This window comes from Marinomonas spartinae (assembly GCF_016461715.1).
Taxonomy (GTDB): domain Bacteria; phylum Pseudomonadota; class Gammaproteobacteria; order Pseudomonadales; family Marinomonadaceae; genus Marinomonas; species Marinomonas spartinae_A.
Genome location: NZ_JAEMUI010000001.1, coordinates 1 through 115343, shown reverse-complemented (window position 1 = coordinate 115343; position 115343 = coordinate 1). Strand labels below are relative to the sequence as shown.

The following is a 115343-nucleotide window of genomic DNA, read 5'->3' as shown; positions in this document are numbered from 1 at the left end:
GCAAACGTCGCCATGCCAGTCGACATAATAATCGGCTTATTGGTTCTCGCCACGGCTTGAATCAATGGGATATCAGTCATTTCAAACGAGGCTATCTTGTATATCGGCACATTGAGAGACTCAAGAAAATTCACCGCACTTATATCAAAAGGCGAGCTAAACGCCACCAAGCCAAGGGATTCTGCTAACTCAAACAAGGGTTTATGCCATTCCCAAGGGGTTGATGCTTTGGCATATAGGTCGTAAAGATTATCCCCTTTCCACAGGCTATCACTTTCTGAGACCATAAATTCATCACGTCGCACATTGAGGGTCATGGTATCAGGTGTGTACGTCTGCAATTTAATGGCATCAACACCCGCCTTGGCAGCAGCATGAACCATCGCCTTCGCTAGCTCAAAGTCTTGATTATGGTTACCAGAAAGCTCAGCAATAATAAATGGGTCTTGTTCGAACATAATTAACCGTTGTAAAAGGTTATAAGGTGATCATTACCTTTGTCTATAAAGTCAGACGCCTGCTGTAACATACTTGGCATTTCGTCTAAAAACTCACACCAAACATCAAATATCTTACGTGCACGGCGCACGGCTTCAGCCTCATCCTCGTGTGCGAAAATAAACTTTACGATCAGGAAGGCGGAATAGGTAAAGGAGCCAATAAGCAAATCATGAATATGGCAATGTACACTGGCACGAAGAAAAAACAGTCTACGGTGATGGGACCACAATAAATCACATACGGCTTCACGGGTTGTGACGGTATCATCCCAACCTTGCTGTAAAAGCTTAGCTATTTTGCAAAAATCCTCGATAGAAATGAGCGTTTCTGGCGCCTCTTTTAGCACACTGGCTGGAGGTTCGGTAAAAAAGCATTGATCCAGTAGCTGAATCACTGCTTTATGGTCAATCTTAGGATCCAGAATCATCAGATTCTCTGGCTTAAGCGGCTCAACTCCTTCGATTTTCGCACCATCAGATAAATTGTAGCTATTAAACCCACGACGCTTCTTCAATAGGCGCGTTAAGGACTCTAGCTGGACCCGTGACGTATCCATAATATTTGTCGCATAGATCACATCACCAAAGTTACCTTCACGTTGAATTAAAGAGGCATCTTGAAAACTTTGAAAGCCTGATTCTTTGCCATCTTTATAATAGCCACTGTGGATAGAATGGTGACTGCCTTTGTCCTTGAAACCATTATCGACCCCAAGGTAATACACCGTATTAAAGCCAAACAAATGCACATAAGATAACGCTAAGTTCGCCACGACCGGATTGCAAAAGTTTAGTTGGACGTATTCTTCCAGATCGCCCTGAGCGCGTGCTTGTTGCAGAATCAAGCTGGTAATCGCCTCTCCAGGCTTTAACCCCATACCAGAATGCTTAAAATATTGGAAATACTCGGGGTGCATAACATCCACAGACAGCCCCCAGATCTGGTCTAGATAGTCTTGATCCAAAAAGATAAATTTGTCGACGGTTTGTTTCATGCGTTCAATATCCACATGAATATCTGGCGTGACTCCCAATTTTTTAAGCGTGTTGATGGTGGAACCACAACTGATCACTAATACTTGATCTCGTACTTCTTTCACCAACTCAATCCCTTGGTCAAGGGATGGCCCATTCCCTAAGATAAAAACAGGGATATCCAATACCCATTTCGGGAGCTCATCACGTCCTTTAAAACGAGCTAAACGCGTATTGGGTAAAGATCGCAGCCCCTGAGCAATGCCAATCAATGCATCGTCAAAAAAACCCCAACCCATCACCTGACGAACATAATGTTGTTTAAAATAGTGGATAGCTTGATTATTTTCAGGACTACTGTAGGCAACGTGCAAGAAGGTTTCCGGCGCCATAAAATAACCATTTTCGGCCAACTGAAGTATGTATTTATCAGTAAAATCTTCTGCATTCACACCTAGAGAAAAATAAATCGTGCGGCCATCTCGGTTACATTTTTCCAGTATCGGCAGCCAATCAATCGCAAATAATGAGTAATAAAAACAATCTAAATTTCGCTCATATAGATAAAGATGCTTCACCTCCCGACATTCAAGCAAAGCCTCTAACTGGTAACCAAGCTCAATGCCAAAAAAAACGGCGGATCCCACGAACTGGGTTATGCTCTTTTGTTTAGCAAGACCTTGTGCTTGCGCAGAAGCCACATCCATCATTTTGTTGCTATAAAACACATGACGGCTTGGGTGATTGTCCGTTTTATCTAAATTCAAAAAGGTTTTGTTAGGGGAGCGAAGCGAAGCCAAGACTTTTTTTTGTGATTGCTTTCTAGGCTCATCAGAAAAAAAGGGCACACCGACATCTTTGCGAAAAAGATTCAGTTCGCCATTCGCTTCCATATAAAGAAAAGGGTTGTCTGGTGTATAGGATTGAAACGCTTCATAGATATGCGGCATCACCTCGGCAAATACGGCCATGTTATTGGCATATCGATTATTGAGCTCTGCCTCGTGTTCTTTTATACGGTGAAGACCTTGTTGCAAAAGAGAAAGATACTCCTCCGTTGGTGCGGTGTCAGTCCATTGTTCCTCATTTCGCATGCTTTACGCCCTTGTACTGGATCACACCTTGACGGGTTTTAGTTGTCTTAAAAAGCTCATTTTGCATGGCTGTATGAAGATTCTCAATCAACTCAAGCGCACGCTGATGGGCTTGAGCAAATCCCTTAATAGTCTGATTAACGCCTGCATCATTCGAAGGCTGGATTGATCGTATAAACTCATCATGCTTCTCGCAAAACTGTAAAATACTATCAACATCCTGGCGTTGAACACTTGCTTCTAGCTCATCCGTCAATTCGACAAGATAGGCTTTATCCAGCATTAAGCAATACCCACACGAGCTTCTGCTTTATCAGCATAGGCTTTTTGTTTATCTGCCTCTGAGATTTGATCCCAGGCACCTTTGATTTGTAGCAACAAATCCATTACATGATCAATAATAGCGATATCTCGCGTTGCGCTAGCTTCGTTGATTTTTACCGTCATATAGTCATACAAAGACTCTAAATTATCGACAAGCTCTGGGTTCCTATCACGATCCAAGGCATCGCGAAGCCCATTAATAATTTCAACAGCATTGGTCAAGGCAGAGGCTTTACCCTGTAAATCACCTCGCTCTATAAATCCTTTACCGAGTGCCAAACGCTCTAAAGCACCTTGCATCAAGAGCTGAATGACTCGATGAGGATCAGCTGATGCCAAATCAGACTTCAAAGAGTCTTGTCTATAAGCATGAATCCCTTTTTTCTCGTACATAAACAACCCCATTTATTACAGTTTAAACGTTACTTCATTTTTTCAAGTGCATTATTTAGATAGTTCCCTTGTGCTTTCATCTCAGAAAGCCGAGAATCTAAATGTGTAAACTTATCTCGTAATGATGACTCGTAACTCTTCATTCGGCGTTCAAAGTTCTTCATTGTTTCTTCAGTATCATCTTTCGACTTTTCGATAGAGTTCTTTAACGTGGTATTCATTCCATCTATACCGGTATAGTTATCCAGCACTTTTTCAAGATGTTTTGCTAAGCCACCATTACCCGTAAACAAACCAGGAAGCTCGTCATAACTTGTGGACATGACTTTATCGAGCTTATTTTGATCGAGACTTAATGTGCCGTCGTTGTCAATTTTCACACCTAAGTCAAAAATATTATTCAACTTACCAGGACCAGCATGGGTCATCATTAAACTGTTAGTTAAAGAAGACTGTAAATTTCGAATCATGCTATTGCTATTTAGCACAGCCCCCTTGGCAGTACTCTTTTTTAAGACACCAATTAATTCATTGTATGACGAGACAAAACCCTGAATAGTGTCTTTAACGGATTTCTCATCCTGCGTAACATCCACTTTGGTCGGTTTATCTGTTAACGCCAATGCATCGATGGTTAAACCGGACACAGCCTTATCAAATTTATTACTATCATTGCGGATTTGAATGCCATCTACCGTGATCATCGCATCTCGGGCTTGATCCCCTTGCAGCATGACCATGCCAGCGGATAAACCTGAGGTAGACACACTGTCCAATGACAAACCATCCGAATTAACAGGAGGTTTTTCTAAGGTGTCTTTACCATCTTTTGTTAGCGTATCTGAAATCGGTAGTTTGCCAAGCGGTGCCTTAGTATTGGTAATACTGATAGAGTTATTATCGCCTTCTTTATCTGACGTAACGGTAAAAAATAAATGACCTTTTCCGTCATCAATGATGTTGGCAGAGACACCAAAATTATCTTTAGCGTTATCAATTTTCTTTCTTAACTGAGCTAGAGTAGTCCCTGGATCCACATCCACTGAGAATGAGTCTTTACCAGCACTAAAGGTTAACTTTCCACCACGGGCTGTAACCACATCGCTCTCTGAATGAAATATATTGGGTTTAGAAATGACTCGGCTGCCTTTCGCCGTTTGATTCACACTGATTTCATAAGAAGAGTTTGAGGCTGTCGGGCCAGCGGTGACATCCAATACTTTTTTGTCTTCAGGCTGATCTATCTGTGTATTACGCCCTTCAAAACTCTCTCTATTATTCAGTTTTTCCACTGATGATTTGAATTTATCTATCGATGCACCGACCGTTCCAAGAGCAGATAATTTAGCATCATATCTGTGGATTTGATCCTGATACAGTTTCACCTTTGGGTCTTTTTGAGCACTCACCATTTTTTTGACGAGAGAGTCTAAATCTAGACCCGATCCCATACCCAATGAGCCAACTGGCATATCCACTCTCCTGATGCATTACAAATCACTAATTTAGCAAATCATACTTTGCTATTTACAATGGTACCTTTGATATCACGTAACTGACTAATGATATCATCAATACGCTTCGACATTTTTATAAACTCTTCAGAAGGAATTTGACGCACAACATCCCCTGTGGTTTGGTCGATTACCTTGACGATTTTCTCATTGCTGTCTTTGCTCATTTCAAACGACAAATGAAAGTTTAATTGAGCCATCTTGGTGTTCATTTCTTTCACTTGATTTGGCTCTATCTTGTCTGAAAAGGCTTGTTCTTTCGAATTTTCTTTATTTGTTTTATTGGTATCGGACAAAGTCTGGACAACTTTAGCCTCTGATTGATGCCGTACATTAAAATTATCAGAATTACGCTTTTCGGGCCTTATAGGTAATGTACTTAACGTATGTTTAGAAATATCACTTGAACTAATCGACATAGTCTGAACCTCTCATAACACATAGAAAGCTGAGGTCTCCCCTCAGCCTTCTATAATGTGAAATTATCTCAATAGAGACAACGCTGTTTGCGGGCGCTGATTTGCTTGAGATAAGATAGACGAACTAGCCTGTTGCAAAATCTGTGCACTTGTTAACGCTGCGGTTTCCTTAGCAAAATCCGTATCTTCTATACGGGCACGCGCAGCAGTCACATTCTCTGTGATGTTGCTTAGGTTATTAACCGTTGACGAGAAACGGTTCTGTATTGCACCCAATTCCGCACGCTTAGAATCCACCGCCGAAATCATCGAATCAACCACTGAGACCATGCTTTGCGCATTCGTCATGGACGTTACCGATGCCGTAGAGATACTAACCTGAGAAGATGCCTGACTTGACAGACCAGACATAGTAAAGCCACCATTTCCAGCAAAGTCAATAGACCCAGCGGCACCTGCATTCTTCATATTAAAACTGATCGTTTGATTGGAATCAGCACCTACCTGAAAGACACCATCGTAAGTGCCATCTAATAAGTTTCTTCCACCGAATGTAGTGTCTGATGCGACCCGGTTAATCTCCTTTGATAGCTGTCCCACCTCTTGTTGAATGGCTTTCCTATCTTCATCGGTATTTGAACCGTTAGAGGCTTGCAATGACAAAGTACGTATACGCTGGAGCATATTAGTCGTTTCATCCAATGCCCCTTCTGCCGTTTGCGCGACAGAAATACCATCATTCGCGTTTCGCACAGACTGGTTCAAACCATTAACTTGAGCGCTTAAACGGTTAGAAACTTGTAAACCTGCGGCATCATCTGCTGCCGAATTAATACGCTTCCCCGAAGACAAACGCTGGAAAGCAACATCTAGCGTGCTGCCTGATTTCATCAACTGACGTTGAGCATTCAGAGATGAAATATTCGTGTTTACATAAAGAGCCATAAATAGCCTCCTAAAGTTTTCGACAATTCCTGCAAAAAAGCAGTACTCGTCCTTAATATCGACGAGAACATCAATAACTTTACTGTTTCATGGCATTTATTTACCTCATATAGGCAAAATCCTTCACCCTAATAGGCAAAAATATTCCCAACTGATTGATATAGATAAACTTTGTATTTACTCCCTTATTAATAAAACCGTCTAAATAATGTAAATTTGAAGCAATGACAAGATCGTTAGCATTACAAAAAAGCTCAACGGAAAGTCCGTCTTCAACTCCCCCTTCTTAAACGAAAAGGAGCAATAATCGCATGTTGCCGATACGTCCAACATCGATAGGCAGACACATCTCTATAAATCGAAATAACAGGCACGACAAAGTAAAGACGAGCGTAAAACTCATCTGGCTGACAGCAAACAGATGTTATAAAGACTGGACACCGTCAAGCCGACAGAAAAATATCCGCCGAACACGCCAGACACAAAAACGCTGAAAGCATCTTAATTAGCCCCACTCAATCACTCGTTATCAAATACAAACCTCCTGAAAACACAAATTTTAGGCACAAAAAAGCCAGATGAAGCACTTTCATCTGGCTAAAAGCCGCTTTCCCCAAGAAAATAGGAGCCGCTTGAAATAAATAAATTTAATAGGAGAAAAAGCAGCACATAAGTACTACTCTTTACTCTCTATTTAATGCTAATTAACGACCACCCAATAGGGACAAAGCCGCTTGAGGACGTTGATTAGCCTGAGAAAGAATACTGCTACTAGCTTGCTGAAGAATTTGAGCACTGGTCAAAGCAGCCGTTTCTTTTGCGAAGTCAGTATCTTTAATACGTGCACGTGCAGCTGATACGTTTTCAGTAATGTTGCTCAAGTTATTCACAGTAGAAGAGAATCGGTTTTGTACCGCACCTAACTCAGCACGTTTAGAGTCTACTGCCGCAATCATAGTATCAATAACCTTGATCATACTTTGAGCATTACCCATAGTGGTAATTGATGCGGTATCTTTAGAGACTTGAGGTGTTGCTGCACCACTAGATAACCCAGACATGGTAAAACCACCATTTCCTGAATAATCAATGGAATTCGCATTACCACCAGATTCCAATGTAAAACTAATGGTTTGATTAGAGTCTGCACCAACCTGAAAGACACCAGCGTAAGTACCATTAAGCAGGTTACGTCCACCAAAGGTCGTCGTACTAGCAACACGGTTAATCTCTTTAGAAAGCTGCCCCATTTCTTGCTGCATTGCGATACGGTCTTCATCAGTGTTTGAACCGTTAGCAGATTGAATGGATAGAGTACGCATACGCTGTAGCATGTTGGTTGTTTCGTTCAACGCACCTTCAGCCGTTTGAGCAACAGAAATACCATCATTCGCATTTCGTACTGACTGGTTCAGGCCATTCACCTGAGACGTCAAACGGTCACTGATCTGCAAGCCCGCAGCATCATCGGCAGCACTGTTAATACGGTAACCAGAAGATAGACGCTGGTAAGCAGTATCCAATGCTTTACCCGATTTCATTAGCTGGTTCTGAGCATTTAAAGAAGAAGTATTTGTGTTTACATATAAAGCCATTTTGCTTTCTCCTAAATAATAAAAAAAGAGAGATAACGCTGTAAAATCAACTTGGCATCCACATATACAGCGATCTACCAAATGCTCGTTTGAATTGTGTTATCAAACTCCATATACCCTTTATCGACACTCTATTTTCAATCTTTAACCTTTTTTTCTATTTTTTCTATTTTTTCTCCAAGCCCTTTACACTAAAGGCAGTAAAGACAAGGAAGTCAGTAGAATGCGCACAACCGTGTACAAAAAGTAAGCACTCTAGTCTTATTTGTAATCTACTACAAATAATCCGTCATTAGCAAAAATACTCATGACAAAAACAGACTGTCGTGATACGACACATTAAGGGCTCTTGCTAGAGGAGGATGTGTTAAGAAAGGTAATTAATAAACTGGATTCCCAAAGACTGAGGGGCAATGTCTTTGACAATTTTAGTACTCTCCTGAGAGTAGCCTGGCTTACTCAGATCAATATCCGATACTGTAATAAAGCTCTTATGAGTCAGGCTATATACTTGACGAACTAAAGCGGGCTCCAAAGAAGCACTTAAGGTCAACACAAACCCGACACGACCATTCGACAGCACGATGCAAGACCCCACCGGAATTCTTCCAATGCTTTTCAGAAAAACCCCTAAGAGAGATTTATCAAATGCCAATCCAGCCTCTTTTACTAATTGCCGACGCGCTCTTAGTGGCCCCATGGACTGTTTGTGAACTTGCTCTGAGGTTAAGGCATCATATGCATCGATAATACCAGCTATTTTCCCATACACAGAGATTTCTTGATCCTGCTTACCATGGGGATACCCTGCACCATCTACTCTTTCGTGGTGATCGATCAACATTTGATATGCCACTTTGGGGATACCGTCACTCTGCTTAAACATTTGCTCGCCAAATGTAATGTGCTTTCGAAACAAATCAAATTCGGCTTCCGTCATTTTCCCTGCTTTATGACTAATGGCCATAGGCAAACGAAAACGCCCAAAATCAAAAAGCAGGCCACCCAAAGCAATGGCTTCGATGTAGGGCTCAGACAATGCCAAGGCTTTGGCAAAATGAATACCCAATACTGCCGCCCCCATTGCATGCTGCTCCAGATACGTAGAAGCATCTTTTATATGACGAATAGCAAGCAGAGCAAAGGAATTACGTGTATGAGATTGCATCAAGCGCTGACAAAACGCCCTTAGTTTATCCATGTCTAATGGGGAGCCCGTTTTAACGATATCGGTCTGCTCCCTGAGTAAAAGGTAACCATCTTCGAACAGTTTTAGTGCCTTAATAACCTCATCATTAAATGAAGTCGGTGCCAGTTTTTTCTCCACGAAACCAGTCTTAGCCTGACGTCGTAAAGGCAAAGAAATCGATGCATTACCCTGAGACTCGTCCGCCTCTTTTTCAACTTGTTTTTCCTTGTCTCTTTTTTGCGCCTTATACGCGAGAATATACTCTCGAGTATTATCATCAAGCTCTTGACGAAAGTATTTAAACAGACTTTGACCTTTATTCGCTTTATCACGCCAATCTTTGGTGGTTAATGAGGCATTTAGCTTTTTTAAACTTTTAACCGTTTTTCCTTGAGTCATGGAGTAGCACAGCAACAGAAATCGCTCTTGTGCGTCATATAGGCGCTCTCGTTTTGTGTTCAGTAGCTTTTCAAAGGTAAAAGAAGGGTCATAGGGGAGAAAGTTGGTCTCTAACGCAGGCTTCACTAGATCAAAAGTCACTTGACGCATGGCCACACTAACAATACGACTTTTTTTCCCTCGCGTTCGAACTAGGCTACGGATATGCTTATGATTAAGGACATCATTCTTAATGCCAAATTGGCTGATAATTTCATCAAGATTAAAGAACCCCGAATTCAAATCAATACCAAAGCATGACTCGACTTGAAACGCTGACATCTCTCGCTACCTTCCAAGCTATAAATCAAATCTTATTGAATAAAGATAGATTATCTATCCTAGTGAATAATTTCTGTGAGGCATTCAAGGCCGTTTCGGACATGGACAATTCGGTTGCCGCTTTGCCCATATCCAGTCCTGCCACCCGCTCCTGGGCCATGGTATTGGCCATCTGGTTCGCTGTGGAAAAATCACCTCGTTCTGTCATACTATTGAGCCTAGCCCCCACCATTGAACGCACGCGACCTACCGATGTCTGCGTATTAACAATACTGACTTGGCCATTTTTCAAAGCGATATCGCGCTCTTCACTCGAGGCATTAGGATCTTTCATCACCTTTATTGTATTGCGCAACACATTGACCACATTGTCACGTTCTGGCTTATTAAGATCAACGTCAACAATCGCACCAGGATCCCCTTTTAAAGAAAAAGACATCCCTTGAATAATGAGGTTTTTGTTCGGATCATAGGTTCCTGAGGCAATAATGTTGCCAGATGAATCAGCAAAAAAATAACGTCCTGGTGGACCTATATAGCTTTTTTCATCGTCTTTATTATCATTCTTTGCACCAGCTGCCTTGTTAGCGGCAGCATCTTGCGCTCTTTGACTCACTAACGACTGTATTGCAGCCGCATCTGGTTTGGTCATAGACAAAGGCGTGGTTGTCAGCACGAAATGGTTACTTGCTTGATTGGTGACACTAAAATGCCTTTTTAAAAAAGCATCAAAGTCATCCTGATTAGAGACCTTTGACACCACATCAGAGTTACCCACACTCAATTTTGTGGAAAACGTATTACGCTTCCATACATCTTCAAAAATATGCTTACCCGAATCGCTCACCGCCACCTTACGGCTCTCTGAAATTTGCGCAAAATTTTGCCCCTCATTACCAGACCATTTAAAGGTACCATCTGGCAAATGGGTAAAAGCAGGCGCTTGGGTGTTTGTCCCCGAAAAAATATAGCTACCATCGGCACTGCGAGAATTCATTAAATCCTCCATGGAATCGACCATGGAGGAAACTTGATCGGCAATCGCACCAATATCCTGATGCGTATTTGCGGTATTATCCGCTTGAATCAACATGGTTCTGGCTTCATCCAATAGGCCATTATAACTTTGCAAGGCCACTTCTTCGTATTCCAAATGCCCTTTCGCCATTTTCATGTTGTTATCGTACTGCTTTAAAGACTGATTACTCGACTCATACTGCATCACCTCCCGCGCACCCACTGGGTTATCGCTGGGAGAAACAATACTGGTATTCTCCGTAATCTTCTTCTGAATATCCATCACACGATCATTTGCATGACTCATAGCGCGACTGGACTGACCGTATATTTGATTATTAGTGACTCTCATAAACTTACCTCATTGCCGCTAATAACGTATCAAATGTACTTCGGGCCGCCGTGATCACTTGCGCGGAAGCAGAATACGCCTGCTGGTACTTGAGTAGGTTAACGGCTTCCTCATCCAAGCTAACACCAGATATGGAATCACGTCTCGCGATACTTTGATTCATGACGACATCGCTCGACTCTTTGTTGGTTTCCAGCGATGCGGTTTTACTCCCGACAGAGGCAACAAGATCAGCAAAAGATTCAGATAAAGACGTTTTTCCTCCGATGAGAGGCTTGTCCTGCAAAGACACTAATTTTAAACCGTTATAATCGTCTGCAGCTCCCGTAAATTGAGGGCCTAAATCAAATTCATCCCCTGCCTTAGGGCTTCCCTGCAAAGACAAATCAAAACCAGCCTCTTTTGCTAATCCAGCCTGAGTGAGAAGGTCTTTAAAATTCGTCATGTTATTTACTTTCGCTAAAGCATTTCCACGACCATCACGGACTTCAAATGAATGATCTCCCGTAAACACGATACTGTGTGGGGCATTTTGATAAAGCTCATTACTACTCTTGAAGGCAGAACGATCAGGATGGGTGTTTGTGACAGACGTTAACGTGAGTTTCGCATCTGACATATTATTTGGATTCGTTTGCACACCAATGGGAGCTCGAAGCGCCAAATCCTCTCCACTATTAGCCTGTAAAGACAAGCCTGTCGCAGCACCTTCTGTTGGTGAAAAGTTGTATACATCATTAATCGAATATTTACTGATATCCCCCAAACGAATATCGAAACCGAGACCAGGCACCTGATAATAGCCTTTATCGTCCGGTTTCATCGTACTGGTATTGATTTCCGTGACATGTTTTCTAAGATGACCATGCTCATCATAGGCCTTAATCAAAAAACGATTGTTATCGGTTTTCGATAACTCATAGGTGTCGGTGGTTATTTCAGCGGATTTTCCAGGGGTCACTCGCACCGCAAGATCCGATGCATTACCGATATTATGTTGTCCAGCATGAAAACTAATGCGGCCAATACGAAATAGATCCTGCCCAAAATTACCATCACCATCCAAACCGAGCTTATTCTGCTGGTTCATTCGGTCGGCAATAGAAATCGCACTTTGACCCAATAAGCGATCCGATTTCACAGCGAAGTCGGCACTATAATCGACCAAAGCACCGATAGAACCACCTAAATTTTCGTTATTGACGCCCACTTCGTATTTACCAAAATCAATGTAGAGTTTCTTGTTTTGTGGGTTCTTAGGGTCTTCTTCAACTTTAAGCTTAGTGGGTGTTTTATCCATCACCAAAGGCTGTCCATTGGCAAGAGCCACTGTCATGACGCCCGTTTTAGAGTAATCCACTTTGATATGCAGGTAGCCAGATAGTTTTTTAGCCAGTTCTTCTTGTCTGTCACGCAGCTCATTGGCTGGCGAAGTAGATCGGGTTTCTTCCTTGAGAATATCGCCATTCAACTGTGCAATTTGCCCAGTAATGTTATTCAACTCCGCAACTGAAGTTGATAAGCGCTTATCAGCAATGCTCTTTTGTTCACCCACCAAATTAGACAGGGTATGATAATGCTGAACCAAATCTTTAATGTTGGAAAAGGCAATGTCACGTAAAGAAGAAGAGGTTGGGTCATTATTCACGTCTTGTATGGCTTTAAATGTCTTACTTAAATACGCATTCAAAGAAACACTTTTTTCCCCCAACAATTGGTCTGACGTCGACATAATAGAATGATAAGTATCATAGTAAGAATGCGCAGAGACATCATTGCGCACCTGTTCATTGACAAATTTATCAACAATTCGCGCGGTGTCTTTAATCCTAACGGTACCATTGGCTTCCGCAATCGTAGAGGTTTTCTGACGACTATAACCCGCTGTATCCACATTCGATGTGTTTTGACCGGTCGTATCAATACGGGCCCGACTGCTCTGCAGGCCAGATAAACCAATCGCATATAAATTTGAGCCCATGCCCACACCTCTAAGGATAATTTCTAAAATGACACCAACGCTATAACGACTTATCGACTGCTAACGCAAGAACTTTACCGGATGAAAAAGAAAACAAAATGCCGATCTATAAAGCCTCAAACCACTTACTCGATAGAATCCGATCAATTTTTTGTGCGTACTCAGGATCCGTTGCATAGCCGCCTTTTTGCAATGAGACAGCAAACAAAGACGGGTCATTGCCCGACTTCAAAGCGTCTTTATAACGATCATCAGCAGTTAAAAAATTGGCATAATCATTAAAACTTTGCGAAAAAGAGTCGTAAGCTCGAAATGCTGCTTTTTCGCGCTTGGCAATACCATGACGAAACTCCAGCGTATTAACCACCGCTCGATCTCCATCCCAACGATGATCCGCCTTAATGCCGAATAAATTATAACTAGCGGTTCCATCGTCTTTTGCAATGGGATGTTTCCCCCAACCAGTTTCCAACACGGCCTGTGCTAATATAGCCTTCGCACTTACACCCAGCTTTTCCGCTACCGCTTTCGCATGGGGCCACATGGCTTTTACAAAAGCCTCTGGGGAATCAAACGCAACAGACTGCGCTGTCGGTTTAGCCGCTTCCTCTTTGCTCTGGACTAAGTCAGGGTGACTGGCTACAGGCTCTTTGGGCGAAGTACTCGAACTGGATGCCTCAACCGTTGCGCCAGACATTTCTTTTTGTGCTGCTTTTAAAAAGTCTGTAGAAGCTTGGTGAGCCAACGCTTTCACTCGAACCAAATCCTGACTAGAAACCCGCTTGATAAAATCATTGTCATCAGAAGCACCTGCTTTATGAGCCTTCGGGTGTTGCGCCTGATACTGACGAATCAGCGCCTCAGATACCCCAAAACCACCCGTTTTGGCCAATACTTGCGCCATTTGGTCGTCCATCATGCCTTGATACTGCTTCGTTTGTTGACTAGAAAACAAACCGTCTCCCAAGGCTTCATTACCAGCCCGCATATTTTTTAATAGCATGCCAATAAAAATAGCTTCAAATTTTTGTGAAACTTCCTTAAGAGCCGCTTCTGGGTCCTTTTTCGCTTTAGTTTTTAACGATTCCAAAGCTGAAAAATCGGCAAAGAAGTCATCAGGATTAGTGGGCGGTAAAGCGTTCATAAGCATCTCAAATTCTTTTACTTAGATAATGACAAAGTCAGCGTTAATGGCTCCAGCTTGTTTTAAACCTTCTAAAATAGCAATTAAATCCCCTGGAGCCGCACCAACTTGATTCACTGCCCGAACAATGTCATCCAATGACGCTCCTGGCGCAAATGAGAACATATGCCCACTGTTTCTATCCACTTGAGGATCACCATTTCTAGGTGAAATAATGGTTCCCCCTCCGGTCACCTTGCCATTTTGCCCCACCACTTGTGGCGTATTGCGAATGGTCACTGTCAAACTACCATGGGTAATCGCCGCTGGAGACACTTGCACATGTTGACCAATAATAATGGTGCCAGTGCGAGAATTAATCACAACTCGAGCTCGCTCTTCACCTTGCTTCACATCGAGATTTTCTAGAATCGAAATAAAGGTCACCCGCTGACCAGGATCACGTGGGGCTCTGACGCGAATCGAAGTCGCATCCAATGCTTCCGCAACCCCTTTTCCTAAAAGACCATTGATTTTATCTGCCACATCTTTTGCCGTGGTAAAATCAGGACGATTTAAATTAAAGGTAAGCGAGTCCCCTGAATCAAAACTCGTCGGAACCACTCGTTCAACACTGGCACCATCTGGAATTCGACCAACCGTCGGCACACTTAACGAGTTTCGTGAACCATCAGAACCATTATTCCCAAAACCGCCAATAATCACGTTACCTTGCGCAATGGAATAAACCTGTCCATCCGCACCTTTTAATGTTGACAGTAAAAGCGTACCACCGCGTAGGCTTTTTGCATTACCAATTGAAGAAACCGTCACATCAATTTTTTGCCCTGGTTTAGAAAAGGCTGGCAAGGTGGCTGTCAATGACACTGCTGCAACGTTTTTAGAGGTTGCACTCACGCCTGCAGGCAAAGTCACTCCAAATCGTGACAGCATGTTAGCAAAGCTCTGATTGGTAAAAGGCGTACTATCGCCCGTTCCATCCAAACCAATCACCAGTCCATAACCGAACAATTGGTTATCTCTAACCCCTTGAACACTGGCAATGTCTTTTAAGCGTACAGCTTGCACCCCGAAAGACGCAATCAACAAAAAGACGAGCACTAACTGTTTCATCTTCGTAACCACCTATGCAAAACGATTGATCGAATAATTGCTATCTGGACACCCATTACCTTGGTGCATCAGGACTATTTAAAAGACGGGTCACCCAACCTTGTTGACTGCCCGCTGCCACATCACCATTACCTGAATAGGTGATGCGAGCATCTGCCACCCGAGAAGAATCCACCGTATTTTGTGGCGATACATCGGCTTTACGCACTAAACCAGTAAAACGAATATATTCATCACCTTGATTTAGCCTAAGCCACTTTTCACCACGAATGGCCAGCAATCCATTCGGGTACGTTTGATAAACCGTTACCGTAATCGTCCCGGTTAAGCTGTTATCCTGATTCGCTGAGGCGCTACCGGAAAAATTTGTTTTTTGTTGGGGCAAAGTGGAATCAGCCCGAATTTTTTGCCCCAGAACCGTTGGGTCCCCCCCCGTTGCAGACGAGGTTTTTGATATGGTCGCGGCATTATCCTTTGTCGAAGAAGTACTTTCGTTCAAGTTGACGGTCAGGATATCACCCACTTTGCTAGCTCTTTGATCTCCATACATGACATCGCCCATGCCCGTTCTGTAAATACTGCCATTGGGGGCCTGTGCAGGCTTCAATCCATCCGGCTCCACTGGCGCATAATATGGATCATCTTCCTGAATATTCGCTTGAGCCCTTGGTGGTCCTTTCATAGGATCATTTGGATCTGGGACATAACCTTTTCTTTTTGGCTCTTTCGGCGTTTCATCTTTCGCAGGTGTTTTATTAGGTGCGGCGGCATTCGCTGCCGCATTGGCTACCGCATTACCCACTGCCGCACCTGCAGCAGCTCCTGCGGCGTTCGCCACCGCCTGCTTATCAACATTCCACGTTAAACAACCACTCAAACAAGTCGAAAGCAAAACTAAAAGCGCCAGTTTAATTTTCATATTATCCACTTATCCTAGAGCTGCTGAATTGCAAAGCTCATCATACCATCGGCAGAAGAAATGACTTTAGAGTTCATTTCATAAGCGCGTTGTGTCGTAATCATATTCACTAATTCTTCAATCGAATTGACATTAGATGCTTCTAACATACCCTGCCCAAGAGAACCCAATGCGTCAGTACCTGGTGCCCCCACAATTGGCGGTCCACTAGCATTGGTTTCAGTGTAGAGATTCCCCCCAATGGCATCCAAACCAGTTGGATTCACAAAACCCGCTAAATTAATCACACCAACTTGCTGCATATCCGTCACGCCTTTTTTCTGCACCGAGACCACTCCGTCCTTAGCTATATTGATGCTGGTCACATCCGGGTCGATCTGAATAGGCGGCTGCACCACCAGCCCATTTGCTGTGACAAGCTGTCCAGTGCTACTCAGTTGAAAACTGCCATCTCGCGTGTAAGCCATCGTGCCATCAGGCTGTAAAACCTGAAAAAAGCCGTTGCCTTGAATTGCGACATCCAGTTTTCGACCTGTCACGTTAAAATCCCCATTAGAAAAGTCTTTTTGAGTGGCATCCACTTTCACCCCTGTCCCTAACTGCAATCCAGATGGCAGTTCGGCATTTTGAGCACTTAATCCACCTGGTGCTCGCTCCGTTTTGTACATCAGATCTTCAAACACGGCACGGTCTTTTTTAAACGCCGTAGTTGAGACGTTCGCTAGGTTGTTTGATATTACATTCAGTTGTTTGTCCATGGCCGTTAAGCCAGTTTTACTTACCCAAAGTGCTGAATTCATATAAGCCTCTTTGCAAATTAAATAGCGCGACTGTAATCGATCAACGGAGATAGTTAGCGCGAAAAGCGATTATGCCCTTTGTAAAATTCTCGAAGACGCAGCACTGTCTTCTCGAATGGTATTCATCATTTTAATATTCATTTCAAAGCGACGAGACAGATCCATAATATGCGTCATTTCTTCCACCGCATTCACATTACTCCCCTCCACAAAACCGGAGGCAACCTGCGTATTTAAGTCTTGATTAAAAACCTTCCCATCTTTACTGTGAATCAAGCCATCTTCGCCTTTACGTAAATCATCAGGGTCAGGATTCACCAGCTTAAGCTGACCAATAACGGCAACCTGATTTGCCGCTCCCCCTTGTGGAATAATTGAAATAGAGCCATCAGAGGTAATCGTCAGACTCTGCAAAGGCGGCAAAAAAATGGGGCCATTAACTCCAGCCACAGGTAATCCTGTGCCCGTTACCAATTGCCCTGCGGCATTAATTTGCAGGTTGCCATCTCGAGTATAGGCTTCTTGTCCTTTTGAGTCGTAAACAGTTAAAAAGCCTTTGCCTTTGATCGCTACATCTAGGTTACGCCCTGTTTGAATCATGCTTCCTGGGGTAAAGCGCGTACCTGGATTCTCCGTCATGGCATAGACACGGCTTGGATAGTATTCTCCGTAAACCTGCATCGCTCGTGCCTGCTCAAAGTCAGCGCGAAACCCTGTCGTGTTGACGTTTGCTAAGTTATTCGCATGAATAGTTTGGGCGTTCATTGTTTCGACACCACCACTCATTGCTAGATACAACGCTCTATCCATTACACCCTCTCGTTACGCATTTTTACCATCTAATCACTTACTATCAAGAATCATACCAAGTTTGAAATCGTTCCAATCCATTGATATATATAGTTTTAATAAAAAAACTACCAAAGATAGGCGAAAATAAGGCAAAAAAAAGCCGAAGTGGGCAACCACTCCGGCTAGAAACATCTCTTTTATATCATTAACGCAAATTAATGATAGTTTGCGTGACCGTATTTTCTGTCTCTAACGTTTTACTATTTGCTTGGTAGTTACGTTGCGCTTCAATTAGAGCAACCAACTCAGAGGTAAGATCCACATTGGACTGCTCTAATGCTCCGCCTTGGATTCCCCCCAAGGTACCACTATTAGGCCGACCTACATTTGCTTGGCCAGAATTAGAGCTTGCCACCCAGGCGGTATCACCCGCTGGCGTCAAACCATCTACGTTATCGAACGACGCCAAGGCAACCTGACCAAGAACAGACGTTTGTTGGTTTGTATAGGTGGCTTTCAAGTTACCATCTCGATCAAACGAAACCCCTTGTAACTCCCCGGCAGTATAACCATTTTGCTCAAAGTTATCGGTACTCGCCAAAGCAAACTGAGTCGATCCAGCAAGGTCAATAGGCATAATAGCGTCACGATTCGTTGGATCAAAACCTGTAATTTCTAGATTAACAGGTTGTGGGGTTCCAAAAGGAGGAATCCCTTGGAATGTACCTTGGTATTTACCCGTAGCATCAAACTTCACCATACTGTTTTTCGGCAAAAACGGTTTTTCTTCGCCCGTAATCGGATCGGTATAGCTTTCCTTTCCATCAACCGTCGCTCTCACTTCATATGTATTATCTTCACCCTGTTGAATAAAGTAATAGCCCAAGGTATGAGTCTGTCCTAACGAATCATAAATGTTCTTGGTATTGCCATAACTGTATGATTTCGGATTATTCGGATCAAACGCAGGTCGTGCCACTTGTTTAGGCTCACGCAAGTCCGCTGGCGCCAAACCACCAGTAATCGCCACCCCACCCAATGTACCACTGACAGCAATCGGCGTTTGCGACATGGTGGAGATCGTCGCCGTTGTTGGCTCAGTATTCCCCAGATATAAAAGTTGAAAAGGTTTTTCTTTAATCCCATCGCCGTTGTAATCGGTATTACCTTCGGCATTATTAAAGGTCGCGTAGGTAGGTGGCATAAATGCAGCACCAGTATCGTCTTTGGTTTTACCGTCTACCGTCGCATAAACACGATAGGTATCAGGATCCTTACCTTTTGCATAATAGTAACTGATAATATGGTTGTTACCATTTGCATCGGTTACCGTTTGGGTTTGAGTATAGTTATAAGTATCTGGGTTTTTAGGATCAAAATCCGCACGAATATAAGGCGGAACATCTTCACCTTCCGAGTTTAAATTTAATTTAAGCTTTACATCTGACGTCGCTTTAGGAGGGATTCGCTCCGTAGGCACCACCAAATCCTCTAAATTACCGCCTAAAATACCATTTTTTGCGTTGTAACCTTGCACTTTTTGACCAGTATTCGTCACCAAATTACCATCAGCATCCAATTTAAAATCACCCGCCCGAGTATAAGCTTGGGTGCCGTCTGGCTGCTTGATAACAAAGAACCCCGTGCCATCCACTGCCAAGTCTAAATTGTTATCTGTGTATTTCAAATTACCAGAAGAAAATTCTTGCGCAACTTTAGATACTCCCACCCCCGAACCAATGGAGTTGTTACTGCCTGCTCCTAACACATTAGTACTATATAGATCATCGAACTCGACACGAGACTTTTTAAAACCTGTTGTATCCGCGTTAGCGATGTTGTTACCTGTTACATTCAAGTAATCAGCGGATGCCTTGATGCCTGATAACGCTGTATTAAATCCCATAATCTGCTCCGGTTAACCTAATATTTCCAATTTGTTAGTCAGTTTAATCTTTCCATGATTCTCGACATTTAACATAGTACCGTCTTTGCCATTAATTGTTACGCCCTGAATACGAGCGGGTAATTGAATGGGCATAGCAGCTACCTGACCTTTTTCGTTGACAGATGAAGCGGCAAAATGATATTCACCAGGTGGCAATTCTTTACCTTGATCATCTTTTCTATCCCACTTAACATCATTTTCTGTCAATTTTTGCGTACGAACCAATTTATTATTGGCATCGAAAATCTTTAGCTCTGCGGAAGTAGAGTCTTTAGGAATATCTGTTTTAAGGTCAATAGAATGCTGCGCATCACTTACTGAGAGCTTATTCCCAGGCATCAATAGCGATTTACCCACCAAACTAGACGCACCCAGCGCTTGGTTGGATGTAAGAGCCGTTGTCATATTCTTGAGTTGGTCTGAAATGCCAGATAACTTTTCCAAAGAACTAAATTGTGACATCTGGGCCACCATATCATTGGTGTCTTGCGGTGCCGTTGGATCTTGATTTTTAAGCTGTTGAATATACAGCTTTAAAAATACGTTTTTATCAGCCAGGCCTTTTGTCGGATCTTTTTTTGGGTCTTTTACATCATGCGCACCCGCAGCAGCTGGATCCTTGACCCCATCCTTATTTGCACTTTTCTTCAAGCTCGCTTTCGCACCATCTGTGCCGTACTGAGCAATCAGATTTTTTAAACCATTATTATCAGATATATTTGCCATACATCACCCCTATGATGACTGTCCAAGCGTGAGCATTTTTTGCATCATGCTTTTGGCTGAATTCATAATATCGACATTCGTTTGAAAAGAACGCGATGCAGACATCATATCGGCCATTTCTTCGATCGGATTAACATTTGGGTAATAGACATACCCTTTATCGTTTGCCATTGGGTTATCCGGTTCATACCTCGGTTTAAGCGGCGCAGAAGACTCCACAATACCATCTACTTTGACGCCAACTCCCGCACCACTATCATCGTCAGTGGTATCTCCCCAGCCATTATCCTTCATGGAATTAACCATCATCTCAGAGAAAACAGGCTTACGAGCTCGGTATGTTTGATCTGCAGAGCTTGCCGCACTGTCAACGTTTGCCATATTACTCGCCACTGTATTTAAGCGAATGGTCTGGGCACTCATCGCAGACCCTGCGATATTAAAAATATTACCTAAAGACATACTGATTAGTTCCCGCTAAGTGCTTTTTTCATACCACTGATTTTTCTATCCAAAAACATAAAACTGGTATCAAACTGCAGAGAATTCTTAGCGTATTCTGCTTTTTCTCTTTGCATATCAACCGTATTACCATCTAAAGAGGGCTGACTTGGGTTACGATACAAAAGGCCATTATCGCCATCACCAAATTCACTCACACCATTTATATGTCGCTTATTATCTACCGCTAAATACAGTTTGTTTTTCTCATTGCTAAACATGGAGTCGAAGGTAATGTCTCTGGCTTTGTAGTTTGGCGTATCCGCATTGGCGATGTTGTTTGCCAATACAGCGGCGCGAGCACTGCGAAACTCCAGCATTTTGTCATGCCCTGCAAATGCTTGTTCAAATGATATAGCCATACTTCTCTCTTCATACAATGATCAAACGTACAAATCAAAAAGCAATAATAGTGCCAAAATAAAAAACAATTTAAAATCAAATACTTATGAGTTTTTTATTTGTTATCGGCAAAAAGCGGCAACATGACATCCCCCATAACGGCGAGTCAAAGCAAAGAGGAAAAAGGGCACGAATATAAAAGGCCCTTCTTGGCATAATAGCAAAAAGGGCCTTCGAAAAGATCGTTTTCAATAAGGGGGATATACGCGGCACACTGCCTATTATCGGCAAAATAGCAACAAAGAAGCCTTGTTAATTGTTTGTTATTTTGCCCTATAGACAATCCCTGGATGACATTGAACAATCTCAAACAAGTCGGATAAACCACTTAAGGCTTCAGACCCTCCAAGAAACAAGTAACCACCAGGATTCAAAGCGGCATGCATTCGCTTCAAGATATCCAACTTCAAATCTGCGGTAAAATAGATCAGTACATTACGACAAAAGATGACATCAAACTTACCAAGTCCTGAAAATGAATCAATCAGATTCAAGTAGCGAAAGTCGATACGCACGCTCAAAGAAGGCTTCACCTTCCATGTGGTATTATTAATTTTATCGAAATACTTACGCTGCATGTCATCGCCTAACCCACGAGCAATGGCTAGGCTATCATACTCACCTTGTTTAGCATGCTGCAAAATATTGGTACAAATGTCGGTCGCAATAATTTTTTCGCCAGGCCTTAACACACCAGGGCGTGAAGCTTTGAACTCTTCTATCACCATACTAATAGAGTAAGGCTCTTGCCCTGTAGAAGAAGCAGCCGACCAAATTTTCAGAGGCGACTTGGTCATTTCAGGTAAAATTTTCTCTTTCAGGATTTTAAAAGGATGGGAGTCACGAAACCATAAGGTTTCATTGGTCGTCATCGCATTAATCACTTCTTCTTTTAATTTTGCATTGCCGGCACGTTCAAGAACATCAACTAACTGTTCTATTTTATTAAAATTTTCTCTTTCTAAGATCTTCCCTAACCGACTTGCCACTAAGTACTGTTTATTATCACTTAATGAAATGCCACATACTTTTTGAAGAAAATCTCGAAACCTTAAATAGCCGTTTGGTGTTATTGCATTCGTACTACTGAGCATTAGAACTCCTAAAACAGCAGCTAAAAGGATCAGACACAGCGCTAAATATCATCAAAACCACATCACGCTTACACTCAATCATCGGATTGTATCTTTACTGTTTCGATTGCTAAGCGTGCTAGCTCATCTGGTTGGAACTTAGCCAAAAAGCCATCTGCTCCAACTTTTTTTACCATAGCTTCATTAAACACACCACTTAACGATGTATGAAGTAGAATAAACAAATCTTGTAACCGACTGTCATTACGAATGGCCGTGGTTAAGGTATAACCATCCATCTCTGGCATCTCAATATCAGAGATAACCATTGCAAACTCTTTGGTAACATCCGCCCCATCCGCTACTAAACCTTGCAGATAATTAAGGGCTTCACGACCATCATTCAAAACCGTTGTCGCAAAACCCACTTGCTCCATACAGCGCTTAATCTGCTTACGGGCAACAGAGGAGTCATCCACAATCAAAATATGATGCTGCTTAGCACTATTTTGGATGCCCACATTGATGATACCATCCGAAATATCCTGACGAGTTGGCGCCACTTCAGACAAAATCTGCTCTACATCAATAATTTCAACCATTTCTTTGTCGACTTGGCAAACTGCCGTTAGGTAGTTGTCGTTGGACAAGCCTTTTGGCGGTGGCTGAATATCGCTCCAGTTCATATTGACAATACGTTCAACGCCACGCACCAAGAACCCTTGAATACGACGGTTATATTCAGTAATGATGACAAAACATTGGGCAATGTTTTCAATCGGACTGGCCCCTGTCGCAAGCCCCAAATCTAAAATGGGAATGGTTCCGCCACGAATATGAGCCACACCTCGCACAACAGGACTACTGTGAGGCATGGAAGTTAGCTTAGGACACTGCAATACTTCTTTCACTTTAAACACGTTAATGCCATATATTTGCTTGCCATTTAAGCGAAAGAGCAGCAATTCCAGGCGGTTCTCCCCAACAAGTTGGGTACGCTGATTAACGCTATCGAGAACACTGGCCATAAAGCCTCCTATTGTGTATTCGTAAATTCAGTATTCACTGAAACTAATTAATATTAAAATATATTGTCAATGATAGAGTGATTTTTGCTATTTTACTAATACCTTATAGTAACTCAATGTACTAAATGCGCTAGCTGGGAATGTCCCCACTAGTAACTAAGAGAGTAAACCATGCGACTAACAAGGCTACTGCTAGCCTTCTTTTGCCTTCAGGCCAGCACCACGTTTGCTTCGTCAATAGAAGACCAAGTCCAAAACTACATCAATAATGTTGAGATTCCTCGCTTATCAGGTATTTACCCTGATGCGTCGGTGTCCATTACCCTTAACAATAAAATCTCGCTTAGTTACCTGCCAACTTGCAAAGACAAACACATCCAAATAAAAAATCAGCGCCCCAGCGCTTCAAAACGCACCACCTACTCTATTAGTTGTAACAATCCGATGTGGAAGTCTTACCTCCCTGTCACCCAGAGCATTTTAATACCGGCTTTTAAAACGCTCGAACCCATTAATAGAGGGCAAGCTTTTACCAAGCAAAACATTGGCATTGGCAATGTCGATTTAACGAATTTAAGAGGCCAAGTATATACACCCCAAGATCCGCCTTATGGCCTTGTTGCCTCCCGAAACTTACGCATTAACACCTTTATTTCCGATGATGTTACCCAAAAGCCCACCCTCATAAAAAAAGGCAATCAAATCCTCATCACAGCCCAGAGCGGCAACATTGTGGTTAAAATGAACGGCATCGCTCTACAAGATGGTGTTGAAGGCCAACAAATACGAGTTAAAAATACCAGTTCAGGTAGAATAATATATGCAAAAGTTGTAACGGACAGTGAGGTTCTTGTAAACTACTGAGCATTCTTTAGTCTGATTTGGTTTTTTTATATCGACATTTACGCGAAGTTTAACTAAAGTTTTACGGGCAACGGTCGTTAACAGAGACAGATAAATTATTTAAGGCGGTAAACCCCCATGGCAATACACTTTACAGGGTTATCCAATCAAAGCAACGTCACGAAAAGCGAGCGTGCGACAAAGGACGATGCGAGCAAACACTCTGTTGATACCTCATCGAACCCTGGCTCTAGTAGCTTAATGGCTGCGGATACAGTTAAGCTCAGTGGCACAGCAAAAACACTGAAACATCAGGAGTCTCGCATCAATAGTATGCCAGAAATTGATCAGGAGAAGGTAGACCGTATCAAAAACGATCTAGCCTCTGGCAATTATAAAATAGATACCCAGAAGCTTGCTCATAACATGGCTTCTATGGATTCATTGTTCTAGACTATAAGGCTCTCTTATAGTCTAACTCGGTCAGTTTTATGATCCCTATCGAACCGGTTTTTACCAGAAGCAAAGAAATCCTTACGGAGCTTGTAACGCTTTTGGATAATGAGCGCTCAGCATTTGGTCAATTAGACAACCAAAAAATCGTTCAAATAGCAGAACAGAAAAGAACACTGCTCGATGAAATGAGCATGTTGAACGAACGTCGACTCAATATTCTGATTAAATTTGACATTTTGGACAGAGATAATCCTCTCGAAGACGACTTTAAGACTTGGCTTAAAAACCAAGACAGCTCTATGGATGATACACGTTTATTGATCTCTGAATGCGAGACTCTGCTAACGACTTGTAAAACCAAAAACCAAACTAACGCCCGTATCCTTCACACTCTCCAAAAACGTAACAAACACCTTTTCGAGCTATTGCAAGGACACAACAGTAAAAATAAAGTGTACACAGCACGAGGCTCAACCCAACCTGTCAGCAGTAAGCACACTTTAGGCCGCGCCTAAACATTGCAGTCTACCTACAAAATCACCTATTTAACAATGTGATAAAGTGCACCTAAAAATGGGTAAAAAAGAAACGAAAGTGCCCTTTTATAAAGCATATATTGGAAAACCTGCACAAAAAACAAACAACATTGACCCAGATCAAATCAAACATAAATTTCTCAAAATATGAGAACATATTAGATTTTAAATACTAAATCGCTTTTCAAAAACCACCAAAATCTTACTTTTTTAACTTCAAAACCCCAGTAAAACCAATGATTAAACAACTATCTAGAATATAGTGGTTTATCCACCTCCCTTTCGTCTTCATCGTTTAGCCTTGTCTGTCAGACCAAAAAACATACTTCCTTACATGCTCATCATCTTCCCTTATAGAAGCCATTGGCCTGTATTTTGCTTCGTTTACACAACAACACAATATAGTGATGAAAAAGAGGTAATGTCTATGGTGGCGGAACATCTTACTAACGGCTTTCGTAGTGAATCAGGTATTCATGAAATAACAGCACACAGCCAGATCCTAAGAGAGTGCCATCTCAATTATGAACAACTTTCGACAGGCCGGTTTGAGGGCTCTCTTAAAGAGCTTTGGCTGGAAGGCATACAAATTTACGAAGAAAGCCTATCGAGATCCGTTTTTCAATATGGTGAATCCAGAAAAAACTCACTAAGCTTTTCAGTATTTAATCAACTCGACAGTGAGGCCCGTTGGCTGGGAAAGCCCATACAAAAAGATGATGTATCTTGGTGTGGTTTTCAAGAAGAGCTGATGCTACAAACGCCAGAGAACTGTAGCTTACTGGTCGTTAGTGTGCCCGAGGAACTTCTCTCTGACTTAACAGACAACCCCTACCCTAAAGTTGGAGCACTCACCAACAAAACTCTTGTTCAAGGTTTCAAGCATGAGTTTAATTCGATACTCTCTAATATGAACCAACATTCGTTATTGTTTAATCAACCTGCCGCCATTAAGCAATTTAAAAGCGACATACGAGAGCTGGTAATGCTGCTTTTTCAGGCACAAGAAAAAAGTCCTGAAAAAAGAAATATCTCGCGACAAAAAGCACAGCAAATAGTGTGTCAGGCTAGAAAAATTGTTTTGGAACACCCGGAGACGCCCCTAAACGTCGATGAACTTTGCAAGATAACATACACTTCTCGTCGGGCACTACAAAACTGCTTTTTAAGAGTGACAGGTCAAAGTCCTGCTACTTTTTTAAAAAACATACGACTCAATGCCGTTAGACGAAGCATGCTAAATGACCCCCATGACAATATTTGTAACATTGCATCGCAATGGGGTTTTTGGCATCTTTCTCAATTTACTTGCGACTACAAGCGACTATTTGGAGAGCTGCCATCACAAACATTGAGTGCGCTTCGCCTCACTCACAAAACACGCCAATCATCACATACCAAAAGAAGCCGTCTAACAAGCAGCGTCGGTAATACTCTCATTTAATTTGTAACTCGCCCTGAGCAATTTCTTACTCATCAAAATGGACTTTGATACCACATAAGAGTCTTATTTTACACCACTAAAAAAGCGAAAAAACACCACAAACAACCAATTAAATTCTCATTTTATGATAATTTAATTAAAACCTAAAAAAAAGTGCCGATTTTTGATAACACACTTTCTCGCCACTAAATAGACTAAATATATCCATCATAATTAAAATAGGAACACGCAATGGAACATCCTAAATTGAAAAAAGAGAGCCTAGGGCTCTGGTCAGTCGTTTTTTTCGTTATTGCTGCAGCTTCACCTTTGACGGGGGCTGTTGGTGCGCTACCTATCGCTTTTATGGCGGGAAATGGTCCCGGTATTCCAGGCATTTACGTCGTTGCGGGGATCTTATTGACCCTATTTAGCTTTGGTTTTATCGCCATGAGCCGTCACGTCGTTAACTCAGGAGCGTTCTACTCATATATAAGTAAAGGTTTAGGCCCCTCAGTTGGCTTAGGGGGATTTTCTATCGCGATGCTAGCCTACTTATCCATGGTTTTTGCCGTAAGCTCTCTATTTGGCTTTTTTGCTAGCATTTTCTTATCTAGCAATTTCGGCATTGACGTTCCTTGGTGGGTATTAGCCGTCGCGAATCAGGTTATCGTGGTCGTACTTGGTATTGCCAAAGTGGAAATTGGAGGAAGAATCCTAGGTATTTTGATGCTTCTTGAAGTGGCCATCATACTATTAGTTGACTTCACCATCGTCAAACAACCCATTACCATGGAATTCTCGTCTTTTTCACCATCTGTTATATTTTCAGGCAATGCAGGTGTCGGACTCATCTTTGCCATCTGTTCTTTTATCGGGTTTGAAGCCTCCGCCATTTATTCAGAGGAATGCAAAACACCGGAAAAAACCATTCCTCGCGCCACTCTCGTTGCTGTAACTGTTATTACTATATTTTATGCCTTCACAGCATGGGCAATTGTTCAGTATTTAGGTGCGGCTAACGTGGGTGCCGTCGCAGCGAAAGACCCTGGTATGTTTATTTATAATATGGCCGATAAATTGCTCGGCAACTGGTCAAGCCAAGTAATGTCTGTTTTGCTGATCACAAGTTTATTTGCCGCGACTCAGGCCTTTCATAATACGCTTGCTCGTTACTTATTTTCGTTAAGCCGTGACGGCTTATGTTGGTCTAAGTTTTCAATTTTACACAAAAAATACCATACACCTTATATTGCCAGCCTCGTCCAAGGCGTCGTAATAATAGGAGGTCTACTTTTGTTCGTCGCTATCGGCCTTGACCCAATGGCAAATATTTTTGCATGGTCATCTGCTCTTGGTGCCATGGCAATCTTAGTCCTACAATGTGCCGTTTCACTTGCCGTGATTGCATTTTTCATGAGAAACCGTTCTTTAGAAGCTTCTCTTTGGAGTCGCTTAATTGCACCGGTGATGGCAGCAATAGGAATGGTCATTTCACTCTATATGGTTGTCAACAACCTTGATGTATTAAGTGGGTCTAACTCACCCGTGGTCTCTGTATTACCGTACTTAGTAGTCGCCTTTGCTGTTGGGGGCTTTTTCACCGCCAAATGGCTACATAAAGCAAACCCAGAACGATTTGCTAACATGGCTAAAGTGGTAGAAACTCTGTAACGTTTTCACTCACCGCTGTTCCCTCCCTTATGGACGCGTCATTACTAATAAATGCCGCGTCCATTTTTTTACCTATATAGAAAGATTTATAAAAGGTAAAAACATTTATAAATCAATGTTTTTTCTTTCATAAATTTGAGTTCAAGACAAAAATCAGGTATAAACTCCCATACAAAATGTCCCCTTAGTTCAGTAGGATAGAACGAGGACCTCCTAAGTCTTAAACGTGAGTTCGAATCTCGCAGGGGACACCAAACTATCTCATTTTCTACCCCGTTAGGGTAAAAATTGAAAACAAAAAGAGCGACTAATGGCCGCTCTTTTTGTTTTCAACACTGTCAATCGATAATCGCACTCTATAAATACATATTATTGTGCTTCAATTACTTCAAAACTGTGCACAATCTTCACGCCGCCTTTTTCCAACATCAAAGACGCAGAGCAATACTCTTCTGCCGACAGTTTTACCGCTCGCTCAACAACACTTTCTTTTATGCCATGGCCTGTGACCACAAAGTGCACACGGATCTCAGTAAAGACAGCTGGTACGGCATCCGCACGATCGGCATCGATATGCGCCACACAAGAAACAACGTCCTGACGAGACTTTTTAAGAATATTCACCACATCATAGGAGGTACATCCACCCAAGCCCGCGAGCAATAACTCCATTGGGCGAGCGCCAGCCGTTTGATTGCCGTCAATCTCTAGCGTATGACCAGAGCCCGTATTGGCGGTAAAATGCACATCTTCTTTCCAAACTACACTTGTTTTCATGCTTTTCTCTCAATTCATCTTATACAGGTCAGAGTAATTATTTAAATAACTCTGCCAATTTATCACCAGGTTCATCAGCTCGCATAAAGGCTTCACCAACCAAGAAGGCATGAACATCATGTTCGCGCATTAACGCTACATCCTCACGGGTATGGATCCCACTTTCCGTCACGATCAAACGATCACTCGGCACACCTTTTATTAAGTCCAAGGTATGATTTAAGCTCAATTCGAAGGTATGCAAATCGCGGTTATTAATCCCTAATAACTCTGTTTCAGTGTAGTTAAGCGCCAAATCCAGCTCTGCTTGATTATGTACTTCCACCAGCACATCCATGCCAAGCTCTCTTGCCAAGGCATCCATAGACCGTAACTTTTCCCCTTCTAGGCACGCAGCGATTAACAAGACACAATCAGCCCCAATAGAGCGTGCTTCAAGGATTTGATATTCATCCATCAAAAAATCCTTACGAATCACAGGTAAGCGGCAGGCGCCACGCGCCTCAACCAAATACTCTTCGTGTCCCATAAAGAAGTCATGATCAGTCAAGACAGACAAACAGGCAGCACCACCTTGCTCATAAGAACGTGCTATTTGCGCAGGTTGAAAGTTCTCACGTATGACCCCTTTGCTAGGTGACGCTTTTTTCACTTCAGCAATCACACCTGCGTTACCTGTTGCAATTTTCTGACGCAACGCCTTAACAAACCCCCGGGCAGGATTATGTACATTGGCGACAGACGCCGCCACTTCCAAGTCCGCATAAGACGTATGGCTCTTTCGTTCTTCTATTTCCTCGTATTTACGAGACACAATCTTTCTTAAAATAGTCGGTGTTTCAGCTTTCATAATAAACTAATCCTCTCGCTATCACGCTTGCCTCATTACTTCATAAAGTAGCGAGTAAAGCTCGCCAATTCAGACATCTTAATTTTTGCTAACCCACCACCAATCATATCTTCCGCCATCGACACACCTTCCTTTAGGCTATCAGCAACGCCACAAACGTAAATCGCAGCCCCTGCATTAAGCGCCACAATATCACGGGCTGGATTTATTTTACCCTTGCCGTCTAATGCCATTTTTAAAAGCGCTAAGCTTTCTTCCGCGTCTTTTGCTTGAACTGAATCTAATGATTGCAAAGGAATGCCAAAGGTTTCAGGCGTAATAGTGTATTCGCTGATCTCACCCGCCTTCAGTTCAGCTACATGAGTGGGCGCAGCGATACTGATTTCATCCAAACCATCTTCTGAATGAACAACCATAACGTGCTCACTTCCCAAGGCTTTAAGCACTTCCGCAATCGGTCGAACCAGCTCTTTAGAGAAGACCCCTATTACCTGACGCTTGGCATTTGCTGGGTTTGTTAGAGGCCCTAATAAATTAAAAATCGTTCGTGTGGCCATTTCCTTGCGCGGGCCCACAGCATGTTTCATTGCTGTATGATGATGAGGGGCAAACATAAAACCCAGGCCGATCTCACGAATACAACGGGCAACTTGCTCCGCATCCAAGTCTAAATAAATACCCGCCTGCTCCAACACATCAGCACTACCCGATTTGGAGGAAACAGAGCGGCCACCATGTTTAGCTACATTGCCGCCTGCGGCAGCCACAACGAATGCCGACGCCGTAGAAACATTAAATACATTCCCACCATCGCCGCCTGTGCCACAAGTATCAACCACATTATCTAGAGAAATATCCACTTTAATAGACAGCTCACGCATCACTTGTGCCGCCGCAGTAATTTCAGCGACGGTCTCACCTTTCATTCGAAGGCCAATCAAAAAACCGCCAATTTGCGCAGGCGTCGTCATCCCTGTCATGATGTCGTGCATAACAATACGCATTTCATCACCCGTTAGATCTTGGCGATTTACAACAGCTGCAATTGCTTTTTGGATATCCACCCAACTCTCCTATCGTGTCAAAAAATTTGCTAACAAGGCATGCCCAGCCTCGGTTAGTATGGATTCAGGATGAAATTGCACCCCTTCAATGGGCAAGCTCTTATGGCGTATTCCCATAATTTCTTCACATTCACCTGCCTCATTTTGCGTCCACGCCGTCACTTCAAGACAATCGGGCAATGACAATTCATCAATCACTAGAGAATGATAACGTGTCGCAATCTGTGGATTTGGAACACCAGAAAACACAGAGGTATGATTGTGATAAATCAAAGATGTCTTACCATGCATGACATTTTTAGCACGAATCACATCCCCACCAAAGACCTGACCAATACTTTGATGGCCTAAGCAAATACCTAAAATAGGAATTTTGCCTGAAAATGCCCGAATAGCCGCCATCGAAATGCCCGCTTCATTAGGAGTACAAGGTCCTGGGGAAATCACCAAATGGCTTGGCACTAATGCAGCGATTTCTTCCACCGTGATTTCATCATTACGATACACCTGCACATCCGCCCCTAGTTCACGAAAATATTGCACAAGGTTGTATGTGAAGGAGTCATAATTATCAATCATCAACAACATATAGACATTCAATACTTAATTTGATGACATTGAATCAATATCATTGTTTAAACAACCTCTGTTCGTTTTCAGTATCGCTCGCAAACGAATAGAGAAACAAGCGTTAAGATAAGCGGATTCTACCAAACCCTGCTTATCTTGGCTCACTTTTACGTTAAGATTTCCATTAGCTGAATGTTACCATCGTGCTATTGCCATCTCTTTGCAAAAAGTACACAAGAAAACTCGCCCCGTTTGAATCCATCCTAGTTATACTGCACACTCAATTACTTAGTTGCTATGTTGATTCGTTAAGGACTCTTTGTGCACAGCCAAGTTTCAGATTTAATTGAACTTTTCATTCAGGAAGGACACTCTTCCGAATCCGTTGGCAAGGCCATGCTTGAACTCACGCCAGATGATGTTGCTTTGGCCCTTGAGTCGATTCCACTCGCCCAACGAACCCAAGCTTGGCAGAGCATTAAACAAGCAAACCGCTTAGACATTTTGGTTGAAATGCGCGGCGAGTCTCGACAACTGTTGCTAAGAGAGTTAGATGACGCCGATATAGAGCACTTATTTGCGGATGCCGAAGCAGAAGATTTACTCGAAATCGCCGACTCTCTGCCTGATCACTTAGTCGATCTCGCACTCAGTCAAATGGATTCCAAACAACGTGAGTACTACCAACAAGGTATCGTTTACGATGATGAGTTGGTCGGACGCTGGATGGATCACGAGTTACTGATTATTTCTCAAAGTGCGCGAGTCTCTGAAGCCATGCGCCTATTAAAAAAAGCCACACCAAATTATACGGAAATGATCTATTTAGTGAACCGTACTGGCCGCTGGGTCGGCTGCGTTCCCTTTGACAAACTGCTCAAGGCGCAACCTCATGAACCTATCTCCAGCCTAATGGATGAAGATTGCCCTTTTATTTTAGATACAACGAACCTAATAAAAGCGGCTGAGCAGCTAGAACGCTCAGGCTTATCCGCATTGCCTGTTGTCAACGAACATCAAGTACTACTGGGTCGCCTTCACGCAGGGTTAGCGCTGGAGTCCCTGCGCCTTGAAAACGAAGCTCAACAAATGTCGACGGCAGGTTTAAATGAAGAGTCAGACCTATTTGCTCCGGTCAAACGCAGCGCTAGCACTCGAGGTATTTGGCTAGGCATTAATTTATTAACGGCTTTTCTTGCTTCGTCTTTCATCGGGTTATTTGAGGCCACCTTGCAACAAGTCGTAGCATTAGCCGTGTTAATGCCTATTGTCGCCTCGATGGGCGGCATTGCTGGCAGTCAAACACTCACGCTCATTGTGAGGGGTTTGGCTTTAGGACAGATAACCCGAAGCAACTTCAAATCCCTGCTATTAAAAGAACTTAAAGTCGGCGGATTAAATGGCGTCCTTTGGGCTATCGTCATTGGACTTGTCACACTTTGGTGGTTTGACAATCCAATGCTTGGCATAGTGATTGGATTAGCCATTATCATTAATATCATCATGGCGGCATTTTCTGGCGTTGTCATTCCTGTGCTATTAGATACGTTTAAAATCGATCCAGCCCTCTCGGGATCCGTCATTTTAACCACTGTGACCGACATTGCGGGATTCGTTGCTTTCTTAGGACTTGGCACCATGTTACTGCTTTAACCGTTACAACTTTAAGTGTATGGCTTATGCCCTTGCCATTATGCGAACACGATTTTTAAAAGGAAAAACACCATGACTTGGCATACTTTACAGACCTATCTTGGCTTAGGTGATTCAAACATGCATTGGGTAGTGCGCGTTTTTATCGCCGTGCTGATCACTTTGTTTTTAAACTTTATAGTGACCAAGATTCTTATACATATCGAACACAAAATGGAAAAAACCAAAACGCCTTGGGACAACGTGCTAATCAATGCCGCACAAAAACCCATTGGTATGTTTATTTGGTTAGCCGGCTTATCGATTGCTGCCGAAATTTCGGGGACTGAAATCGATCAGAAGCTTTCCTCTTTGATATCTTCCATACGCGCCGTAGGTGTAATCGCTATTATCACCTGGTTTGTTTTACGCCTTATCAAAGAAGCCGAAAACACGCTTACTACGTCTTCAAAGGTAAAAAGCAAAGTCGATTACACCACCGCCAGCGCCATCAGTAAACTACTGCGAGCCTCAGTCCTCATTACCGCCTTATTAGTGATTTTACAGTCTCTTGGCTATAGCATTTCTGGGGTGCTCGCCTTCGGTGGCCTCGGGGGGATTGCCGTTGGCTTTGCCGCCAAAGATTTATTAACTAATTTCTTTGGTGGTTTAGTGGTCTACCTCGTCCGACCTTTTGCCGTCGGTGATTGGATCCGTTCACCTGATAAAAACATAGAAGGAACAGTCGAGAACATCGGCTGGCTTCAAACCCGCATTCGTACCTTTGACAAACGCCCACTTTACGTCCCCAATTCCACTTTTTCGACCATCTCGGTGGAGAACCCATCGAGAATGTCTCACCGCCGTATTAATGAGACAATTGGGGTTCGCTATGATGATTTCAGCCAACTCCCTCAGATCATTGCCAGCATTAAAGAAATGGTAAGCCAACATCAGGATTTAGATACCAATGAAACCTTCATGGTCAACTTTAACGAGTTTGGAGGATCTTCATTGAATTTTTTTATCTATGCGTTTACCAAAACCGTCGACTGGAAAACCTATCACGATGTGAAACAGGACGTACTATTCAAAGCGATGGAGATTATCGGAGAGTATGGTGCTGAAGTCTCCTTCCCAACCACGACCTTGCATATAGCACCTGATAGCCAGATGACGTTAGTTAAGCCATCCAAAGAAGACAAGAGTGCCTCTCAAAACGAACACAAATCAGAAGGAAGCGAAAAAGATTCACAACGTCAATGATGATGTGGACTCCATCCACCACTTTTGCCATAAAACAATGCCGAGCAAGTCGCTTGGCATTGTTTTTTGATATGTCTATTTTTGATTCGCCTACTGTCGACGAGGTAATGACCTTATTGACATAAAAATATCAGCAGATCAAATGAGCAATTCTGTTAAGTCATCTATTACGGCATCTGCTCCGAGCGAAACAAGATCAACACCTTGATGATAACCATATGTGACCAGGGCACAACGAAAGCCTGCGCTACTTGCAGCTCGATAATCCGTAATAGAATCGCCAATCATTAAGCAGTTTTCAGGTTTAGCCTCAATGGCATCACTACAATGCAACAAAGGCATAGCGGATGGTTTATGTTCTTCTAAGGTATCGCCCCCCAGAAACCAAGCAAAATGTTCCGTTATCTCAAAACGATCTAAAATTGGCTTAATAAAACCACTCGGTTTATTGGTAATCAGAGCGATAGGTACATTTTGATGTTTAAAGGCTTTGAGTAAGGCTTTTACATTAGGATAAAGTTGCGTGTTATCAGCCACGTGAGCATGATAATGTTGCAAAAACGCTTTATAAGCTTCTTCGTAATGATCACGATCAAGTTGTGCCCAATCTAACGCTTGCTCAATCAATTTTTTGGAGCCAAAACCCACCCAACCACGAACTCGTTCTTCGCCTGCTCTATTTGCCCCTAATGCGTTTAAAGCAACATCAACAGCCTCAGCAATATCGGGCACGCTGTCAACCAAAGTACCATCAAGGTCAAGGCAGACTAACTCCGGCCAACCATCAAACCAGGCTTTAAAATGCTTCGGTGTTTTCATTAGCGTACTCTCGCCAATTCAGCGCGCATGTTACTAATCACAGCTTGATAGTCATCTTTGCCAAAAATAGCCGACCCTGCCACGAATGTATCCGCTCCAGCCCGCGCCACTTCCGCAATGTTTTTCTCACTAATCCCACCATCCACTTCTAAACGGATGTTATAACCACTGGCGTCGATCAAGGCTCGCGCCTCACGGATTTTATCCAATGTTGAAGGGATGAAAGATTGACCACCAAATCCAGGGTTGACCGACATTAAAAGAATCATGTCGATCTTATCCATCACATGCTTCAAATCATTCAATGGTGTGGCAGGATTAAACACTAATCCTGCTTTGCAGCCGCCATCTTTAATCATCTGCAAAGAACGATCAATGTGCTCACTTGCTTGAGGATGGAAAGTAATACTAGAAGCCCCAGCTTTAATAAACTCTTCAATCATACGATCAACGGGTTTGACCATCAGATGAACATCAATATCAGCCGTCACACCGTGATGACGTAGCGCTTTACAGACCATCGGCCCTATCGTTAAATTAGGAACGTAATGATTATCCATCACGTCAAAGTGAATCATGTCAGCCCCAGCCTCTAATACTTTATCCACTTCTTCGCCTAAACAAGCAAAGTCAGCAGAAAGAATAGATGGGGCAATGATAAAATCATTCATATCTGGCTCCAGCAATGACAGAATAGAAACAGTAGGACTTAAGCACGATGCAACAAACTCGTCATCCATCGAGCGTAAGGACACACAGTAAAAGATCGTTTATTCTAACAAGGCAAATGACATAAGTATTGAAACAATGAAGAAAAATATTCCCCCATCGCGAATTCTTTTACCAACCATAATCATCTTATTGTCATCGAATCTATTCGCTGCGACAGACTCCCAAACCAATCCAGCAAATCCAGCCACGACACCAGCCACATCCAAACAAGCGACATCTCCCACAAAAAATAACACCAATAGCACGACGGCCAACGATAAAAGGGTCATGCCAACACCACAGAGAAGCCGCATCCAAGCCTTGGAAACCCGTTTAGAGCAAAATCAACAGGCTCATCAGATCAATATTCTTAATGCCGATAACACACCGTTTTTAACCCTCTATCAAGAATCACAAACTCGCGACACAGAAGGTTGTGTGATTTTACTGCCTTCCGATAACGAACACCCAGATTGGCCAACCGTGATCGCCCCCCTTAGAAATGCGCTCCCGCAGTACAGCTGGTGCACCATTTCAATGGAAATCCCAGATATTACGCCACGTGCCAATGCCATTACGGACTTTCCACAGCCATCGTTTCCGACCACAGGCTCTAACACATCGAACACTGACACGACAGCGACCAAAAGCAATACCAATAGTAATGCGAAAGACAAGAGCGAGTTACCCAATCAGAAAGTGGTGTTTGACCGCTTACAAGCGGTCATAACGGAGGCTAAACAAAAAGGGGCCAAACAAATTGTACTCGTCGGTTATGGAACGGGGGCCGCTTATGCCATGACTTATCTCGCGACAAACCCCAAAGCCGCAAACGCCCTAGCGATTATTAACGTAGACACAGCAAAGCCAATCACAGATTACCAATTAGCCCAACAAATACGGCAAATCAATGTACCTATATTAGACTACTACTATGGCCAATCCATGGCACTCAAACGTTTCGCGCTCTGGCGAACACAGGCAGCCAATAAAAGATCAGACAGTAATCTCAACTATGTACAAATGGATGCATTCGCCGAAACCAAAAGAACCATGGATGGAAGACTGATACTCATTCAATATGTTCGTGGCTTTTTAAAACAAAACACTCAGCAAAAGGAGCAACTACAGTCCCTACCAGATTATGATAAAGGGCTTTTTTATAAAAGCCCTGCCGATGATGGAACAGAATAACCACTCCTACTTACGTGATTTTCTAATCAGCTCGTAAGCGGCTTGTATTTCTTGTGTTCGCTCTTTAGCGTGTTCAATCATTTCATCCGGCAAACCTTTAGCACTGAGTTTGTCCGGATGGTTTTGGCTCATTAACTTGCGATAGGCTTTTTTGATTTCCGCGTCACTCATGTCCGCTTTCACACCTAACACGTCATAAGCGGCTTTTAGTAAATCTTTAGAATCCTGCGCATTGGCAGAGGATTGGTAGCCTTGACGAAAGTGCGTTTGCTGCTTCACTTGGATATGTAAGGCTTCGAATTCGGCAACCGATACCCCTAAATAAGCACACACTTGAGAAACAAGGGATTTTTCTTCAACACTGAAATGCCCATCAGAGTAGGCTGAGATTAAGAGAATCTCAATCAAAGTACGGGTCAAATCCCCAGGCCCAACCACTTCTCGAAAGTGAGTAAGCACCGCAGTCAAATCAAAACTTGCAGACTTTCCTTCATTAAAAAATTGACGAGCTTGCTCTTGGGCAGCAGGGGAAAGACGTAACCTTTGCATCACCGCTTGCGCCAATTGGATCTCTTCTTCTGTCACTCGACCGTCAGATTTTGCCAATCTTCCCATTAATAAGAAGAGTGTACGAAAAAAAACTTCTTGCTGTTGGCGAATATTAGAACGAGTGCCGGCTCCCATAAAAGCACCGCCTCGTTGCCCTCTATCTAGCATGGCGCCTACAATTAAGCCAATTAGGCCGCCTAAAAAACCCATTAAGAGAGTGCCGAGAATTGCACCGACCAATTTCCACATAAAGATATTTCTCCAGAATCGGTAGCCCCTAGAGGCCTGCTTAGATTATCATTTGCCAACAACATGGACCCGTATAAGGGAAGAGTCCAATTTGGGACAATCACTATTTACCAACAAGTATACCCTGCATGGTTAAGTATTTACGTATTTACGCTTTATTTTTTCAAACTCTTTTCGTCATTCCACTGGCGCACGCTAGCCAAGTGACAAAAGAAAATCAATGGGATTGGGTGCCGAGAGAATCACTCCCCAAAGCCCAACAAGAGCAAATAAGCCGATATTGTCAAGGCACTTATGTAGATCATTGGAAACCCACAAACAGCCTTGATACCAACCTCAATGCTAAGACGATTTATCGTGATAAGTCGGGGGTTGTCCATTTAATCGGTGATGCTGAGGTCATCAAACCGACATCCACATTGCAGGCAAATCAGATCGAAGGGGTGCCAGGTAAGTACTATAAAACCAATGGCAACATCATCTTACGCCAAAAAGGCCAAGTTATTCGTGGAACCAGTGGCTACATATCCAACGACAATGACTCGCCAACGGAGTTTGTGGACGCAAAATTCGTCAGTATTGCAACGGGGCAACGAGGCGCAGCAAAATCTTTATTGCGTAGTAAAAATGGCATTATCTTTATTTACCAAGGCTACTACACCACCTGTGAACCAACGGAAGATAGCTGGAAGCTTTATGGCAATTCAATAGAACTTAACCCAAAAGCCGGATTTGGTACCGCAGAAGACGTACAATTACGAGTTCATGATATACCGGTATTCTATTTCCCTTGGCTACGCTTCCCCTTAACAAGCGCTCGCCAGACAGGTTTTTTATTCCCGACTTTCGGCTTCTCTGGAAGCAAAGGCCTATCCCTGTCGACACCATTTTATTGGAATTTGGCCCCCAACTATGACGCAACCATCACCCCCAATATTGTCACCAATGAAGGGAATGGACTTGATCTTGAAATTCGCCATTTAAGCAAATACGGTTTAACCACCTATGAGCAATCCACCTTTGACGAACATAAATCTTTCGACTCTTCAAGACCTGCGGATGGCGCGCAAACGCTACTGAAGTTCAAAACCGACCAACAGTTTACCAACAATATCTCTTCTGGATTGTTGTACGAAGACAACCCGACAGAAAACAAGTACCCAGATGTCAACTCAACGTCCATCAAGCAAAAGGACAATTACGAGCGAAGTGCTTACCTAGGTTTTAACAGTGGTAATTTTAGCAGTAAGGCCATCATCCGTACTTACCAAACACCGGATCCGACCCTAGACAAACCATTTGATTGGAAACCACGCATAGACTCCTCATACCGCTACGCTACCACTTATTTAAACTACAGTGTGGATGGTCAGTATACGGATTTTTACGACCCAGATGAAAACAACTTCGATGGCAAACGAAGCGTATTAAACCAAGATATCTCGTTAAATTTAAGCAATGCTTGGGGAACCTTCTCACCAGGGGTGTTATTAAATTACCGTGATTATCAAATTCATAATTACAAATCCCCTGATTACGATACCAGCTTAAACCATGCATCGGTTTATTTTGATTCTAGCGTGGTGTTTGAACGCCCGTTATTAATCGACGGCTCCATATGGCGACAAACCTTAGAGCCTCGTTTAAGCTATCTAAACTCGCCTTATAAAGATCAAAGCTTGATTCCAAACTTTGATGCCAGTGTGCCAACCCTTAATTATTCTCAAGCCTTTAGCCATCAACGGTTCAATGGTAATGACCGAGTGGGGGACACAGAGCAAGTAACATTGGGTATTGAAAGCCGACTTTATGACGGTCAAAATCGCCAGCGGTGGGCATTTAAACTAGGACAAGTTCAATACCTGAAGGATCGTTACGTCAACATAACAGGAGCAACCAGCCAAAACACACCTGTTGATACTGAAAATCAGAGCCCCTTACTCGGTTCCGTCACTTACACTGGCAGTAACCGTTTTAGTCTGACAGGAAATGTAAATTATGATGTCAACACGCACAAATCCAACCTCGCTCAAGTTATCATTAAGACGAGACCAGCCGATTATGTGCGATTAGACATGAGCTATCTCTATACTGTTGGCAATGAAGACCCAACCAATGATGCAAAACAGGCGAATGTGAGCACCATTTTCCCTGTTAGTCAGGATTGGTCGATGTATCTACAACGTACCTATGACTTTTTTAAACACCAGAAAACCAAAGATGTTGCCGGGGTTGGTTATGAAAACTGCTGCGTGAAAGTATCATTGAGTTACCAAGAATGGTTGAATGACAACAGTGATATGGAACGCGGCGTGTTCCTACTCTTTAATTTACGCAGTTTGAGTACCGTTGGGCAGAACAGTGGAGAGCCTAGTGTCGCCCAAGACTATTGGAATAATGGACAAGTTGGATATTAAATGATGAAGTTGTTTTCCCTAATATTAAGCGCATTTCTCTTTATCGCGCCTTTTCAATCGCTCTACGCGGCGACTAACAACGATGGCCTAACCAAAATAGATGGTATTGCCGCCATTGTTGATTCAAGTGCCATTCTAGACAGTGATATTCAAGAACGTTTTGATGTGGTTAAAAACCGTGTGCTTGGCGGTATAATGACGCCCAACATTCGCCGCCAAATTCTTAATCAATTGATCGACGAAACACTAATGGCGAATTATGCCACGGATGTGGGCATGCAAGTTTCCAGTTCTGAAGTCGATCAAGCCATTCAAGGCGTTGCAAAGCGTATGAACTTGGATCTTGCTGGCCTCAAGAATGCGTTAAAGCAACAAGGGATTGACTACAGCCGCTATCGAGCCCAAATCAAAAAAGAAATTTTGATCAACGACATTAAGCGAGAAATCATTCGCAAACGTATCTCGATCACAGATCAAGAAATTAATGATTACTTGGCGGCTAATGCTGATCAGACCAAAGACAAAGATGAAGTTCACCTCTACCAAATTTTGATTCGTGCCGCTAACCCGGATGAGGCTAAAGCGAAAATTGAAGCCATTGCGAAAAAAATTCACTCCAAAAAGGATTTTATGAATCAGGCCGTTGCTAATTCTGATGGTCAATTTGCCATTGAAGGCGGGGATCTAGGATGGCGCCCTCTTAATCAATTACCCCCTCTATTCGTTAAAGCCATTGCTGGCAAAAAAGATGGTACGCTCGTTGGCCCACTTCAAAGCCCCGCGGGCTTCCATTTGCTATGGGTTGACGGCAAACGTTCAGCATCACAAACGATTCAACAACAAACAGAAGTCAGCCATATATTGCTCCGTTCCAACGCTATTCGTGATGAAGCCCAAACAAAAGCCTTAGCGGAACGTCTCTACAAACAGCTTAAAGATGGTGCCGACTTTGCCACACTGGCGAAAAAATACAGTGAAGATGAAGGCTCTACCTTACAAGGCGGTAGTCTAGGGTGGGTCTCTCCGGGCACCATGATTCCCAAGTTCCAGCAGGAAATGGATGAAACGCCAGTCGGTCAAATCAGTCACCCCTTTAAAACCCAGTTTGGCTGGCATATTTTGAAAGTCGAAGCCCGTCGTAAAGAAGATATTAGTCAAAAGGTTCTGCAAGCTAAAGCCCGCGAAGCGCTCATCGCCCAAAAACAAGATGCCGTTCTGAGCAACTGGCTTGGTGAACTCAAAGCAGATGCCTTTATTGATATCAAAGAGGGAAACTAGCTCCATGGTTCAAGGCATGACCCATCAGCCCCCTCTTATAGTCATTACCTCTGGTGAGCCGTCTGGTATTGGGCCTGATATCATACTCAGTGCGTTAAGCGAACAGACGTTTAACGCACGCCTTGTCGTTCTAGGGGATTTTGAACTGCTACAAACAAGGGCCAACCAATTGGGGCTAGCCCCCAAATTACATACGGTGACCCAGATCGATAAAGTGCCATTACACCAGGCTGGCCATATTTATCTGTTTCCAGTACCTCTTGCTGTCCCGACAAAAGCTGGAGAGCTCAATGTTGCCAATGCCCCATATGTCTTAGAAACCTTACAAAAAGCAGGGGAAGGCTGTTTAAATCGAACCTTTGATGCCGTTGTCACGCCTCCTGTTCATAAGGGTATTTTATGCGATACAGGGGTGCATTTTTCAGGGCACACCGAGTTTTTCCAAGCCCTTTGTCAATCGCCCCAAGTCGTCATGATGCTAGCAACAGAGGCCATGAAAGTTGCTTTGGCCACCACTCATCTACCACTACAAGAAGTGTCTTCCGCTATTACCAAAGACACTCTATCTCGTGTGATTCATGCGCTAAATGCAGACTTAAGGCGCAAATTCGCGATCAGTAGACCAAAAATTTTAGTATGCGGCCTGAACCCCCATGCAGGCGAAGATGGGCATCTTGGTATGGAAGAGATAGACACCATCATACCGACATTGAATGAGCTTCGAGCACAAGGCTTGGATTTAGTGGGTCCCTTACCTGCAGATACATTATTTACACCAAAATATCTGGAGCAGGCTGACTGTGTGCTAGCCATGTATCACGATCAGGGATTACCTGTGCTAAAATATTCGGGATTTGGTAACGCAGTGAATATCACATTAGGCCTACCCATCATAAGAACGTCTGTCGACCATGGCACTGCCATCGATTTAGCTGGTACAGGCAAAGCCAATAATGGCAGCCTTAAAGTAGCCATTCAACACGCCATCAATATGGCCAATAATGCGAAACAATTTCCTAATGAGCAAAACACAACCCCATAAAGCCCGCAAACGCTTCGGCCAAAATTTTCTTCACGACCATGGTGTCATTCGGCGTATCGTCGCTTGCATTGCTCCTAAAAAAGGCCAACGTCTTGTTGAAATTGGCCCAGGTAAAGGCGCCTTAACAGAAGGCATCATCAGCGTCACCGAGCGTATGGACGTCGTGGAATTAGACCGCGACCTTATTCCTATTCTCAAAGTAAATCTGTTTCGTTACCCTGAATTGACGGTTCACGAAGCGGACGCCATGACATTTGACTTTTCATCTCTGGCGCAAGAGCAAGCCATTCGTGTCGTTGGTAACTTGCCATACAACATTTCGACACCATTGATTTTTCATTTATTAAGTCAAGCTAACTGCATTGAAGACATGCACTTTATGCTGCAAAAAGAAGTCGTCGACCGGCTTGCAGCGCGTCCAGGTGATAGTTTATATGGTCGTTTAAGTGTAATGGCACAATATTATTGCCAAGTGGAATCCCTGTTTATCGTGGGGCCGGAATCATTTGATCCAGCTCCGAAAGTGGACTCTGCAATAGTCCGCATGACGCCATACAAAACACTGCCTTACCCCGTTAACGATATTAAGACCTTAGAAGACATGGTTCGTATCGGCTTTCACCAACGTCGTAAAACGTTGCGAAATAATTACAAAGGGGTGCTGAGTAATGATGACTTCAATGCGCTAAACATAGACCCAGGTCTTCGCCCAGAGCGACTAGACGTTGAGGATTATGTGCGCATTGCTAACTTCATTCAAAACAAGGAGGCATAATTGAAATGCTAAAATACGATATCGCAGTCAATGTTCAAACCGAATACCTCCCCCACCAATCTACACCGAGCGAATCACGCTATGTATTCGCCTACCACATTACGATTACCAACTGCGGTACACAAGCGGCAAAACTCCTATCAAGACACTGGATCATTACTAACGGCGATGAAAAGATACAAGAAGTAAAAGGTGGCGGAGTTGTAGGGGAATACCCTCACCTTGAATCAGGTGAATCCTTCCAATACTCTAGTGGAACGGTAATGGATACTGTGGTTGGCAGCATGCATGGCAGCTATCAATTTATTGCCGATGATGGCACCGAGTTCGAAGCCCCTATTCGAGCTTTTCGTCTTTCTGTTCCAAATCAAGTTCACTGAGGTAACATATGGCGACCTATGCAATTGGTGACCTACAGGGCTGTTTTACACCACTTATGGCGCTACTCGAAACCTTTCATTATGATCCCCAAAAAGATCATCTATGGTTTGCGGGTGATCTTATCAATCGTGGCCCAGAATCCTTGGAAACCCTTCGTTTTATCAAGTCTCTAGGGAACAATGCCACCGCTGTATTGGGCAATCACGATCTGCACTTGCTGGCTGTCTCACGCGGTCATAGCGCACTAAAGCGCAATGACACTCTGCTCGATATATTAACGGCAAGCGATCGAGACGAACTCATGGAATGGCTTCGCCAGCAGCCACTTTGCCACTACGATGAAAGCCTCAATACCATTATGACTCATGCGGGCATACCACCCTGCTGGACATTGGAACAAACCCTGACCCTCGCCCAAGAAGTGGAAAACCAACTGAGAAGCGATACAGTTGATGATTTTCTCGCGGTTATGTATGGTAATACACCACAAAGGTGGGATAACAATCTAATAGGAATGGATAGGCTCCGTGCCATCACCAACTACCTAACCCGTATGCGTTTTTGTGCGGTAGATAGTACTTTAGACCTAAAAACGAAAGAAGGCCTAGATACGGCACCAGAGGGCTATGCCCCTTGGTTCTCTTATCCAACCCAATTGCCTGAAGATTGCCACGTTGTTTTTGGTCATTGGGCAGCACTTGAGGGCATTACCCACTCCAATACTATCCATGCACTGGATACAGGTTGTGTTTGGGGAGGTAGCCTAACGGCCTTACGACTTGATGATCAACAGCTTTTTAGCACGCCATGTACCATTAAACGGAAAGAACTATGACTTATACTTGTATCGATGTGTCTGATGCCCTTCCTATTATCGAAAACGATGCGACGATTGTGGATATTCGTGACCAAGCAAGTTACCAACAAAGCCATATCAATAATGCTATCTTGCTAAATAACGATAATGTCCAAGAATTTATCGAACAAGCAGACAAAAACAAGCCAGTTGTTGTCTGTTGCTACCACGGAAACAGTAGTAAAGGTGCCGCTGAGTATCTAGCGGCCCAAGGCTTTCAAGAAGTCTACTCGCTAAATGGTGGCTTCAGTCAATGGAGCGCCATGTTCCCAGAACAATGCGAGCTTGGATCTTAGAGACACTCTATCAACAATAAATGGCCTGCTAGTAGAGCGATAAAAGCATGACAACATATCAGGTGTATTTAGTCGGTGGAGCCGTTAGAGACCAATTACTAGGGCTCACTGTAAAAGATCACGACTGGGTGGTGACTGGTGCCACTCCGGATCAGTTAGCCGCACAGGGTTATCAACAAGTAGGCAAGCAATTTCCGGTTTTTTTGCATCCGGACACCAAGGAAGAATACGCGCTCGCTCGAAAAGAAAAAAAGCAAGGCCAGGGTTACACCGGATTTATTTGTGATTTTTCTCCCGATATTCGCTTAGAAGAAGATTTAGCTCGCCGAGATCTCACCATCAACGCCATAGCACAGACACCTGATGGTCAGCTAATCGATCCGTTTCATGGTAAGGAAGATCTTGAGCACCGTCTCTTACGACATGTCTCCGATGCGTTTGTTGAAGACCCACTTAGAGTGCTCCGTGTCGCTCGCTTTGCTTCTCGGTTTCATCATTTTGGCTTTCATATCGCCCCTGATACCCTCAACTTAATGCGTCAAATCAGTCATTCAGGGGAACTTAGCACCCTAAGCCCTGAACGCGTTTGGAAAGAGCTAGAAAAAGCCTTAACAACGCCTTACAGCTTTGTCTTTTTTGATGTACTGCAACAAGTAGACGCCTTAGACCTCTTGTTTCCGAAACTGGTTTGGGAGAGTCAGGAATCGACCAAAGTCCAATTACAGTCTTCAGCACTGGTACCACATCAACGTTGGGCGATAATTTGCCAATATACTCCGCTTGACGCACTGGTGACTCTACACCAAAACATTAAATGTCCAAATAAGTACAAGCAAATAGCGGAACAGTCGTGCTATTTTCTGCAATCTCATCACATTCCTATGTCGGCCGTACACTGGGAAACATGGCTACTCTCCGTCGTCGCCATCAAAAAACACCAACCTTATAAACTTCTAGTAGAAGTATTGAGTTTATTAACGAATACCAAACAAGAAGACTGGCTTAGCCTGCGTGATAGTATCGCAAACATCAACGCTGCCAGCTTAATGAAACAAGGTTTTTCAGGAGCCGAGCTTGGCAAGGCGATGAAAGAGGCTCGAATCACGGCCTTGGAAAAATTGCTTCACCCATTCATTACCTAGACATCTACTCTTGTATTGCCTAAGCCTCCTTAGAACAAGATGACCAACCTTGCTCAAAGCCATGACAATTGTACATCAGGAGGGACCTTATCATGTCCCTCAAATGTTTAAGCCGTTCGATATAACTTAACCCCAACAGACCTTGCGGCAGGAACAGCCCCAGGCTTGCGTACCGTCAACGTTAAGGCACTTACGGAAAATATCTTAATAATCTCGTCACTTAAGCGCTCTGCTAACGTCTCGATTAATTCAAATTGCCGTTCCAGACAAAACGCCGTAATAAAATTTGAAATCGCTTCATAATCGAGAGTTTTAGATAAATCGTCTGTTTGTGCTGGAACACGATTGTCATGTTCCATTTCAAGATCCAACAACAGTTCCTGTTTAATGGTTTTTTCCCAGTCATAAACCCCAATGACAGCCTGTACTTTTAACTCTTCAATAAACACAATGTCTTTCATGCGACACCTTTAACAGACGGTAATTCGGATAGTGGCCAACGCGCACGAATAGATAAATTCAAGCCTGAGGATTGCCCACAAATCAAGCGCTGAGCCCCCGCATAGGCAATCATCGCACCGTTATCAGTACACAGCTCCGGCCGCGCATAAAACACACTGGCCTGTATTTTTTTCAACTGAGACTCAAGCTGTTCACGTAAACGGGTATTAGCACTAACGCCACCGGCGATTATCAGCCGCTTTAACCCTTCACTTTCTAGAGCCCGACGACATTTGATCACCAAGGTATCCACCACCGCCATTTCAAAGGCCAAAGCGACATCGGCTTTGAACTGTTCATCACAACGTTCCTCATCTAATGCACTGTGGATAGCGGTTAAAAACGCGGTTTTCAAACCACTGAAACTAAAATCCAATCCTGGGCGATCCGTCATAGGGCGCGGGAACTTCAGATCAGGACGTACCTGTCCCGTTTTGGCCAAAGCAGCGATTTGAGGCCCACCAGGATAAGGTAAACCAATCATTTTGGCCGCTTTATCGAAAGCTTCACCGGCAGCATCATCTAAAGACTGACCTAGCAAACGATATTCACCTATCGCATCCACCCGAACAAGCTGAGTATGACCACCAGAAACCAACAAAGCGATAAAAGGCATGTCAGGTTTTGTTGCTTCCAGCATCGGAGCTAACAAGTGCCCTTCCATATGATGCACGCCTAACGCGGGGATATTTAATGAATAAGCCAGCGAGCGGCCAATCGTGGCCCCCGCCATCAGCGCCCCAACTAAACCTGGGCCGCTGGTATAGGCAACAGCGTCCAACTCATGCTTAGTCAGTCTCGCTTCTCGCAATACCTCATCGATCAGGGGCAAGGTTTTACGCACATGATCACGTGACGCCAACTCAGGCACCACACCACCATATTCGGCATGCTTAGCAATCTGCGAATATATTTTATGGGCTAAAAGGCCGTTTTCGGTATCGTAAATGGCGATTCCCGTCTCATCACATGACGTCTCTAATCCCAATACTTTCATTACTATGGTCTCATCACAAAATTTGCTCGCATTGTACCCCATCTACATACGTTAAGGCAGAGCCTACACAAATCTGATTGGACAAAGCACGCCAAACGTTTTAGAATACGCGCGTTTTAAACGTTTAGATAAAAAGGCAGGTGATTTTTTCTCGTTTGATCCATTCTCGTAGCGGTATTGTTTGATGTGATAATGCTCATCACTTATCAAGCCACCATCAGAGTGAGATACAAACACCCTTATGAAAGAAAATGAATAAAGACAGACGCAATACAGTCTGTTTCAGGGTTAGAGAAATCGATCTCTATAGGGCAAATATGCCATGAAATAGATGATCTCACTCTGTTCAGCAAAAGTGTGCTTTGAAAGCCCTGTCAATACAGGTATGATTCACGCCGTTTTTGCACAATTTAAACTTAAAACACATTTAAAAGGTAAAAATATGCCAGCTGTAAAAGTAAAAGATAACGAACCATTTGACATCGCTCTACGTCGCTTCAAACGCTCTTGTGAAAAAGCAGGTGTGTTGGCTGAAGTTCGTCGTCGTGAATGCTACGAAAAACCAACAACACTTCGCAAACGTGCTGCCGCAGCGGCAGTTAAACGTCACGCGAAAAAAGTGTCTCGTGAGCAGAAAAAATTCCAACGTTTGTACTAAGCCAATCTGCCGTTTGGCAATTTGCTAAAAAACAAATGTTTGCCTAGACGCACCGTGCTTTTAGGCTTATAAAAAAACGGCTAGTTAACAAACTAGCCGTTTTTTTTGCTTACAAAGGAATCCTTGCCGATCATTGCAAAGATTTCTATCAATTAAAAGAGGACCCCATGTCAGACTTAAAAAAGCACATCTCCGACTCCCTAAAAACGGCCATGAGAGCAAAAGAAAAGCAGCGCGTTGCCGTTATTCGCACGATTTTATCTGAATTCAAAAAAATCGAAGTAGACGAACGTATCGAATTAGACGACGCTCGAGTATTGGCGGTGCTGGACAAAATGAACAAACAGCGCAAAGACTCCAGCCAACAATTTCTCGACGGAGGCCGTGAAGACTTAGCACAAGTAGAACAGGAAGAAATGGCTATTATCAGTGAGTTTCTTCCTACAGCGCTCACCGATGATGAAGTTGCCGAGATCGTCAAAGCCGCTATTGCCGAAACGGGTGCTAACTCCATGCAACAAATGGGCGCCGTAATGGCAATTGTGAAACCTCAAGTGCAAGGTCGTGCCGACATGGCACAAGTCAGCAAGCAAGTTAAGGCGCAACTGGGTTAATGATATGGCAGGACGTATTCCAGATCAGTTTATTGACGAGCTCTTAGCTCGAACCGACATAACCGATGTGGTTGCGTCCCGCATTAGCTTGAAAAAAACCGGGCAAAACTACAGTGCCTTATGCCCATTTCATAATGAAAAAACCCCCTCTTTCAGCTTAAACCCAAACAAACAATTTTATTATTGCTTTGGTTGCGGCGCAGGCGGGAATGCCATTTCCTTCGTAATGGAACATGACCACCTAGACTTTATTGATGCCATCGAAGTGCTCGCTAAAGATGCGGGTCTAGAAATACCCAGAGAAAAAGGTGCACCAGATCGCTATGAACAGAACGCAGAACTGCTAAAACGATTGTCTGAAAGTGCCCATTTCTTCCAAGAACAACTAATCAAACACCCCGACAAAAAACGAGCCACCGACTATCTCTCTATCGAACGAGGCTTATCTGGACAAATAGCCAAGGTATTTGGCTTGGGGTTTGCTCCTCAGGGCTGGGACAATCTACTCAGAAAAATAGGCACACGTGCCGAGCAACAAGAGCAACTCTTACTCGGCGGTATGCTGATTGAGAAAAAAGATCAACCGGGCCATTACTATGACCGTTTTCGCGATCGTATCATGTTTCCAATTCGCGATACCCGTGGTCGAGTCATCGCCTTTGGCGGTCGTGCTTTTGGCGATGAAAAACCCAAATACCTGAACTCACCCGAAACCCCTGTTTTTCAAAAAAGCCAAGAGCTATATGGCTTATTTGAAGCCAAACAAAACACCCCTATCCTTGAGCAGATTATTGTCGTCGAAGGCTATATGGACGTGATCGTCTTAGCCCAACATGGCATAACGAACGCTGTCGCCACCTTAGGCACCTCTGTCAATAGCCAACATATCCGCAAGTTATTTAAACTTGTCAGCAAAGTAACACTCTGTTTTGACGGTGATAAAGCGGGCCGAGCTGCTGCCATTCGTGGTTTAGAAGCTGCGCTTCCTGTCATGCAGGATGAAAAACAAGTACGCTTTTTATTCTTACCAGAGGGAGAGGATCCAGATTCGTTGGTGAGAAAAGAAGGCAAAGAGTCATTTACCCATCGCTTAGAAGACGCCCACTCGCTATCTCATGTCCTTTTTGACCATGCCAGAAAGCAAGTTACCCTTGGAGACGAGGAAGGTGAAGCACAATTTGCCCGCAACGCTATGGAGATGATTCAACAAATTCCCAAAGAGCTCACCTTTCGCTCTGTATTGATTCGTCAGTTAAGCGACCAATCTGGCATTGATAGCAACACATTAAATAATACAGTCTTCAAAACTCGCCGTCACTTCTCCCCTGAGTCTGAGACTCCAGACACCTCTGCCACAACAGCAGCGCCCTACAACAACCATGATGATGCGCCTGATTTAAATTATTATGAGAGCACTCTGAGTCATGGAGACTACGATGATTACTCACCCAGCGCCCATCTTTATGACTCAGAGATCACTTATACCCCAACAAGAACGTCAACAAGCAAAAAGTCGTATGGAAAAGCCCCATTTAAAAAAGGCAAATTCAATCAGGATGATACCGCGACACTCCCGCCGCCAGCTCCGACACTAAGCCGAGTCAAACAAGCGACCCTTTGCCTTTTGTTGCAACCTAAGATTGCCAGCACCATTGAAATTCCCGACCCCTTACAGAATAAAGCCGATGAAGAGCTACAACTGTTTTGTAAAATATGGAGATATTTCACAAAATACCCTAAAAACAATGTTGGCCACTTGCTGGGGTCAACGATAGAAAACACCACAATTCAAGGCATTTATGCACTTTTAAACCACCAAGACGCCACAACTAAGCTAAAAATTTCCAATGCTCAGCAAGAAGTGATAGATATGGTATCCAACATGGAAAAAAATCTTGGTTTAAATAGCAGTATTACCCGCTTGAAAAACCAAGGAAACGAATCCATAAAGGATGATGACAGCAAGCAAGAATTACGTAACTTAATGGAACAAATGCGACGGAAAAAGTCGTAACAACTGCCTGATTTTCACTCAAAAAAGAGAGAATATCTGGATAAAATTGAACTCTTTTGTTATAATCCGCTGCTTGCAAAACTCCAAACGAATTTCTAACGATAGGTTGTCGAATGCCAGACACTCAACAGTCACGTCTCAAAGAGCTGATCGCTAAAGGTAGAGAACAAGGTTACCTCACTTTTGCCGAAGTCAACGACCATCTCCCTGATGACCTTTCTGATCCAGATCAGGTAGAAGAAATCATTGCCATGATCAATGACATGGGCATCATGGTTTCTGAATTTGCCCCTGATAAAGACAGTCTTCTTATGGAAGAAGGCGATTCAACCGATGAAGCCGCTGCCGAAGAGGCCGCTGCTGCTCTTGCCGCAGTAGAAGGCGACATCACTCGAACCACTGATCCGGTTCGTATGTACATGCGGGAAATGGGTACCGTTGAACTTTTGACTCGAGCAGGCGAAATCGCCATAGCTAAGCGTATCGAAGAAGGTACGCGAGAAGTCATGGCGGCTATTTCCTACTTCCCAGGCGCGGTCGATGTTCTTCTTGATGCCTACACCAAGGTGAAAGAAGAAGAAGGTCGTCTAAGCGATATATTTAGTGGGTTCATCGATGGCGATGGTGAAGAACCTGTCTTTGATGACGTTCCGGATGAGATTCCTGCCGAGGACGATACCATCGATACAGAATCCGATGAAGATGACGACGATACCGATGCCTCTTCAGAAGAAGAAACGGATAGCGGCCCTGATCCAGAAGAAACAGCACTTCGTTTCAATGACATTACCCGCATCTATAATGAGCTTAAAGAGTTACTGAAAACACGCGATCGCCAAGATCCTGATGTTCAAAGCAAACAAGAAGAGCTCAGCATTAGTTTTGCCCCTATCAAACTGGTACCTAAGATCTTTGATGATCTTATTGACCGTGTTCGTTCACGTATGGACAAAGTACGTGAGCAAGAACGTTTGATTATGCAAGTGTGTGTCCGCAAAGCTGGCATGCCACGCACAGAGTTTTTGAAACGCTTCCCTAGCAATGAAACCAATCCTGATTGGTTAAAAGAGCAGATTTCTTCAGGCGCCAACTATGCACCTGGTCTTGAAGAAAACGAAGCTGAGTTTATGCGCAGCCAGCGTAAACTAAGAGCCGTAGCGAAAGAAACAGGGCTTAGCATCGCCGAGTTAAAAGAAATCAACCGTCGTATTTCCATTGGTGAAACGCGTGCTCGTCGCGCGAAAAAAGAAATGGTTGAAGCCAACTTGCGATTGGTTATTTCCATTGCGAAGAAATACACAAACCGTGGCCTACAATTTTTGGATCTTATCCAAGAAGGTAACATTGGTTTGATGAAAGCCGTCGATAAATTCGAATATCGCCGAGGTTATAAATTCTCGACTTACGCAACATGGTGGATCCGTCAGGCTATCACTCGCTCCATTGCGGATCAGGCTCGTACGATTCGTATCCCTGTGCACATGATCGAAACCATTAACAAACTGAATCGCATCTCTCGTCAGATGCTTCAGGAGATGGGACGCGAAGCAACACCAGAAGAATTGGCTGCTCGCATGGATATGCCTGAGGACAAGATTCGCAAAGTCTTGAAAATCGCTAAAGAGCCGATTTCAATGGAAACACCGATCGGTGACGATGAAGATTCACATCTAGGTGACTTTATTGAAGACGATGGTGCTGAGTCTCCCATTGACACAGCAACTATTGAAGGTCTGCGTGAATCCACCACCATGGTGCTGGCTGGTTTAACTGCCCGTGAAGCCAAAGTTCTTCGCATGCGTTTCGGCATTGATATGAATACTGATCACACTCTTGAAGAAGTGGGCAAGCAGTTTGATGTTACCCGTGAACGTATTCGTCAAATCGAAGCTAAAGCATTACGTAAACTGCGTCACCCAAGCCGCTCAGAACACCTGAGAAGCTTCTTAGACGACTGATACAGTCTTTTAGTGATGTGTTTTTAAAAGCCGTTGTTATGCAACGGCTTTTTTTATATCTCTTCTCTTGTTCTCATAGTGCATTAATCTTATTAAGCCCTCAGATTTCTAAAAAAAACGCAGCATAATCAACAAAACTGTCATACACTCAAACTACAATCGAACAAAAGACAGTGAGATTCAGTTTGCCAAAAAAACTTCGTGAGCAAAAACACGACCATTATCTGAACGCTTTTCGCAATGAAATACGTTCATCGCTTTTACCGGATGTTTACTTTTCTAACATCTCCTACTTGTTTTACCCAAAAACCCCTTTTAAACAACTCGGTCAGCAATCTTTTTTTCAAATCAATCCACACCTCAAACAAGACGCTTTTTGCGTCCCAAAGGAGTAATGCTGTATGGAAAAAATTTATGTTCTAGACACCAATGTCTTACTACACGACCCGTTAGCCATCTACGCTTTTGCTGAACACAAAGTAGTCATCCCCATGACCGTATTAGAAGAGCTGGATGTAATAAAAGATCGCCGCGACAAAGACGTTAGTCGCGAGGCACGTTTAGCCATTAACACCATTGATAAAATTGTCGGTGACGCTACGCCCAAAAAGTTACAAAGCGGCGTGCAAATTCGCACCAGTATTCATAGCGACCATGAACCAGACAACAACACAGACAATACACCAAAATCCTATGTAGAAGGTTCGCTGGCCATCTACCCGGACCAACAAATTACCAGTCTAGACAATGTTCCATTTTTAAACGGCAACCACGATCATGCAAACGACAATCGAATTATTAATGTTGCTCTAAGCCTTCAAGCCACCAACCCACGGGCCGACGTGTGTTTAGTGACCAAAGACATCAATATGCGAATCAAAGCCAAAGGCTCAGGCTTAGAACGTGTAGAGGATTATCGTAAGGACAAGGTATTAGACGATGTTGACCTGATGAGCAAAGGTTACATTGAAGTGGAAAACAGTATTTGGTCGAAAGTCGGCAGTGTCAAAACCGAAGCCCATGGCCGCCACACTGTACACGTCATCAAAAAATCCGATTTGCCGACCCTGTATTTCAATATGTTTATCATTGATCAAGAGGACTTTGTCGGTTTCGTCGTCAATATAGACAAAGAATATATCTACCTTCTCGATATCAATAAACAAAACCTAATGAATCAAAGCTTCTGGGGCATTAGCCCAAGAAACTTGGAGCAAGCCATGGCGTTTTATCTATTACGTCATGATAACTCTGATTTAATGGTCATGACAGGACCCGCGGGATCAGGAAAAACCCTACTCGCACTGGCCTATGGCTTACAAGTTACCATGGAAGAAAAACGTTTTAATAAGATCATTGTGGCACGCTCCACCCCTCCAATGGCAGAAGATATTGGCTTTCTACCAGGGACAGAAGAAGAGAAAATGGCACCTTGGCTTGCCGCTTTCGACGATAATCTAGAGATCCTTCATGGAGCGGATGAGCACGCCTTTAGCAGCATTGACTATGTCAAACAAAAGGCCAACATCCAATTTAAATCATTAAACTTTATGCGGGGTCGCTCGTTTAATAACGCTCTAATCATTATTGATGAAGCACAGGGGCTGACTCAGTTTCAACTTAAATCCATTGTCACACGGGTAGGTAGCAACTCTAAAATCATTGTGCTAGGCAACTTGGCCCAAATCGACAACAAATACATCACACCTCTCACCTCAGGTCTAACCTACTTAGTCGAGAAAACCAAGTCATTCAAATACGCCAGTATTATGCACGTCAATGGTATAGAACGAAGCCGCTTAGCGGAATTCGCGGAAGAAAACCTGTAATAAAAAAGGGAGGACGCATCAGTCCTCCCTTTTCATTCTCTGTTGTCCTGTCCTCAAACACGTTGACGTAAATAAAAACAAAACTGATAACATCAACAATACTTACTGGCTGACGACAGATTGTGCTAATGCTGTAATCTCATCCCATTTACCTGCTTTGACTAAGTCAGTAGGTACGATCCAAGAACCACCAACACAAAGCACATTCGGCAGATCTAAATATTCTCGGAAATTACCAGCGCTGATTCCGCCCGTTGGGCAAAACTTGATATGCGGCAGAGGACCACCAAATGCTTTCAATGCTTTTACCCCACCGTTCACTTCGGCTGGGAAAAATTTAAAGCGGTCGTAGCCATATTCAATGCCTAGCAGAATATCTGAAATAGTCGCGACAGCAGGCAAATAAGGAATATCATATTCTTTACCGACCTTTAATAGGTCAGGCGTCAAACCAGGGCTGATAATAAATTGAGAGCCAGCCTCTACCGCCTGAACATATTGCTCACGAGAACAGACCGTACCCGCGCCAACGATCGCTTCAGGCACTTCTTTGCGAAGGGCTGTTATAGCTGCCAATGCAGCAGATGTTCGCATGGTCACTTCCAATACAGGTACGCCACCGGCGACCAACGCTTTACCTAAAGCAACCGCTTGTGCCACATCGTCCACGACAATAACAGGCACCACCGGGGTCGCTGTCATCACTTGCTCTGCAGTATAAGAAACCGTCATGTTATTTTCCTTTTATTAAGACCTTAAGGGCTAGTAGTCGTGCCAGTTACGGCCATCTTTGATTGGCAACGCCATAGACGCCGCAGGGCCCCATGAGCCAGAAGCATATTCTTTAGGACGTTCACTGGTTTGGTTCCATGCCGCCATAATGCCGTCAACCCATTTCCATGCCGCTTCTACTTCGTCATAGCGCATAAACAAGGTCGCATCATTACGCATTACATCCAGCAACAAACGCTCATAGGCTTCAGGACTACGCTTATTGTGGAAAGCCTCCGTCAGACTCAGGTTAAGATCAACAGGCTGAAGATTCATCCCCTCGCTTGCACCAGGCACTTTGTTCATTACCGTTAGCGAAATTTTTTCTTCCGGCTGCAAGCGAATAACAAGCTGATTACGCTGTAGCTGACGATTACTTTCGTCACTGAAAATACTGTGAGGCACAGACTTATACTGAATAACAATTTCAGAATAACGCTGCCCTAGACGTTTGCCCGTTCTTAGATAAAACGGTACACCCGCCCAACGCCAGTTATCAATGTCTGCACGCAATGCTACAAAGGTTTCCGTACGCGACTCAGGATTACTTCCCTCTTCATCGAAATAACCAGGTACCTCTTTCCCCTTGATCATGCCTTTAGCATATTGACCACGCACCGTTTTAGTGTAGGCATTGGCACCAACAATCGGACGCAGGGCTTTCAATACTTTGATTTTTTCATCTCGTACCGAATCCGCATCCATACGTCCTGGAGGCTCCATTGCGACCAAACACAGCAATTGGACGATATGGTTTTGTACCATATCACGCATGGCTCCCGCTTTATCGTAGTATCCCCAGCGTCCTTCTACACCAACGGTTTCCGAGACAGTAATTTGCACATTATCAATGTGAGCACTGTCCCATAAAGGTTCAAACAAGGTGTTACCAAAGCGAATCGCCAATAAGTTCTGAACGGTTTCTTTACCAAGGTAATGGTCAATTCGGAAAACTTGCGACTCAGCAAAATTTTGCATCACTTCATCGTTGATCGCACGGGATGACGCCAAATCACGACCTAGCGGTTTTTCCAACACGACACGCATACGTTCTTTATTTAAACCATGAGTGGCTAGGGAAGAGCAGATAGAACCAAACAGATCTGGTGAGGTGGCAAGATAGAAAACCACATCTCGGTTATCACCACCAATTTCGTGATCGGTAAAGCGGGAGAAGTCAGATTCTTGCTGAGCGTCAACGGACACATAACTCAGACGATCTTTAAAACGTGGCCATGTTTTCTCATCACCAACGCTTGAAGGGACAAACTCATCCAGCGCACCACGTACTTTTTCTTGATAATCTTGAGCACTCATATCACGTCGAGAAGCGCCGATAATTCGAGTGGTCGAAGCGAGTAAACCATCCATTTCTAAATGGTAAAGGGCTGGCAACAGCTTACGCATAGCAAGATCACCACCACCACCAAAAATAACGACATCACAGGCTTTTAAACTGGCCTTCATAGATTCTTTCTCCAACTGTTTTAGGCTTTCGATAAAAGATGAGAGGCATAACAAGCACACCCCATCAGCCCTGGGTATTCAGACATCACAACGAAAGTGGCAATGGGGGCAACAAAATCTTTCATACGACCTTTCTCCTGCATCGCTTTTCGAAAGCCACTTTTTTGAATTTCATTTAGATAACGAGGAACAATGCCGCCAGCAATATATACCCCACCCCGAGATTCAACCGATAAAACTAAATCGCCGATCACTCGTCCCAGAAAAACAAAGAACTGTTCAAGAGCAGCTTCCGCAATGGGGTCCGTTCCCGACTTCAAAGCGTCACCAATCTCAGGCGCAGTCAAACGACGCTCAATTCCCTCTCGAAAAGCCATCGCTTCATAGATATTTTCAAGCCCCATACCTGAAAGAACCCGCTCTGCGGATACTCGATTATGCCTTTTTCGTAAAAAGCGTAAAATATCGTCTTCCAATTCGTTGCAGGTTGCTAAATCGACATGCCCTCCCTCACCGGGCAGCACAATATTGGGTCCATGATCCTGAGGCACAACACAAGCTACCCCAAGCCCAGTCCCGGCACCAACAACCCATGCAGCCCCTTTGGGATCAACCTTAGCATTATCGCCAATGACCACCATGTCTTTAGGGGTTAAAATTTCTAAACATTGACCGACAGCATCAAAGTCATTTAACAAAGCAACCGCTTTGTTTTCGCCAAAATACGATTCAACTTCTTGACGAGTAAACTGCCAAGGATTGTTGGAAAAACGAATAACAGGTTGGTTAACCGGTCCAGCAATAGCCAATACCACCGCACTTATATTTTCTATGCCGACGCTACAACTATCAACATAAGCGGCAACCGCATCAAAAAAGTTCTCATAGTCCTTACAAGACAGCACACTGACTTCTTGAGGGTCGAATTCATGTATACGAACTAATGCAAACCGAGCATTCGTTCCGCCTAAATCAGCAATCAAAGCATGAGACATAATGGGACTCTATTTAATTTTTTCTGAAAGTTTACAACAAAACACCCTCAAAAAATACTCATCTTAAAAATTTTCGAGGATGTAATGTAAGAAAATTACATTTCATCGCATTCGGTTCAAGAACTTGAATACTTTTGTCGGTACAGATCGTTTGCGGTTATTTTTATAGTTGTAAAGACGCTCATCGGCAATTTTAAGCAGATGTTTATAGTTTGTTGGCTTATCTTCCATGACACTCGCTCCGCCGTAACTGATCGTGATAGGAACATGATTAGACTTATACCTCAATGGATTAGATTGAAGATAATCATGAATAGATTCAGCGATGAGCAACGCATCATCATAACTCTTACCGGGCGTCACAAAGACAAATTCATCGCCAGCAAAACGAAAGGCCAATCCCTGTTTGTGAACATATTTTAGCAGACGCTTAGCGATATACTCCAATACCTCGTCTCCACAATTATGTCCCAAAGTATCATTAATCGACTTAAAGCCATCACAATCAATAAAGACCACGGTCAAATCACGCCGCATCTGTTGAGAACGGGCAAATTCCCTGTCCAGCATAAGCTCAAGTTGCCGACGATTCAACAAGCCTGTTAACGGGTCCCGAGTAGCTAAATATTCTAACTTCTCCCGTGCCGTTACATTACTTAAACAAATGGAAATTTTGATCGCTAGCTGATCCAGCAAGAACGTATCTTTCGTGGCAGCATCATAGCGAGAGCTATCTGAATCTGCCTGACAAAACAAACCCACCAATTCACCATCAATGGTCAACGGCGAAATAGCGACAGAAGAAATGATATCCCGATAAACAGAAGGAATAATTTCATCGCATTGAGATAAGTCATCATTCACTAACACCGTTCGGCTACTTGCTTTAATGATGTCTATCATGGCACGTCGGCGCGTAAACAATACGCGGTCACGTAAATCCGGCGATTTTTCTAACGCTTCCATTAAATGCGATAAAGGCGCTTCATTGATTAAATTCACCCAGACATATGGGACATTAAACTGTTTCTGCACTTCTCTTGTTAAAGTAGAAACAAACTGATCACAACGCCCAATAGACAAAATACAACGTTCAATCTCAAAAAATTTGAGGGCTATTTGTTCGTTACGCCTAACGTTTTCTATCAGCTCATTGATATCGTGCATGCATCATCGGCCTTAACCACCTCTAACGAGCGGCGTTAATGAAAAACTTTCCATATATTGACTAAAAAATCAACGGATTTACAATTTATTATAGTACCCTCACTCATCTTTTCCCGCCATATATAACAACAAAATATACGGAGCGTTATTCGCCATAGGAAAGACTAATAAAGCTATTCAGGCAACAATTAAAGATTTTCAATTTTTTCCAGCATGGTCATTTTTTGCTATCAAGAATATCGAGTGCTTGCCGATAGCCTGAAAAGCCTAATGTCATTGGACTTGCACATGAACATCAGAAGTATTGTTGAAACACAACTCACTCAAAATAGCTACGCTGGTTCTCCCGTATCGGGGAGTGCTAACTTTGCGCTATTTATGAGTTTGTTTAGTCAACCAGGCCCTTCTATTATAGACACAAGCGATACGCTGAACCGACATGAGCCACACGCCGTCATTCGCCCGATTCAATTTTCCCATAGCATCACGGACAACCCCGAAGCAAACATCGCCATGCTAAAATCTTTAAGTGAAGAGCCACTCGCACAAGGCCCTGCTTACCAATACAATGCCGTAGAAGCATTAGAAAACCAGTTAAGTGTACACATCTAGAATCGTTAATTATTTTTCTGATTTAGAGAGAGTCCACAACGTTGGAACAAATGACTCCATGCCATAGCATGACGTCTTGAAGCCGCTTGATAACGCCTCCAAACGCTTTGCTCATCCTGCAAAGAAAACTGTGCTAAATAATTCGCCAATGCCGCTGGTAAAGGATCGCCTATCATTGCTAATTGATGTAACTGTGATAGCACAGGATAAGCGGTGCCATTCAACCTCGCCATATAAGGCTGAATCAATTTCACATAGTGATGCTCAAATTGCTGTTTTAAGAACGTGACAGGAGGCCCACACACATTGGGAGGAAGCAATTCTATCGACTCGGATACCGCATTTAAATAACGAGTTATTTGCAATAAGCTATACAGCAGTTTCCCTGCATACTCGCTGTCTGCCATGATTTTCAGATCCTGTTCGAATGCATTTGAGTCAATGTGAGGCAGCGTTAAGACATTCTGACCGATCACCAATAAATCCCCTAAAGCAGACTGTAAAGACTGATAATTTGCCGCCGTGTACCCCATCGGAACAAAGCCATTGGAAAAGCTAAAAAAGGATTTGGCCTCATCCCCATTAAATACAGCATTAATAAAAGCCCGAGGGAGTTCTTTGTGTTTTTGTTTAGCAATGGGAGCCAGTTTATCGGCCAGTGATTGGTTTTCAATCGGACAGGTTTCTAACGCTCGTGTAATCTTGACTTCATACAAAAAGCGCTGACTGTTTACCATAACACGTCCTAAAACGCTGTTACGCTCCCCCACTAATAGCCCTAAGTCACAGTGCTGCAAAGACAAAAAATCAAGTAAACTTACGTCAAACTGAGTCAATACCATAGTACGTACTTGAACGGAAGGATATAACTTAGGCATAACAGGATCAGGAACCGATACATCTAGATAGGCTGAGCGTGATAAGCTAGTGGCATACTCCGATAGAACCTGCTCCGGTTTGTATCGAGCATCACAACCGACAAGCATCAAAAAAGTGACGATTATCACTATACTTTTAGGAAAAATATAAACCTCCATGAACCAACTACTCATTCAAAAACGTGAAGAAATTTCAGAAACTCGAGTGGCCAAAATGGTCTTTCCCAGCACAACAAACCATTACGATACCCTGTTTGGTGGTATCGCATTACAATGGATGGACGAAGTGGCCTATATTGCAGCGACTCGCTTTTCACGTAAGCATGTTGTCACCATTTCCACTGAACAGGTTAATTTTACGCAACCTATCCCTTCCGGTATTTTGGTTGAACTGGTTGCTCGCGTTGTCAGTGTAGGTCGTACATCCTTGAAAGTAGAAGTCAATATTTTTCTTGAAGAGTTAGACAGCGATAAACGTACCAAGGCTATTACAGGCCACTTTAATTTTGTCGCCATTGATGAAAATAAAAAACCAACGCCCATCTTCCCCGAAGACGACACCCATTAATCTCATATTGAAAATGGGGAATCGCCCACTCGGTGTTTTAGTAAAAACACCTAAAGCGATATCCCCACAACATACTGCTCAATCACGCAAAATAACGGCCCGCGAGATAAGACTAAGGCATTTTTTGCTTAGCAATGTCCGCCGCTAATTCATCAAAGCTTTTCTTTGCCTCTAATTTCTGAAAGATAGCCGCATTATTCTTCATGGAAGTGCGTAAAATATCTTCAGAAATCGACTCAGTTTGTTTCGGATCTAAGCCAACTAACACAACCATGCCACCGGTAGGCGTTGGCATTTGACGAATCACTTTAGAGCCAATCAGTTTTTGGTCAGTAATCTGTTTGGTCACAACACTATTAACACGATCAACCGTTTGAGCATCTCCTGTGCCCGTTGTTTCGGCATATTGCTTCACCATATTTTGCATCTGCAAACTCAACACCTGAGCTAACTCAACGCGAGCAGCCGTCGCCGCCATTTGACGCATAAAGTTTGGTCCAGCGGCAGACTTCTCTGCATAGCCCACAGCGGATAAAGCGACGTTTTTCACAGGCGCACCACAGACCCATTGTGGTGCAGGCTGATTAGAGCCGTCCGCAAACACACAATCCTGCACTGGTTCTGACACATCGGCATTTTTAACCGTCTCGTTAGAACTACAGGCTGATAGCAACCAGGCCATTGCCACCACACTAAGAAGCTTGATCTTCATTTTGATCCCTCATTCATCCGACAATAAAGCGATATTTCTGCTTTTATACTAATTCAATTTTTCAGATAAAAACAAAAAAAGGTGTCATCAAGACACCTTTTTTGAACACAACATCCAAGTAATTATGCTTACGCAGTGAATTGTGCTTTTTCTTCTTCGGTTACATCTTTCATGGATAGCTTGATACGACCACGGGCATCAACATCCAGCACCTTAACAATGACATCCTGACCTTCAGACAAAAAGTCAGACACAGCACGAATGCGTTCTTCTGCAATTTGAGAAATGTGAACCAAACCATCTTTACCTGGTAGAATGTTCACAAACGCCCCAAATTCAGCCAAACGTACCACCTTGCCTTGGTAAAGCTTATCGATTTCTGCTTCTGCCGTAATCTCATAAATCTTAAGCAAAGCGGCATCGGAAGACGCTTTATCCGCTGCATAAATACGTACTGTACCATCATCGTCCAAATCAATTGATGCACCAGTTTGCTCCGTGATAGAACGGATAGTAGCACCACCTTTACCGATTACATCACGAATTTTCTCTGGATCAATTTTGATGGTCGCCATAGAAGGCGCATTAGGCGATACTTCAGGACGAGCGTAACCAATGACTTTAGCCATTTCGCGAAGGATATGTGTACGAGCCTCAAGTGCTTGATTCAAGGCAATATCCATAATCTCTTCGTTAATACCTTCGATTTTAATGTCCATTTGCAGTGCCGTGATACCTTCTTCAGTACCCGCCACTTTAAAGTCCATATCACCCAAGTGATCTTCATCACCCAAGATATCCGTCAAGACAGCAAAGCCGTCATCTTCTTTAATAAGACCCATGGCGATACCAGCAACAGGCGCTTTTAGAGGTACACCTGCGTCCATCATAGACAAAGACGCACCACACACAGACGCCATAGAGCTTGAGCCGTTCGATTCAGTAATCTCGGAGACGACACGAATGGTATATGGGAATTCGTCTTCTGAAGGTAGTACCGCTTGAACACCACGACGCGCTAGACGACCATGGCCGATTTCACGACGACCAACACTGCCCATACGACCACACTCACCAACAGAATAAGGAGGGAAGTTGTAATGAAGCATGAAGCTGTCTTTACTTTCACCCGTCAAACCGTCTGTCATTTGAGAGTCACGGCTCGTACCTAATGTACAGGTTGCAATGGCTTGGGTTTCACCACGAGTAAACAACGCAGAACCGTGAGTCTTGTTTAATAATCCCACTTCAACATTGATCGGACGAACCGTTTTGTTATCACGTCCATCAATACGTGGCTTACCATCGATGACTCGGCGACGCACAATGCGTTTTTCCAGTTTAGAGAAAGCACCAATTACATCCGCTTCGGAAAACTCGCCGCCTTCTGTAACAAGAGCTGCAACAGCAGCATCACGCACCACACCAAGTTGAGCATAACGCGCCATTTTTTCACTGATGCCGTAAGCTTCTTCAATTTGCGCGGCATAGCCAGATTCAACCGCTTCAAGCAATGATACCTTAGCGATTGGCGCTTGCCATTCCCAACGAGGTTTACCGCATTCAGCAGCAAATTCAGTAATGGCCGTAATAGCGGCTTGCATTTCTTTATGAGCAAAAAGCACCGCGCCTAGCATTTCATCTTCGGTCAATTCCTGTGCTTCAGACTCAACCATTAATACAGCGTCTTTTGTACCCGCCACAACCATGTCAAGCAAAGAACCGTCTAACTCAGAGTAGCTTGGGTTAAGAAGGTAGCCGGACTCGTCGTTGAAGCCCACACGAGCAGCGCCGATAGGACCATTAAATGGAATACCAGAAATAGTCAAGGCAGCAGAGGTCGCCAACATCGCAGCAATATCAGCATCCAAATCTGTATTGGTAGACATCACCGTACAAACGACTTGAACCTCGTTCATAAAGCCTTTAGGGAACAATGGACGAATTGGTCGGTCAATTAAACGAGAGGTCAACGTTTCTTTTTCAGATGGACGACCTTCACGCTTTAAAAAACCGCCAGGGATTTTACCCACCGCGTAAGCGCGCTCCTGGTAGTGAACAGAAAGAGGAAAAAAGTCTTGATCCTCTTTGGCTGATTTAGCACCTACTACTGTTGCAAGCACTTGAGCATCGCCGATAGTACAAAGAACCGCACCAGTTGCTTGACGAGCAATGCGGCCTGTTTCTAGAGTTACCGTATCATTACCGAATTGAAAAGTTTTTGTCGTAATACTCACACATATTCCTTTTGGTTAAAAAATTGCTTATCCCAAAGACCTCTTTTTAAGCCAGTACTCATATATGTTCTGGGCGCTTTATCCCCCGTCCATTTTAGTCACTCTTGATTTTATTGCTATTAGCGACATTAGACATAACAGGTTAAAGACAAAAACACATATGAAGTACAGGCTCTCCTTTGGGAATCTACTTATAAAAAAAAGGGCCATAATATCTTATGGCCCTTCCTCAGTCTTAGCGACGCAGACCTAGTTTTTTGATCAAACTAGTGTAACGAGCTGCATCTTTACGCTTAAGGTAATCCAGCAACTTACGACGCTGGTTTACCATGCGGATTAGACCGCGACGAGAATGGTGGTCATGAATATGAGTTTTAAAGTGATCTTGTAGACCTGCAATGTTATTAGTCAACAATGCCACTTGAACTTCAGGAGAACCAGTGTCACCTTCCGCTACTTGAAACTCTTTAACCAACGCTGCTTTTGATTCTGCAGACAATGCCATAATCTTTATCTCCAAATTAATATGCAATAAAAAAATAAAGGATAGCCGAGCATATTTTCAGTCATCCTAGACCAGCAAGTTTAACACTCTTTTCAACAGAACTCACTGCTATTTATAAAGAGAACTCGCTAGTATTTACCAATCGATAGGGACGAATATACGCCCCTTTTATCTGCCCAAGTCCTAAGAAACGCTGAGATGATTTATCATACAGCCTAACCACCGTCTCATTTTCCAGTGAAACAGACGCGGGAACAGTGCGGCCATGCATCATACTCAATGTATCCGGCTCAGACAAATCCACCTGTGTGAAATATTCTACTGCCGTGTCCATCGTAATAAGATGAGAATCCAAGGCCTCACAGCCCAGCTCAGCTAGCGCTTCAAACTCTTCGAGCGTCAGCATATCCTCAGGCGAGTAACCCGCCGTCGAAATACGATGCAAAGAATGCAGATGAGCACCACAACCTAACACTTCACCAATATCTTCGCCAATGGTTCGGATATAAGTACCTTTAGAACACTGAATATCAAGAGTTAATGAATCTTCAGTTCTTGAAACAAGTGTTAAATTCGAAATAGTAACGCGACGACGCTTTCTTTCAATGACAATTCCTCGACGAGCATACTCATACAAAGGTTTGCCTTCGTGTTTCAAAGCAGAATACATAGGGGGAATTTGCTCTATTTCGCCACGAAAGCCGTCTAATATTTCTTCAATAGACTCATCGCTCAATGAAGGAACCAACTCTTCGGTCAGCACGTCACCTTCACGATCCCCTGTCGTGGTTCTTTGCCCTAATTGGATACAAGTCAAATAACGCTTATCCGCATCCAATAGATACTGGGAAAATTTTGTCGCTTCCCCTAAACACAACGGCAACATACCCGTTGCTAAAGGATCAAGCGCCCCAGTGTGGCCCGCTTTCGCTGCTTTATAAAGTCGGCGAACACGCTGTAACGCTTGATTCGAGCTCAAACCTATCGGCTTATTCAGCAGAACAATACCGTCGACTGAACGCCATTTATCTTTTGCCATACCAACAGATTACTCGCCTTCACTACCGTTTTTTATTTCATCACCACGAATAGCTTCGTCAATCAGAGCGGACATGCGCGACCCATTGACCACACTCTGGTCATAATGAAAACGCAAATGTGGCATGACGCGAAGTTTGACTTCTTGTGCCAAACGACGACGTAGAAAACCTTTTGCACTGTCCAATGCTGCTTGGTTTTCGGCCAATACATCAGGTTGATCATCTTTCCCTAAGACGGTGTAATAAATGTCCGCATAGCCTAAATCTTTTGCTACACGTACTTCGTTAATCGTCACCAACCCCAAACGTGGATCTTTTACTTCAAACTGGATCAAGGACGCCAGCTCCTTCTGGAGCTGGTCACCAATCCGACTAGTACGACTAAATTCGCCTGCCATGATCTTGTCCTATTAAAGTGTACGAGCAACTTCGACGGTTTCGAAAACCTCGATTTTATCGCCTACTTTGACATCCGTGTAGTTTTTCACACCGATACCACATTCCATGCCTTTGCTAACTTCGTTAACCGCATCTTTAAAGCGACGTAGAGACTCAAGTTCACCTTCATAAATCACAACATCATCACGCAATACGCGGATTTGTTTACTACGGTAAACCGTACCTTCGATCACCATACAACCAGCAATCAAACCAAACTTAGGCGAACGGAAGATATCACGCACTTCAGCAGTACCTTTGATGTCTTCACGAAGATCAGGAGACAACATACCAGACAAGGCAGATTTCACATCGTCGATGATATTGTAGATCACACTGTAGTAACGTAAATCGATACTTTCACGTTCAATAAACTGCTTAGCGGAACTATCAGCACGCACGTTGAAACCAAAAATAACCGCATCAGAAGCAAGCGCTAAGGTTGCATCCGTTTCAGTGATACCACCGACCCCACTGGAAACCACGTTCACTTTCACTTCGTCAGTGTTTAAGTCTGTCAACGATTTAATCAAAGCCTCAAGAGAACCACGAACATCCGCTTTAAGCACCACGTTCAAAGTACGCACTTCGTCTTTGCCCATCTCAGAGAACAAGTTCTCTAATTTAGCCGAATGCTGACGAGCGAAACGAATTTCACGGTATTTGCCTTGACGGAAGTTTGCTACTTCACGCGCTTTGCGTTCATCCGCCACGACAATGAATTCTTCACCCGCTTCTGGCGTGCCATCTAGCCCTAAAATTTCAACAGGAATGGACGGACCCGCAGACTCAATTGCCGTACCACGCTCATCAAGCAATGCGCGAACACGCCCCATTTGCAGACCTGCAAGAACGATATCCCCTTTACGCAAGGTACCATTTTGCACAAGCAAGGTTGCCACTGAACCACGACCACGATCCAAGCGAGCTTCAACCACCACACCTTTCGCTGGCGCGCTTGGTACCGCTGTTAACTCAAGCACTTCTGCTTGCAAGAGAACCGCTTCAAGAAGTTCTTCAATACCTTCGCCTGATTTTGCCGAAACGCCAACAAATTGAACATCGCCGCCCCACTCTTCAGGCACCACTTCTTGAGCAACTAACTCGTTCTTAACACGATCAATGTCCGCATTTTCTTTGTCCACTTTCGTGATAGCAACTACGATAGGCACTTCAGCAGCACGAGCATGTTGAATGGCTTCAATAGTTTGTGGCATAACGCCATCGTCCGCAGCACACACTAGAATCACAATATCCGTTGCTTGCGCTCCACGAGCACGCATAGAAGTAAACGCTGCGTGTCCAGGTGTGTCTAAGAAGCTGACCATGCCATGCGGTGTTTCAACATGGTATGCCCCAATGTGCTGTGTAATACCACCGGATTCACCAGCTGCGACTCGGGTCGTACGGATATAATCAAGCAAAGACGTTTTACCGTGGTCAACGTGACCCATGACGGTAACAACAGGAGCACGTTTAATGGCTTCACCGTCGTAATCGATCGCGTCAATCATGTCATTTTCAACAGCGTTTTCGTCGATATACTTAACGGTGTGACCCATTTCTTCAACAACAAGTGTTGCTGTATCACGATCAATCGTTTGGTTAATGGTCGCCATGGCACCCATTTTGAACAAAACCTTGATCACTTCGGCGGCTTTGATTGACATTTTTTCCGCCAATTCAGCAACCGTAATACTTTCTGGCAACGCCACTTCATGAATGATCGGTGCAGTTGGCTTTTGGAAACCATGCTCTTGCTTTTGTACCGGTTTCTTACCTTTACGACCTAACTTACCACGACGACTGAACTCTTCGTCACCGTTAATGTTCACTCGAGAACGTTTGTTCTCAGGGTGACGGCCGCGAGGTTTTTCGCTATCTTGACGATTGGCACTTTTTTTACTTTTTGGCGCAGCATTTGGTTTTTTACTGTCCATTGCTGCCGCTTGAGACGTTTTTTTCGCCGTCTTAGGCTGTTTTGGTGCTTCCACGGGTTCTGCCGCTCCTATACCGGAGACATTCTGCTCCGTATCATTTTGCTCACTTTTTGCAACCGCTTCTCTCTCAGCAGCTTCTTTTGCTGCTGCTTCAGCGGCTTCCTTGCGAGCCTTTTCTTCGGCTTCAGCCTGAGCTTTTGCCGCCTTTTCTGCTTCAAGTTGACGCTCAGCCTCGATGCGAGCTTGCTCTTCTGCCGCCAGGCGTGCTTGTTCCTCTGCCTGACGTTGAAGAAACTCCTGTTGTTTCTGAAGTTCTTCGTCAGTATCAGTACGCTTCACATAAGTGCGTTTTTTCTTTACAGCTACATTGACTACTTTACCACCATCACTACGTGACAAGGTACTGGTTTTCTTACGCTGTAAGGTAATACGCTCTGAACCACTTCCTGCCTCGCCATGCTGACGCTTAAGAAAGTTTAACAATGTTTGCTTTTCAACGTCAGAGACTTCTTGGTTTTCACTCTTATGAGGAAGACCGGCGTCTTTCATCTGAGCCAGTAGCTTCTCGACTGGCGTATTCACCAATTCGGATAGTATCTTTACGGTTTGAACTGTCATTAAGTTCCCCCTTCATGTACTCAGATTTTATTCAGATTCAGCAAACCAAGGTGCGCGAGCAGTCAGAATCAGTTTACCTGCACGCTCTTCTGTCATTCCTTCTATATCAAGCAATTCATCGACGGATTGCTCGGCAAGATCTTCCATCGTCGTGACACCTTTAGAAGCCAACACCAACGCCAAATGATTATCCATACCTTCCATTTCTAACAAGTCAGAAGCTGGCTTGGCACCATCTAATTGCTCTTCTGCTTGAAGCGCTTGGTTTAACAAGGCCTCTTTGGCGCGAGAACGTAGTTCGTTTACTAAATCTTCATCAAATCCGTCGATGTCTAACATTTCTTCCATCGGGACATAAGCCACTTCTTCTAGCGACGTAAATCCCTCTTCGACCATTTGGATAGCCAAATCATCATCAATGTCGAGCCCATTCACAAACAAGTCGATCAATTTCTGTGATTCTTCTTGTTGTTTTGCTTCGGCATCTTCACTGGTCATCACATTCAATGCCCAACCGGTTAATGCTGACGCAAGACGAACATTTTGACCATTACGACCAATAGCTTGCGCTAAATTGTCGCTTTTCACTGCAACATCCATAGAATGCGCATCTTCATCAATGACAATAGAGTCCACTTCGGCAGGCGCCATCGCATTGATAACTAATTGAGCAGGATTATCGTCCCAAAGAACAATATCCACACGCTCGCCATTCATTTCATTAGAAACCGCTTGTACACGAGCACCGCGCATACCAACACAAGCACCAATCGGATCAATACGACGGTCATTGGTTTTCACGGCAATTTTTGCTCGTAAACCTGGATCTCGAGAAGCACCTCGAATATCAATCACTTCTTCAGCAATTTCAGGCACTTCCAAACGGAAAAGTTCAATCATGAAATCGGGAGAGTTACGAGATAAGATAAGTTGTGAACCACGATTATCTTCACGAATTTCCATTAATAAGGCACGAACACGATCATTCATACGAAACGTTTCACGTGCAATTAACTGATCTTTTGGTAATGTCGCTTCTGCGTTTTCACCCAAATCAATAATTAAACTATCACGTGTCACTTTTTTAACTTGACCATGAACCAACTTGCCCACTTTTTCACTATAGCGTGCAACCATTTTAGCACGCTCTGCTTCGCGAACTTTTTGCACAATGACTTGTTTTGCCGTTTGAGCAGCAATACGACCAAACTCTTCGGACTCCACCTCTTCTTCGTAGATATCACCTAAGGCAACATTCAAGTTTTGCTCTTCCACATCATCTACCGTTAACTCAGATGCTGGAGCAGAATAGTCTTGATCCTCTACGATATGCCACTGACGATACGTTTTGTAATCCCCAGTTCTTTGATCAATAGACACACGAATCAATGCATCGTCTTCAAAACGACGCTTGGCAGCACTTGCTAAAGCAATTTCAACGGCTTCGAAAATAACTTGTTTCGGAACATCTTTCTCGTTGGAAACGGCTTCTACTACCAAAAGAATTTCTTTGCTCATCCTTTTAGCCTCTCTATCAAGGTTAAATTAAAATTGTGGAACAACATTTGCCTTATCAATCAAATCGAAAGGCAGCAGGTATTCTTCCTGGTCAACACGGATAACGACGTCATCGTCTTCGATAGCCACTAATAGCCCTTTAAACTTACGACGACCATCAAATGGCACCCGTAAACGCAAAGCAATCACAGCACCGACATAAGCTTGGTATTGAGTCAATTCAAACAAGGGACGATCCAAACCAGGTGACGAGACCTCAAGGTTATATTCACCAGTGATAGGATCTTCAACGTCTAGAATAGAGCTAACTTGTCGGCTGACTTGAGCACAGTCTTCGACATCGATGCCTTTTTCCAGTTCAGTATCAATAAAAATACGTAACACAGAGTCTTTACCCTGTGATAAATATTCCATTCCCCAAAATTGGAATCCTAAACCTTCCACGACAGGTCGAATCAGTTCTTCTAAAATCGTATATTTAGCTGACAAACGCTTTCTCCGAAACGATAATTTGCAAAACGCAGAAACAAAAAACGGGCTCAAGGCCCATTTCTATTTACAAACAGTAACAGTGCAGATAACAAAAAACCCCATATAGGGGTCCTTATTGCTCTACTTTATCATCCGTTGTGATGAAGAGAGCAACCATTCAAAGAATGGTGATTATTACAACTCAATACTGAGTAAATATTGGTTGCGGAGGCCGGATTCGAACCAACGACCTTCGGGTTATGAGCCCGACGAGCTACCAGACTGCTCCACTCCGCGACAAAGTAACGACATTATACAGGAAACATAACATCAACTCAATATTGGTGCCGATGGCCGGACTCGAACCGGCACAGCCGTAGGCTACCACCCCCTCAAGATGGCGTGTCTACCAATTTCACCACATCGGCTAAACTTATCTACAAATATACGTTAGTTTGTAGAAGGGATATCAGATTTACTTTCTGGTGCTTTTTTCTTACTTTCACCAAGTTTCGGCATATCAACAGAATTACTCACATGAGATGCCGCCGGTACTAAATCTGCCGCACCAGATATATTTTTTGCTTGTTGACTAGCGAGGTATGCCAAACTAAAACTTGTCACAAAGAAAATCAGTGCAAATAGCGCCGTCATTTTGCCAAAAAAACTGCCACTACCTTGACCACCAAACACTGTCTGAGAAGCGCCGCCACCGAAAGAGGCACCTGCATCCGCACCTTTACCTTGTTGCAATAATACCAACGTGATAATGACAACCGCCGCCAATACATGCAATACTAAAATCAGTGCTTCCATTAATTAACCTGCCGCTTTAACGATTGCTATAAATTCATCTGCATCAAGTGATGCACCACCAACCAATGCACCATCTACATCGGGCATTGCAAATAATTCCGCGCTTGTGGACGCTTTCACACTGCCGCCATATAGAATCTGTACTTTCTTGGCTACAGTTTCAGAAGACTTAGCTAAAAATGCTCTAATGGCCTGATGCACTTCTTGTGCTTGCTCAGCACTAGCAGATAAACCAGTACCAATAGCCCAAACAGGTTCATAAGCAATAACTATTTTAGCAAAAGCTTCTACACCCACTAGATCCAACACGGCTTGTAATTGTTGCTCACAAACAGACAATGTTTGACCTGCTTCGCGCTGTTCTAGCGTCTCTCCAATGCACAACATAGGAGTCAACTCAGCATCCAACAACACCTTCACCTTAGATGCGATAAAATCATCTGACTCGGCATACAGTGAACGTCTTTCAGAATGCCCCACCAACACATACTTAACAGAAAAATCTTTCAGCATGGACGCTGAAACTTCGCCGGTAAAAGCCCCTTTCTCTTGATCACTCACATTTTGAGCAGCCAACACAATATTACTATCAGCTGTTGATTGAGAAACCAAAGACAAATAAGGGAATGAAGGTGCGATTACTACTTCAGAATCAGACTGATCAGCCTTAAGCAAGCCATCAACAAGAGCATTAATCGACTCCAAAGAGCCATTCATTTTCCAGTTACCAGCTACGATCTTTTGACGAGTCATATCTAACCCCTAAATTCGAGGCGCCCATTTTATGGAATGGGCGCCATTGTTTCAAGTATTTATTTCACCAATTGAAGGAAAAAACCAACAATTCGTCTCTATTTTGGAATAGCCGCCTGAACTTCTGCCGAAAGATACTCAATTAACTCGTCTACTGTCTCGTCATCACGACCTTCCACCATAACGCGAATTAAAGGTTCCGTTCCGGACGCACGCAGCAGAACACGTCCAAGCCCATTTAAACGTTCATTCGCCGTTGCTATGGCTTTCTGCAAGGCTGGTATTTCTGTTGGCACAAAACGCTCTTCAACACGGATATTTCGCAATTTTTGAGGAAATTTAACAAAGCCTTTAAGTAGCTCATCGAGCGTCTTATTTTCTTCGATCATTGCTTGCAAAACCTGAAGCGCAGCAATAATACCATCTCCAGTGGTCGTAATAGAACGACATACTATATGACCGGAGGGTTCTCCCCCTAAAGACCAACCATGCTGAACCAATCTCTCATTGACATAACGATCCCCTACTGCAGCTCGGCTAAAACCAATACCACTTTCAGAAAACGCCAACTCCAGACCAAAGTTACTCATCAAGGTACCGACTACACCACCACTGAATCGCCCTGTTTTCATTAAGTGATGAGCAATAACATACAGCACATCATCGCCATCACGAACGACACCATGACGATCCACCAGAATCAAACGGTCACCATCACCATCCAAAGCAATACCAATATCAGCCTGCTCTTCCAGTACGATTTTTTGTAGCAATTCAGGTTTCGTCGCACCACTAGTCTCATTAATATTCAAACCGTCAGGCTCGACGCCAATCGCTACCACATCTGCGCCAAGCTCAGAAAACACTCTTGGTGCAACGTGGTAAGTCGCCCCATCGGCACAATCAACAACGATTTTTAGCCCGGTTAACTGCAACCCAATTGGAAAGGTCCCTTTACAGTATTCTATATATCGACCTGCCGCATCATCGATACGTTTGGCTCGGCCTATTAGGTTCGACTCCACCACTTCCATGGGGCGATCTAGGTAATATTCTATGCGTTCCTCAATCTCGTCCGAGACTTTCCCACCTTCAGCCGAAAAGAATTTAATACCATTATCGGTATAAGGATTGTGAGAAGCGCTAATCACAATCCCAGCACTGGCACGAAAAGTACGTGTAAGATAAGCAATAGCAGGGGTTGGCATCGGCCCCACAAGACGGACATCAGCCCCCGCCGCCACAATCCCAGCTTCCAACGCCGACTCAAACATATAACCGGAAACCCTTGTATCCTTACCAATCAGAATTTTTTTGTCTTTTTCTTTAAAAACCTGACCTGCCGCCCAACCAAGCTTCAACATAAACTCAGGCGTGATCGGCGATTTTCCTACTCGACCACGAATACCATCCGTACCGAAATATTTACGCATTACCCTTCCTTTTCAATTCTGTACATTAATTTCAGCATATCGACATGGGGCTTAACATCATGCACCCTAAAAATACGAGCCCCTTTAGCAAAAGCCGATGCATTAGCCCCCATCGTAGCAAAAAGACGCTCACCAACAGGAACATTTAATATGTCACCGATCATGGTTTTACGGGATACACCGATCAATACAGGAAAACCCAATCGCCTAAACCCAGCTGTCCGATTCAGTAAAGTCAAATTATGCTCTAATGATTTACCAAACCCAATTCCAGGATCCAGCATCAACTTCTCACGACCAATACCTGCCCTTTCACACGCCGCTACTCTTGCCAGTAAATAAGCCTCAACTTCGCCGACCACAGAGTCGTATTGCACACATTGCTGCATTGTTTCAGGGTTGCCCTTCATGTGCATTAAACAAACTGGCACCCCAGACTCTGCGGCCGCTTGCATTGCACCCGGACGCTCTAACGCACGAACATCATTAATCAACCCCATACCGAGACGCGTTGCACCGGAAATCACCTCTGGCGAACTGGTATCGACCGATATAATGACATCAAAACGCTGCTGTATAGCCTCAACAACAGGCAAAACACGATCCATTTCTTCTTGTATAGAAACAACCGCAGCTCCGGGACGAGTTGATTCTCCACCAACATCAATAAAGCTGGCGCCTTCGAGAACCATTTTTTCAGCTTGTTTAAGCGCACGATCTAGAGAGGTATAGGATCCGCCATCCGAAAAGGAATCGGGAGTGACATTGAGAATCCCCATAACATGAGGAAGAGACAGGTCGAGAGACCTGCCTCCAAAGTTCATAACAGACATTAATTATCCGAGATCAAAGCAGGCAAGTTAAGACTCGCCTGATGTTTTAGGGGCCGTTTCACTTGCTTGATTTGGAGTCGTACCAAAATCATCACGTTTTTCTTCTTCCTCGGAAGAAGACTTTGCCTCAGGGTCCGCATCAGCAACGGCTTCTTTTGTTTCACCTTTGCCATTTGATGAGTCACCATGCGTATCAGACCAACCTTCTGGCGGAGAGGGTTTTTTACCATCCATGATTTCTTTGATCTGCTTAGCATCGATGGTCTCATATTGCATCAAGGCTTCCGCCATCACATCCAGCTTACTGCGATTTTCAGTTAAAATCTGAGTTGCCTTCTCGTAACAGCGATTAATGATATCCTGTACTTCTGCATCAATGATTTTACCTGTCTCAGGCGAGAAATAGTTTGCCTTACTGCCCGTCGGACCAGAGATATAGCTCCCGCTATTATCATCTTCCTCATAAGCAAAAGGCCCCAATTTCTCTGACAAGCCCCACTTTGTTACCATGTTACGAGCAATGCTCGTCGCACGTTCAATATCGTTAGACGCACCAGTCGAAACCCCATCAAAACCGTGGATCATTTCTTCTGCAATCCGACCACCGTACAAACTACATACTTGGCTCTCAAGCCCTCGCTTGCTAACACTGTATTTATCCTCTTCAGGCAAATACATCGTCACCCCAAGCGCTCGTCCACGAGGAATAATCGAGACTTTATAAACTGGATCATGTTCAGGCATCAAATAGCCAATGATCGTATGACCCGCCTCATGATAAGCAGTATTGAGCTTATCTTCTTCTTTCATCACCATGGTTTTACGCTCAGCGCCCATGAGAATTTTATCTTTCGCTAATTCCAACTGCTCCATGTTAACCAAGCGACGGTTTGAGCGTGCGGCAAATAAAGCCGCTTCGTTAACAAGGTTTGCCAAGTCCGCACCTGAAAAACCTGGTGTACCACGAGCGATGTTTTTTGGTTCTACATCGTCGTCACAAGGTACTTTGCGCAAATGCACCTTAAGAATCTGCTCACGGCCACGAATGTCAGGTAAGCCCACTTGCACTTGTCGGTCAAAACGACCAGGACGAAGCAAAGCAGGGTCTAATACATCTGGACGGTTTGTCGCCGCAATCACGATAATGCCTTCGTTACCTTCAAAACCATCCATCTCAACCAATAGCTGGTTCAAAGTTTGCTCACGTTCATCATTACCGCCACCCATGCCAGAGCCACGGTTACGACCAACAGCATCGATCTCATCGATAAAGATAATACAAGGTGCATGCTTTTTCGCCTGCTCGAACATATCACGAACACGAGAAGCCCCCACACCGACGAACATTTCGACGAAGTCAGAACCTGAAATGGTGAAGAAAGGTACTTTTGCCTCACCAGCAATGGCTTTAGCCAGCAAAGTTTTACCCGTTCCTGGTGGCCCACACATCAAAATACCACGCGGAATTTTACCACCTAAGCGCTGAAATTTGCTTGGCTCACGCAAGAAGTCAACCAACTCTTCTGTGTCTTCTTTCGCTTCATCACAACCTGCTACATCGGCAAAGGTTGTTTTGATTTGATCTTCCGGCAGAAGGCGTGCTTTAGACTTGCCAAAAGACATCGGACCGCCCTTGCCACCGCCACCTCCTTGCATTTGTCGCATGAAGAACATAAAAATGGCCAAAATAAGCAGTATCGGGAAACTCGCAACTAAGAGTTGCGTCCAAATACTTTGTCTTTCTGGCATTTTACCTTCAACAACCACTTTATTACTTAATAGGTCGTCCATCATTTTTGGATCTTGAGCGGCAGGTCGCACGGTTTCAAACGATTCACCGTTGCTGCGTGTACCATTAATGGTATAACCACTAATCACCACTTTCGCTATTTGCCCATCATTTACTTCCTTAACAAACTCAGAATACGAAATCCTGTTTGTATCGGATGAGGAGTCAAAGTTGTTAAAGACAGTTAGTAGCACAGCGGCTATCACCAACCACAACAAAATATTTTTTAGCATATCGTTCAAGAGCACACCTCTTAACGGTTAGAGTGAGTATTCTAAGTATAACACTAGAACACCATTATTAACCTTTGTATTGTCTTCCTAATAAATAAACTTCGCGGCTACGAGCGCGCGAGGCATCCGGTTTTCGTGTTACAACTGTTGCAAACTGCGCTCGCATTGCTTTTAGGTAGTCATCGAACCCTTCACCCTGGAACACCTTCACAAGAAAATTTCCTCCAGGGCGCAACACCTGAGCCGCCATATCCAAAGCAAGCTCTACAAGATACATTGCCTGAGGCTGATCCACAGCGTTATTACCACTCATATTGGGGGCCATATCTGAAATTACAAGATCTGCTTTTTTATTGCCAATCGCCTCCAGAATCGCTTCATAGACTTCTTGTTCCGTAAAGTCTCCTTGCACAAAGTCCACACCAGGTAACGGTGCCATTTCCAAAATATCCGATGCAACGATGGTTCCTTGGTCACCAATTAGTTTGGCGGCAACTTGAGACCAGCCTCCTGGAGCAGCCCCTAAATCTACCACCCTCATTGCTGGACGAAAAAGCTTGTCTTTGTCATTCAGTTCAATGAGTTTATAACTGGCTCTGGAACGATAACCATCCTGATGTGATTTTTTGACATACGCATCATCAAAATGTTCCTTCATCCAACGGTCACTACTTTTTGATCTTGCCACTGTTTCATCATACCTAAATCAGTCAATATTCCGCTATAATATCGCTTAACCTCTAAAGCCTCCAATAAAGAGGGTTAACTAAGATGAGAAATTTTTATTATGAGTCTGTCAAACGCACAAAAAAAGCAATATCGCCTAATTGGCCATTCCCTTAATCCTGTTGTCATGATAGCAGGTAACGGTTTAACAGAACCGGTATTAACAGAAATTGACCGCGCCTTGGAAGATCACGAGCTAATCAAAGTCCGCATTAGCATAGTTGATCGAGAAGCGAGAAACGCTGTCATTGCTGAAATCGCGAAAATCATGAAAGCAGAAGTCGTTCAAACAATCGGCAAAGTAGCACTCTTCTACCGGGCCGCACTAGAAACCAACGTTAAGCTTTCTAACTTACACCGTTAAAATACCGTCAAGGGATAGTCTGTTTTGGTTAAAAAACAAACTATCCCTAAACTCTTCAATAAAAAAGCCGATATCCTCCTATAACTGGACCTTATTAAGATAGGTGTTTATCAATGCTATTTATTGACGCGTTAAGCCGCTCTGGAACACTGCCCAACAAAACAAACGTCATCAACAAAGAGAAGTTACGTTATAACCGCTCTTCTAAGGACTCTGTCGACTTAAGCAGTGCCGCCAACGAAGTGAAAGAAATTCATCTCGATAGCCGCCAAAAATTTCCCCTAAGCGCTTCTTCAAGCATTTTTGCCAACCTGATTGAACACATAATCAATCACATTTTCGACACACACCTGACCGTTTTATCCCCCGAAGAGCTCAATCTTGATAATAAAGATTGGCAATTGTATTTGCAGGTCCCCCCCAGTATCGCCATAAAAGAAAATACCAACAGCAGCTATCAAGAGCCTGCCATACAAAAACGTCCGCAAACAAAGCAGCTAACGTTCCGTATACCTGTTAAACCCCATTATGGCAACCCTGTCGAGATGACGGTATTACTGTCTGCACATAGAGGATCGCCAGACGTACCAACCCTTTTTTCGTCTCTGCCCAAAGAAAACACACTAGCCATATTAAAGACCCCCTATTTACCCGAGTTTCTTGCTCAACAAATAACGCACTATCATGTTTTCCTCGACCAAGATGGTGAAGAAGATCAATTAGCCCCCCTCTATCCATATAACGTAGCAGCCAATGATCACTTGAAAAGCATCCCAGAAGAAGTTGCTAAAAATTTGCTGGGGCTAAGACTATGGCGTGCTAAGGGAAATATCCTTCAACCCGCCCTGCTAGCAGATGCTAAGATCGGCCTACTGTTCGTTGGGCACTATCAGCCGATCATCGGCAAGGTGGGCAATCAAGAAGAGCAACGGCTTAAGGAGAAAAACCTATCCATAAAAGCCTAGCCCCTCAATACAGAGCAAGTCCGATAATAAAAACAACCTTTTTACCGATTATCGTCCAAAAGACTTATTGATCGTTATTTTTCCAAAAGCCATATCGACCATTAAATCGAACTAGACACTTTTCAGCGAGAAGCCCACCACCGAGTTATGCGCTCCTGAACCCCCACCACAAAGACAAAAAACACCGGTACAAAAAAGATAGCCAATACGGTCGCACTGATAATGCCTCCGAGCACTCCCGTCCCAATAGCGCGCTGAGTTTCAGCACTGGCACCTGAAGCCACAACAAGAGGTACAACCCCCAAACCAAAAGCCAATGATGTCATCAGAATAGGGCGCAATCTAATACGGGCAGCAGTGGCTGCCGATTCGATCAAACTTTTTCCTTGTTCACGTAATTGCTTAGCAAACTCCACGATTAAGATTGCGTTTTTAGCGGAAAGACCAATGACGGTGATCATACCCACCTTAAAAAACACATCATTTGGCATATCACGAAGCAGAACGGCAACAACAGCCCCTAATAAACCAAGAGGCACAACCAAGATAACAGAAAATGGAATCGACCAGCTTTCATATAAAGCAGCCAATACCAGAAATACTACGAGCATTGATAAAACCATCAATAACGGTGCCTGGGAAGAGGACTGACGTTCTTGAAGTGACTGACCACTCCAGGCAACAGCAAAGCCTGCTGGCAATTGATCCACTAAATGCTCCATCTCTTGCATTGCGGCACCACTAGAAAAACCAGCTGCAGCTGTTCCTGAAATACGTACCGCTGGAAAACCTTGATAACGCGTCAACTGCAAAGGGGTTTCTGACCAAACTGGTGTCACTACTTCAGATAAAGGCACCATACCACCATTAACGTTACGCACATATAACTTAAGCACATCCTCGATTTGCATTCTTGCCGACACATCCGCTTGAAGAATCACCTGCTGCATACGTCCGGCATTAGGAAAATCCCCCACATACGTTGACCCTATCGCCGAGGAAAGTGTTTCACTAATGCGATTAAAAGGAACTCCCATTGCTTCAGCTTTCAGACGGTCAATATTCAACCGAACACTAGCTCCGGCGGGTAAACCATCAGGATAAACCCCTGTCACAATGCGACTTTTCGCCGCTAAGGCTAGTAGCTTATCCTGCGCAGCTTTCAATACCTCATACCCTCGATTAGAACGGTCCTGTAGACGCATTGAAAAGCCCGAACTGGTGTCCAACTCATCAATTGTTGGTGGCATTGAGCTCATGACAGTTCCCTCTGCAATATTCGCCATGGCCTGCTGCGCTAAGGAGACCTCTTCCTGTAAAGTCGTCCCACTTCGTTGCTTCCAGTCTTTTAACACAGTAAACGCCATGGCAGCGTTCGCACCTGAACCGGAAAAACCAAACCCCATGATAGATAGATTAGATGCCACATCAGGACGCGAGGCGATATACTTTTCAAACACTTTCACCACATCCAATGTTCGCTCCGTGGTCGCATTTGCTGGCAATTGAATCGTCGTCATAAAATAACCTTGATCTTCTTCTGGTAAAAATGACGTCGGCAACATTCGCAACGTTACAAGCAATATGCCAGTAATAATGACAAAAAGTATCATCATTCGCCCTGTTCGAGTCACCAACTTAATGACTCTAGAAACATACCCTTTCGTCATACCATCGAACTTTCGATTGAACCAACCGGAAAAACCTACTTTCTCAAGTGGCTGCTGGAGCTGTGGTTTCAACAAGGAGGCACACAAGGCTGGTGTCAACGTCAAAGCTAAAAAAGCAGAGAACAGAATAGACACTGCCATCGATAGAGTAAACTGCTGATAGATGACACCAACCGATCCACTGGCAAAGGCCATTGGGATAAACACTGCAGCCAACACTAAAGTAATGCTAATGACAGCACTGGTTATCTCCCGCATCGCTTGAATGGTCGCTTCCTTGGGACTGAGACCTTCTTCGTGCATAATCCGCTCGACGTTCTCCACCACCACAATAGCGTCGTCGACAATAATACCGATGGCTAACACCATTCCGAACATGGTCAATACGTTGATCGAAAAACCTGTCAGCAACATAATGACCAAGGTTCCCAACAAAGCGATCGGCGCCACAATTGCAGGAATTAAGGTACTGCGGATGCTCTGCAAAAACAAAAACATCACCAAGAATACCAACACCATCGCTTCAATCAGGGTATGGATGACTTTTTCAATAGACACTTTAACAAACGGTGCCGTATTAAAGGGAATGGAATAGCTCATACCCGCTGGCATGGTATGCCCCAACTCTTGCATACGAGCCATTACTTTATTAGCTGTGCTGACAGCATTCGCCCCTGGCGCTAATTGAATGGCTGCAGACGTAGCCACTTTGCCATTTTCACGATTACTAAAGCCATAAGATTGGGCGCCAAGTTCCACCCTCGCAACATCCCTTAACAAGATTTTTGATCCATCAGTGCGAGCTCTCACGACAATATTGGCAAACGCTTCTGGCGAACTCAATTGCCCCTGAACAGTTAACGGCACGGTTACTCGCTGTCCACTGCTAGTAGGGGAGGCCCCAATACTACCAGGCGCAATTTGTACATTCTGCTGAGCAATCGCTGTCGTTAGATCCGTCATAGTCAAACCAAAAGACGTTAACTTACTTGGATCCACCCAGATTCGCATGGCCTGCTCAGAGCCAAACAATTGCACATTACCCACACCATCTATACGACGAAACTCTTCCAACAGATTGCGTGCCATATAGTCGCTTAGCTCAGTCTCTGTAAAACGCCCATCATCAGACTTAAGACCTACGATCATAAGGAAGCTAGATGTGGCAGACTCGACACTCAAACCATTTTGACGAACAGCTTGTGGCAAACGCGCTTCAACAGCTTTAATCTTGTTTTGCACATCAACCTGAGCCAAGCTTGGGTTAGTGCCGGGTTTAAATGTCACTGTAATAGAAGCAGAACCTGAACCATCTGCCGAAGACTCGAAGTACAACACATTTTTCACACCAGACAGTTCACGCTCTATCAAACTCAGCACAGCATCGTTCATTGTTTGTGGACTTGCCCCCGGATAGTTCGCGGTAATACTAACCGATGGCGGAGCAATCGACGGATAACGGGCGATCGGCAATTGTGGAATAGCCAACACACCACCTAAAATAATAAATAAGGCAATAACCCAAGCAAACACAGGTCTATGAATAAAAAACTGAGCCATAAAGTGAATTCCCTATAAATTTAGTGGTCGAGATCAGAGACGGACTGATTTAACGCCCATTGCTGTTCACGAACCGTTATGCCTTCAGTAAGTCGATCCATCCCTTCAACGACAATTTTCTGCCCAGCTCTCACCCCTGACTTCAAGCGATAATACCGATCAACCAACCCCCCAAGTTCGACTTTGATTAGATGAGCTTGTTGATTTTCGTCGATAACCCACACTCGAAATTGTCCTTCAAAGTGAACTATCGCCTGTTGGGGCAACATTAAAGCTTGATCGTAGTGACCCAACTCCACTTTAGCTTGTACAAACATGCCTGGTAGAAGCCGCTTATTAGGGTTGCTTACCAGCACCCGCAACAACACATCACCCGTCCCTGAATCAACGCTGATACCGGAAAACATGATATGGCCCTTTCCGTAAGGCTCAGCGTCAGGCTGTAAAACAGATACCGTTAGACCAGTTTCTGTCCCTTGACTCTCCAAGGCTTTCTGCAATAACCCAAGAGAAGACGCAGGCCTGCGTAAATCTAAATAAACATGATCAATCTGTTGAATTCGTGCCATTGGACTGGCATCTGTACTGCTAACCAAAGCCCCTTCCGACACCAATGTCTGATCAATACGCCCCGAAATAGGCGCTTCCACTGTGGCAAACGTGAGGTCAAGCTTACGGCGTGCCAGTGTTGCTCGCGCTTGTTCGACATCCGCCAATGCTTGATCTCGTTTGAACACTTCATCGTCGTATTGTTGACGGCTAATGGAGTTGGATTTGAGCAATGAGCTCAACCGCACAACTTGCGCTTGGGTATAAGCCAAAGCCACTTCCGCTCGCTTAAGTATCGCTGCGGCCATATTGACCTCAGCTAAAAACGGCGCAGGATTGATTTGATATAACGGCTGACCCGCTTTCACTTGCCTGCCTTGTTCAAAAAGCTTCTTTTGTACAATGCCCGTGATCTGAGCCCGAATTTCAGCAATACGAACCGGCGCTACTCGACCAGGCAAAGTCTCGGTCACCGTTAATGGTTGAGGCACCAGGGAAATTATTGATACTAAAGGGGAGGGTAATAAAACTCGTTGATCTGATTGAGATTGATCACATGCACAAAGAATGAGAGCACACAAGACAATCACACCATAACGAGTACGTCTAAAGCAAAACTTCATCGAAAATCCTTTACCTTCTCGGGCGTAAACATGGAATAATCTAAATTTTACTTTTACTGAATGGAGCTATGGCCGAGAATGTGTGTAGGTTTGATGGAGATAGATACTTTTTCATGGGTAATGTGATGACAGATTCCGCAATCTTGACCGCCCCCAAAGCAACCATATTGATTGCCGAAGACGATCTTGAGATTACAGAAATTCTGACGGCCTATTTAGAAAAGTCTGGCATGCATACCTTGCATGCCGCCAATGGCCTTCAAGCTCTCGAACTTCACTCGACACATCAGCCCAATATCGTGCTACTGGATGTACAAATGCCAAAGCTGGACGGCTGGCGCGTTCTGACTGAAATTCGCCATCGAGGTGATACCCCCGTCATCATGCTCACTGCCATGGATCAGGACATGGACAAACTCATGGGACTGCGTATCGGCGCTGACGATTATGTTGTTAAACCCTTCAACCCAGCTGAAGTCGTGGCACGAACACAAGCGGTATTACGCCGAACCATGGCAACAAGTGAGCCTCAAGCACAAAAAGCATTGCAGCTAGGAGCACTTCAGATTGACATAGAAAACCACGCTGTCTTGGTCGATCAGGGAACAGGTCCCCTAGAAATCACATTAACACTGACCGAATTTAAGCTGTTAGCTCTCATGGCTAGCGCCCCAAAACGCGCTTACAGTCGAGCCGAACTATTGGAAAACTGTTTGCCCGAAGGCGATACACTCGAACGCACGGTGGACAGTCATATCAGCAAACTACGAAAAAAGCTGGAACAGGCTGGAGTACGCGATATCCTTGTTGGTGTAAGAGGTATTGGCTACCGTTTTTGGGATCGAAAATGAGAATCGTCGGACTAAGTGGCAAAATAATCGCCTCAATGATCGCCATTACCTTGCTGGCAATCTTACTCGTCTTTTTCACTTCCTATCTTTTTTATTATCTAATGGATACCTTTTGGCCCAATTACGTCTTTGAAGACAGCTTTCTGCCAGAAGGCCCTGAGCTCATCTGGGTAGCTGTTACCATTATCATAACTCTGTCAATCGCTATCGCTGTTGCCGTTCACCTGGCCCGTCAAATATTATCTCCTCTCGAATCCGTCACCAAAGGTATTCGCCAACTTGCTGCCGGGGATTTATCCGCCAGAGCCACGCCATTTAGTAATACGAAAAACGAAACCAATCAGCTAGTCCGTGATTTTAATTTGCTTGCTGAAAAACTAGAGCAAATGACCGATGAACAAAAATTCTGGAACGCTGCCATTGCCCATGAATTACGGACTCCCATCACTATTTTATATGGTCGCTTACAAGGACTTTTAGATGGCGTCTTTACGCCAGATAACCACCAATTTCGCAGCTTACTTATGCAAGTTGATGGCTTAAAAAACCTAGTTGAAGATTTACGTGTCGTTAGTCTAGAAGAAAGCGGGCATCTCAATCTAAGAACACAGAACGTTAACCTCAGTACTGAAATCACCGCGGTGGTTGAGTTCATGAAAGACGCCCTAGCAAAAGCACAGCAGCAGGTAAAACTCGACTTGACTGTCACTAACGCTTTCTGTGACCCGATTAGAATTCGCCAAGCGCTCATTGCTTTACTTACCAACGCTATCAAACATGCCATACCGGGCACCATTAGCATTCAAACATATATCCAACAGGACACCATTATCCTAAGTATCGAAGATGAAGGTCCAGGCATTCCAGACACGCTGGTACCCTATGTATTTACCGCCTTTAAACGCTCACAGGAAAGCGAAACAACAGGCAGCGGTTTAGGGTTAGCTGTAGTTGCTGCAATAGCAAGAGCACATGGTGGCGACGCCTGCTGTCATGCAACCGAAGCAAGTGGTACCCGCTTTGAAATGCGTTGGCCATACAAAAGCATAATTTAGAGAATAAAAAACCTCTTGTACTCAGTAGCACAAGAGGTTCTTAATAATCGTCCTTATCGAACCCTAAATACTAAAGCTCGCCCCACATCCACAAGTTGATGTGGCATTAGGATTGGTGACCGTAAACCTTGAGCCTTCTAGGTTTTCTTTGTAGTCCACTTCCGCTCCAACCAAATATTGAAAGCTCAAGGGATCTACCACTAAAGTTACGCCATCCCGCTGCACTTTAGTGTCATCCTCTTGGAGCTCTTCATCAAATTCAAAGCCGTATTGAAAGCCTGAACAACCACCCCCTGTCACATACACACGCAACATCAGACGATCATTTTCTTCTTCTTCAATCAGAGTTTGCAACTTAGCGGCGGCAGCCGATGTAAACTCGATGGGATTTGCCGATTCAACAACGCTCATCTTGATACCACTTTACAGAATGATTAATTAGACAAATTATCCTCTTAACCTAGTAATTTAGTCAAGTATAGATCAGTGTTCACGCGTCGCACGGAAGGTCACTTCAGGCCATTTCTCTTCCGCCATCATCAAGTTAACGCGGGTTGGCGCTAAATAGGTTAAGTGGCCTCCCCCGTCAATTGCCAAGTTATCTGCACATTTACGTTTAAACTCTTCAAAGCGTTTTGGATCATCGCAATCCACCCAACGAGCGGAGTTCACATTCACCGCCTCGTATATACACTCAACTTTGTATTCGTCTTTTAAACGGTAGGCAACCACTTCATATTGCAATTGCCCCACAGCGCCAACAATCAACTCATTGTTACGCTGTGGCATAAACAACTGAGTAGACCCCTCTTCTGACAACTGCTGCAGACCTTTTTGCAAGGCTTTCATCTTCATTGGGTCTTTTAAACGTACACGGCGGAATAATTCTGGCGCAAAGTGAGGAATACCCGTGAATTTCAAATCTTCACCTTCGGTAAAAGTATCACCTATCTGGATCGTACCATGGTTATGCAAACCAATAATGTCACCAGAAAAAGCTTCCTCCACACCTTCACGATCACCAGCAGTAAAGGATACAGCATCGGTTACTTTAACGTCTTTGCCCAAACGGCAATGGCGCATTTTCATCCCTCGGGAGTAAGAACCTGAGCAAACACGCATAAACGCAATTCGATCTCGATGTTTTGGATCCATATTGGCTTGAATTTTAAAAATAAAGCCAGTGAACTTCTCTTCTGTCGCTTTGACTTTACGAGTATTAGTTTCACGGTCAATCGGTGCTGGTGCCCACTCAACAAAACCATCTAACATTTCGCGCACACCAAAGTTAGATAACGCCGTCCCAAAAAACACAGGCGTTAGCTCACCCGCCAAATACGCGGCATGATCAAACTCATGACTTGCCCCACGAACCAACTCGATTTCATCAACATAAGCTTCCCAATCATCACCGAGCAATGCTTTCGCTTCGTCAGATTGCAAACCTTCAATACGAATATCGTCCATTAAAGTATGACCACGACCACGGACAAAAACATGAATCGTATCCGTGTATAGGTTATAGACCCCTTTAAAAAAGTCGCTCATACCGATAGGCCAGGTAATCGGTGCCGCCGCTATTTTTAGTACGTCTTCCACCTCGTCTAACAACTCAATGGGATCTCGAATATCTCGGTCCATCTTGTTAATAAAAGTTAGAATGGGCGTATCACGAAGACGACAAACATCCATTAACTTAATCGTACGATCCTCGACCCCTTTAGCGCCATCAATGATCATTAAGACGGAGTCAACGGCCGTTAAAGTACGGTAGGTATCTTCCGAGAAATCTTCGTGCCCTGGGGTATCCAGCAAATTCACCATGCGATCTTTATAGGGAAACTGCATCACAGACGAGGTAATGGAGATACCACGTTGTTGTTCCATTGCCATCCAGTCGGACGTGGCATGTTTATCGCCTTTGCGCCCTTTAACGGAACCAGCGGTTTGAATTAATTGCCCTAAAAGCAACAACTTTTCCGTAATCGTCGTTTTACCGGCATCAGGGTGCGAAATAATCGCAAAGGTGCGGCGTTGTTCAACTTGCTCAAGTAACTCTGTATTTGACATGGATAAGAATCTTCTAATTTAACGCAGACTGGTGATGCCTACTATCAACAAGAGGCAAGGCACAAAGCTGGGAGGTTAATTTTCAATGGCGCTATTTTCACCGATCTTAACGCCAGACACAATAAACCCTTTAAAGATTCCTTTAACCTCACATAAATCTCTGTAGATCCAACCATAAAAAAGGAGCCACTAAAGGCCCCTTTTGAATTATTCACTTACTGTCGACTTACGATTCAGTCACTTCTTGCTCAGTCAATTGATCACTATGACTCTCAAGTTGCTTGCGCTTAGGAAACACCCTTCTCACTAAGACGAAGAACAAAGGCACAAAGAAAATGGCCAAAATAGTAGCGGTCAACGTTCCCCCAACAACACCAGAACCAATAGACTGGCGGCTATTTGCGCCGGCCCCCGTTGACATTGCTAGCGGCAAGGTTCCCATAATAAATGCGACAGAGGTCATCAAAATAGGCCGTAAACGCAACCTTGCTCCTTCACAGGCCGCCTCCCATGCATTCTTACCGCGTTGATAAGCCGCTTCTGCGAACTCAACAATCAAGATAGCATTTTTAGATGACAAACCAATGGTTGTCAGCAACGCCACGCGGAAATACACGTCATTTTCTAGATGCATTAGATGAGCAGCAATAGTCGAGCCAATGACCCCCAACGGCACCACAAGGATCACTGAGAAAGGCACCGTCCAACTCTCATAAAGCGCCGCCAGACACAAGAAGACCACCAAGATGGAAATCCCATAAAGCATCATTGTCTGTCCACTAGCCGCCTGTTCCTGGAAGGACAATCCACTCCATGATCCAGTAGCCCCTGGTGGCAATTGACTAACCAACTTAGAAACCTCATCCATTGCTTGACCAGAACTCACTCCTGGCGCCCCTTGACCTTGAATCTCATAGGAGGCCAAGCCGTTAAAACGGGTAAGACTTTGAGGACCATAAGTCCATTTTGCATTAGCAAAGGCCGAAAATGGCGTCATGGTATTATCCTTACCACGCACATACCAATGGGCTAAATCAGAAGGCGCACTACGATATTTTGCTTCCCCTTCAACATACACCTTTTTAACGCGTCCACGATCAATAAAGTCATTCACATACTGACCAGACCAAGCAGCGCTGAGCGTCTGACTAATATCATTCAATGACAGCCCTAATGCCGACGCTTTAGAACGATCAATGTCAATATGCAATTGCGGTGTCTCAGGTTGCGAACCTAAACGAACACCGACAAGAATTTTGCTGGCCCTCGCGTTCGCTAACAACTCATTACGTAATTTCAACAGGGTTGCGCGGGACGTTCCCGGCGCCGCCTGTAACTCAAAGGTAAAGCCATTACTTTGACCAAGGCCACGAATCGAAGGCGGAATCAAAGTATAGATTTGCGCATCAAGGATCCCGGCAAAAGCAGGATACGTTCTCGCCGCAATCGCCGATGCACTATCCGCTGGGCTTGTCCGTTTTGACCAATCTTTCAACGCCACAAAAGCTAAGCCCGCATTTTGCCCAGAGCCGGAAAAGTTGTAACCGGATAGAGTAAACACATACCTAACATCTTTCTTTTCATCCACCATGAAATGATGCTCAATCTGTTTCATCACATCATTCGTACGACTGATAGAAGCCCCTTGAGGTAAGTTTACCAGTACCATAAGATCGCCCTGATCTTCGGTCGGAATAAAGCCCGATGGTAAATTCATCATCAAGTAAACCAAGCCGGCAATAATGGCAAAATAACCCAGCATCCAACGAACAGGCTGTTTTACCAAACGTGTTACTCGGCTTGAATAACCTGTCGTCGCACGATCAAAGTTACGATTAAACCAGCCAGCCAATCCTGTACGTTTCACATGGTGATTTGACTTTAACAGCGTCGCACAAAGTGCCGGAGTTAGCGTCAAAGCGACCACAACAGATAATGTCATTGCCGACACAATGGTGATCGAAAATTGTCGGTAAATAACCCCTGTTGATCCAGAGAAGAAAGCCATTGGCAAAAACACAGCCGATAACACAACCGCGATACCAATCAAGGCACTGGTAATTTCCCCCATCGATTTAATGGTGGCTTCCTTCGGAGATAGCCGCTCCTCCGCCATCACCCTCTCGACGTTTTCCACCACAACGATCGCATCATCCACGAGAAGACCGATCGCCAGCACCATACCAAACATAGTCAAGGTGTTAATCGAGAAGCCTGCCAGCTCCAATACCCCAAAGGTACCCAGCAAGACGACAGGAACGGCAATAGCAGGAATCAAAGTTGCTCGCCAATTCTGCAAGAAAATAAACATGACGATAACAACCAAAGCGATGGCTTCAAAAAGGGTTTTCACCACCTCTTCGATAGACAGCTTAATAAACTCTGTATTATCGACAGGATAGGCTAACTTGTAGCCATCAGGCATCGTACCTTCGAGGCCACTCATTACCTTTTTCACCTTTTCAGATGTCGATAATGCATTCGCCCCAGGCGACAACATGACCGCCAAACCAGAAGCAGGGTGACCATTTAGACGTGCAATGTAAGAGTAGTTTTCACTACCTAACTCGACTTTTGCAACATCTTTTAAGCGCACTGTCGCGCCATTTTGATCGTAGGCAAGAATGATATTTTTAAATTGCTTGACCGTGGTAAATTTAGACTGTGCAGTCACTGTCACGTTTAACTCTTGACCTTTTACGGCGGGTTGATCCCCTAAACCACCAGCAGCAATCTGCACGTTTTGCGCTTTGATGGCATTTTCCACATCCGACGGCATTAATTTATAAGAGGCCAACTTAAGCGGATCCAACCAAACACGCATGGCATATTGGAAACCAAATACCCGAACGCTCCCCACTCCATCCACACGGGCAACAGGGTCTTGCACATTGGAAACCAAGTAATCTGAAATATCACCCAGCGTATGCTTATTCTTACTGTCATAAACCGCAGCAACGAGCAAAAAGTCCGACATGGTCTTTTGAACCGTTATACCATTTCGCTGCACAGCTTCAGGCAAACGGGACGTCACTTGCTGAATCTTATTTTGCACCTGGACTTGGGCAATATCAGGGTCTGTTCCTTGCTTAAAGGTCACCGTAATATCTAGTCGACCAGAGGAAGAACTAGAAGAAGAGAAGTACAACAAGCCACTTAGCCCAGTTAATTGCTCTTCTAATACTTGCGTGACACTGTTTTCTAACGTTGCAGCCGATGCACCAGGGTAAGTAGCCGTGATACTTATCGCTGGCGGCGCCACATTAGGATACTCCGCGACAGGCAGCTGGGTAATAGACAAAATACCCGCTAGCATAATGGAAATGGAAATCACCCAGGCAAAAACCGGACGATTTACAAAAAAACGAGCCAACATAAATTCTCTTCCTTAATTCGATGAAGAATTGGTAGCAGCGTTTGCTGGAGAGACAGTATCTGTCTCACGGTTAAAATTAACGTTAACGATCGCTACACTACTACCGGGATGAATTTTTGCTGACCCTTGCATAACTACCTTATCGCCAGCATTAATCCCTTTTGTCACTAACCACTCATTGCCAATGGCTCGCTCTGTCGTAATAAAACGTTTTTCAATTTTACTGTTTCCATTTACAAGGTAAGCATAAGCATTGCCTTTGACATCGTGGAAGACAGCTTGTTGAGGAACTAGAATAGCGGAATCAAACGTTGCTTGGTGAATGGTTCCCCGAACGAACATACCAGGAAGCAGCACATTATCTGGGTTCGGGAACACGGCACGTAACGTCACACTCCCCGTTGACTCATCAACATTAATCTCGCTTGATTCCAGCACGCCCGCATGATTGTATTTTGAGCCATCTTCCAATACCAAGGTTACCTTATTAGTGCCTTTCTTCACGCCAGGCTGAGATAACAAGTTACGCAATTTTAATTGCTCTAAGCTGGTTTGCGCTAAATCCACATAAACAGGGTTTAACGAACGAACCGTCGTCATGACACCTGCTTGATTGGCCGTCACTAAAGCCCCAACGGTGACTTGAGAAATACCAATTCGCCCACTGATTGGCGACGTGATTTTTGTGTGAGACAAATTAATTTGAGCATTTTGTAATGCTGCTTCTGCACCTTTTTGAGCGGCTTTCGCTTCTAAAAAAGCCACATGAGCATCATCTAGATCTTGTTGGGACACGTTATTCTGTTTGCGCAGCAAGGTATAACGTCGATCTTTAAGCTCAGCTGATTTTAAACCGGCATTAGCAGACTCCAAATTAGCTTGCGCCTGTCTGACGGTAGATAAATAAGACGAGTCATCAAGCTGATAGAGTACTTGTCCTGCTTTGACATCCTCCCCAGCTTTAAACAAACGCTTCTCAATGATTCCCCCTACTTGAGGTCGAATCTCGGCCACCAAACTCGATGACGTACGTCCAGGAAGCTCTGTATTCAATTCAACGTTTTTCTGAGGCTCGATAGTCAATACACCAACCTCAACCTTTGGTTCCCCCTGATGTGAGCCAGAGGGAGCCGCCGCCTTTTCTTGGCAACCAGCAACAAATAATGCGATTAGTAACGCACCAGAAGCATATTTAAATTTTGACAACATCTAGGGTTTTTCCTTAAGATTCATTGAGAATGAACGTTCATTCTCACTATAATATATGCTAACCTTTCAATATACCTTGCAAAAGTGCAAAAAAATGACATTCAACTCTTCAAAACTGCTATGCAATGAACGCCGTCAACAAATTCTTGACGCCACAGAACAGAACGTTATTCATAAGGGTTTTCATAAAACCAGCATGCAAGCCATTGCAAAATCAGCAAAACTTAGTGTTGGACAAATCTATCGCTACTTTAATGACAAAGATGACATTATTTGCGCACTGGTTGAACAAACCACCAAAAGACACTTAAGCTTTATGTCTGAGTTTTTAAACAAAGAAGACTGGCTGACTCGACATTTCAGTGAAGACAATGAAGAAATTCATTGTATTCGCATTATGACGCTTGAAATCAAGGCAGAAGCATCGCGTAATACGACAATATCGAAGATCTGTAAGGAAATGAACCAACGCCTTCGATCAAGAGCCACTGAAATCATCATGGAAAAATCACCAAGCTTAAGCAAAGCAGAGGCCATTGCCCGTGTTGAAGCGTTGTCCATCTTAACAGAGGGCATGTTATCCGAATGGGATTACACAACCCGACCTTTTACGCCGGAAACCATTAAACTCTACAACACCTTGCTTGATAGCATTTTACCCGATTAACCTTGAGTCCTTTTTCTAGTCCTAACCTTCTTTTTTCTGTTAATGAAACAACAAGTAATTTTAATGTGACTTAAATAACATCCTAATCTGTCGCCACCGACTCATCAGCATCGCAACAAAGATTAAGACACAGCCAAACACTTGACCAATACTCATCAACTGAGCAAACCAGATAGAAGCAAACAATGCCGTCCAAACTGGCTCTAAATTCATAATCACGGCTGCGTGACTTACTGGTGTCAGACTTTGCCCGTAGGTTTGCAGCAAAAACCGTAAACTTGTTGCAATCAAAGTGCTCGCAAGAAACCAACCTACCACATTCGTCGGCACAGCATGGGGCACCGTTTCAGTCAGCACAGAGATAGTAAGTAAAAATACACCAGCTACACCCAACTGTATGGCCGTAAGTACCAGCACAGGCATTCGAGTAGACTGTCTGGATAACAGATTAAACTGAAATGCCGACATCACAGCCGTGGCCAAAAAAAACAATTGCCCCACTTCAAATTTCAGACCGCCATCTAACGCTAAAAAGGCTAATCCAATCACTGCTATAGGAAGGGCAACCCAAATACTTTTTGGAGGTTGCTCTTTAAATAAAAGCTTGGCAACAATAGGGACCAAAACCACACCAAGACTAGCAATGAACGCGCCAACTCCTAAGTTTTGTGTTTTGGATAGCCCTTCAACCCAAAACATCATAGCAAGTCCCATCACGCCACCAACCAACAAGGCTGGCCTCATGTCTCGCCATCGCAACCCAACAAAGTACTTACGCCCAGCAAGCACCAAAACAAAGCATGCCACTAAAAAGCGCATTCCCATAAAAAATAAAGGTGGTAGCCCCGTCAACGCTTCTTTAGAAAAAATCCAACCAAAACCGGCTAAAATAGTCACTAGAATCAAAACCAGTTCAGCCTTGAAATGCATCCATTGCTTCACCATATCGCCTTTTTTAAAAGAAATAACACCCTAAACAACGTGAAAAACCACCATTAATGGTGGTTTTTCGCTCAAATACTAAGGTGCCAGTCTACTCGCTATTTATTTCACATACGATAGAGGCAAGCCATTATTTTTTTTAATCTTCGGCCATGCAATGACAATTGATACTATCGCAGCCGCCGCCAAAAGCCAGTTATATTGCACATAACTAATGAGAGATATTGGCGATACTTTAGCAAGAGACGATGCCAGTAAAATCTGAGCACCATATGGCAATAATCCCTGAGCCACGCAAGAAAAAATATCCAAAAGACTCGCACTGCGGCGGGCATCCACGTTGTATCGAGTTGCAATATCTTTGGCGACAGAACCGTTAATCAAAATAGAGACGGTATTGTTCGCCGTGCATAAATTCGTCAACGCAACCGACGCACTAATACTAAATTCTCCTGCTCGAGTTGATCCAGGCTTAGCGCCAAACACACGAGCAATCTTCTCAATTATGCTCACCAGCCAATCCAAACCACCTTGCGCTTTCATAAGTGCACCCATGCCACCGATCAACAAAGAGAGAATAAGGATCTCCTGCATCCCAGTATAGCCACTGTAAATCTCTTTGGACCAAGTCGCGACCGTGAAATCCGGTAACATTGTTAAGCCAATTACCCCAGCTAATACAATGCCACTAAACAGCACCAACATGACATTGACCCCCAGCACAGCCAAGGTTAAAACAACCACATAAGGCAGCACCTTGATCAACTCATAATCCTTTACTTGACCAATATGCGCCACTCCACTTTGAAAATACAACAACACCAAAGTGACTAAGGCTGCTGGCAAAGCGATTTTAAAATTCATTCGGAACTTATCGCGCATATCACACCCTTGTGTCCGAGTGGCGGCAATAGTGGTATCGGAAATAATCGATAAATTATCACCAAACATGGCACCACCAATTACCGTACCAACGGTTAGCAGTAAGGATAAATCCGTCGCATTCGCCACACCAATGGCAATCGGGCCAATAGCCGCAATGGTTCCCATCGAAGTTCCCATAGAAGTTGCCACAAACGCGGTAATGATGAATAAGCCTGGCAATACAAAAGCAGGCGGAACGACGCTTAAACCAAAGTTAACCGTCGCATCAACGCCGCCAACCGCTTTGGCAACACTGGCAAAAGCCCCCGCCAACAGATAGATCAACACCATGGTAATGATGGTGTTGTCACCTACCCCACGAATAAAAGTGTCAATACGCTTATTCAGTGACCCCTTGGCTAAGATAATTGCCAAGACAATGGCAGGCAAAATCGCAACCGGGGCGGATATTTGGTAGAAAGCAAAGTCCACACCTTGAGTTTGATACCAAAGCCCACTACCAACAAACAAAACAAGAAACAGCACTAAAGGTAAAAGTGCTAATGGAGATTTAGAAGTCATGTGATCGATCATGTCCAAATAGAAATGAGTCCCTTCGATGGATAATCTAGGGAAGGAAAATCGTTAACAACACCTAACACGCCATGATATGGGTGAGATGAATAATTAACGAGATGAATTCTCTATTTATAACAAAATAAACAAATAAAATCATCACTTATACAAAAAAGGAATTAAAAACTCACAAAAAAAGCCCAGCAGATTACTGAGCTTTTTAACCTATACAAGCTTTTGAGAGCAGGGCTGATTTTTTACCTAATAAGCTAGCAGATAATCATCAAAGGTGAAAACAGACTAAAATTCATTAGGGATCAAACAAAAAAAATAGAGTAAAATAAAAATAGAGAATCACAGTGCTAGGTTCAACAATTAGGCGAATCTTATGCTTAAATCAGCTCCAAGCAGCAACTGCCTTTACCACATCATAACCGTATACTGGATCTAACTTAGCTTGAATCACACTCGGAGCAAATTGCGACGCCACTTTAACGGCATTTAGCTTCATTTGTCCAAATAGACCACCGTGCATATGATACAAGCTCGTATTGTCTTTAGACATATTTTGAATACGAACAGTTCTTGGTTTACGAAGGATTTCATAAGAAGCAAGGGCATCGGGTAACGGCTTACTCATCAGCGAGGCAACCAACACATACGCATCTTCAATGGCCATGGCCGCGCCTTGCGCCATAAACGGCAACATTGGATGACACGCATCGCCAAGTAACACCACCCTCCCCTGATACCAAGTCCGTAAGCTACTACGCCCATTAAGTGCCCACAAAAATGTGCTATCAGCAGTTGCCAAAAGCTCAGTCACTTCAGGGTGCCACCCCGCAAAAGCAGAACGTAGTTCGTTAATATCCCCCTCTTCGCGCCACGATTCTGATTGCCAACCACCACGCTCTTCTACCGCGACAAAATTCACCCATTCTCCACCGCGCACATAATAGGTCACTAAATGGCGTCCAGGCCCCACCCAGACACAAGCATCTGGTTGAATGTTAACCGTCTTAAGACTCGCGACAGGCACTACCCCACGCCAAGCCACTTGCCCCATAAAGTCAGGCGCTTTCTTACCCAGCATTTGTTCGCGAATCACCGAACGAATACCATCAGCTCCAATGATTAAATCTGTCTCATATTCACTGCCATCTAGAAGACACAACACAACCGAGCTATTCTGATCTGACTTTTGGTATCCGGCAACCGTAGCCCCTAACCGTATTGTCACCCCTGCTTTCTGACAGGCTTCCACCAAAACACGGTGTAAATCGGCACGATGTAAATGCCAGTAAGGGGCGCCATAGCGATCAATGGCAGCCTGACCTAAAGGGGCTTTTAAATAATATTCCCCCGATTTGAAATGACGCATAGTGGCTTGTTTCGGCTCAAAGGCGTAAGGATGAAGGGCCTCTTCTAAACCCAATTGGCGCAGCACCTTCATCGCATTTGGACTCATTTGCAAGCCTGCTCCCACTTCGCCCAATACATTAGCCTGTTCAAATACCGTTACGTCCACCCCTTGCTGAGCAAGCCCCAAGGCAACACTCAAACCGCCAATACCCGCACCAGCAACCACCACGTCTTTGATTTTGTTCACAAACCAATCCTTACAGTCATTAATAAAATCGCTTATAGGAATGATAAACAATTTACAGGTTAATTAGTTGCGCTTCGTCATAATTCATGAAGCGATAACAATAAATTACTTATTTATTGTTAAATAAGATTGTTCATGGCGTGATCTTTGCTGTATTTCTTTTGTATCGATTAACGACTAATGTCACTAATAAGGGCAATAATTCTACTCTGTTTGCCTAATAACAATAACAATTACGCATGGGGGTGACACCACAAAGTGCATAGGATCGCATTCGCTTGAATCAGTTTTTCCCCAGATTAACAAAAGAACGAGGTTTAGATGGATAATTTGAGTAGCCAGTATCAGTCAAATGGCTTTTTTGACGAATTAATTGATAGTAAAGGCAAGCCCAGACCCCCCGCCAAGCAATTACTTGGCTATCTAGATAGTTTATCAGCAGAAGAGCTTGAAAAAAGAAAGCTCATGGCCGAAGCCACCATACAAGAAATGGGCATCAGCTTTACCGTTTACACTGAAGAAGGCAACATTGACCGAGCTTGGCCCTTCGATATCGTACCAAGAACCATAGACGCCAAAGACTGGCGCGTTGCAGAAGCAGGCCTAAAGCAACGACTCAAAGCCCTTAACTTGTTCATTGATGACCTTTATCATGATCAACAGGTTATTAAAGACGGCATTATCCCAGAGCACATCATCAAAGAATCTAAAAATTTTCGCCCCGAATGTATCGGAGTCTCCCCTGCTTATGGGGTATGGGCTCACATTTGCGGCACCGATTTGGTGCGCGATGAAGGTGGCGAGTTTTATGTTCTCGAAGACAATTTACGCGTCCCTTCTGGCGTCTCCTACATGATCGAAAACCGCGCGATTACCAAACGTGTGCTTCCGGAACTATTTGAAAACGACAGTATTCTGCCAATCGACTCTTATACATCCCAGTTATTTGATACCTTAGCGGCACTATCCCCCAGAGACATAGAAGACCCAGAAATCGTCGTCATGACGCCGGGGATTTACAATTCAGCCTATTTTGAACATGCCTTTTTGGCTCAACAGATGGGAGTAGAATTGGTAGAGGGTAGCGATTTATACGTCGATAATCATGACGACTGTGTCTATATGAAAACCATTAATGGACCAGCGTTAGTCGATGTTATTTACCGTCGTATTGATGATTTATTCCTAGACCCTGAAGCCTTCCACCCAGACTCCGTATTAGGTGTTCCAGGTTTGATGCGAGCTTGGAGAAAAGGCAATGTCGCTTTAGCAAATGCACCAGGAGCAGGGGTAGCAGATGACAAAGTTGTCTATGCCTATGTACCAGACATCATCCGCTACTACTTAAAAGAGGAGCCTATTCTTAAAAATGTCGAGACATTCTTGTGCGAAGACCCTGAGCAACGGGCCTATGTGTTAGCAAACTTGGACAGTTTGGTTGTCAAACCTGCCAACGAGTCTGGCGGCTATGGGATGCTAGTGGGGCCACATTCTACGAAGAAAGACCAAGCTCTATTTGCAGAACTGATAGAAGCGAATCCTCGCAACTACATTGCTCAACCAACACTGAAACTGTCCACCTCGCCAACATTAGTTGCCAAAGGCAGCTTAGAGCCACGCCATCTGGATTTACGTCCCTTTATTTTGCAGAGCAAAGACACCTATGTGACCACAGGTGGACTGACACGAGTCGCGATGAAAAAAGGCTCTTTGGTCGTCAATTCGTCACAAGGTGGTGGTAGTAAAGATACTTGGATCGTCGAAACAAAGGGGCGCTAATTATGTTATCCAGAGTCGCAGAACGTTTATTTTGGGCTGGTCGTTACTTAGAACGTGCCGAAAACACCGCCCGCTTAGTTAGAGTATACGATGAACTCCTTTTTGACTTACCAAGAGACATCAAAATTTCATGGTATAACCTCATCGAAATCAACAGTGGCACCGAACAATTTGAACAACGCTACAAGGTAAAAGACGAACGTAATGTCGTAAAATTCTTATTAGCAGACGATACCAATGCAAGCTCTATGCTCTCATCGCTGAAAATGGTTCGAGAAAATATTCGTACCACCCGTGATGTGGTACCAGAGGAAATGTGGGAACTGATCAACGAGCTGGATATGTATGCGCGCCAAAATATCAAGCAGGGCATCAACCGTTCTGGCCGTCACGACTTTCTCAACACCATTATTGAAGGCTGTCAAAAAATCATCGGCCTACTTGCCGGGACGATGACTCGAGATTCCGGATGGCAATTTCTTATCATGGGACGTTATTTAGAGCGTGCCGACATGAATACGCGTATCATTGATGCTGCGGTATCTTTAATGTTGCAATCCGAAGCCGAAGAAAGCGTGCGACTGGGCCAAGTGGTATGGGCCAAAGTGCTAAAATCGCAAAGTGCGTATTTGGATTATCGCCGCACAGTGCGAACCTCTATCAATGGAGCCAAAGCCGTGACCTTTTTACTGCGAGACCCGTTTTTCCCACGAACACTGTCATACTGCCTGGAGCAGATTCGTGAAGCGGCCTCTAAATTACCTCGCTCCGGCATCATTACTGCTAAGGTAGATAAACTTTACGGCTACGAATATCCAATAGAACGCTCAGAAGATTTGAATGAAAAGTTTCATGACTACCTTAATGACTTTCAGTTAGATCTTATCGAAATAAACCACCAGATTACCGAGAACTGGTTTCATTTTCGGCAAGGAGACGCTGCATGACCATTCGAGTCGCGATACAACACAAAACGACCTACGAATTTGACCGATTTATCAATGTGTCACCTCATGTATTACGCTTGCGCCCTGCGGCGCATTCACGAACAAAAATTCATGATTATTCGTTAAAAGTACTCCCTGAAAAACATTTTATAAACATACAGCAAGACCCTTTTGGCAACTTTCAAACGCGACTTGTCTTCCCAGAAAAGACCAACAAACTGGAATTTATGGTTGAAGTAATAGCCGATATGACGGTTATCAACCCGTTCGATTTTTTTGTGGAAAGTTATGCAGAAGAGTACCCTTTTGCCTACGATAAGGCATTAAAACGCGAACTAGAGCCCTATTTACAAGTCACCGAGTCTTGCCCCCTATTGGACAAATGGCTCTCTACGGTAGACCGAAAAAATACCCCGATTAACGACTTTCTGGTGTCCATAAACAGTCGCCTAGCGGGAGAGATCGGTTACGGAATTCGTCTCGAACCGGGTGTACAAACCTGTGAAGAAACACTCACCTTAAAAAAAGGCTCATGCCGAGATACATCTTGGTTGCTTGTGCAAATTCTACGCAGTCTTGGACTCGCCGCTCGTTTTGCCTCGGGCTACCTGGTACAGCTCACCGCCGACATCAAAGCACTCGATGGCCCATCCGGGCCTGAAGAAGATTTCACCGACTTACATGCTTGGTGTGAAGTCTATCTACCCGGTGCTGGCTGGGTAGGACTGGACCCTACATCGGGCTTATTCGCTGGCGAAGGGCATATTCCCTTAGCTTGTACCCCTGAACCCGCTTCTGCGGCCCCCATTACTGGGTTTATTGATGAATGTGAGTGCGAATTCAGCTACAGCAATATTGTCACACGCATTCACGAAGACCCACGGGTCACTAAACCCTATGCAGAAGGGGAATGGGAGACCATAAAAGCCCTTGGCTATGCGGTCGATAAGGAATTGGAAAATGGCGATGTTCGTCTCACCATGGGAGGCGAGCCAACCTTCGTCTCCATTGATGATATGGACTCAGAACAATGGAACACTGGTGCGCTAGGTGCCGAAAAACTTAAGTTAGCAAAAGACCTCTTGCTTAGAATGAAGCAAGAGTTCGGGGCAAATGGCTTGCTACATTATGGACAAGGCAAGTGGTATCCAGGAGAAGAGGTGCCACGGTGGGCCCTTGGGTGTTTTTGGCGCACTGACGGTGAGCCACTATGGGGCGACCCAAAATACCTTGCCAGAGTCGATAAAGATTACCAGCACACTATCGCTGATGCGCAGGCATTCGGCGAACTACTGTGCGACAAGCTCGCGTTGGACAAACAGTACCTACAAAGCACCTATGAAGACACACTCTACTATTTGTGGATGGAACAATCCCTTCCTGCGGATGCCGACCCCACCAAAGCGGACTTAAAAGACGATTTAGAACGCCGCCGTCTGGCAAAACTGCTAAGCCGAGGGTTAAGTACCGTAACAGGTTATATTCTGCCACTCGAATTCGATGCCTATAATAACCGCTGGAACAGCTCACGCTGGCCAATGCGCAGTGATGTGATCACCCTCATTCCGGGTGATAGCCCAATGGGCTACCGACTACCCCTGAATGCTTTACCGGCTCAGGCAGAAGAAGATCGCATTCCAGAACGGGACCCATTTGACCCTCGCCAACCGTTGGCAAACAAAAAAGAGAACCCCGTATTAGACAGTGTTGCCAAACAACATTTCGCTAAAAAGCCAGTGCAAACAGTGTCTATGGCAAAACCGTCTGCTGTGGAAAAAACACTGAAAAATGTGATTCGTACCACACTGTGTCTTGAACCGCGCAATGGTCGCTTGCATGTATTTATGCCTCCTATGACTCATCTAGAATATTTTGTCGAGGTACTTGAGCACATTGAAGCGGTCGCCAAAACACTGGATTTACCGGTTGTTATCGAAGGCTATGAACCACCTAAAGATCCGCGTTTACAAAAATTCTTGATCACCCCTGATCCAGGTGTCATTGAAGTGAACATTCATCCTGCCGCCAGCTGGGAAGAATTGGTTCACAATACGGAAACACTCTACCACCAAGCCTACCTTTCTCGACTTGGCGCAGAGAAGTTCATGCTGGATGGGCGGCACACGGGTACGGGCGGAGGGAACCACGTTACCCTTGGTGGTCGCACTCCTGCCGATAGCCCCCTACTACGTCGTCCGGAATTACTGCAGAGTTTAGTGACCTTCTGGCAACATCACCCTGGCTTGTCTTACCTTTTCTCAGGGATGTTCATTGGCCCAACCAGCCAAGCACCGCGCCCAGATGAAGGCCGTGACGAAGCCTTGTACGAAATGGAAATAGCTTTCCAGAATATGCCCGAAGGGTTTGTCGAAGAACCTTGGTTGGTGGACCGCTTGATGCGCAACCTGCTGGTAGATATCACAGGCAACACTCACCGTTCTGAATTCTGTATCGACAAACTTTATGCGGCAGGTACTGCCAGTGGTCGACAAGGCTTACTGGAGTTTCGTGGTTTTGAAATGCCGCCCCATCCACACATGTCATTAGTGCAAATGCTGTTGTTACGCTGCTTGGTGGCACGCTTCTGGAAGGAACCTTACAAAAAACCATTAGTACGCTGGGGTACCAGCCTACACGATAAATTCATGCTGCCGCACTTTGTTTGGCAAGATGTCAAAGAAGTCGTGGAAGATCTACAAAATCATGGTTTCCCTTTCAAACTGGAATGGCTAGCGCCTTTTGAAGAGTTCCGCTTCCCACATTATGGACGAAAACGCATTGATGATGTGGAAATAGAATTGCGCTGGGCCATCGAGCCTTGGCATGTTCTTGGAGAAGAAATCACCGGATCAGGCACCGCACGTTACGTTGACTCCTCCGTTGAACGTTTGCAAGTCAAACTCTCCGGTTTGACTGAAGGTCGTTACGTGCTCAGCTGTAATGGCCGTCGTGTACCAATTCGCTCTACAGGTCGCAAAGGGGAATTTGTCGGGGCTGTTCGTTATAAAGCATGGGCACCGCCTTCCGCGTTACACCCAACCTTAGGTGTCGATACGCCCTTAGTCTTTGACTTGATCGATACCTGGAACGGTCTATCTGTTGGCGGCTGCACCTACCATGTCTCTCATCCTGGTGGCCGGACTTATGAGACCTTGCCAGTCAACAGCAACGAAGCGGAAGCCCGACGAGTCAACCGTTTTTGGGATCATGGCTTCACTCAAGGCACCTTGTCGCCTCCACCCGCCTTTAGTGCGTTACGTTCCTTTTACCCAAATGGAGACGAGCCGCGCCCAATGGCCCCACCTGCGGAAGAACCAATAAATGAATATCCGCATACATTAGACTTGCGTAAGCAGTATAATACGCTCTGATATTTTTTTACCTTAGGCTCAACGTATTATGCAATCTCAGACAGGTCTTCTTACCGCGCCAACAGTGGATGCTTCTAGCACCACTAAGGCGCCAACTTTTTCCAGCTACGATCAACCGATCAATGCTTATGACGAGGCTTTTAAAGAAGATCGTCAACCACGTCCTCATTGGCAGGACGTATTGGCTAACGTAAAAAAATTGGGTCCAGAAGGACGCATAGAAAGCGAGCGACGTGTACAACGCATACTTCGCGAAGATGGTGCAACATATAATTTATCTAGTGACCCCCTCACGCCTAGCGTGTGGGAGCTAGATCTGATTCCAAACATCATCGAAAGTGCTGACTGGAGCCTAATAGAAACAGGGCTTAAGCAACGCTCCGCCTTGTTTGACTTAATTTATAAAGACCTTTATGGCCCGCAGGAACTGCTCAAAAGCGGCACAATTCCTGCCGAGATTATTTTTGGACACCCTGATTTTCTTCGCCCATGCCATAACATCACCACTCCTGGGCAACACGATCTATTACTGCATGCTGTTGACTTGGTTCGGGATAAAAATGGACTTTTCCATGTTATCGGAGATCGCACCCAAGTCCCTAATGGTGCAGGGTATGCGTTGGAAAATCGTGCGGTTATTTCACGGATTTTGCCCGTTCTGTTTCGCGATAATCAGGTACAGCGGATCTCTCATTTTTTCCAGACATTCAAAGGCATGCTATCGAAACTTGCCAGCGATTGGACAGATACTCCACGCATTGTTGTGCTAACACCCGGCGCTTACAGCAGTAGCTATTTTGAACAAGCCTATTTGGCCAACTATATGGGTTTTCCCTTGGTTCAGGGTAGTGACTTGACAGTTCGTAATGGGGCTGTCTGGATGAAATCCCTCAACGGCTTAGCCAGGGTTGATGTCATTCTTCGCCGTGTTGAAGATGCCTACTGTGACCAAGCAGAACTGCGTGCCGACTCCATATTAGGGGTGCCAGGTTTATTAGAGGTCGCTCGAGCGGGTAACGTGGTTCTGGCGAACCCACTGGGCAGTGGCTTATTAGAATCACCTGTTTTCTTAAAATACTTGCCAGCCATCAGTCAATTCTTGACGGGCCAACAATTAACGTTACCTTCCGTACAGACTTGGTGGGCAGGTGATCCCATAGATCTGGAGTATATTGCCAGCCATATTAACCAGCTTATTATCAAACCGATTAGCAGACGGGCAGATAACAAAAGCATCTATGGCCATACCTTAGACGAAAAACAATGCCAAGAAGCCATCAAAAAGGTCAAAAAAGCCCCCCATTTATATGTGGCGCAAAGCTATATTCCTGGCGCTATTTCCCCCATTTTTGATAATGGCCAATTGCAAGCAGCGCCCACCATGCTTCGCGGGTTTACCATGTCTGATCAAGACGGTTATAACGTCATGCCTGGCGGATTGTCCCGTGTCAGCCAGAGTCACGACGACATGATCGTCTCTAATTTGTCCAAGTCCAAATCAAAAGACACCTGGGTGCTGTCCACACAACCCCTATCAAATAAGATCGCCAGTAACGACCAAGCCATTCTGCACGATGAAGCGGTACAAACCAACTTACCCAGCCGTGTGGTCGAGAACTTATTCTGGATGGGACGCTACGCAGAACGTGCGGAAATCAGCATGCGCCTGTTAAGGACACTTTTTAAACAAATGAATGGCATCGATCCACTCCCCATCGAGAGTCGTCGCCTCTTACTGGAAATGGCTTCCCGACAAACAGGTTGTCTGCCAGGTTTTACCAAGGCCGATGATGAGATGATTACCAATCCAGACAAAGAGCTGATTTCCATCATCATTGATGGCAAACGCCCAGGATCGGTCAAAGCGAACCTACACGCCATGCTTAATTGTGGCGAACAGGTTAAAGAGATGCTCTCAGCGGACACGCGAATTATCATCAACGAACTGCGCGATCATATTCACGAGTTAGATCGTGCGTATACTAATGGTTTACCCTCAGCGCCGGAAGAATCTTTGGACAGCCTAGTCACCTCCTTGTTAGCTCTGTCTGGGTTAAACCACGAAAGTATGCTGCGCGGATTGGACTGGACTTTTCAAGAAATTGGCCGCCGCACAGAACGTGCCATCCAAACTGCTACGCTATTACGCGCCGCCTTAACCAAGTCGCTAGCAGAGCCTGAACAACAACAAATACTCGAATCCGTGCTGTTAAGTGTAGAAGCCTTAATTTCTTTCCGTCGGCGTTATCGTAATCGTTCACGGGTTGCGTATGGGCTCGATTTATTAATGATCGATGGCACCAATCCAAGATCCTTGATTTATCAAGTGGATCAGCTGCGTAAGTACATTCAAGAACTCCCCCGTAACGATGTGCCAGCTGCGGGTCTCAGTCCGGAAAACCGCTTAGTCATAAAATCGTTAACCGATATTCAATTAGCAGACTTGGAAGTCCTAGCAGCGGTCGATAGAGCCACCAACACACGGACAGAACTTGAAAGCCTGATGACGCAACTTTTAGAACAACTTGAGCAATTTACCGTGCTAATCAGCGATAAATATTTTGACCATACAGAAGGACCGCAACCTCTTTCCATGGCAAATTGGGAAACCAGCTTATGAGATATCGAGTCAGACACATCACCACCTACACCTATGGAGCGCCCGTTAGCTTGTGCTATAACATGGCCCATTTGTTGCCACGAGACACGCACAACCAACGTTGCTTAAACCAAAGAGTACAAATCAACCCACCACCAGTGTATCGCAACGAAGGTAAGGATTATTTTGGCAACCAGACCTTTTACTTCTCAATCCAAGAGGCCCATAAAAAGCTGGTTATCGATGTATTAAGTGACTTTGAGATCTTTCCAATTGATCTCACCTTATGGCAACAGAATAACACCACCACTTGCGGGCAACTGCGCGCGAACTTAAAAATGCCCATGACTCCTCAAATGCGCATGGCAAAAGAATTCTTAATGGACTCCTCACAAATTCGTCGCTCAGAAGAGCTAAAAGCCTATGCGCAAAGCACTTTTAGCGATGATAAACCACTGATAAAAGCCGCTTTGGAATTCACTCATAAAATCTTCACGGAATTTAAGTTTGATCCCTCCACTACAACCGTCGCAACACCACTTGAACAGGTATTAAAACAGCGCAGTGGTGTCTGTCAGGATTTTGCCCACTTAGCCATTGGCTGCCTACGCTCAGTGGGCATACCAGCACGCTATATGAGCGGCTACTTAGAAACCTTACCGCCACCAGGACAAGAGAAACTAGTGGGAGCCGATGCCTCCCATGCATGGTTTTCCATCTTCGTTCCCGAGCTTGGATGGGTTGAATTTGATCCCACTAACGACGTCATGCCAAACGACAAACATATCGTGACCGCATGGGGACGAGACTATGCAGACGTCACCCCACTTCAAGGCGTCATCTTCGAGGGCGGAGGCTCACAACAGCTAGCGGTCTCCGTGGATGTGAAACGTCTTTTATAAGCAACAAAGACATACTTGCTCGAGACTTTTCCGCAACGTGATGTTTCATCAAGTATGTCAAGCAAACTCATTGTTACAGGACTCTCATAGCATGTAAGGCGGATATAGGGTAAGCTTCGCTCAAATTTGTCGAGCTTGAGAATCAAGCCCGACTCCCGCCTATGATATAACATGAGTACATCTATGAGTTTCGATACACTTGGGCTTTCTGCCCCCATCCTTAAAGCCATTGAAGATCAGGGCTATACCAAGCCATCTGCGATTCAAGCTCAAGCCATTCCAGCCATTTTGGAAGGGCAAGATGTGATGGCAGCAGCCCAAACAGGTACAGGGAAAACCGCCGGTTTTACCTTACCACTATTAGAGCGTTTGAGCCTTGGCCAAAACGCCAATAGCAACCAAATTCGCGCCTTGGTACTAACACCAACACGTGAGCTAGCCGCTCAAGTTGCAGCCAGCGTTCAAGATTACGGCAAACATTTGTCTCTTCGCTCCACTGTGGTATTTGGTGGTGTCAAAATCAATCCACAAATGATGGCACTGCGCCGTGGTGCGGATATTCTCATCGCCACGCCTGGTCGATTGATGGATTTGTACAATCAAAATGCCGTGAAATTCGACAAACTGGAAGTGCTGGTATTAGACGAAGCAGACCGCATGTTGGACATGGGCTTTATTCACGATATCAAAAAAATTATTGCGGTATTGCCGAAGAAACGCCAAAACCTATTGTTCTCTGCCACCTTCTCACCTGAGATTCGTCAGCTTGCCAAAGGCTTGGTAAATAACCCCGTTGAGATTTCTGTAACGCCTCGCAATGCTGCCGCAGTTTCGGTTGAGCAGTGGCTTCATCCCGTTGATAAAAAACGAAAAACGGAACTTTTGATAGAGCTGATTGCCGAAGGCCAGTGGAAACAAGTGCTGGTATTCTCTCGAACCAAGCATGGTGCCAATAAAATCACCAAACAACTAGAAGATGCAGGTATTCGTGCCAGTGCCATCCATGGCAACAAAAGCCAAGGCGCTCGTACCCGCGCCCTATCGGATTTTAAAGAAGGCCGCGTTCGCGCCTTAGTCGCGACGGATATTGCCGCTCGTGGTTTGGACATTGAACAACTGCCCCACGTGATCAACTTCGACCTGCCCGACGTTGCAGAAGATTACGTTCACCGCATTGGTCGGACTGGCCGCGCAGGCGCAACGGGACAAGCGATATCCCTTGTGGCAGCCGATGAATTGGATCAACTACGCGCGATTGAGCGTTTAACACAAAAATTGATCGAACGCCGTTATGTGGATGACTTTATGCCAACTCACATGTTGCCGGACACCACACTTGATACTCGTCCCATCAAGCCCAACAAACCGAAAAAACCAAAAGCGCCCCGCGATCAAAATGGTGGTAAGCAAAACTTTGCTAATAAACCCGCAAACGCTGGTGGAAAAGGCAATACCAATGGAAAAAATGGCGGGCGTCGTAATGACCGCAATAGCTCACCAAAGGCTGACGTCACACCAGGCCAAGGCATGCGTAGCAAGCCATTAGCGCCAGCGCGTCGTAACCGCAGACCAGCCGCGCCAAAACAAGACTAACCTCTCTTCGCCCCTGTTCTAAGTGTGTATTGAACACTAAAAAGCGCCTTTCTTGTTAAGAGGCGCTTTTTTATGCGAAACACACGTCAAAAATGGCACGATGCCTGCTTGTTAAATAAGTTGTGCCCATAGCGCATATCCACGCACCAGTATTGATACAACTTAGACCTTTAGTATAGGCGCTAGGCTATAACCTCATGCCTTTAATTGGTGCGCGAACATCAATAGCGCACACTTTTTGCGCAGCGCGCTCACCTTATTGCACTCGGTCATAAGAACAACGAGAAACATCGCCATGCCCGCTTCCCAAAAAATATTCAAAGTAAGACGTCATTACAATAAGTGGGTTGCCGACCAAACATTAGAAGATTACGCCTTGCGTTATACCGCCAAGCAAGGCCACAGCATGAGTATTGAACGCGTCGCCAATACGGCCTTTGGTGCGACAGCGTTTTTAGCCTTAGAAGGCATTGCGGCGGCCATTACCCTCAATTACGGTTTTACCAATGCTATTAGCGCGATTTTTGTCGTCTTGTTGGTGTTCTTCATTACGGGCTTTCCGATTGCCTATTACTCTGCCAAACATGGCTTAGACATTGATTTGTTAACCCGTGGAGCAGGCTTTGGCTACCTAGGCTCCACCGTTACTTCTCTCATCTACGCCACCTTTACCTTTATTTTCTTTGCCATCGAAGCGGCAATTCTCGCCTCGGCGCTACAAGTTCTGTTTGGTATTCCCATTTTCATCGGCTATGCCCTGTCTGCTGTGTTTGTCATCCCCATTGTGGCGCACGGTATTCGCGCAATCAGCCGCTTTCAAGGAATGACTCAATGGATATGGCTGATACTGCAATTCACTGCGTTATTTGTCGTCATCGCCAATGAATACGATCGTTTCTCAGACTGGACTCACTACCAAGTGCCAGAACTTCCGGAAAGTGGGCATTTTAATATTGTGCTATTTGGCGCTGCCGCCTCAGTGATCTTCGCGCTGATGGGACAAATTGGCGAGCAAGTGGACTATCTGCGGTTTATGCCAGAAAAGACCCAAGCCAATAAAAAACGCTGGTGGTTTTGGCTGATCATGGCTGGCCCTGGTTGGGTGTTTATGGGCGGATTAAAAATGCTGCTCGGTTCTTTTCTAGCTTACTTGGCGTTTTCCAATGGCGTACCTTTTTTCGAGGCAGCCGATCCGACGCACATGTATCAACGCATTTTTCAGTTTTTAACCAACTCTCCCGCCCTTGCTCTGATTCTAGCGGCCGTCATGGTGTTTATTTGTCAGATGAAAATAAACCTCACCAACGCCTATGCAGGTTCCATTGCTTGGTCAAACTTCTTTTCAAGGCTGACCCATAGTCACCCTGGCCGTGTTGTCTGGTTGGTGTTTAACGTCACCATTGCCCTACTGCTGATGGAACTGGGTATTTACCAAGCGCTAGCGGCAGTGCTGGGGGTCTTTGCGATTACCGCCATTAGTTGGATTGGTAGCCTTGCAGCGGATTTGCTGATCAATAAACCACTCGGTTTAAGTCCCAACTATGTAGAATTCAAACGCGCTCACTTATACGATATTAATCCGGTTGGCACGGGCTCCATGCTGATCGCGACCACTCTTGGCTTCGCCAGCTACTTGGGCGTCTTTGGCGACACGGCCAAAGCCCTTTGCCAATTTGTCAGCCTCGCCAGTTGTTTTGTCTTTGTACCGTTAATCGCTTGGCTTACCAAGGGAAAATATTACATTGCAAGGCAATCCCCCGAGCTTGTTCCATTGATTAATCTCGAAAACGCTAATCGAGAAAATGCCACCCCAGAAACAAGCAAAGCGCATACCCTAACCTGTGGCATTTGCGAGAATCCATTTGAAGTGGCCGATATGAGCTTTTGCTCCGCATATATGCAGCCCATTTGCTCCCTTTGTTGCTCTCTCGACGTGCGTTGCCTAGACAGTTGCAAACCCAGAGCGCGAATCGCTGAGCAAAGCATTTATTTCTTACGACTGTTTCTACCGAAGAAAGTCGTCCGTTTAATCAATTCCCGACTTGGCCGATTCGTCACCTTATTGGTTGTTATCAATATTCTCAATGGCGTCTTAATGGCGCTTGTTTATCGACAAATGGCACCGCAGACAGTGTCTGAGGCAGCGTTATTACAACAAACCATGTGGATGATTTTCTTTACGTTGCTAATCGTCTCTGGCGTGTTGTCTTGGCTGTTTCTCTTAGCGCATGAAAGCCGTGTGGTGGCACAAAAAGAATCCAACCGACAAACCCGAAAACTCACCAAAGAAATCGAAGCGCATAAAATCACCGACCAAGCGCTACAATCAGCCAAAGAATTAGCAGAACGTTCTAATGCGGCCAAAAGCCGCTATCTAACCGGAATCAGCCACGAACTCCGCACACCGTTACAATCTATTATTGGCTACGCACAACTGCTCTCGGATCAATCCGCCTCCTTACCTCAGCACCAGCACGGCCTTGGCATCATCCAGCGTAGTGGCGAATATCTGGCCGATCTGATCGAAGGGTTATTAGATATTTCTAAAATCGAAGCTGGTCGGTTGGACTTGTATCGCAACGTGGTGGATTTGCCCGCTCTGATCGATCAACTGGATAATATGTTTTCCATGCAAGCCACCAGCAAAGGCGTTCTGTTCCACACGGACATCCGCGATCCCCTTCCCCCCACTGTCATGGTGGATGAGAAACGCCTAAGACAAATATTGATCAATCTGTTGTCTAACGCCGTAAAATACACCAAGCAAGGTCAGGTGGACTTTGCTATTCGATACCGCAACCAAGTCGCCGAATTTATCATTAAAGACACGGGGGCAGGCATTCCAGCCGACCAGCTTGATCGTATTTTTGATCCCTTCGAGCGAGTACGTAATGCGGATACGGCAAACCTACCAGGTACTGGGCTGGGGCTGACTATCGTCAAACTCCTCACGGACATCATGGGAGGAGATCTACAAGCCACGAGCCTAGTGGGTTCTGGTAGCCAATTTAAAGTCAGTCTTATGTTGCCGTGGATTAACAAAGAACAAGCCCACAGTGAGCAACGGCAACATATTATTGGTTACCAAGGCTTTCAAAAGAAAATCTTTGTGGTGGACGATGATCCCGTCGTCCGAGGCTTGCTGTCGGATATTCTCGTGCCTTTAGATTTTATTGCCTACGAAGCACACGATGCCGAGCATTGTTTGTCTCAACTGGAGTCCATCACACCAGATCTCTTTCTACTCGATGTCTCCATGCCAGGCATGAATGGATTAGCACTCGCCAAAGCATTGCGTCAACGTGGCATTAAAAACCCCATCGTCATGCTGTCAGCTGACGCGCAAGAACAACACCGTCAAGCGGATGAAAAAGCCGCCTTTGATGATTATCTTATCAAGCCCGTTAATAACCACACACTACTTGAAAAACTCGGCCAGCATTTGCATTTAACCTGGCTCTATCAAACACCAACAACCGAGGCCCTCAAGTCCAGCACATTTAAAACCAATGATCTTAAAAACAATGCATCGCCTTCTTCGATTGAGCAATCAGCTGAAAAGCAACCTAAAAAACACACCACACCTGTATCCACTTTGCCCGATCATGACTTGATACGCGAACTCATTGCCTTTGCCGAAATGGGTTATCGAAAAGGCGTGAAGCAAACCCTTAAACAGATAGAAGACGGTCAACTCGTCCCAGCAGAAATGTTTCAGCGTTTGGAAAACTTCTCTAATGCCTTTCAATTTGATCTACTAGTAAACGATTTAAAAGCTCATGCCACAGGGATGGTTTCGGGTAAACAGGATTTGGATGATGACGCAAACAACAGCGACTCAATAACAAGCAATGAGCAGACTTTGGAGATAAAACCTCATGACGCCAACTAAAAACGATATCGTTTTGGTCGTGGATGATTCTGCCGACGCTTTAAGCCTAATAAACGATACGCTAGAAGCGGCCAACATGGACGTACTCGTTGCACTAGAAGGTAAGCAAGCACTTACCATCGCCAAACGGATTCGACCCGATATCATCCTACTCGACGCCATCATGCCCAATATGGATGGCTTCGAAACCTGCAAAGCCCTCAAAGCTGATGCCAATCTAGCCAGCATTCCAGTGATTTTTATGACGGGTTTAAGCGACACGGATGACATCGTCCGAGGGCTAGAAGTGGGCGGCGTGGATTATCTCACCAAGCCGATAAAACCCAGTGAGCTGCTTGCGCGGATGAAAGTACATCTCAACAACGCACGTCTAACGAACAGTGCACAGATCGCCCTAGACAGCACGGGGCAACATCTCATGACGGTTTCCGACAGCGGCCATATTCTGTGGGCAACGCCACAAACATATGCCCTGCTCGCCAAAGCCCGAGCCAACGACGAATGGCAACAAACCGACTTTGCAGAACAACTCAGCCAGTGGCTTGCTCACCAGCCAAATGAAGACAGCCACTTACCTCTAACAGGCTTAGATTACCCACTGAGTGTCCGAGTAATCAGTGCCAAAACCGGTCAAGAGCGCCTTCTCAAACTGGAAGATGGTCGCCGTCCAACCGGTCCGAATCTGCTCAAACAAGAGTTAGACTTAACCGAACGCGAATCGGAAGTGCTCCACTGGCTTGCCAATGGCAAAACCAATCGAGACATCGCGCAAATATTGGAGATGAGTCCTCGAACCGTCAACAAGCACCTTGAGCAAATCTTTCCCAAACTGGGGGTTGAAAACCGCACAGCCGCTGCGGGGATTGCGTTAAAGATATTAGCGAGAAATTAACGTGAATCTATTTTATGATACACATAATTATCCGTTTTTTGGCAAGGCACTGAATAAAGACGTTCTTCTATAAATCACTCAGGAAAAGACACTACAATGCAAGCGGTTATCTTCGATATGGACGGTCTTCTTATTGACTCTGAGCCAATGTGGAAAGAGGCTGAACAAACAGTCTTCTCTGCCGTTGGAGTGAAAGTCAATAAATCACTTTCTGCGCAAACGGCCTCGATGACGACACAAGAAGTGACGCAATTTTGGTACCAACATTTCCCCTGGACAGGGAAAAGCCTACAACAGGTAGAGCAAGAAGTGGTGGATCTGGTGGAAAAGCGTATTTCAACACAGGGTATAGAAATGGCAGGTGTAACGGATACCTTACGTTTTTTTCAGGATAAAGGGTTCAAAATTGGTTTATCAACCAATGCCCCGGCACGTCTCATTCCAGTCGTCCTACATACCTTAGACATTGCCGATTACTTCCATGCGACCTCTTCATCAGAGCGTGAAATTGAAGGTAAACCACACCCAGCGGTGTACCTATCTACCATCAAGAAACTGAATGTTGATCCCGCTAACTGCATTGCCTTTGAAGATTCCGCTTCAGGCATTATGGCCGCCAAAGCTGCCGGATTAAAAGTCGTTGCTGTGCCAGCCGAAATGGATTTTGATCACCCAAAGTACGATAACTCTCATCTAAAAATTCGTTCATTAGCAGACTTTAATGAGTGTCATTTAGAAAAACTCCTTAAGCCCTAATCACCTAATACCGTTGTATTAGACAATTAAAGTATAGGAAAACAAATATGATTACTTGCTATATACGATATGTTATTGATCCAAATAAACTAGCGGAATTCGAGCAATATGCACAAATGTGGATCCCCTTAGTCAATAAATTTGGAGGTACACATAATGGTTACTTCTTGCCATCAGAAGGTGCTAACAACATCGCCTTAGCCTTATTTACTTTTCCAAGCCTTGCAACCTATGAACAATATCGTCAGGATTCCTTGAAGGATGCGGACTGCATTGCGGCTTTTCAGTTCGCTGAAGACACCCAATGCATCATCCATTATGAACGCAGTTTCTTTCGTCCCGTTTTTGAGTAACAATGCTCTTATTGAATAAAGCCCAAGTAGGCCCTTTATGAAGCCAATCGCTAGCCACCAGCAATATTACGACACGGCCTTTAACAAGCTAACACAAAACGACGAATCGATTTTAGAGTCCGAATTTGAAGAGTGTGAGTTTAATGATTGCGACTTTTCCTCCTCTACATTTGCTAAGTGCAAATTTTTAAACTGCACCTTTAGGCGCTGCAATTTGAGCCTGATTGAAGTGCCTTTTTCACGTTTTTTAGAAAGCCAGTTTATCGAAAGCAAATTGGTGGGTGTTATTTGGACAAAAGCCCATTGGCCACCTTATATAACTGACCCTGATCTTAAATTCTCTCAATGTATCCTAAACGACTCTTCTTTTTTTGATTTAACCCTCAATGACCTGAGCTTGTTAAACTGTAAACTGCATGATGTAGACTTTAGAAATGCCAATTTAGCCTACTCATCTATAATTCATTGTGATCTCAGCCATAGCCTATTTATGAAAACGAACCTTTATAAGGCTGACTTAACGGAATCCTACAACTTCTCAATTAATGTATTAGAAAACAATATTGATAATGCTAAATTTTCACGATTCGAAGCGCTAAGCTTACTCGACAGCTTAAACATCGAACTGGTTGACTGATATCCAATTAGCCCAATATTAAATACCTTCATCGCCCAAAGGATGATGAAGGTATTTAAAAACATTTCAGTAACAGTAATGAGCTAAATTTTAAATTGACTGGTTAATTGATTTAGTTCTTCGGCTAATTTTGCTAACTCTTGGCTAGAAGCGCTGGTTTCAACTGACCTTGATGATGTTTCATTGGAAATATCACGAATCGTTGTCAAGTTTCTATCCACCTCTCTTGCCACATTGGCTTGCTGTTCTGTTGAACTGGCAATAGAAGTGTTCCTTTCATTAATAACCAAAACCGCCTCAACAATTTTTTGAATCACAATCCCTGTTTGACTGGCGGCATCCATGGTAACTTTTGCTCTTTCATGACTACTTTGAATCGCTACGACGGTGTCATTCGTGCCCGATTCAACGGCACTGATCATAGATTCAATTTCTTTGGTCGATTCCTGTGTTCTATGTGCAAGGGCTCTCACTTCATCTGCCACGACAGCAAATCCTCGGCCTGCCTCTCCAGCCCGAGCCGCCTCAATTGCCGCATTGAGTGCCAGAAGATTCGTTTGTTCCGCTATCTCTCGAATAACATCCAACACGCTGGTAATATTTTTGACTTGCCCTACTAACTTATCAACACCATTACTCGTGTCTTGTAATTCTTTAAGTAATAATGAAACAGATTCACTCGACAGCTTGACCTGTTCACTGCCCTCATTCGCTCTCTCTCTAGCTAAATCCGACTCTTTCGAGGTATTAATAGCATTTTCTGCCACATCCTCTACAGCAACGGTCATTTCAGTCACAGCGGTAGCGGCCATCTCCAACTGCTCGTTCTGTAAATGAATGTCTTTGCTCGTCTCATTCGTAACAAGAGATAATTGTTCAGCCGTCGTTGCAAGCTGAGTCGACGAGTTTTGTATATGACTAACCGTTTGAGCAAACTGTTGAACCGCCGTGTTAAAGTGACGAGAAAGAATCCCTAACTCATTCTTACTTGGATTAGGTAATTTAACACTCAGGTCTCCGCCAGCGAGTGACATCATCGCCTGTTGGATTAAATTAATCTGCCGTGTCAAAGAGCGGGTAATATACAAACCAATGCTAAGGGTAAAAGCAATAATAACAAAGGATATGATACTAAGCACAAAAATGGATTTATCAAATAAAGTATCCCCAAATTGACTGGCTTCATTCGCTTTTTTTGTATCAAAACTTGCCAAATCATCCAATGATTTAGAAAACTCATCATAAGATTTTCTTGATTCATTAATATACAAATTTTTTGCAGCATCGTTTTCATTTTTACTAGAAAGCGAAATTAGT

The 115343-nt window shown here is 44.3% G+C and carries 99 protein-coding genes and 3 tRNA genes (1 of these 102 running past the window's edge); 40 read left to right on the top strand and 62 right to left on the bottom strand.

The window, feature by feature from the left end:
• From pseI to JHD45_RS00405, 22 genes are all read right to left on the bottom strand, one after another.
• Positions 1-458, bottom strand: partial view of a pseudaminic acid synthase gene (pseI, locus tag JHD45_RS00510; protein WP_067013475.1) — the 5' end (the start) only. Its footprint begins 562 nt before the window's first position; only the first 458 of its 1020 coding nucleotides appear in the window; it begins with the start codon at positions 456-458; its stop codon lies off the left edge, out of view.
• A 2-nt stretch (positions 459-460) separates the two neighbouring features.
• The gene (locus tag JHD45_RS00505) at positions 461-2569 is read right to left on the bottom strand and encodes a 6-hydroxymethylpterin diphosphokinase MptE-like protein (protein ID WP_199473929.1); all 2109 of its coding nucleotides are present in this window, start codon (positions 2567-2569) and stop codon (positions 461-463) included.
• Positions 2559-2852 carry a hypothetical protein gene (locus JHD45_RS00500; RefSeq protein ID WP_199473927.1) on the bottom strand — a complete coding sequence of 98 codons (294 nt, stop codon included), beginning with the start codon at positions 2850-2852 and terminating at the stop codon, positions 2559-2561. Before JHD45_RS00500 ends, JHD45_RS00505 begins: the two co-directional genes overlap by 11 nt.
• Positions 2852-3286 (bottom strand): flagellar export chaperone FliS, encoded by a 435-nt coding sequence (gene fliS, locus JHD45_RS00495; protein WP_199473925.1) that lies wholly within the window; start codon positions 3284-3286, stop codon positions 2852-2854. The genes JHD45_RS00500 and fliS overlap by 1 nt, the downstream gene beginning before the upstream one ends.
• A gap of 29 nt (positions 3287-3315) precedes the next feature.
• The gene (gene fliD, locus JHD45_RS00490) at positions 3316-4758 is read right to left on the bottom strand and encodes a flagellar filament capping protein FliD (RefSeq protein WP_199473923.1); all 1443 of its coding nucleotides are present in this window, start codon (positions 4756-4758) and stop codon (positions 3316-3318) included.
• Between the two features lie 41 nt (positions 4759-4799).
• Positions 4800-5219: a flagellar protein FlaG gene (locus JHD45_RS00485; RefSeq protein ID WP_199473915.1), complete on the bottom strand. Its 420-nt coding sequence runs from the start codon at positions 5217-5219 to the stop codon at positions 4800-4802.
• Positions 5220-5282: 63 nt separating this feature from the next.
• Positions 5283-6164, bottom strand: coding sequence for a flagellin (locus tag JHD45_RS00480; RefSeq protein ID WP_199473914.1), 882 nt, complete (start codon positions 6162-6164; stop codon positions 5283-5285).
• Between the two features lie 704 nt (positions 6165-6868).
• Positions 6869-7759 (bottom strand): flagellin, encoded by an 891-nt coding sequence (locus JHD45_RS00475; RefSeq protein WP_199473912.1) that lies wholly within the window; start codon positions 7757-7759, stop codon positions 6869-6871.
• A 367-nt stretch (positions 7760-8126) separates the two neighbouring features.
• Positions 8127-9668 (bottom strand): HD-GYP domain-containing protein, encoded by a 1542-nt coding sequence (locus JHD45_RS00470; protein WP_199473910.1) that lies wholly within the window; start codon positions 9666-9668, stop codon positions 8127-8129.
• 25 nt (positions 9669-9693) lie between these two features.
• The gene (flgL, locus tag JHD45_RS00465; protein ID WP_199473908.1) at positions 9694-11037 is read right to left on the bottom strand and encodes a flagellar hook-associated protein FlgL; all 1344 of its coding nucleotides are present in this window, start codon (positions 11035-11037) and stop codon (positions 9694-9696) included.
• Between the two features lie 4 nt (positions 11038-11041).
• Positions 11042-13018: a flagellar hook-associated protein FlgK gene (flgK, locus tag JHD45_RS00460; protein WP_199473906.1), complete on the bottom strand. Its 1977-nt coding sequence runs from the start codon at positions 13016-13018 to the stop codon at positions 11042-11044.
• Positions 13019-13124: 106 nt separating this feature from the next.
• Complete coding sequence (gene flgJ / locus JHD45_RS00455) at positions 13125-14162, bottom strand: flagellar assembly peptidoglycan hydrolase FlgJ (protein ID WP_199474489.1); 1038 nt, start codon at positions 14160-14162, stop codon at positions 13125-13127.
• 21 nt (positions 14163-14183) lie between these two features.
• Positions 14184-15275 (bottom strand): flagellar basal body P-ring protein FlgI, encoded by a 1092-nt coding sequence (locus tag JHD45_RS00450; protein ID WP_199473904.1) that lies wholly within the window; start codon positions 15273-15275, stop codon positions 14184-14186.
• 55 nt (positions 15276-15330) lie between these two features.
• On the bottom strand, positions 15331-16194 hold the full coding sequence (locus tag JHD45_RS00445) for a flagellar basal body L-ring protein FlgH (RefSeq protein ID WP_199473902.1): 864 nt from the start codon (positions 16192-16194) through the stop codon (positions 15331-15333).
• A 14-nt stretch (positions 16195-16208) separates the two neighbouring features.
• Complete coding sequence (flgG, locus tag JHD45_RS00440; RefSeq protein ID WP_199473900.1) at positions 16209-16994, bottom strand: flagellar basal-body rod protein FlgG; 786 nt, start codon at positions 16992-16994, stop codon at positions 16209-16211.
• Positions 16995-17063: 69 nt separating this feature from the next.
• The gene (gene flgF / locus JHD45_RS00435; protein WP_199473898.1) at positions 17064-17804 is read right to left on the bottom strand and encodes a flagellar basal-body rod protein FlgF; all 741 of its coding nucleotides are present in this window, start codon (positions 17802-17804) and stop codon (positions 17064-17066) included.
• Positions 17805-17991: 187 nt separating this feature from the next.
• The gene (locus JHD45_RS00430; RefSeq protein ID WP_199473896.1) at positions 17992-19692 is read right to left on the bottom strand and encodes a flagellar hook-basal body complex protein; all 1701 of its coding nucleotides are present in this window, start codon (positions 19690-19692) and stop codon (positions 17992-17994) included.
• Between the two features lie 12 nt (positions 19693-19704).
• Positions 19705-20460: a flagellar hook assembly protein FlgD gene (locus tag JHD45_RS00425; RefSeq protein WP_199473894.1), complete on the bottom strand. Its 756-nt coding sequence runs from the start codon at positions 20458-20460 to the stop codon at positions 19705-19707.
• 9 nt (positions 20461-20469) lie between these two features.
• The gene (gene flgC, locus JHD45_RS00420) at positions 20470-20922 is read right to left on the bottom strand and encodes a flagellar basal body rod protein FlgC (RefSeq protein ID WP_199473892.1); all 453 of its coding nucleotides are present in this window, start codon (positions 20920-20922) and stop codon (positions 20470-20472) included.
• A gap of 5 nt (positions 20923-20927) precedes the next feature.
• On the bottom strand, positions 20928-21323 hold the full coding sequence (gene flgB, locus JHD45_RS00415) for a flagellar basal body rod protein FlgB (protein WP_199473890.1): 396 nt from the start codon (positions 21321-21323) through the stop codon (positions 20928-20930).
• Positions 21324-21626: 303 nt separating this feature from the next.
• Positions 21627-22457, bottom strand: coding sequence for a CheR family methyltransferase (locus JHD45_RS00410; RefSeq protein ID WP_199473888.1), 831 nt, complete (start codon positions 22455-22457; stop codon positions 21627-21629).
• Positions 22458-22531: 74 nt separating this feature from the next.
• The gene (locus JHD45_RS00405; protein WP_199473886.1) at positions 22532-23464 is read right to left on the bottom strand and encodes a chemotaxis protein CheV; all 933 of its coding nucleotides are present in this window, start codon (positions 23462-23464) and stop codon (positions 22532-22534) included.
• 171 nt (positions 23465-23635) lie between these two features.
• Between JHD45_RS00405 and flgA the strand changes: the two genes are divergently transcribed.
• The 6 genes from flgA to JHD45_RS00375 all read left to right on the top strand — a co-directional run bounded on the left by flgA (position 23636) and on the right by JHD45_RS00375 (position 28650).
• On the top strand, positions 23636-24328 hold the full coding sequence (gene flgA / locus JHD45_RS00400) for a flagellar basal body P-ring formation chaperone FlgA (protein ID WP_199473884.1): 693 nt from the start codon (positions 23636-23638) through the stop codon (positions 24326-24328).
• 117 nt (positions 24329-24445) lie between these two features.
• On the top strand, positions 24446-24760 hold the full coding sequence (flgM, locus tag JHD45_RS00395) for a flagellar biosynthesis anti-sigma factor FlgM (RefSeq protein WP_199473882.1): 315 nt from the start codon (positions 24446-24448) through the stop codon (positions 24758-24760).
• Positions 24761-24798: 38 nt separating this feature from the next.
• Positions 24799-25278 carry a flagella synthesis protein FlgN gene (locus tag JHD45_RS00390; protein WP_199473873.1) on the top strand — a complete coding sequence of 160 codons (480 nt, stop codon included), beginning with the start codon at positions 24799-24801 and terminating at the stop codon, positions 25276-25278.
• 448 nt (positions 25279-25726) lie between these two features.
• Positions 25727-26743, top strand: coding sequence for a helix-turn-helix domain-containing protein (locus tag JHD45_RS00385; RefSeq protein WP_199473871.1), 1017 nt, complete (start codon positions 25727-25729; stop codon positions 26741-26743).
• Positions 26744-26974: 231 nt separating this feature from the next.
• The gene (locus JHD45_RS00380; protein ID WP_199473869.1) at positions 26975-28396 is read left to right on the top strand and encodes an APC family permease; all 1422 of its coding nucleotides are present in this window, start codon (positions 26975-26977) and stop codon (positions 28394-28396) included.
• Between the two features lie 178 nt (positions 28397-28574).
• A tRNA-Arg gene (locus JHD45_RS00375) sits at positions 28575-28650 on the top strand.
• A 115-nt stretch (positions 28651-28765) separates the two neighbouring features.
• On the opposite strand, the gene JHD45_RS00370 is transcribed toward JHD45_RS00375, so the two are convergent.
• From JHD45_RS00370 to JHD45_RS00355, 4 genes are read right to left on the bottom strand one after another with little or no spacing between them, the layout of a single operon-like run.
• Positions 28766-29173 carry an OsmC family protein gene (locus JHD45_RS00370; RefSeq protein WP_199473867.1) on the bottom strand — a complete coding sequence of 136 codons (408 nt, stop codon included), beginning with the start codon at positions 29171-29173 and terminating at the stop codon, positions 28766-28768.
• Between the two features lie 37 nt (positions 29174-29210).
• The gene (trpC, locus tag JHD45_RS00365) at positions 29211-30023 is read right to left on the bottom strand and encodes an indole-3-glycerol phosphate synthase TrpC (protein WP_199473865.1); all 813 of its coding nucleotides are present in this window, start codon (positions 30021-30023) and stop codon (positions 29211-29213) included.
• A gap of 35 nt (positions 30024-30058) precedes the next feature.
• A complete protein-coding gene (gene trpD / locus JHD45_RS00360; RefSeq protein WP_199473863.1) occupies positions 30059-31087 on the bottom strand; it encodes an anthranilate phosphoribosyltransferase in 1029 nt (342 codons plus the stop codon).
• Positions 31088-31096: 9 nt separating this feature from the next.
• Complete coding sequence (locus JHD45_RS00355) at positions 31097-31675, bottom strand: aminodeoxychorismate/anthranilate synthase component II (protein ID WP_199473861.1); 579 nt, start codon at positions 31673-31675, stop codon at positions 31097-31099.
• Positions 31676-31978: 303 nt separating this feature from the next.
• Here JHD45_RS00355 and JHD45_RS00350 point away from each other — a divergent pair, with 303 nt between their 5' ends.
• Together JHD45_RS00350 and JHD45_RS00345 are read left to right on the top strand one after the other, a co-directional pair.
• Positions 31979-33310, top strand: a complete 1332-nt coding sequence (locus JHD45_RS00350; RefSeq protein ID WP_199473859.1) for a magnesium transporter — start codon at positions 31979-31981, stop codon at positions 33308-33310.
• A gap of 72 nt (positions 33311-33382) precedes the next feature.
• Complete coding sequence (locus JHD45_RS00345) at positions 33383-34555, top strand: mechanosensitive ion channel family protein (RefSeq protein WP_199473857.1); 1173 nt, start codon at positions 33383-33385, stop codon at positions 34553-34555.
• Between the two features lie 138 nt (positions 34556-34693).
• Here the strand turns inward: JHD45_RS00345 and JHD45_RS00340 are convergent, their stop codons facing one another.
• Together JHD45_RS00340 and rpe are read right to left on the bottom strand one after the other, a co-directional pair.
• Positions 34694-35374 (bottom strand): phosphoglycolate phosphatase, encoded by a 681-nt coding sequence (locus tag JHD45_RS00340; RefSeq protein ID WP_199473855.1) that lies wholly within the window; start codon positions 35372-35374, stop codon positions 34694-34696.
• A complete protein-coding gene (gene rpe, locus JHD45_RS00335) occupies positions 35374-36045 on the bottom strand; it encodes a ribulose-phosphate 3-epimerase (protein ID WP_199473854.1) in 672 nt (223 codons plus the stop codon). The genes JHD45_RS00340 and rpe overlap by 1 nt, the downstream gene beginning before the upstream one ends.
• Before the next feature lie 136 nt (positions 36046-36181).
• On the opposite strand from rpe, the gene JHD45_RS00330 reads away from it, so the two are divergent.
• Positions 36182-37279, top strand: a complete 1098-nt coding sequence (locus JHD45_RS00330) for a DUF3530 family protein (RefSeq protein ID WP_199473852.1) — start codon at positions 36182-36184, stop codon at positions 37277-37279.
• A gap of 6 nt (positions 37280-37285) precedes the next feature.
• Here the strand turns inward: JHD45_RS00330 and djlA are convergent, their stop codons facing one another.
• Complete coding sequence (gene djlA / locus JHD45_RS00325; RefSeq protein ID WP_199473850.1) at positions 37286-38077, bottom strand: co-chaperone DjlA; 792 nt, start codon at positions 38075-38077, stop codon at positions 37286-37288.
• A 128-nt stretch (positions 38078-38205) separates the two neighbouring features.
• On the opposite strand from djlA, the gene JHD45_RS00320 reads away from it, so the two are divergent.
• Genes JHD45_RS00320 through JHD45_RS00285 form a run of 8 tightly spaced genes read left to right on the top strand, consistent with a single transcriptional unit; the run spans position 38206 to position 46264 of the window.
• The gene (locus JHD45_RS00320) at positions 38206-40494 is read left to right on the top strand and encodes an LPS-assembly protein LptD (protein WP_199473841.1); all 2289 of its coding nucleotides are present in this window, start codon (positions 38206-38208) and stop codon (positions 40492-40494) included.
• Positions 40495-41772 carry a peptidylprolyl isomerase gene (locus tag JHD45_RS00315; protein WP_233407469.1) on the top strand — a complete coding sequence of 426 codons (1278 nt, stop codon included), beginning with the start codon at positions 40495-40497 and terminating at the stop codon, positions 41770-41772.
• A gap of 4 nt (positions 41773-41776) precedes the next feature.
• Positions 41777-42814, top strand: a complete 1038-nt coding sequence (pdxA, locus tag JHD45_RS00310; RefSeq protein ID WP_233407465.1) for a 4-hydroxythreonine-4-phosphate dehydrogenase PdxA — start codon at positions 41777-41779, stop codon at positions 42812-42814.
• Complete coding sequence (gene rsmA, locus JHD45_RS00305) at positions 42792-43589, top strand: 16S rRNA (adenine(1518)-N(6)/adenine(1519)-N(6))-dimethyltransferase RsmA (protein ID WP_199473839.1); 798 nt, start codon at positions 42792-42794, stop codon at positions 43587-43589. Before pdxA ends, rsmA begins: the two co-directional genes overlap by 23 nt.
• A gap of 5 nt (positions 43590-43594) precedes the next feature.
• Positions 43595-43969, top strand: a complete 375-nt coding sequence (gene apaG, locus JHD45_RS00300) for a Co2+/Mg2+ efflux protein ApaG (protein WP_233407464.1) — start codon at positions 43595-43597, stop codon at positions 43967-43969.
• Positions 43970-43977: 8 nt separating this feature from the next.
• Complete coding sequence (locus JHD45_RS00295; protein WP_199473837.1) at positions 43978-44805, top strand: symmetrical bis(5'-nucleosyl)-tetraphosphatase; 828 nt, start codon at positions 43978-43980, stop codon at positions 44803-44805.
• Complete coding sequence (gene glpE / locus JHD45_RS00290; RefSeq protein ID WP_199473835.1) at positions 44802-45122, top strand: thiosulfate sulfurtransferase GlpE; 321 nt, start codon at positions 44802-44804, stop codon at positions 45120-45122. Before JHD45_RS00295 ends, glpE begins: the two co-directional genes overlap by 4 nt.
• A 47-nt stretch (positions 45123-45169) precedes the next feature.
• The gene (locus tag JHD45_RS00285; protein ID WP_199473827.1) at positions 45170-46264 is read left to right on the top strand and encodes a tRNA nucleotidyltransferase; all 1095 of its coding nucleotides are present in this window, start codon (positions 45170-45172) and stop codon (positions 46262-46264) included.
• A gap of 107 nt (positions 46265-46371) precedes the next feature.
• Here JHD45_RS00285 and folB read toward each other — a convergent pair whose 3' ends face one another.
• The gene (gene folB / locus JHD45_RS00280; RefSeq protein ID WP_199473825.1) at positions 46372-46725 is read right to left on the bottom strand and encodes a dihydroneopterin aldolase; all 354 of its coding nucleotides are present in this window, start codon (positions 46723-46725) and stop codon (positions 46372-46374) included.
• Positions 46722-47762 carry a tRNA (adenosine(37)-N6)-threonylcarbamoyltransferase complex transferase subunit TsaD gene (tsaD, locus tag JHD45_RS00275; protein ID WP_199473823.1) on the bottom strand — a complete coding sequence of 347 codons (1041 nt, stop codon included), beginning with the start codon at positions 47760-47762 and terminating at the stop codon, positions 46722-46724. The genes folB and tsaD overlap by 4 nt, the downstream gene beginning before the upstream one ends.
• A gap of 442 nt (positions 47763-48204) precedes the next feature.
• Between tsaD and rpsU the strand changes: the two genes are divergently transcribed.
• The 5 genes from rpsU (at position 48205) to JHD45_RS00250 (ending at position 54835) form a co-directional block, all read left to right on the top strand.
• Positions 48205-48420: a 30S ribosomal protein S21 gene (rpsU, locus tag JHD45_RS00270; RefSeq protein ID WP_009835737.1), complete on the top strand. Its 216-nt coding sequence runs from the start codon at positions 48205-48207 to the stop codon at positions 48418-48420.
• A gap of 167 nt (positions 48421-48587) precedes the next feature.
• Positions 48588-49034 (top strand): GatB/YqeY domain-containing protein, encoded by a 447-nt coding sequence (locus JHD45_RS00265; RefSeq protein ID WP_199473815.1) that lies wholly within the window; start codon positions 48588-48590, stop codon positions 49032-49034.
• Between the two features lie 4 nt (positions 49035-49038).
• Positions 49039-51048, top strand: a complete 2010-nt coding sequence (gene dnaG / locus JHD45_RS00260) for a DNA primase (RefSeq protein ID WP_199473813.1) — start codon at positions 49039-49041, stop codon at positions 51046-51048.
• 113 nt (positions 51049-51161) lie between these two features.
• Positions 51162-53006, top strand: a complete 1845-nt coding sequence (gene rpoD / locus JHD45_RS00255; RefSeq protein ID WP_199473811.1) for an RNA polymerase sigma factor RpoD — start codon at positions 51162-51164, stop codon at positions 53004-53006.
• A gap of 401 nt (positions 53007-53407) precedes the next feature.
• Entirely contained in the window at positions 53408-54835 is a 1428-nt protein-coding gene (locus tag JHD45_RS00250; RefSeq protein WP_199473809.1) for a PhoH family protein, read from the top strand.
• Positions 54836-54937: 102 nt separating this feature from the next.
• Here the strand turns inward: JHD45_RS00250 and JHD45_RS00245 are convergent, their stop codons facing one another.
• The 4 genes from JHD45_RS00245 to JHD45_RS00230 all read right to left on the bottom strand — a co-directional run bounded on the left by JHD45_RS00245 (position 54938) and on the right by JHD45_RS00230 (position 59235).
• Positions 54938-55567, bottom strand: a complete 630-nt coding sequence (locus JHD45_RS00245) for a bifunctional 4-hydroxy-2-oxoglutarate aldolase/2-dehydro-3-deoxy-phosphogluconate aldolase (protein ID WP_199473807.1) — start codon at positions 55565-55567, stop codon at positions 54938-54940.
• A gap of 30 nt (positions 55568-55597) precedes the next feature.
• Positions 55598-57073, bottom strand: a complete 1476-nt coding sequence (zwf, locus tag JHD45_RS00240; RefSeq protein ID WP_199473805.1) for a glucose-6-phosphate dehydrogenase — start codon at positions 57071-57073, stop codon at positions 55598-55600.
• Positions 57074-57093: 20 nt separating this feature from the next.
• Positions 57094-58068 (bottom strand): glucokinase, encoded by a 975-nt coding sequence (gene glk, locus JHD45_RS00235; RefSeq protein WP_199473803.1) that lies wholly within the window; start codon positions 58066-58068, stop codon positions 57094-57096.
• Between the two features lie 102 nt (positions 58069-58170).
• On the bottom strand, positions 58171-59235 hold the full coding sequence (locus JHD45_RS00230) for a diguanylate cyclase (protein WP_199473801.1): 1065 nt from the start codon (positions 59233-59235) through the stop codon (positions 58171-58173).
• A 288-nt stretch (positions 59236-59523) separates the two neighbouring features.
• Between JHD45_RS00230 and JHD45_RS00225 the strand changes: the two genes are divergently transcribed.
• On the top strand, positions 59524-59847 hold the full coding sequence (locus tag JHD45_RS00225) for a hypothetical protein (RefSeq protein WP_199473791.1): 324 nt from the start codon (positions 59524-59526) through the stop codon (positions 59845-59847).
• 5 nt (positions 59848-59852) lie between these two features.
• On the opposite strand, the gene JHD45_RS00220 is transcribed toward JHD45_RS00225, so the two are convergent.
• Positions 59853-60884: a DUF3080 family protein gene (locus JHD45_RS00220; RefSeq protein WP_233407462.1), complete on the bottom strand. Its 1032-nt coding sequence runs from the start codon at positions 60882-60884 to the stop codon at positions 59853-59855.
• Between JHD45_RS00220 and JHD45_RS00215 the strand changes: the two genes are divergently transcribed.
• Positions 60883-61293, top strand: coding sequence for an acyl-CoA thioesterase (locus tag JHD45_RS00215; protein ID WP_199473789.1), 411 nt, complete (start codon positions 60883-60885; stop codon positions 61291-61293). The two genes, JHD45_RS00220 and JHD45_RS00215, sit on opposite strands and share 2 nt — an antisense overlap.
• Before the next feature lie 112 nt (positions 61294-61405).
• Here the strand turns inward: JHD45_RS00215 and JHD45_RS00210 are convergent, their stop codons facing one another.
• From JHD45_RS00210 to rlmE, 16 genes are all read right to left on the bottom strand, one after another.
• A complete protein-coding gene (locus JHD45_RS00210) occupies positions 61406-62005 on the bottom strand; it encodes an LPP20 family lipoprotein (RefSeq protein ID WP_199473787.1) in 600 nt (199 codons plus the stop codon).
• A 128-nt stretch (positions 62006-62133) separates the two neighbouring features.
• Positions 62134-64242, bottom strand: coding sequence for a polyribonucleotide nucleotidyltransferase (gene pnp / locus JHD45_RS00205; protein WP_199473785.1), 2109 nt, complete (start codon positions 64240-64242; stop codon positions 62134-62136).
• Between the two features lie 235 nt (positions 64243-64477).
• A complete protein-coding gene (gene rpsO / locus JHD45_RS00200; protein ID WP_199473783.1) occupies positions 64478-64747 on the bottom strand; it encodes a 30S ribosomal protein S15 in 270 nt (89 codons plus the stop codon).
• 112 nt (positions 64748-64859) lie between these two features.
• Positions 64860-65786 (bottom strand): tRNA pseudouridine(55) synthase TruB, encoded by a 927-nt coding sequence (gene truB / locus JHD45_RS00195; protein ID WP_199473775.1) that lies wholly within the window; start codon positions 65784-65786, stop codon positions 64860-64862.
• 9 nt (positions 65787-65795) lie between these two features.
• Complete coding sequence (rbfA, locus tag JHD45_RS00190) at positions 65796-66185, bottom strand: 30S ribosome-binding factor RbfA (RefSeq protein WP_199473767.1); 390 nt, start codon at positions 66183-66185, stop codon at positions 65796-65798.
• Between the two features lie 12 nt (positions 66186-66197).
• Complete coding sequence (gene infB, locus JHD45_RS00185; protein ID WP_199473765.1) at positions 66198-68783, bottom strand: translation initiation factor IF-2; 2586 nt, start codon at positions 68781-68783, stop codon at positions 66198-66200.
• 27 nt (positions 68784-68810) lie between these two features.
• Entirely contained in the window at positions 68811-70301 is a 1491-nt protein-coding gene (gene nusA, locus JHD45_RS00180; protein ID WP_199473763.1) for a transcription termination factor NusA, read from the bottom strand.
• Between the two features lie 27 nt (positions 70302-70328).
• A complete protein-coding gene (rimP, locus tag JHD45_RS00175) occupies positions 70329-70790 on the bottom strand; it encodes a ribosome maturation factor RimP (protein ID WP_199473761.1) in 462 nt (153 codons plus the stop codon).
• A gap of 202 nt (positions 70791-70992) precedes the next feature.
• A tRNA-Met gene (locus tag JHD45_RS00170) sits at positions 70993-71069 on the bottom strand.
• A 45-nt stretch (positions 71070-71114) separates the two neighbouring features.
• A tRNA-Leu gene (locus tag JHD45_RS00165) sits at positions 71115-71200 on the bottom strand.
• Positions 71201-71222: 22 nt separating this feature from the next.
• Positions 71223-71588: a preprotein translocase subunit SecG gene (gene secG / locus JHD45_RS00160; protein ID WP_199473759.1), complete on the bottom strand. Its 366-nt coding sequence runs from the start codon at positions 71586-71588 to the stop codon at positions 71223-71225.
• 3 nt (positions 71589-71591) lie between these two features.
• A complete protein-coding gene (gene tpiA / locus JHD45_RS00155; RefSeq protein WP_199473757.1) occupies positions 71592-72341 on the bottom strand; it encodes a triose-phosphate isomerase in 750 nt (249 codons plus the stop codon).
• Between the two features lie 98 nt (positions 72342-72439).
• Complete coding sequence (glmM, locus tag JHD45_RS00150) at positions 72440-73774, bottom strand: phosphoglucosamine mutase (protein ID WP_199473755.1); 1335 nt, start codon at positions 73772-73774, stop codon at positions 72440-72442.
• Positions 73774-74607, bottom strand: a complete 834-nt coding sequence (folP, locus tag JHD45_RS00145) for a dihydropteroate synthase (protein ID WP_199473753.1) — start codon at positions 74605-74607, stop codon at positions 73774-73776. The genes glmM and folP overlap by 1 nt, the downstream gene beginning before the upstream one ends.
• Positions 74608-74634: 27 nt before the next feature.
• Positions 74635-76638 (bottom strand): ATP-dependent zinc metalloprotease FtsH, encoded by a 2004-nt coding sequence (gene ftsH, locus JHD45_RS00140; protein ID WP_199473751.1) that lies wholly within the window; start codon positions 76636-76638, stop codon positions 74635-74637.
• Between the two features lie 58 nt (positions 76639-76696).
• The gene (gene rlmE, locus JHD45_RS00135) at positions 76697-77317 is read right to left on the bottom strand and encodes a 23S rRNA (uridine(2552)-2'-O)-methyltransferase RlmE (RefSeq protein WP_083200830.1); all 621 of its coding nucleotides are present in this window, start codon (positions 77315-77317) and stop codon (positions 76697-76699) included.
• A 99-nt stretch (positions 77318-77416) separates the two neighbouring features.
• On the opposite strand from rlmE, the gene yhbY reads away from it, so the two are divergent.
• Positions 77417-77719: a ribosome assembly RNA-binding protein YhbY gene (yhbY, locus tag JHD45_RS00130; RefSeq protein ID WP_199473742.1), complete on the top strand. Its 303-nt coding sequence runs from the start codon at positions 77417-77419 to the stop codon at positions 77717-77719.
• 113 nt (positions 77720-77832) lie between these two features.
• The gene (locus JHD45_RS00125; RefSeq protein ID WP_199473735.1) at positions 77833-78684 is read left to right on the top strand and encodes a hypothetical protein; all 852 of its coding nucleotides are present in this window, start codon (positions 77833-77835) and stop codon (positions 78682-78684) included.
• 122 nt (positions 78685-78806) lie between these two features.
• Here the strand turns inward: JHD45_RS00125 and JHD45_RS00120 are convergent, their stop codons facing one another.
• Positions 78807-81914 (bottom strand): multidrug efflux RND transporter permease subunit, encoded by a 3108-nt coding sequence (locus JHD45_RS00120; RefSeq protein ID WP_199473733.1) that lies wholly within the window; start codon positions 81912-81914, stop codon positions 78807-78809.
• Positions 81915-81934: 20 nt separating this feature from the next.
• Complete coding sequence (locus tag JHD45_RS00115) at positions 81935-83086, bottom strand: efflux RND transporter periplasmic adaptor subunit (RefSeq protein ID WP_199473731.1); 1152 nt, start codon at positions 83084-83086, stop codon at positions 81935-81937.
• Between the two features lie 125 nt (positions 83087-83211).
• Between JHD45_RS00115 and JHD45_RS00110 the strand changes: the two genes are divergently transcribed.
• Positions 83212-83937 carry a response regulator gene (locus tag JHD45_RS00110; RefSeq protein ID WP_233407460.1) on the top strand — a complete coding sequence of 242 codons (726 nt, stop codon included), beginning with the start codon at positions 83212-83214 and terminating at the stop codon, positions 83935-83937.
• Positions 83934-84992 carry an ATP-binding protein gene (locus JHD45_RS00105; RefSeq protein ID WP_199473727.1) on the top strand — a complete coding sequence of 353 codons (1059 nt, stop codon included), beginning with the start codon at positions 83934-83936 and terminating at the stop codon, positions 84990-84992. The genes JHD45_RS00110 and JHD45_RS00105 overlap by 4 nt, the downstream gene beginning before the upstream one ends.
• A 63-nt stretch (positions 84993-85055) precedes the next feature.
• On the opposite strand, the gene erpA is transcribed toward JHD45_RS00105, so the two are convergent.
• The 4 genes from erpA to JHD45_RS00085 form a co-directional block, all read right to left on the bottom strand.
• Entirely contained in the window at positions 85056-85403 is a 348-nt protein-coding gene (gene erpA / locus JHD45_RS00100) for an iron-sulfur cluster insertion protein ErpA (protein WP_199473725.1), read from the bottom strand.
• A gap of 72 nt (positions 85404-85475) precedes the next feature.
• On the bottom strand, positions 85476-87062 hold the full coding sequence (locus JHD45_RS00095; protein ID WP_199473724.1) for a peptide chain release factor 3: 1587 nt from the start codon (positions 87060-87062) through the stop codon (positions 85476-85478).
• Between the two features lie 226 nt (positions 87063-87288).
• Positions 87289-90438, bottom strand: coding sequence for an efflux RND transporter permease subunit (locus JHD45_RS00090; RefSeq protein WP_325097238.1), 3150 nt, complete (start codon positions 90436-90438; stop codon positions 87289-87291).
• A gap of 12 nt (positions 90439-90450) precedes the next feature.
• Positions 90451-91647 (bottom strand): efflux RND transporter periplasmic adaptor subunit, encoded by a 1197-nt coding sequence (locus tag JHD45_RS00085; protein WP_199473722.1) that lies wholly within the window; start codon positions 91645-91647, stop codon positions 90451-90453.
• A 94-nt stretch (positions 91648-91741) separates the two neighbouring features.
• Between JHD45_RS00085 and JHD45_RS00080 the strand changes: the two genes are divergently transcribed.
• A complete protein-coding gene (locus JHD45_RS00080; protein WP_199473720.1) occupies positions 91742-92314 on the top strand; it encodes a TetR/AcrR family transcriptional regulator in 573 nt (190 codons plus the stop codon).
• Positions 92315-92374: 60 nt separating this feature from the next.
• Here the strand turns inward: JHD45_RS00080 and JHD45_RS00075 are convergent, their stop codons facing one another.
• From JHD45_RS00075 to JHD45_RS00065, 3 genes are all read right to left on the bottom strand, one after another.
• Complete coding sequence (locus tag JHD45_RS00075; protein WP_233407457.1) at positions 92375-93259, bottom strand: DMT family transporter; 885 nt, start codon at positions 93257-93259, stop codon at positions 92375-92377.
• Between the two features lie 99 nt (positions 93260-93358).
• On the bottom strand, positions 93359-94702 hold the full coding sequence (locus tag JHD45_RS00070; protein WP_199473718.1) for a Na+/H+ antiporter NhaC family protein: 1344 nt from the start codon (positions 94700-94702) through the stop codon (positions 93359-93361).
• A 391-nt stretch (positions 94703-95093) separates the two neighbouring features.
• Positions 95094-96305: an FAD-dependent monooxygenase gene (locus JHD45_RS00065; RefSeq protein ID WP_199473716.1), complete on the bottom strand. Its 1212-nt coding sequence runs from the start codon at positions 96303-96305 to the stop codon at positions 95094-95096.
• Between the two features lie 321 nt (positions 96306-96626).
• On the opposite strand from JHD45_RS00065, the gene JHD45_RS00060 reads away from it, so the two are divergent.
• The 11 genes from JHD45_RS00060 to JHD45_RS00010 all read left to right on the top strand — a co-directional run bounded on the left by JHD45_RS00060 (position 96627) and on the right by JHD45_RS00010 (position 114026).
• Entirely contained in the window at positions 96627-98084 is a 1458-nt protein-coding gene (locus JHD45_RS00060) for a circularly permuted type 2 ATP-grasp protein (protein ID WP_199473714.1), read from the top strand.
• A gap of 2 nt (positions 98085-98086) precedes the next feature.
• Entirely contained in the window at positions 98087-99031 is a 945-nt protein-coding gene (locus tag JHD45_RS00055; RefSeq protein ID WP_199473712.1) for an alpha-E domain-containing protein, read from the top strand.
• Complete coding sequence (locus JHD45_RS00050) at positions 99028-102402, top strand: DUF2126 domain-containing protein (protein WP_199473710.1); 3375 nt, start codon at positions 99028-99030, stop codon at positions 102400-102402. Before JHD45_RS00055 ends, JHD45_RS00050 begins: the two co-directional genes overlap by 4 nt.
• A 28-nt stretch (positions 102403-102430) precedes the next feature.
• Positions 102431-105022, top strand: a complete 2592-nt coding sequence (locus JHD45_RS00045) for a circularly permuted type 2 ATP-grasp protein (protein ID WP_199473708.1) — start codon at positions 102431-102433, stop codon at positions 105020-105022.
• Positions 105019-105903, top strand: a complete 885-nt coding sequence (locus JHD45_RS00040; protein ID WP_199473707.1) for a transglutaminase family protein — start codon at positions 105019-105021, stop codon at positions 105901-105903. The genes JHD45_RS00045 and JHD45_RS00040 overlap by 4 nt, the downstream gene beginning before the upstream one ends.
• A gap of 183 nt (positions 105904-106086) precedes the next feature.
• Positions 106087-107496, top strand: coding sequence for a DEAD/DEAH box helicase (locus tag JHD45_RS00035; protein WP_199473705.1), 1410 nt, complete (start codon positions 106087-106089; stop codon positions 107494-107496).
• Between the two features lie 295 nt (positions 107497-107791).
• Positions 107792-111388, top strand: a complete 3597-nt coding sequence (locus tag JHD45_RS00030; protein WP_199473691.1) for an ATP-binding protein — start codon at positions 107792-107794, stop codon at positions 111386-111388.
• Positions 111375-112280 carry a response regulator transcription factor gene (locus tag JHD45_RS00025; RefSeq protein WP_199473689.1) on the top strand — a complete coding sequence of 302 codons (906 nt, stop codon included), beginning with the start codon at positions 111375-111377 and terminating at the stop codon, positions 112278-112280. Before JHD45_RS00030 ends, JHD45_RS00025 begins: the two co-directional genes overlap by 14 nt.
• Before the next feature lie 96 nt (positions 112281-112376).
• Positions 112377-113036 (top strand): hexitol phosphatase HxpB, encoded by a 660-nt coding sequence (gene hxpB, locus JHD45_RS00020; RefSeq protein WP_199473687.1) that lies wholly within the window; start codon positions 112377-112379, stop codon positions 113034-113036.
• A gap of 47 nt (positions 113037-113083) precedes the next feature.
• The gene (locus tag JHD45_RS00015) at positions 113084-113389 is read left to right on the top strand and encodes an NIPSNAP family protein (protein ID WP_199473680.1); all 306 of its coding nucleotides are present in this window, start codon (positions 113084-113086) and stop codon (positions 113387-113389) included.
• Positions 113390-113426: 37 nt separating this feature from the next.
• Positions 113427-114026 (top strand): pentapeptide repeat-containing protein, encoded by a 600-nt coding sequence (locus tag JHD45_RS00010; protein ID WP_199473678.1) that lies wholly within the window; start codon positions 113427-113429, stop codon positions 114024-114026.
• An 83-nt stretch (positions 114027-114109) separates the two neighbouring features.
• Here JHD45_RS00010 and JHD45_RS00005 read toward each other — a convergent pair.
• Positions 114110-115343, bottom strand: a 1234-nt coding sequence (locus JHD45_RS00005) for a methyl-accepting chemotaxis protein (protein WP_199473676.1), incomplete at its 5' end; no start/stop codon positions are given.

Coding starts and splice junctions, on each gene's coding strand:
- JHD45_RS00295 (WP_199473837.1), top strand. CDS start 43,978: ATGGCGACCTATGCAATTGGTGACCTACAGGGCTGTTTTACACCACTT.
- JHD45_RS00215 (WP_199473789.1), top strand. CDS start 60,883: ATGAACCAACTACTCATTCAAAAACGTGAAGAAATTTCAGAAACTCGA.
- JHD45_RS00090 (WP_325097238.1), bottom strand. CDS start 90,438: ATGTTGGCTCGTTTTTTTGTAAATCGTCCGGTTTTTGCCTGGGTGATT.
- JHD45_RS00380 (WP_199473869.1), top strand. CDS start 26,975: ATGGAACATCCTAAATTGAAAAAAGAGAGCCTAGGGCTCTGGTCAGTC.
- JHD45_RS00250 (WP_199473809.1), top strand. CDS start 53,408: ATGGAAAAAATTTATGTTCTAGACACCAATGTCTTACTACACGACCCG.
- glk (WP_199473803.1), bottom strand. CDS start 58,068: ATGTCTCATGCTTTGATTGCTGATTTAGGCGGAACGAATGCTCGGTTT.
- JHD45_RS00355 (WP_199473861.1), bottom strand. CDS start 31,675: ATGTTGTTGATGATTGATAATTATGACTCCTTCACATACAACCTTGTG.
- JHD45_RS00445 (WP_199473902.1), bottom strand. CDS start 16,194: ATGAAAATTAAACTGGCGCTTTTAGTTTTGCTTTCGACTTGTTTGAGT.
- JHD45_RS00345 (WP_199473857.1), top strand. CDS start 33,383: ATGACTTGGCATACTTTACAGACCTATCTTGGCTTAGGTGATTCAAAC.
- JHD45_RS00055 (WP_199473712.1), top strand. CDS start 98,087: ATGTTATCCAGAGTCGCAGAACGTTTATTTTGGGCTGGTCGTTACTTA.
- JHD45_RS00450 (WP_199473904.1), bottom strand. CDS start 15,275: ATGAAACAGTTAGTGCTCGTCTTTTTGTTGATTGCGTCTTTCGGGGTG.
- tpiA (WP_199473757.1), bottom strand. CDS start 72,341: ATGACTCGTCAAAAGATCGTAGCTGGTAACTGGAAAATGAATGGCTCT.
- JHD45_RS00475 (WP_199473912.1), bottom strand. CDS start 7,759: ATGGCTTTATATGTAAACACAAATACTTCTTCTTTAAATGCTCAGAAC.
- JHD45_RS00485 (WP_199473915.1), bottom strand. CDS start 5,219: ATGTCGATTAGTTCAAGTGATATTTCTAAACATACGTTAAGTACATTA.
- JHD45_RS00085 (WP_199473722.1), bottom strand. CDS start 91,647: ATGTTGTCAAAATTTAAATATGCTTCTGGTGCGTTACTAATCGCATTA.
- JHD45_RS00015 (WP_199473680.1), top strand. CDS start 113,084: ATGATTACTTGCTATATACGATATGTTATTGATCCAAATAAACTAGCG.
- JHD45_RS00320 (WP_199473841.1), top strand. CDS start 38,206: ATGGTTAAGTATTTACGTATTTACGCTTTATTTTTTCAAACTCTTTTC.
- JHD45_RS00110 (WP_233407460.1), top strand. CDS start 83,212: ATGACAGATTCCGCAATCTTGACCGCCCCCAAAGCAACCATATTGATT.
- JHD45_RS00245 (WP_199473807.1), bottom strand. CDS start 55,567: ATGACGGTTTCTTATACTGCAGAGCAAGTGATGACAGCGACCCCGGTG.
- rpsU (WP_009835737.1), top strand. CDS start 48,205: ATGCCAGCTGTAAAAGTAAAAGATAACGAACCATTTGACATCGCTCTA.
- JHD45_RS00010 (WP_199473678.1), top strand. CDS start 113,427: ATGAAGCCAATCGCTAGCCACCAGCAATATTACGACACGGCCTTTAAC.
- JHD45_RS00080 (WP_199473720.1), top strand. CDS start 91,742: ATGACATTCAACTCTTCAAAACTGCTATGCAATGAACGCCGTCAACAA.
- JHD45_RS00340 (WP_199473855.1), bottom strand. CDS start 35,374: ATGAAAACACCGAAGCATTTTAAAGCCTGGTTTGATGGTTGGCCGGAG.
- JHD45_RS00025 (WP_199473689.1), top strand. CDS start 111,375: ATGACGCCAACTAAAAACGATATCGTTTTGGTCGTGGATGATTCTGCC.
- JHD45_RS00120 (WP_199473733.1), bottom strand. CDS start 81,914: ATGGCTCAGTTTTTTATTCATAGACCTGTGTTTGCTTGGGTTATTGCC.
- infB (WP_199473765.1), bottom strand. CDS start 68,783: ATGACAGTTCAAACCGTAAAGATACTATCCGAATTGGTGAATACGCCA.
- JHD45_RS00480 (WP_199473914.1), bottom strand. CDS start 6,164: ATGGCTCTTTATGTAAACACGAATATTTCATCTCTGAATGCTCAACGT.
- JHD45_RS00050 (WP_199473710.1), top strand. CDS start 99,028: ATGACCATTCGAGTCGCGATACAACACAAAACGACCTACGAATTTGAC.
- JHD45_RS00370 (WP_199473867.1), bottom strand. CDS start 29,173: ATGAAAACAAGTGTAGTTTGGAAAGAAGATGTGCATTTTACCGCCAAT.
- JHD45_RS00390 (WP_199473873.1), top strand. CDS start 24,799: ATGATCCCTATCGAACCGGTTTTTACCAGAAGCAAAGAAATCCTTACG.
- flgL (WP_199473908.1), bottom strand. CDS start 11,037: ATGAGAGTCACTAATAATCAAATATACGGTCAGTCCAGTCGCGCTATG.
- JHD45_RS00470 (WP_199473910.1), bottom strand. CDS start 9,668: ATGTCAGCGTTTCAAGTCGAGTCATGCTTTGGTATTGATTTGAATTCG.
- rbfA (WP_199473767.1), bottom strand. CDS start 66,185: ATGGCAGGCGAATTTAGTCGTACTAGTCGGATTGGTGACCAGCTCCAG.
- glpE (WP_199473835.1), top strand. CDS start 44,802: ATGACTTATACTTGTATCGATGTGTCTGATGCCCTTCCTATTATCGAA.
- rpe (WP_199473854.1), bottom strand. CDS start 36,045: ATGAATGATTTTATCATTGCCCCATCTATTCTTTCTGCTGACTTTGCT.
- JHD45_RS00330 (WP_199473852.1), top strand. CDS start 36,182: ATGAAGAAAAATATTCCCCCATCGCGAATTCTTTTACCAACCATAATC.
- rpsO (WP_199473783.1), bottom strand. CDS start 64,747: ATGGCATTGTCTGCAGAATCAAAAGCAGCGTTGGTTAAAGAGTTTCAA.
- apaG (WP_233407464.1), top strand. CDS start 43,595: ATGCTAAAATACGATATCGCAGTCAATGTTCAAACCGAATACCTCCCC.
- JHD45_RS00095 (WP_199473724.1), bottom strand. CDS start 87,062: ATGTCAAATACAGAGTTACTTGAGCAAGTTGAACAACGCCGCACCTTT.
- JHD45_RS00070 (WP_199473718.1), bottom strand. CDS start 94,702: ATGACTTCTAAATCTCCATTAGCACTTTTACCTTTAGTGCTGTTTCTT.
- yhbY (WP_199473742.1), top strand. CDS start 77,417: ATGAGTCTGTCAAACGCACAAAAAAAGCAATATCGCCTAATTGGCCAT.
- JHD45_RS00425 (WP_199473894.1), bottom strand. CDS start 20,460: ATGGCAAATATATCTGATAATAATGGTTTAAAAAATCTGATTGCTCAG.
- JHD45_RS00060 (WP_199473714.1), top strand. CDS start 96,627: ATGGATAATTTGAGTAGCCAGTATCAGTCAAATGGCTTTTTTGACGAA.
- secG (WP_199473759.1), bottom strand. CDS start 71,588: ATGGAAGCACTGATTTTAGTATTGCATGTATTGGCGGCGGTTGTCATT.
- JHD45_RS00430 (WP_199473896.1), bottom strand. CDS start 19,692: ATGGGATTTAATACAGCGTTATCAGGCATCAAGGCATCCGCTGATTAC.
- flgG (WP_199473900.1), bottom strand. CDS start 16,994: ATGAATTCAGCACTTTGGGTAAGTAAAACTGGCTTAACGGCCATGGAC.
- flgJ (WP_199474489.1), bottom strand. CDS start 14,162: ATGAACGCTTTACCGCCCACTAATCCTGATGACTTCTTTGCCGATTTT.
- flgC (WP_199473892.1), bottom strand. CDS start 20,922: ATGTCTTTAGGTAATATTTTTAATATCGCAGGGTCTGCGATGAGTGCC.
- zwf (WP_199473805.1), bottom strand. CDS start 57,073: ATGAAGGCCAGTTTAAAAGCCTGTGATGTCGTTATTTTTGGTGGTGGT.
- djlA (WP_199473850.1), bottom strand. CDS start 38,077: ATGTGGAAATTGGTCGGTGCAATTCTCGGCACTCTCTTAATGGGTTTT.
- erpA (WP_199473725.1), bottom strand. CDS start 85,403: ATGAGCGTTGTTGAATCGGCAAATCCCATCGAGTTTACATCGGCTGCC.
- hxpB (WP_199473687.1), top strand. CDS start 112,377: ATGCAAGCGGTTATCTTCGATATGGACGGTCTTCTTATTGACTCTGAG.
- tsaD (WP_199473823.1), bottom strand. CDS start 47,762: ATGAAAGTATTGGGATTAGAGACGTCATGTGATGAGACGGGAATCGCC.
- JHD45_RS00075 (WP_233407457.1), bottom strand. CDS start 93,259: ATGGTGAAGCAATGGATGCATTTCAAGGCTGAACTGGTTTTGATTCTA.
- flgF (WP_199473898.1), bottom strand. CDS start 17,804: ATGGATAGAGCGTTGTATCTAGCAATGAGTGGTGGTGTCGAAACAATG.
- flgB (WP_199473890.1), bottom strand. CDS start 21,323: ATGGCTATATCATTTGAACAAGCATTTGCAGGGCATGACAAAATGCTG.
- JHD45_RS00230 (WP_199473801.1), bottom strand. CDS start 59,235: ATGCACGATATCAATGAGCTGATAGAAAACGTTAGGCGTAACGAACAA.
- truB (WP_199473775.1), bottom strand. CDS start 65,786: ATGGCAAAAGATAAATGGCGTTCAGTCGACGGTATTGTTCTGCTGAAT.
- JHD45_RS00315 (WP_233407469.1), top strand. CDS start 40,495: ATGATGAAGTTGTTTTCCCTAATATTAAGCGCATTTCTCTTTATCGCG.
- JHD45_RS00125 (WP_199473735.1), top strand. CDS start 77,833: ATGCTATTTATTGACGCGTTAAGCCGCTCTGGAACACTGCCCAACAAA.
- JHD45_RS00285 (WP_199473827.1), top strand. CDS start 45,170: ATGACAACATATCAGGTGTATTTAGTCGGTGGAGCCGTTAGAGACCAA.
- dnaG (WP_199473813.1), top strand. CDS start 49,039: ATGGCAGGACGTATTCCAGATCAGTTTATTGACGAGCTCTTAGCTCGA.
- rsmA (WP_199473839.1), top strand. CDS start 42,792: ATGAGCAAAACACAACCCCATAAAGCCCGCAAACGCTTCGGCCAAAAT.
- nusA (WP_199473763.1), bottom strand. CDS start 70,301: ATGAGCAAAGAAATTCTTTTGGTAGTAGAAGCCGTTTCCAACGAGAAA.
- JHD45_RS00040 (WP_199473707.1), top strand. CDS start 105,019: ATGAGATATCGAGTCAGACACATCACCACCTACACCTATGGAGCGCCC.
- flgA (WP_199473884.1), top strand. CDS start 23,636: ATGCGACTAACAAGGCTACTGCTAGCCTTCTTTTGCCTTCAGGCCAGC.
- glmM (WP_199473755.1), bottom strand. CDS start 73,774: ATGCGTAAATATTTCGGTACGGATGGTATTCGTGGTCGAGTAGGAAAA.
- fliD (WP_199473923.1), bottom strand. CDS start 4,758: ATGCCAGTTGGCTCATTGGGTATGGGATCGGGTCTAGATTTAGACTCT.
- JHD45_RS00225 (WP_199473791.1), top strand. CDS start 59,524: ATGAACATCAGAAGTATTGTTGAAACACAACTCACTCAAAATAGCTAC.
- JHD45_RS00265 (WP_199473815.1), top strand. CDS start 48,588: ATGTCAGACTTAAAAAAGCACATCTCCGACTCCCTAAAAACGGCCATG.
- JHD45_RS00035 (WP_199473705.1), top strand. CDS start 106,087: ATGAGTTTCGATACACTTGGGCTTTCTGCCCCCATCCTTAAAGCCATT.
- JHD45_RS00210 (WP_199473787.1), bottom strand. CDS start 62,005: ATGAAGATCAAGCTTCTTAGTGTGGTGGCAATGGCCTGGTTGCTATCA.
- JHD45_RS00505 (WP_199473929.1), bottom strand. CDS start 2,569: ATGCGAAATGAGGAACAATGGACTGACACCGCACCAACGGAGGAGTAT.
- JHD45_RS00220 (WP_233407462.1), bottom strand. CDS start 60,884: ATGGAGGTTTATATTTTTCCTAAAAGTATAGTGATAATCGTCACTTTT.
- JHD45_RS00500 (WP_199473927.1), bottom strand. CDS start 2,852: ATGCTGGATAAAGCCTATCTTGTCGAATTGACGGATGAGCTAGAAGCA.
- JHD45_RS00105 (WP_199473727.1), top strand. CDS start 83,934: ATGAGAATCGTCGGACTAAGTGGCAAAATAATCGCCTCAATGATCGCC.
- flgM (WP_199473882.1), top strand. CDS start 24,446: ATGGCAATACACTTTACAGGGTTATCCAATCAAAGCAACGTCACGAAA.
- JHD45_RS00115 (WP_199473731.1), bottom strand. CDS start 83,086: ATGAAGTTTTGCTTTAGACGTACTCGTTATGGTGTGATTGTCTTGTGT.
- JHD45_RS00385 (WP_199473871.1), top strand. CDS start 25,727: ATGGTGGCGGAACATCTTACTAACGGCTTTCGTAGTGAATCAGGTATT.
- JHD45_RS00030 (WP_199473691.1), top strand. CDS start 107,792: ATGCCCGCTTCCCAAAAAATATTCAAAGTAAGACGTCATTACAATAAG.
- flgK (WP_199473906.1), bottom strand. CDS start 13,018: ATGGGCTCAAATTTATATGCGATTGGTTTATCTGGCCTGCAGAGCAGT.
- JHD45_RS00405 (WP_199473886.1), bottom strand. CDS start 23,464: ATGGCCAGTGTTCTCGATAGCGTTAATCAGCGTACCCAACTTGTTGGG.
- pdxA (WP_233407465.1), top strand. CDS start 41,777: ATGGTTCAAGGCATGACCCATCAGCCCCCTCTTATAGTCATTACCTCT.
- rpoD (WP_199473811.1), top strand. CDS start 51,162: ATGCCAGACACTCAACAGTCACGTCTCAAAGAGCTGATCGCTAAAGGT.
- JHD45_RS00410 (WP_199473888.1), bottom strand. CDS start 22,457: ATGCTCAGTAGTACGAATGCAATAACACCAAACGGCTATTTAAGGTTT.
- JHD45_RS00045 (WP_199473708.1), top strand. CDS start 102,431: ATGCAATCTCAGACAGGTCTTCTTACCGCGCCAACAGTGGATGCTTCT.
- folB (WP_199473825.1), bottom strand. CDS start 46,725: ATGAAAGACATTGTGTTTATTGAAGAGTTAAAAGTACAGGCTGTCATT.
- trpC (WP_199473865.1), bottom strand. CDS start 30,023: ATGAAAGCTGAAACACCGACTATTTTAAGAAAGATTGTGTCTCGTAAA.
- fliS (WP_199473925.1), bottom strand. CDS start 3,286: ATGTACGAGAAAAAAGGGATTCATGCTTATAGACAAGACTCTTTGAAG.
- folP (WP_199473753.1), bottom strand. CDS start 74,607: ATGTCTGTTATGAACTTTGGAGGCAGGTCTCTCGACCTGTCTCTTCCT.